The organism is Anaerolineales bacterium, from assembly GCA_030583885.1.
Lineage (GTDB): Bacteria > Chloroflexota > Anaerolineae > Anaerolineales > Villigracilaceae > Villigracilis.
Genome location: CP129480.1, coordinates 3,046,711 through 3,159,185, shown reverse-complemented (window position 1 = coordinate 3,159,185; position 112,475 = coordinate 3,046,711). Strand labels below are relative to the sequence as shown.

The window sequence follows — 112,475 nt, the reverse complement described above, 5'->3', positions numbered from 1 at the left end:
GCCAGGTCGGGCCATAAAACATTGTCACGGGCGTGTTCGGTGGCGGGTGTGTTGTATGAACCTGAAGCAACGCCCGTGATGAACACGCCCCAGTCCGTGGCAGCGGATCGGAAGGCATAGAACGCGGCGAAGGTCATGCCGAACATAAGCAGAATTAGAATCGGCATGACCAGGGCGAACTCTGCCATCGTCTGCCCCTTTTCCTTCCAGCGGAACATCTCTATCCGCCTCGCGCCATGCGCAGAGCTTCGATACCGGCTTCGAAGGCGGCGATCAGTTCATTGCGATAGCGGGCGATCACAGCGATGGCAACCACGCCGATGGCACCCAGAATCAGGGCGTATTCGGCAAAGTCCTGACCATCCTCTTCGCGGATGAAGCGTTTGTACAAATTGAACATGTGTATCTCCTTTTTGAAATGAAAATCGGCTGATAGTTCAACTATCAGCCGACATGATAAGGAGTCACGGGAAGGGGTATGGGAGCGGTGTCGTTTCATATCCCCAGGATCAACTATTCAACAACCTACATTCATGTTGGAAAGTGCATTAATTCAACGAATCGTATTCTGATATGTCTATTATGGGGATAGCAGACCTATAGACCTGCCTCTTTCACTGCAAAGACTCCATCAATAACCCCACTCCCATAAGCACAATGCCGAAGTTCTTGATGACCATGCTAATGATGAAGATGGTCAACACTGCGGAAGAAACATGATTCATGAAATATATTTTTGCAGGCATGCCGATCAACATCGCGGCAATAACGATCAATCCGCCTGCAATGCCATAAGGACTTCGGATGCTGACGAAAAGTATTGTCAGGGCGGTGGAGAATCCGAAGCCGCCGATCAGCCCGCCAAAGAGGGCGCCGAGTCCTTTCAAGAAACCCGCCTGCGTCAGCGCGGTGTAATCATGGATCGTCGGATGAATCTGGATGCTGTTGGCGAAATTGATGGTGACGTAACTCCAAAATACTCTTTCCAATATGTACAGGATGCCGATGAGCATGGCAATCAGCGCAATGGACTTGTGGTATTTCAGCCAGCTTCCATAGAGACCCACAGTAAGCATGGCGATGGAGAGGATCAAAAAAGGTTCGCCGAAATAACCCGCGATCGTGTACGGCGCAGCGTAGATGGGCGCCGGGTTCAAAGCGTACTTTCTGGACTGGAGGGAAGAGATGAACCAATCCCCAATCCCGTGCATGTCCGATACCAGGGTGGCGGCGGTCGCTAAAAAGAATGCTCCCAGCGCGCCTATGAACAACATTTTGTTTTCCATGTGAAATTCCTCTCGCGTTTCCTTGACCATGCCGTGGCTTATTCTGCCTGGGACAACAATGACTACACAGGGAATTTTTGGAACAAGACGCTCAGTAAAGAGATCAGGTAACACAGAGTAACGATCACAAAGGCTGACAACATCCCGTATTGGAGACCCGGGTACAGCGAACCTTGCGGGTAGATCACCTGGAATGCCACCCTGGTGATCCACAAAACACAGGTTGCGGCGAGCACCACGATGATCGAATACCTGTTTGACTTGTCTCCATAAACCAATAGGATGTTCACAACGCCAAACAATACCAGGGATAGGGAAAAGAATGCGTTGATCGCCCGGACAGCGGCTACCAATTCTGTCGCACCGCTGGCGATGTAGGAATACCACTTCCAGGCTTGGGGTACGAAAAAGTGCCATACCCCAAAGCCAATGGAAGCGCTGCTGCCAATCATTACCAAAATCTTAACGAGCGAATTTGTCATCGTATCCATTCCTGTTGGCAAACATCAAACGGTTCACGTTCGATAATCACTCTTCAACCTCGATGCGATCTACGAGAATCTGCGAGCTGTTGTAGTCAGGCACGTTGCTCACTAATGTTCCATAAATATGGACAACCTTGCCGCTGTCACGCAACGCCTCGATCTGGGACTTTACCGCCGGGTCCATTGAATCGATACCAAAGTAGATGATCTGTCCCAAGTCCTGCCGCTCGAAGTAATCATCATACTGCGCGCCGGGCTCTGTACTCTTGATGACGCCCCACCAGTCTACGATCTCTTCCGTTGCGCCGGGCGGCATGGAACTGCCCGGGTTGGTTCCTCCTGCATCGCCTCCACTGGCGTCTACGGTTGCCTCAGCGACAGCGGGACCACACTCTCCGCGGTAATAAGCCCACTCGTCACAGACGCTTCCATCGGGAAAGATGCATACTCCGCTTTGACTGCCATCGGGCGCGGTGCGAATTTCGAGTTTGTTCCCGTTCTGCTCACAATAGACCGAGGCGGGATTTGGCAACCCCGCCTGAGTCTGGGGCGACGCGCAGGCTGTCAGCGCCATCAAAATGATTGTGAATATAATGATCCTTTTCATTTTTTCCTTCTTTCTGTTGTCCTTGATTTTTGAAAACTCTATTTTTCTTTGGTCTCTCGCGACTTTACCTATGTCAGGATCACGCCGAAAATCGTCGCAAAACGGAAACTGATTTCCCAGTCCACGGCGCTTTCTCCATGCCCGATGAAGTTCCATAGAAACGTCACGAGCGCGACGGTGACGAGGGTCACTGCGAAGACGGTTCCAAATTCAACGACCAGTTTCTTGATGTTCATTTTTTTTCTCCTTGTCAACAGCGTACACTTGTCAGATTTTGGCATTATGTTCTACTGTAATGACGACGTTTCCCTTTTTGTGTCCCTGTTCCACATACCTGTGCGCCTCGGACATCTGTTCCAATGGGTAGCACCTATCGATGACCGGACTGACCTTCCCCGCCTCAATCAACTCGATGAGGAAGACAAGGTCTTTGATCTTTTCACTTGCGGACCTCAATCCTGCCGCCACAAATCCAACTTTTTTGCCTCTGCGTTTGGCAGGCAATATCGCGTTCAGTATCCCCATCGGCGTTGGGACTGTTGTCAGAAAAATGCCTTCATCCGTCAACGAGTCTTTGCACTTTGAAACCGAACATTTGCCTACCGTGTCAAAAATAATGTCATAGGTCTTGCCGTTTTCGGTAAAATCCTCCTGGGTGTAATCGATCACCTGATCGACTCCCAAAGATTTGACCCATTCCAAATTCGATGTACTGCATACCCCGGTCACCTTAGCCCCGTAATACTTGGCAAGCTGTATCGCCGCAGCGCCAACCGATCCGGAAGCGCCATAAATCAGCACGGTCTGCCCACTCTGGATCTTGCCTTTATCTCTCAGGAAAGGCAACGCGGTTAATGCCCCATTCGGGACGCTGGCGGCTTCTGCGTAGCTCAGATTGACCGGCTTGATGGCTAACGCCCCGCTCTCAGGCATACATTTGTATTCTGCATACGCGCCAAACATGTCGAAACCAAATACCTGGTCGCCGGGTTTGAAGCGGGTCACATCTCTGCCGATAGCTTCGATCTCCCCAGCCAATTCCTGCCCCAGGATCGGATTTCTGGGCTTCAGGAATCCATTAAATCCCGGGGAAGCCCGCATGTCTGGGTCTTCTTTTACGACGGTTGTCGCGAATATTTTTATCAGGACTTCATTCACTTTCGGAATGGGCTTTTCCATCTCCTGAAGTTGAAGAACCTCGGGCGGACCAAATTTTGTGTAAACAATTGCTTTCATGTCATGCTCCAGGATTACTTTTCAAGTTAGGTTATATTTTCAATGCATATATATTATGAAGATATATTTGACCTCGAAATTCAGTTTTCTCTTCACCCACTTTAATAAATCTTAGTTTTTCCAAGAGTTTTATGCAGTTTTTATTTTTAATGTATACAATCGCATTTATTCTTTCCACCTTCATCTTATGTCTTGCAAATTCAATGATCGCTTCTATAGCTTCCAGCATATAGCCCTTGCCATTGTATTGTTCCATTAACTCAAAACCAATTTCTACTTCTTTATTGTCAGGATTCCACAAATGATAACCACATGTTCCAAGTTTTGTATTTGTAGTTTTATCAATTAAGACCCATCTATTTTGCTTTCTTGGCTCAACCATAGTATAGAAATCAATTAATTCATCTGCTTGAGATATACTCGTCATAGGGTCTTCATCATATTGATACTTAGTAATAAAATCATTCTGATACTCTTCAAAAATGAAATCCCTATCACTTTGATCAATGCACTTTAATATCAATCGCTTTGTTTCAATATCTATAAACATTTTTTCTCCTGATAACTTTTGTATAAGAAAGCGGGCTAACAATATTTATATTGAAAAAAAAGATTTCACGATAGCCCACAAGTCAGTCGGTTTTGCGCTAAAACTATTGTTAAACAAGATCGCTGCTGCTATCACATAAGCGAAAGATCCAATCAAAACGCCTTTTTGCAGTAACGACGTTTTCTGAATCTCTTGTTTTGCCTTGACATCACAAATTTCACCCTGGCAGTATTGCGTTTTTTCTTTATGAAACATTGGATAAAATTTACATCCCAAACAAATGCCGAACACAGCTTCAAAGAATAAGAAAAACAGGCAGATTTGACAGATGATCCCGGTAATGAAGCTGGTTGAATTCATTACTACCAACAGCAGGAATATGATCGTGGCTAGCACCAGACCGATCTTCCAGGCAAATTTTTTTGGGGCCGCGCCGACATATTCGGGGGTTTGACCGCCAACGATCAACCTCCCGATTATTAATGAAGGAGAATACTTGGGACTGATCAATACCCGTATGATGAAATCTGTCAGGAAGATCGTGTTAACAAACTTGATCAGAAAATAATTCTCATTAAATATAACCAACATCCAGGCCAGGAACATAAAAAAATAGAGTATCCCTGCCGAAGCTCTTATTTCCCGCTCGTTTAAAACGGGGATGTTATAACCTTCCACAGTTTCCCCAAATTGTTTTGCTTTATTCATTTTTTCTCTCCTTTTCATGCCATTGTTCTTTTCTTTTCAAAATTAGAGAGGTTGAGAGTCAACCTCTCCAATACTCTTGTTTGCTGTTGAAACTTGAAGTCTAGATGTTTGTTGTGCTGTGGCGCGACATGAACGCATCTGTTTTTTGCGCCACCGTGCTTCGGTTGCTGCGCAGCATGGCGATCCCCAGCCAGACGAACCAGATGATCTGACCCAGGCCGAACACAGCGACTAAAGCGTTCAGCGCTGGGATGATCGTGATGATGCCCACCGCGCCGACCAACACGCCAAGGATGTTCAGCCCCTTGGGAAGCCCGCCTGTCCGCATCGCCGCCAGGCTGACCAACAGCGTCAAAGGTCCGCCGAGGATTTCGCCATTAGCGTTGCCCAGCCCGTTTGTGATGGACTCAATTGCCTGAAAGGTCAACGCGGCCTGGGTCGGGTCTTTGGCGTAGAGCGCGACGATAGTAGCGAGTCCCGCATTTGCAGCCATGCCGCTGGCAATGAGCGAGCCAGCCCAGATGATTCCGATCGCCGTAGCCACCTGCATGAGCACCGGTGCGCCGGACTTCAAGCGGTCATACAACGCCAGCGACAGGACGATCAGCGCAAAGCCAAAGAACACGTACATGAGCAGGTTGGTCGAGAAGATGACCGTCTGTTTTTCGATGTTCATGGCGAGCTTTTGAGCCGGGTCGCTGATACTGAGAACATCCAAGATGACGATAAAGATAACGATTCCGATCGAGTGGGCAGCTGCCATATAAAGGGCGGCGATACCGCCAGATTTCTGCAAGGTATTCATGTTTGCTCCTTTTATTAGCTTTCAAAACCACTGCCTATGGCAGTGGTGCCATGAAAAGGTTCTACCGTGGTAGTAATTCATGGAGAAATAATGGTGGCTTCATTATCAACACGAGTGATAGATAGGACTGGTTGCGACGGATTGAAGACTCTTTATCTTGAGTTCAACATGGCTAGAACGTTCGCCAAAAGCCACCGCCTATGGCGGTGGTAGTTTACTTTGAATAGGTTAGGCTTCGACGTTGCGCCAGGTCCATGCAAACCAGACAATCAGCAACAGACAGAGAGTCTCGACTGTGGCGATGAAAACGTAGTGGGGATACGACGCCATGCCGCCCCAGATATAAGCAATGGTGACGATGCCCACGACGATATTGACCCAGCGATTGAGACCATACTTCAACACGCGGGACAGGATGATCATGGCAATGGCGAGTTGTCCCAGGATCGCGCCGATCAACATCAGTTGGGGAATCGATGCGCCCGTGCTGGTGGAGGTTCTTGCCACTTCTTCCGCCGCGTCGGGGATGTTCAGTGACAGGATATCCGCTTTCAGCATGTTGAACATGACCACGATCCATAGGGTCGAGAGCAGGACTTTCATGTCTATCTTATTAATGGAATTCATTTTTGTTTCTCCTTGTTTTGAATGATATGGATGAGTTTCGTCGAATTGGACCTGATTGACCGAGATCAATGGCAAACCCAAATCGCGCACTTTTTTGAGCAAACCATGCAGGGCCGCTTGATCAGCTACAAGTCCAGAAAGAAGCGTGTCGCCAATGTCTTCCAGCGTGATGGTCAGGTTCTCAAACCGGTCAGCCCAATGGGCATCCAGGTGGCCCTTAAGGCGAATTTCGTATTGCTGAGCGGTCGAAGTCGGTTTGTCAATCATTTGTTGGCTCATGGTTGATCTGCCCATAAGATACCGTTTGAGGTGGTGAGACGTCATCACCACATGATGTGATTGAGGTGGTGATTGAGTGGAAAATAAAAACTCCAGCGGCGAGGCTGGAGTCGGGTTGGAGAAGTTTCAGGCAACTAGAACAGATCGAGTTCTTCGGCGCGGCGGACAGCCGCCCGACGGTTGTTGACCCCCAGCTTGTTGAAAATATTTTTGGTGTGTGTACGCAAGGTGTTGAGCGACACGATTAATACTTCGGCGATTTCGGGTCCGCTCAATTCGGTTCGGAGAAGTCGAAGCACTTCCACTTCACGCTCGCTCAAAGGTTCAACGATTTCAGATTTTTGATTTTTGATTTTCGATTTCGGGGCGGTTGCTGCCGGTTGTGTAAAGGCAGACAGAAGTTTGCCGGCATAACCGCTCATAGGATGATCTCGATTGCGCGATTGTATTTCGACCAACAACCGCATCGCTTCGCCTTTATCCACAAAGATGCGGACATAACCCTCTGGCTCAGCCAGAGACAAGGCACGTTCCAGCGAGGCGAGAGCGCACGGCTGGTCACCCTGCGCTTGATGAGCGAGCGATTGCAGTATCAGGATTTCAATCACGCTCCCATTCCGTTCGCCTGTTTCTGCGGCTTGCAAGAGGCGCGCCAGCAGGCTCAGTGCCGCCTGAAGATCGCCAGGTGCCCGATCAGTTTTGTATCGGGCAATGAGTGCCCGAACCAGTGTGAAATGGTCAAACTCGCGCATGAAGCTCAACTCATCATCTGGGGATAGGTCCTGTTCGCGCACCCACGCAAAGGCTTCGTTCAATCGCCCCTGCCTAACCCACATCCGCGCCTTCAACGCCGCGACAGAAGGATCGGGAAGCGGATTCCTGACATATTGACGCTCTGCCTCATCCAACAAGACGAGCGCCCCAGCCAGATCGCCATGCGATTCTTTCAAGCGCGCCTGAGCAACGCATAGACGCTGCGTCCAGCCGGTTGTCGCGCCTCGCTCGCCCATCTGCTGGGCTGTTAACAAGTGCTGTGCCGCGGCTTCCAGCTCGTTCTGCTCACAAAGCAGTTCGCCGAGACCTCGGTACAGATCAGATACGCCGATAAAGAATGGCGCACCACGATTCGCCGCAAGTTGCAGTGACTGCTGATAAGCACTGACAGCCTCACGCAGACGGCCCTGAACCAGCTTAATGTTTGCCAGGGCAAAAGTGATGCCAATAGCGCTGGCGAGGTCGTTGACCTGCCACATCAGCGCCTGAAACTTGAGGAGTTCCTGCTCCGCTGCCTGCAAGTCGCCGCTGGCATATTCGGCTATTCCCAGTAATGCCGTACCCTGAGTGTGATGGGGTGAAGTATCCTCAGTGACAAGCGCCAGTGTTTGACGGGCGTACATTTTTGTGCCGGGTATATCACCCAAAGCCAGGGCGCGATAGGCGCGGGCGGCAGCGATCGAGGCAGGCAATGACCGAAATTCCACTTCGTCCACAACGATCATTTTGCGGCGGAGTTTATCCTGAGGATAGTCGACACTTGCACCTGGCGCATGTGCAGGTGAGGACTCAAGACCAGTCTTGACTGACGAATCCTCTGCCTGCATACCTGCCGGTTCCAGCCAGCGCTCGGCATCCCGCAAGCGGGCTTCGCTCGCCTCCAACTCCCCGGAACCCAACAACGCCCAAGCATAGCCCACACTAATCACCGGATGGGCGTAAACAAGATCTTCGGGCAGTGCTTTCACCCAGCCTAGCCATGTAACATGTTGGTAATTGAGATCCATCGGCAGCCAGACCCGTTCGATCAAGTCTGCCGCTCGCTCGAAATCTTTAGATGCCAGCGCATGACGGATGGCATCAGCCGATAGATTATTCTGTTCAAACCAAATACTCGCCCGCCGATGAAGCTCAGATATCCGATCAGATTGCGCCTCTTGCAAGTACGCTTGCAGAACCTCGGCAAAAAGGTGGTGATAGCGATACCACTGGCGCTGGTCATCAAGCGGAATGACGAACAGGTTGTCTCGCTCCAGGGTTTCCAGCATCTCTTTGCTGTCTTCCCGATCAGTAACAGCATTGCATAGAGAGGCGCAAAGTCTGTCGAGAATCGTAGTTTGCATTAAGAAACTGCGGATCTGTTCCGGCTGACGATGAAGAACCTCTTCGACAAGATAGTCGAGTACGTACCGGTGGCTGCCGGTGAACGCCTGGATAAAACTGGCGGCGTCTGATCGCCCCTGCATGGAGAGCGCGGCCAATTGCAGTCCAGCGATCCAACCTTCGGTGCGGGACTCCAATGCGGCGACATCTTCATCAGAGAGATTGAGTCCCATCATACGGTTGAGGAACTCAGTCGCTTCTGAGGGGGTGAACTGCAAGTCTGCGGCGCGCAATTCTGTCAGTTGACCGCGAACGCGTAGACGAGCCAGCGGCAGGGCTGGGTCTTCGCGCGTGGCAATGACCAGGTGCATCTGCGGCGGCGGTTGCTCGACCAGAAAGGCGAGAGTGGCGTCCACAGGTTTGGAATCAATTACATGATAGTCGTCGAGGATGAGGAGAAAGGAATCGGGGATGGAAGAAATTTCGTTGAGCAGAGTCGTCAGAGCCATTTCGACTTGTGGCTGCTGGTGCGATTGAAGAGTTGATAAAACTCCCTCGCCAAGTCCCGCCTTAATGGTCTGCAATGCCGCGATCAGGTACGTGATGAAGCGGACAGGGTCGTTGTCCCCTTCGTCCAGTGATAACCAGGCGACTGGCCTGCCACAATCAGTAATCCAATCGCTGACCAATGTGGTCTTGCCGAAGCCGGCCGAAGCGGAGATGAGCGTCAGCCTGCAACCCATCGCCAACCCATCGTTCAGCCGCTCAATCAAGCGCGGACGTGGAACGATGTTGGGACGGGGCGGGGGAATGTACAGTTTGGTAGCCAAAACTGGCGCGGGCATATTGGTTATTATACAGCAAGGGAATTTCCCTGATTATTGATAATAGCATCTTATGTTTGTCGCTTGAATATAGAATAACCACACAAACCAATGCCCACAACGTAAAGCATGCTCTGAAGGACATTCACCTGCCAGCGTCCATGCCCAATGTATGAGGAAGCGAGAAATGCCATCACTTCGATGAATCCGATCACGAAGACCAGCGTCCAGAAAGCCGATTTTTCACCGGCGACCAGATTCTTACGAATAAGCGGCCACGTAAGCACCGAAACCATCAGTGAGCAGGAGTTGTACAGGATCGTAAAGCAATTGAGCGCGGCGATGGTTTTGGCGCCAAGCCCCGCAATTTCAGCCTCTGAAAAAGAAGCCACTTGCAGGATCGGGGAATTCTGTTTGAGGACGATGACATAGCACAATATGATAAAGGCGAGAATGAAGTTGATGCCGCACCATATTGAAAGGACTGTCGAACCTTTTTTCAACATTTTATTTTTTCCTTGTGATGGGTGGTCAACCTTAACTCAGGCAGATTTCTGCTCTTTTGCGCCCTTTATCAAAAGCCACAAAGTAAGCCCAAATTCCGCAATGAAGCCGAGTGGATAGCTTACATAGGTGATGGCTGTGAAGCCTGGGAAGAGGAAAGACTGAAAGAAAGTCGACATCCAGGTAAAACAATGAACCATCAGCACGATACCCAAAATTTTGGGAAGGAAGCCCGACTTGAAGACTAAATAGCCAAGCGGAAAGAGCCAGGCGCCATAGAATAGCTGGGCGACTGTAAACCCTTTTTCGCGTAAATCGAGAAAGAACATTGCCAGAGATTGCAATTGATCCGACTGGAAACCGTTCAAGGTATCGGGACCATTCATCAGCAACTGGCTGGCAAACAGAAAAAGATCGCTGGAACATTGAATGGCGACACCGCCCAGGTTTAATAATAAGAATAGGAGAGCAAGGTTCTTATTGACTGGTTTGAGTAAAACATAGAGAGCCCAGGCGGTCAAAAAGAAAAGCGCAGCAGCGAGTAGATCACCTACAACAGTGATAGTGAATAACCCTTCATGAGCTATGATATTACTGACTGTTGCGGCAGCATCCCCAGGCACAATAAAGCTGCCGCGCCACACGTCACTGATGATATGAGTTACCATGTAAATGAGATACAGGAACCCTGCCATTCTTGCGTTCTTATTGATTGAATTCATTTTTGTCTCCTTTTAGCAATACATGCAATGAGTCTTGATCGAGCGCCATGTTATTCAGGTTTCACTTCAGCGGTAGTCCACTTCCAGGAATACCAGATAATTAGCAATATGCATGCAACTTCCACTGTTGCAAATAACACATAATACAAACCGTGCCCGCCTATAACGATATGTACAATCATGTAGGCACCAATGATGATGGTTACCCAGCGATTTACTTTGTAGCTCAATACCCAGGACAGCATGACCGGGGAAATTGAAGTTATCATTAATATTGCACCCGCCAGCAAACCACCCGCAGGCAATGGAGCTCCCGCCATTACTTCGCGGATCGGAGACGTGGGATCCAGTAAAGAAACAATATCCGCGTAAACCATAAGCAATACTACAAATATCCATAGCAATGAAAGTTTTACCCTTGGATCTATTCCGATAGTCGATTTGTTTGTGTTCATTTTTTTCTCCTTATTTGAACGATATGGATGAGTTTCATCGAGTTGGACTTGAACGACCGAGATCAAGGGCATTCCCAGATCACGCACTTTTTTGAGCAACCCATGCAGCGCGGACTGGTCAACTATTGGACCGGTTAGAAGCGTATCGCCGTCCTTGTCCAGCGTGATGGTCAAGCCCTCAAACCAGTCTGTCCATTGACTACCCAAATGCCCCTTGATTCTGATCTGATAGACCACGGGTTGACCTGGAGTCGGTTTTGATTCGAGTTCGTTTGACATCACCTTGTACCTGTTGTGGCCGGTCATTACAGTCCGTGCCACTTGTTCAATGTACAAAGATAATATCCCCCACACAGTGTTAACGAACAGACACTTTAGTGTTGGTTACAGGTGTTGTTTTCAGTTATTGAGAAGAAATGTTGGGGAAAATAGATACTTACAGCAAACCCAGTTCGCGGGCGCGGGCGATGGCTTCGGTGCGGCTTTGAACTTGCAGTTTATCAAAAATTTTGCGGTTATGCCCTTTGATCGTGTCCAGGGCGAGGAAAAGCCTCTCGCCAATCTCACGATTCGATAGTCCCTGGGCGATGAGTTGTAGTATTTTTAACTCGCGTTGGCTCAATGGGTCAATAAGGAGATTGGCAGAGGGTAGAGCAGGTTTGTCTTCGCCTTTCCGCTTCTCAGCTTCAAATCCTGCCAGTAGCTTGTCTGTGTAGTCTGGCATGATTTCACGCGCGGAAACTTCGCGAAGCAGTTGTATCATGCTTGAGCCTTCGTCAAGGAACATGCGGACGTAGCCCTCCGGCTCGGCCAACGCAAGGGCATGTTGCAAAGGCAAGAGAGCAGCAGGCAGGTCACCTTGCGCGTGATAAGCAAACGCCTGCAATACCAAAATTTCAACCACACTACCCTTCCTCCCGCCTTCTTCCGCTGCTTTCAACAGACGCTCCAACAGCCCTACTACCCCGGAAATGGAGCCATCTGCACGGTCGCTCTGATAGCGAGCCAGGAGCACCCTGGCAAGGGTGATGTGATCGAACTCGTGCAGGTAGCTAAGATCGTTTTCAACGGACAGTCCCTGCTGGCGCGCCCACCCCAGGGCTTCACCCAACCGGCCTTGCGCCAGCCACACCCGCACCTTCCTCGTCGCGACCGGGCGCACATTCGGGGAGAAGTTGCCATCGTATACGCGCTCAGCCTCCTCGAGCAGTTGAATCGCGCCATCCAAATCCCCCTGCGCTTGTCGCATGCGTGCCATCGCTGCGCGCCAGCGATACGGGTTTTGCGGTAACCCGGCAAGATCACCCATAGACTGGCTTTTGAGCAGGCACTGCGTGGCGGCTTTCAGATCATTATGTTCATAGTGAAGGGTGCTCATGCCCACATACATATCTGCCGCTCCCCGCAGAACTGGCGCGCCCGGCTCCATCGCCCATTGCAATGCTCGCTCATAGGTTGTCATTGCCTCGTGGAGACAGCCTTGCGCGATCTGGACATCCGCCAGAACGATGGAGCAGCCAATGGCGGAAGAGATATACCCGGCCCGCCGCACATTCGCCATGCCATCGGCAGTCATCCGGAAGGCGGTGTCGAGATCCCCGCTCGCCCATGCGACGAGACCCAGCTGCGATGCGGCCCCACCAAGCATCAGATGGGCATCCTCAGGTGCGAGATTGAGCACCCGTCGAGCGTTTTTTGCGGTCTCAGGCATATCGCCCCGGGCCAGTGCGTGCGCGGCACGGAGAAGGGCGATCATACTCGGCAGACGGCGAAATTCCTCTTCATCCACGACAACCATCCCCACCGCCGGGGCTTCCGGTCGTTCGCGTGTGCCGCCCGTCGTATCCAGCCACCGTTCGGCGTCCCGCAGTCGGGCCTCAACAGCCCCTAGCTCGCCGCCAGCAAATAATGCGTAAGCATAGTCAACGCAGAGCACTGGCCTGAAGCGGATCAGCTCGTCGGGTAGCGCCTTTAACCAGCCAAGCTCCTTGACTGTGGCTCCCTGTCTATTCCTGCGCATTTCTGGGACTGCCAGTTCGACCAAGGTCGCCGCTCGCTCGAAATCCTCGGCAGCCAGCGCGTGGCGGATGGCATCGGATCGCAGGCCGTTCTGTTCATACCACTCACTCGCGCGCCGGTGCAGGGCAGATACCTGATCGGGCTGCTCCGCCATCAAGTGCATACGAAGGACATCGGCAAAAAGATGGTGATAGCGATACCAGTTGCGCTTGTCATCCAGCGGAATGACAAAGAAGTTGCCTCGCTGTAGGACTTCCAATTGCACGTTGCCATCCTCTTTACCAGTGACGGCATCACACAGCGAACCATTCAACTGGTTGAGAATAGCGGTTTGCAGTAAGAAGTTGCGCACATGTTTAGGCTGGCGTTGCAGAACCTCTTCGACCAGATAGTCCACGATGTAGCGGTGGTCTCCAGCGAATTCTTGAATGAACCCAGAAACGTCCTTGCTGCCTTGCATGGAAAGCGCAGCTAATTGAAGTCCAGCAATCCAACCTTCGGTGCGGGCTTCCAGCGCGGCGATGTTTTCCGTCGAGAGGTTCAGGCCCATCATCTGGTTGAGAAATTCGGCGGCTTCGGAGGGGGTAAAACGCAAATCAGTGGCGCGCAGTTCGGTCAATTGGCCCCGGGCGCGTAATCGGGATAGAGGTAGCTGTGGATCCTCACGGGTGGCGATGACCAAGTGCATCTGTGGTGGCAGATGCTCAAGCAGAAAGGTGAGTGCGTTGTCTACTGGTTTGGAATCAATAATGTGATAGTCATCAAGGACGAGGACGAAATTGTCCGGGATGGTGGTGATTTCATTTAGCAGGGTTGTCAGAATCGATTCAATTGGCGGTAGTTGAGGGGATTGAAGCGCGCCCAATACCCGTGCTCCAATATTTTCCGCAAGCGTCTGCAAAGCAGCGATGAGGTATGTTAGAAAGCGTGTGGAATCATTATCGCCTTCATCCAATGATAGCCACGCAACTGACCTCCCACAATGCGTAATCCATTCGCTGACCAGCGTGGTTTTCCCAAAGCCGGCAGATGCGGAGATGAGCGTTAATCTGCGCCCTTTTGCCAGGCCATTATCCAATCGCTCGATCAGACGCGGACGCAGGACAATGCCAGGTCGGGGCGGAGGAATATACAGTTTCGTCGCCAAAATCGGAGCGGACACAAATCAAGTATACAGCACATCCCCAAAACGTAGACACGGTTCAAGGTTTCTTTGTAAATGCCTCACCTTGAAAATAAGGCTGCCTGCTGCCAGGATTGGGAGGGCAGTCCGACCGTCCCGCGATCCAAATCGTTACCTGCAAAAGCGGGATAAAAATCTTTTTTGGTGGTTTTGCTAAAATCCTCCTGGCAGTTTATCCACCCAATCCTCCCCAATGCGAATCTCGATATCCACCGTGGAAGCCGGATCAGGCTGGATGATGATCTGTTGACTCCCCACCCCAAAGAGTTCCGTCAAATACCGCAGGGCATATAACTTTGAAGAGTAAAGAATTATTTTCGTGGTGTTGGATGCACCGGTCGGCGGACCATATTCCACTACCTGCATACCCTGCGCTGTCAGAAAAGACGCAGTGCGTTCCTCCAATCCGGCAGTATAGGTGTTATTGATAATCCTGACCTTCGCCTGATCAGATTGCATCAGTGTCACTGGATCACCTTGCGCCAATGGACTGAGCGGACCACCGGGGACAAAGATTTCATCCCTCAGGATGCGAATAAGATCCGGGACAGGACGCAAAACATTTGCCGGTATACCGTTGATGGTTGTATCGGCTGGGATCGCCATCGTGGTATCGATCACGCCTCTCTTGATGTCATCCACCCGAATGTCCTTTGCCAACACCGCCAGTTGGATCGCATTCTCCAACGACATGTTGGTGTGAATCCCAGAAGAAAATTCTGCATACAACTGTGGCGCCTGGGTAATCAATGTGGCAAAGGTTTCCGGTTCCAGCACCTTGTCGCGGATCGCGAGGATGACCTGTTGTTGGCGTTTGGCACGTCCCACATCCCCGCCTGAACAGCCTTGTGATTCATGCCGGCAGCGTGCATACGCCAGGGCGCGCGGTCCGGTCAGGTGGCGGTAATCTCCCGGCTTCAACACAAAATGATCTGGTCCCTCGCCGAGCGGATCAAGCACCATGCGTTCCTCGACATACACATCGATGCCGCCAATCAGATTGATGAACGAAACAAAGGTCCCAAAATCCACCTGCACATAATAATGAATCAGAACCCCGATGAACTGTGAAACGGTCTGCATTGCCAAGGCAGGTCCGCCGCCCGGCAATTTGGCATTCTCGCCAATTGCCCAGGCAGTGTTGATGCGACTGTATCCTGCGCTGGGAATGTTGACCCACATATCACGTGGGATGGACAACATGCCGGCAGTCTTTGTGACTGGATCCACGGTCAGAACCATGATCGTATCGGTGCAGGTCGGGCAACCTTCTCCTTGTCCATCGTCGCCGCGCAAGCCAAAGAAGGCGATGTTGATCCGACTGGCGCCGTCCCATTGAGGCAGCTCCATTTCCGGCGCGGATATTTCAATTGGAAGATCGTTTGCAGTTGCCGGATCGGGAGATGCCGGCAGATCGGAAGATGGTTGGTTTTGTAAAGCGCACTCTGCGGGTGGAACACCTGGTAGGGCAGTCAGGGTCCAGCAGAGGGTCAATTGGCGAACGCTGAAAAAAACAGTCAGCACTGCCAGTGTGACAAAGATCCAATAGGCAAGCGAACGCCAAAAGGGATGATAAATATTCGGAGTTCGTGAACCTGGCATTACATCAACCCCGACCCCATGAACGGCGCGATGATCGCCAGCACCAAACCCAACACCGCCATCACCCCAAACAAGCCGGCACGCTGGCGCACCAGAGCCGCGCGTTCTTCAGTTGATTCCACCACGGAACGGTGAACAGACCCTTGAAGTCCTTGCACACTGGACAAGACTGGACGGTTGTTGGCGAAGAAGTCATAGATGTCACGCAGGAATAGATTCGCTTCCACATCCTTCGGATCGGGCAGATGGGCGCGGGTGACATCAATGGCTTTGGTGAAGTCCTCCACCTCCATGCGCGCAACAAGCAATCCCAATAGATTACAGAACGGTCCACCCACGGTCGAAGCGCGGCGCAGGGCTTCCTGCACGCCCACGCCGGAAGAAAGTAATGAACTCAATACAGAGAGACCGATCAACATGTTATTGCGCAACGACTCGGCGCGTTTCTTTGCGAGTGTCTTCATCCGTACATACGGTCGCCGTAATCCAAGCAAGATGAAGATGCCAGCGATCACCGGCGCGGCAGCGATGATGTTCATGGCGGCTAAAGCGCCTGCCAGCATCCCGCCCACGAACAGGAAGGTCGAGAAGTCGCGGATCGCCACGGCAAAGAATTCACCGGGGGTGTCGTATGGATAGCCGGCACGTCTCAAGAGGCTGATCACATCCCCCATGTTCTTCGCCTGATCCGGATCGAAGCGTCCCGGCAGCACGGCCAGCAGCAATGCCTCCCAGGTTGAGCGTCTCTTGACTGGAGTCTGGGATTGAACGTTCATCAGGCGATTGCCGCCAAAGGTGCTGAAGGCGGATTGAAAGACGTTCAGCAGTTCAAATGCGAGCACGCTCAAACTAAGCGCGCCGAGAAAGGCAAAAAAAGTCATCGGGATTCTCCTTGTGGAATGTCGAGCCGGAAGTCTAATAATTTTTGCAAAGGGGTCTCGCCCGGCTGTCGCCCGCGAAACTTTTTGGTGTACAACCCACGGCGCAAGGCTTGCATATGCTGATCACTTCGCACGACCTGATGCGGGGGTCGCGGTTCGGCGGACGTCAAAGCGCCGCTACCGGTCTCCCACTGTTCTCCACCAAAGTCTGCCGGCCAGAGCGGATGGGCGTACATATCCCACCCCTTCGGCAAACGGTTGTTCTTCCTTGCGCGATGCCATCCCCAGAAGGCTTCGAAGCGTGGACCCCACAAGCCCCAAACCAGATCAAGTTGCAACGATGCATCCCGCAGAAGGTTTAAGGTTTCCGTGCAATGATGGCAAATCGGGATGGCGTTTTCGGGTCGTTGGTAGCGCCATAGAATTTCCACCGGTGCATTCGGAGCAGGGTTGAGGATCGGTCGCCACGAAGCGGGCTTGCCGCAGCGCATACAGGCTTTGGGAAACTCGTGCCGCCAGGGAATGCCGGCTACAGAGGCTGCCACGATCTCATCCAGATAAGGCTCCTCGGCTTTCAGGACGGAGTAGGATAACTTCACCGCGCCATCCGGCAGATTCCACGCCCGCGAAAAATCCAGGATGAACCCGGCCGAACTCACGATCTGCCCGCGTTCCCAGGCTTCGAACCGGCGCCGTTGGAGTTCGGGTTTGATCTGCCCGCGATGGGCTTCGCGAATGCGGCGGATGTCAGCGACAGCCTCCGCCAGCAATGCAAATAACAAACCGTCCATGCGCAGGCTGGGATCCATTGAGCCCAACTGAGGCAGGTCCGGCGCCACGGATAGCACCGTTTGGAGATATGGGCGATAGTCCACATTCGGACCGGTCTCGATCACGTACCGACAAACGGGCAATTTCACCCAGCGCCATTTGGTGATGACTTCATCGAAGACCACCTGTCCTTCCGCGCTGAGCGCAATGATCCGCATGGGCGGGCAGAAGAAGGTGTGGAAGGTCCGTCTCCCATCCGTGGGATAGATAAACGCCAGGACGGTATCGTTCAAAGACTCCATGAACATGGCGCCGGAGGCGCGTTGTTCGGAGGTGATCAGAAACTGTAATTGCATATTATTCACTGGCTCCTTCGCCAAAGAGGATTTCGCGCACAACGGGCAGCCTGGGGTTATTGGAACCCATTGCCTTCTTCCAGGCGTGCGCGAGTGGGTGTTCAATTTTCGTGGGCAGTTCATATGCCCGGGTGGGGGTGGAGTCGATCAAGGCCAGCAACTCTTCCGGTGGCAGGTCGGCAAATTGCCGGAAGACTCCGCGCGCTTCACGCAGAGGATGTTCGCGCAAGCGGCTGATGGCATAGCCCAAGGGATCGGAAAGATTCCCACTTTTCGGACTGGCGACATACAGCACCCACGAAACAAAGGCATGCACGGATGCCTGGACTTCGAGCAGCTCCTTCTGCACTTTGGGATGCACGTCATTTTGTGCAAGCAGGGTTTCGAGTTCCCAAAAATCAGGAGCGACCGCCTCCGCCGCATTTTCGCCGCAGGCGTGCTGGGTGGTGGAAGTGTTTTTCTTGTCAGTGTTTAAGGGGTGTTTAAAAGAGTTTAAATCACTCCCATTTGCGTCCACCATATGACTCCCATTTGCGTCTGCTAATGCTCCCATTTGCGTCCAGCTAATACTCCCATCTGCGTCTGCCATATGACTCCCATTTGCGTCCACCTTATTACTCCCATCTGCGTCCAGCGGTTCGTCCAGCAATACCCGAAAAGCACGTGGCATGGATTCCACGCGCAGGTCGGCGTAGGTCTTTGAATCCGGCAGATCGATTTCTTGCAGAAAGCGGGAAAGGTTACCTCCGCGTTGTTGCGAAGTCCAATGCAGATGGAGCCAGGCTTGTACGGTTTTGTAACGGTTGGAACCGATCAACTCCGCCATCTCCTGATATCCGCGCTTAAAGGTCACCACATCCCGCCGTTCGCCGGTACGCGCATTGATGAATGCCATATCGCGCGCGGCCGTGATCAACCAGGCTTGTGCGGGCGTCAGGTTGTACCGCTTGATGGTTTCTGTGATGAAGTAGTGGGGAATGTGAATGTCGCCCAGACAGTTGATGATCTTGCGATGCAGTTCCTGCGCCAGACGCTCGATTTCAGGTGAAAAGGTTTCACCTGTTTCCAGATGTACCATATCCATCACCGTGTTCATGGGCGCATGAGGCAGTTTCATATCCAGCGGAGTAAGCAGATCCATGACATCCTCCACGGCGAGCAGCTCCTGCAGAGCATTGGAGACTGAGTTATGTTTTTCGATCAATGCTTTCAACCGCAGATGAACCGCAATGGCGTCGGCGCGTGTCAGACGCGGAGTCATGAAGACCTGATAGCGGATCGGTGCGCGATGGGGACGTCCGTCGCGTCCACGCCGGAAACGGCGTGCATCCTGGGAATCGATACGCTGCACGAGTCCGGTCAGGTGTCCCTGAATGCCAGTGTGTTTCAATAGTCGCCAGAAGGCGCCGTTGCTCATTGTGCTGAAACGCTTCACCTCATGGCTGTGCAATGGTTTTCCGGATGGATGGTTTTGATCCTGCACCCGCCACGCCGCCTGATGAAATCCAACATACAACCAGACCGCCTTGGGTCCGATCTCCATTCCCAGTCGGCGCAGATAGCCCTTCACCACGACCTGCTTGTGCGGCTGGACGATGCGGTCGTAGTCCAGCCACTGCACAGGCTCGATGTTCAATTCCGGTTCGTCTGTTTCCTCCGCTTCGGTTTCCATCTCCGCCTCTGCCTGTGACTCATCGCCAACGACAAACTTCACAGAGACGGAACGATTCAGAATCCCAACCAGCAATCGCTGGACTGTGCTGGTCAGACGCGACTCCAGCCAGTCACGGGCATAGGCATTGCGCGTGGAAACAAGCAGTACATCGTTTTCCAATCCCAACGCAACCGTGCCCACCACCCAGGTTTCATACGAGGCGCGTGGCATGTCCAACTGCAATTGAGCCAGCACGGAACTCCAGCCTTGTTGAAGGTCTGTCATGCAACACCTCCTAGCAAAACAAGCCTGGGTCTCCCAGAACGTTCATGCAGGATTTCTTTCGCCTCAGCCCTTCCTGTGCGTTCGACGTAGGCGGCAGCGTAGGCGGATGTGTAGGCGGCGCGTGGACAGGGCGCAGGCGGCACGTTGTCCATGCCGCCTGCGTTTCTCATCCCATTCCATTGAAAAAGGTTTTTTTGATGGAACTTCATTATTTGCCTTTGTGCGCTAAAGTGAATGTGGTGGATTTCGGTTTGGGTTCAAGCACCAACAATCCGGTTTCATATGCTTTCAGACCAAAGCGCAGCAGGGCCGTGATCAATTCCCCGATGGGTACATGCAAGCCATCATCGGAGGCCAGCGCTGCCAGTTCCTGTTTGAGTTCAGGAGAGAAACCGCGCCAGGTGGTGATCACCCGCCACAGGGCTTCCGGTCGTTTATGTTTGGCAGTACGTTGAGGTCTGTTGATCGAATGTGCGGAGTCGCTTCGTGGGAAGAGGGTCATGCGCATGCGTTCCGGATTGGGACGTGGGTGGAGATCAAAATCACCGCGTTCATAGGAACGCAGTGCGTATTCGATCACCACACATGCGACCTCTCCTGCGGGGACTTGCAGATCATCGGCAATCGTCTTCACCTTCAACGCCAGCTTGGGATCGATGCCGCGATAGACCACCTTGCGGCTCTGTTGTTGTTTTTCCCATTGACGGTTGCGTTTGCGCGGTGCTGCCATGCGCAGGGAGTCGTAGAGACTGGGTGGTTGAGTTGGGGTCGGTGTATCAGTCTTTTCAAATGGGTCACGTCGTCCGGTCATATTCACCTCCTAAAATTTCAGCACGTGCTGGGTCAATGCTTGATATTCCTTGGTAGCCCGACACACAGGATCAAATTCCAAAATGGTTTTCCCCTCGGCGGCGCATTCCCGTAACAGCGTGGAGCGATGGATGGGCGGCAGAACGCTTGTATCAAACCGTTCCTTCAGGTTTTCCATCGTGGCTTTGCTCTCGCGGGTTTGTTCATCAAAGAAGGTCGGCAGGATGCCCAATAGATTTCCGCGCCAGTTTTTCTTTTCCTGAAGCACGCTCATCATGAGCAGCACCTTCGAGACGCCGTCGGCGGAAAGGAACTCGGTGGCAGTCGGCACGATCACGAGATCGGAGGCCCAGACCGCGCGTTCCTGGATGCCGCCGACACTGGGCGCGGTGTCAAAGAGGATGTAATGCAATCCATCTTTGAAAAAGCGTTGGATGGATTGGCGGATGGCAGAAATGGGTTTGTCCTGCGCGTTGAGCACGGTCTGGGCGGCCATCGTCTGCTGGTCGCCAGGCAACAGATACAAACCCTCCCTTCCAGAGAAGCGCACCCACGACTGCACAAAAGTGGTCTCCTGTGGTGTGCTTCCCATTGTGAGCAGGTAAAACGCGCCGGGTTCGGGGTTGCGTCCGAGGGCGGTGGCGGACTGCCCTTGTGGATCAAGGTCGATCAGCAGAACGCGCCTGCCTTTTTGGGTCAGGCCGTGAGCGAGGGATACGGCAGTCGTGGTCTTGCCGACCCCGCCTTTTTGATTGGCAATACAAATGACTTTGGTTGACATAAGATGGGTTTCCTTGAATGGAATATGGTTAGCGGAAAAATGCGACTACCAGCAGAAAAATGATCAGCCCCACTGCGATCGGGCCAAGGCAGGTGGCTACACCGGAAAGAATTCCTGCAAACATGATTTACCCTCCTTTCATTTCCGACTGAATTGTTTCATCCACAGGGTGGATGTCAGGTTGAGTTGGAATGAGTGTTTCGACCGGGATCATGCCCAGTTTTTGCAGTTCCCTGCGAATGATCAAGGCTGCCTGAGCCTTGGGAGCGCGGTATTCACGCTGCGCCAGATCGTTCAGCGCAGTCAGTTCGTAATCCCGCAGATGGATGATGACTTTCGCCATGTTCACCTCGTGTGAAAAAAATAAAGAGCCGTACAGTGACGGCTCTTTTATCAGGCGGGAGTCAAGGAATTACCCAGTTTGATTTATGGGAATTCTACGGAAATTCAAACGAGCAGATCATCAAGGATTGAATGGCGCGAATCGCCATAATGAAAAGTTGGAATGCTTCCTGAACATTGGAATCAAAAAAAGATCGGAAACGTACTTCCCCGTAATTTGTGCTGTTTCGGGTTGTGTTTTCCTTGCTGCTTCCTCCCTGGATTGTTCTTGCGATTACATGCCTTACGCGATTTCTTTTTCGTGCTCCTGTACACCGGTGGATCTTTTCGCCTTTGCCCGGCGGCGGATTTCATCCATCGCGCGTTGCCGCCAGACACTGTAGTAGGTTTGTTCGGAGACAATGGGGGAGCCGTCTGAATTCGTTCCCAGAAGCTCGGCGATCAATTCACCAAGGGTGAAGGCATCGCGGATCGGGTCGCGGTTTTCCCATTTCATGGCGATGGGGATCCAGCGCTCCAGGGGAAAGGTGGGTTTGCGACCGCGCCGGGCGGGCATGTTGAAGAGGTCGAAGGGTTCGATCATCTGTGGTTCAGGGGTGATGGTTTGGATTTGCACCACTTCCTTTTCCTTCAATTCATAGCCCCACAGATTCATGAACGCCTCGGTCCAGCTTCCTTTTTGCGGATGCTGGAAGATGGATTTCTTCAAACGGATCAACTGGTCGATCCAATGACCGAGACCAATTCCAGCCACGACCAATATCATCAACAGAACAACATGATACATGATGGCAACTTGTGCCACCGCTGCGCCCAATCCGCTTTCAAGACTGTGATAAGACCATGTGATTTGCAAAAACAATCCCACAAGGGCAATCTTAAGCAGGGCGAGCAAAATCATCTTTTTGGGTGAGCCATATTTTTTGGCTCTGATGAGAGACAAAAGTTTCATGGGGCGGAGATTTTACCTTAAGAAAATTCCACAAAGAAGGTAAAAATTAATTTCATTTTTGAAATTCGATAAATGGGACTTTATTTATATGAAATATGTGCTCCGATGGTTATTTCGCTTTTTGTTTTCAGACAGTGGATCTGAATTTTCATAATCAAATTATCAAACATACTGGACTCATACTTGACTCGCGCCATGTAAAAAGGGGCACATCATAAAAATGTCAAAAGAGAGTGACCACTGTGAGCATGGATTCAACAACTGATCAAATGGAAGCGAACCGCATCGCGTTGAGAAAGATGTTCAAGGCGATTGCCGAGTATGGCAGGGAAGTGCGATTACGCAGACAGGCAAATGGGGGAGCGTCCATCCAGGAACCACCGGACGGACAGGCAGCGGATCGTGAGAGCCGGCCGGCTCGGCGTAGGAAGCAACGCCGGAAGAAAGGTGTAGCTTGAAAAAATAATTCATAAATGGGCGTTTTCTGTATGGTTTGAAAGGTATAATCCCCGTTCGGAGCGCAAATATGACAGACGATGAATGGTTGACAATCGAGCAGGCATCCAAGCTAAGCGGTTATCATGCCGAATATTTGCGTATTATTGTCCGAGCGGGGAAGTTGACGGCTCACAAATTTGGTTCTGTGTGGGCGATCAGCAAAAAGTCATTGCTGTCTTATCTCAAGGCTGCCGAAAAGGCTGACGATAAGCGGCACGGTCCAAAAATAGTCAAAAAATAATCCCTCTTTGCCTGACCCGTTACTTGTCTTGCTTTAAATACATTTTACTAGTAAAATGTATTTTGCTCGAATAACGGGCGCGTAAAGTGCTGGAACACGATACACGCCCTGACCCAACCCACCGATATCAGCGGTAGGCGGGCTATTCGTATTATAGCCTCTGCATACGCCCTGGTGGGATTCCATCGGGGCGTTTTGCTTTCCGGCTGGGGGAGGTGGAACGCCCAAACAAGGAGACAACCTATGGATGTTCAATTTGCGGTTCGCGAGACCCCGACCCTTGCGCCTTTGGATCGGATCCTGGCATTGGAAAGCCTTTCTGCTTTTCGTCAGGAATGGGAGTCCGTGGCAGAGAATGGAAGCTTGATCGATGTCTCTGCCTCGGTTGGGCTGGTGCTTTTCGATTTCACCAGTCGGCTGGGTTTGACGCCGGAGGAGCAGGTGCAAGTCCTCGGCGATCAACTCTTCTTTGATGCGCTGCGGAAGGTGAACGGGAATTCCATCTGATGCAGACCTCTTTTGGGCTGAGCCAGCCCCGGCCCAAAAGAGGAAAACCTAATTTGATTTTGAGAAAAGGATTGAAACGATGGCAAAGAGAGCCGTGATCTACATTCGTACTTCATCTGAACAACAGGGTGAAAAGTGCAGTCCAAAAGAACAGGAAACGGATTGCCGCCTGTATGCAGAAAAACAGGGACTGATCGTTGTCAATGTGTATCGCGATATTGAGCGGTACCGAGTCAAGAAAAAGTGGGTGGAGCCTTCTGGTGTGCGCTATGACCGCCCCGGTTTGCTGGCAATGCTGCGGGATGCATCTGACGATCAGTTCGATGTCATCCTTGCCTGGCGGGAGGATCGTTTGTATCGGGGAATGCGTGCCATGCTTCTGGTGTTGGAGACGATCCAACAAAATAACCTCACCATCATGCTTGCCCAGGAGACCTTTGATCCTGCCACGGCTCCACTCAAAGCCTGGCTCGCACAGGTCGAACTTGAGAATATCAAGGAACGCATGACGATGGGGGTCAAGGCACGCCTCAAAGCCGGCAAAGCGAACTCCGGGCAGGATCGGTATGGCTATCGGCGGGTGGGGGCACGGATTGAAATTGTTCCCGAGGAAGCTGAATGGGTAAGGCAGATCTTTGCCTGGTATATCGAACGCGTTCCCTACAAGGTCATGCGCCAACGCTTGATCGCAGCAAATGCCCCACAGAAAGTCGCAACAAAACCGCGAAAGATTACCTGGGCTATCAGCAGTATTCTCGGCATCCTGCAAGGAGCGGAGGGATATGCAACCGGCAAAAAAGTCCAAACCCGTGAAGGGGACTCTTTTGAAATGGATGTCGAGCCGATACTCGATCCCCAAACATATCAAACATATTTGCAGTCCAAACCAAAGGCGCCGGTGCCGGCACCGAAAAGCATCAAGCAGTATGCCTTAATTCAAGGCTTGCTTTATTGCGCCTGTGAATATCGGTGGCAGCCTCGCAGTACCACCAGTCATTCACGAATGCAAAATGGAAATTGGCTGAAAAGGCGAACTGTCAATGGAGTCTATTATTGCCCATGCAATCATGAGGAAATCCGCTCCCCGGAATGTCCCCGTACCATCCCGCGCATCGATGCAGATCGCGAGGTTTGGAGGCAGGTTTGCAATGCCATAAACCACCCTGAAATTCTACTGGGTGGAGCCCGGGATTTGGTTGCTCAACTCATCAATGAAGCGGGTCACCAGGATGTAAATCGCGAGCGCATTCAAAAGGAATTGGAAAACCTCTTTTTGAATCGGCAATGGGTCATCACCCAGACTCGGATGGGCAATATTTCAGAGGCGGACATGGAACGTACGCTCAACGAATACTCCCAACAGGAGGTCGATCTTAAGAGCGAATTATCTGCGATGCAGAAAAGAATCGATGAACGGTTGTTGGTGGACTGGGAAGCCAAAGTGATGGGATTTCTTGCCGACTTGCAGGATGGCATCCAGGCATTGAGTGACCTGTCTGTGAGCGAAGAGGAATGGCTTAAATCGTTTGACCTGAAAAAACATATCGTTCAGTTGCTGGTGGAGAAGGTGACGATTGACATTAACCGACAGTTGACTGTGACCATCCATCTGGACCTGATGGAATTACTTGAAGAAAGTCAGAAGAATAGCGGTGATTCCGGTTCGTCCGGCTCATGGCCTGTCAGTGGTAGCCCTGGAAAATCGGATTCGCATCGCAAGCCGTCAATGTTTGCCGGTCGATCAAGATACATATCGATTAGCACGATTTGGAATAACCAATAAACTGAGGATAAAACAATGAATAACCGTGCGGTCATTTATGTTCGTACATCATCTGAGCATCAAGGAGAAAAATCAAGCCCGGCTGAGCAGGAAGCGGATTGCCGACAACTGGCGGCTGATAAGGGGCTGGTGATTGTCAATGTTTATCGTGATATTGAGAAGTATCGTGTTCGCACGAAATTAGTGGAACCCTCTGGTACACGATCTGATCGCCCTGGGCTGCTTGAAATGTTGAATGCAGCTGCCCGGGATGAGTTTGACATAATCCTCGCCTGGCGTGAAGATAGACTTTATCGAGGGATGCGTGCCATGCTACTTGTATTGGAAACGATTCAGGAACATAAGGTATCTGTCATGCTTGCGCGGGAAACGTTTGATCCCAAAATTGCTCCTTTGCGTGCTTGGGTGGCTCAAATGGAATTGGATGGCATGAAAGAGCGCATGACAATGGGCGTGAAAGCCCGCCTGAAATCGGGAAAGGCAAACACTGGACAGGATCGTTACGGTTATCAGCGTCATGACGGCCAAATTGTGCTGGTTGAAGAGGAGGCATATTGGGTTCGGAAGATTTTTGAATGGTATCTTGATGGCTGCCATCTCATGGAAATTCGAGACAGATTGATTGCTGGTGGCGCACCCCAAAAGGGGAGCAGTATTCCAAGAAGGATCCACTGGGCTCGATCCAGTATTCAGGCAATTCTTAAATCAGCCAAGGAATATGCTTATGGATTGAAAATTCAGTCCAGAAAAGGAGAGCTTTTTGAAATACCAGTCGATCCAATTATTGATATTGCAACTTATGATAGCTTTAGAGAAATGAGAGCAAGAAAAAAAACTTATCCTGCTCGTCGCGTACACCACGATTACCTGCTTGGAGGGGTTCTAAAATGTGAATGTGGCAATAAGTGGGGCGCGAGAACTCAAAAAACCAGAAAGAATCGAAAAGGTGTGCTGGTCGAGCGAAAAACATTCATGGGTATTTACTATTGTCGCCAGAATCACAAAGATCTTGTTTCACCCGATTGCCCAAGACATATTGGCGCTAAAAAGGCTGATGATGAAGCCTGGGAAAAGATTTGCCGCGCTCTCGACAAGCCTGAATACCTGCTTTCTCAAGCGATGGATTTGGTTGATCAACTTCGAGCCAATGCCTCAAATCTTCATGAAGAAAGGAACAGAATTGAAAAACAGCTTCAGAGGATCAATCATGACCGTCAATGGGTGATTACACAAGCAAGAGAAGGGAAATTTACAAATAATGACATGGAACAACAATTGGCAACTTTGACATTGCAGGAGATCAGTTACAAGCGCGACCTGGCTGCATTAGGTCAGACGATAAATATCAACGCGCTCAATAACTGGGAAGAAAAATTTGAGGAGTACTTGGCGGATTTACAGTCGGGCGTTGTGGAGTTAAAAGAAGCCGCTCCTCAACATGAAGAGGAGCGACATAGAGTGTTCTTGCTCAGAAAGAAGGTTATAGATACCTTGGTTGAGGAAGTAAAAATCAACAGAAACCGAGAACTAGATGTTGTAATTCGTTTAGATTTACTTAAGATCCTCGATCAAGATGCTGGTTTAGAGAACCTTAGCCCTGCGGCATATTCCAGGCGGGGCGAAACTTATACCCGTATACCAGATATGTACCCCGCCGGACTGATCCGATTGCGGTTGTGAGAGCATTTTGTCTTTCTGCAAGACATAATCTTAATGATAATGTTGCGCAGGTGTTCCTAAGATGTCGCTAAGTTGAAATTTAGAAATCCTGTTTTTCTACAATCACCCTCGTTCCTCCCGGCATTTCTACCGTTAAATCACCTGGGTCATACGGAATTACTGGCAGGCTCCAGCGAAAGATCCATTTTGCATCTTCCGGGCTGGCATTGACACATCCCCTTGAGGAAGGTTCGCCATAATTGTTATGCCAATAGGTGGAATGAATTGCCACACCGGAGCCGACAAACAAACTGACCCAACCAACAGCCGGCAGACTCCAGCCTGCTGATGCACTTCCTCCGCTCAATGGCAATGAGACCGCTTTGCGCCAGATTGGGAATTCACCCACCGGAGTCGCCCACGCATCCACGGGATTTCCCCAAGCGTCATACAATGCACCACTGGAAATACGCGCAAAATACACCTCATTCTTTCCTTCGAAGCACGATAAGGTTTGGTAATCAATGTTGACCACGATTCTTTTTTCTTCTGCTTCCGGGTTGATTGGAGCGATTTCCTCCATAGTCAGTGGACGAAACGCCTCTGCCGGACCCCAGAACAGGTCGCCCGACCCGAAGCGTTCATTTAACCGATACCAGACTCCACCATTTGCTTCAATACGGACCTGATCCACCCAGACCACCTGACTATAGATAAAGCGCGCCGGCAAACCGATAGATTCCCGATACTGGAGCCAGGGTGCTCGAGAAGGCGGGTTATCGAGAATCAAGTCCACATACGGGACTGTGACTTCAACCCACATACCGGAACCCAGACTTGTGTTTGGCAGGGTGGACACTGGCGAATTCGGCAGGTCGCGAACAGGTTGCAGGTTTCCTCCCCACATATAACCATACGGAGTCTCGACCCAGCGTTGATTGATCCTGCCGGGCATGGATCCAACCACCTCCCGAATCCAGGGGACGACCTGATCTTCATACAGAGCGCCAACGATCTGTTCGTTCCCATCAGGGCGTGCATGCACATCCACCTTGCCGACTGTAACACGCCCCAATAATTCCGACGGTTGCAATTCAGGGAATCCCTGCCAGACAAAAGGGCGAAAGGCAAGCGAGCCGATCCCCAAGGCGGTGATCTTTAGAAAATCACGGCGAGTGAGTGGTGGTCTTGTCTTGGATGGAATGGTCATGAGGCTGATCCAACTGGTTGTTGTGATTATGCATGTTGCCCATCATGAAGAAATGCGCCAGCGGGCAAAGCAATGCAAGACCCACATAGACGACTGTATTAACGGGGATTTTCAGGAGCAGGACGGCTGCCAAGCCCAAAATGGGAAGCAGGCAGCAAAGCAGCATAATCCAGATGTGACGTTTATTCATGTGAACCTTCCTTTATCCGTTCCGTTTTATAGGCGGAAGGGAAACCACGAGATTGCCGTTTTTTATTTCTGTAATAAATTCATCCAGCGGACGCGGCGGTGGACCGCTGACCACGTTACCGGTAATGTCAAAATGACCGTCATGGCAGGGACTGATGTAATGTCTTTCATCGGGATGCCAGGTAACACGGCAGCCAAGATGAGTACAAATGTCAGAGAATACCCTTACTTCACTTTCACTCTTACGCAGAACGAACAAGCCATAATTGGTCGCTGTCCGTTCCCATCCGTTGACCTTGGTGCGGGTAAATTCAAACCGGGTTGGAATGCCAATCGGATATTTTTCAGGCGAACCAAGATCGATGATGGAATCGTCTTCCGTTTTTTCAAGCGACGGCGAGAGAAGATAGAAAATGGAAGGAAGACCGATCCCGACGCCGATAAAGGTTCCGACGAACCCGGCAACCGATTTGATGAAGTCACGACGGCTGATATCTGTTTTGTGTCCCATTTTCTTCTCCTGCTATTTCAACTCCCAGTCAAATGTTCGGGTGGGTGCATCCACGTTGGTGATTGTGAGGGTGAGCTTTGTCGCTCCCTCCAGGATGGATTTGCCAGCCTGTGTCGCCGGGAAGATCAATTTCCCTTCCACATGATGCCCGCCACGTGGCGCGTCCCACAGGGTGGAGTTCACGCTTACACCCGTATCGGTCGTGAGCGTTGCGGTTGCGGCAAGATCCATGCTCAGGTCAATCGAATGGGTGGTTAAGACTATATTGAATTCAAGAGATTCACCAGTTTGGTCAAGGTTAAGAGGAGTGACTTCAAAGATGATCGCCCCTTGGTTATCCATGCGGGTGGCGGAAGCCAATTCAGGAGAGGTGGATTCGGTCGAAACAGTATCAACCTGCGGTTGGGAAGGAAGCGAGGGCAAAACTGCAGAGCAGGCTGTGATGGTAAGTATCAGAATCAGAAGAATGGGGATGATCAGTCGTTTCATTATGTCTCCAAAAGAACAGGTTGTAATTTTTGTCGTTCACGATAAAGTACGAAGAGCATGACGCCAATTCCGATCAGGTTCATAACGAGTCCGACCAGCATGAAGGGACGCTGATAGCGGGTCAGAAAACTTGCTGCCACACTCAACCCAAGGATGGGCAGGACATCAGTGACGTGATGGATGCAGCAAGCCACCATCGCGGTGGTAGATGTGCCTCCGCTCGCGCCGATCATCGAGCCGGCATGTGCTGTGGATGTAACCGGAATGAATAGGCGGAAGCGCAGGACGGAATAGAGCGCGGCTTGTACGCCGAAGCCGAGGATGATAGGGATGACATACCAGCGGTCACGGATGAATTGAGACGAGGCATACTCCCAACCCTGTGCCCACGTGAGGATGCCGATGTAGAAAGAAGCGATAAAGACGGAACCGAGTAAGAATGCCGCGAGGGGAATGAAAATTCGTTTCACCGTTAATTAATATCCTTTGGCATCATCATAGTCCCATCAGTGGCAGACGTCTTGCGCAATGTGGCTGAATCAGGCATAGGCACTATTGCCTATGCCTGATTCAATGAATCTTCATAACTTCTTTACATTTATCGGTTAGGATGTGCCGTCGAAAAGGAGTTCCTATGTGCGGCAGACAAATGCACAACGAAAAAACGATCATCATATTATGTCGGGAGAACACCTGAATGATATGAGGTGTCAACAATCAGCAAATGGAGACAAGAACCAATGAACAGTTTCAACATGCAACGATATTACCCAGCCGGGCAGGAATTTGAAATCGATCCTGTGTGTGAAATGAAAGTCGATCCAAAGAACCCACCCTTTCAGATCGTACACAAAGAGAGAACCTATTACTTTTGTTCCGAGGTCTGCAAGCATTTGTTTGAACGTATTCCCCATCAATATATTCGTATGGAAGAAGATAAGGAATGAAATCGAATCCGTGAGCAATTTGGACTAACAATGACGTATTAGGCAATAATGCGTATGTTCAATTTCCCGGTGGGTGCTGTATAAGTGCGGACTATATCCGAACCGACCAGAAGGAGTTGAACCCAATGAAAAAGTTTTCGATTTGGAAAATTGTGACCCTGCTAATGATCGCTGCTGTGATATTGAGCGCGTGTGGCACGCAGGCGGAACCAGAATTCACTGAACAACCTGACCAGACCCAATCGGATGTTGCAGGAATGGAGGGAACAGTATGGGTGGCAGATGAAGAAGGCAATAGTATTACCGTGATTGATGCGGCAACAAATCAAGTCCTGACCACGCTTACCGGCGTGGAAGGCGCTCACAACCTGCAGGTTTCGCCGGATGGTAAAACCGTCTGGGTTGTCAGTGGACATGACTCCCTGGCAATCATGATCGATGCTGCCACCTTTGAAGTTCATGGTGCCTTGCCGACCGGGATGATGCCCGCGCATATTGTGCTAACGCCCGATGGCAAAAAGGCTTATGCCACCAATGGCGGGGATAATACGGTCACCGTCATCGACACAAACACGTTGGGGGCGGTTGGCACGATCCCGGTCGGCGAGTATCCGCACGGTCTGCGCGTCAGCCCGGATGGGCGGTGGGTTTATGTCGCCAATGCCAAATCCACCACATTGAGTGTTATTGACGTCAAACAGGATGTAAAGGTGGCGGACATTGAAGTTGGAGAGCATCCGGTGCAGGTGGGTTTCTCGCCGGATGGGGCGCTGAATTATTTTTCCCTTAACAGTGAAAACGCACTTGGTAAGTTGGATGTTTCCACGCAGGAACTGCTTGGCAAAGTGGCGGTGGGAGTGGGACCTATTCAGGTTTTTGTTACCCCAGATAATCGATATGTCCTGGTCGCCAATCAGGGAACCGAGGAAAAACCCAGTACCACTGTTTCGATTGTCGATGTCGTCACCTTTCAAGTGGTCGCAACCGTTGAAACAGGTCAGGGAGCACACGGAGTCGTGATTGATCCCTCGAGTCGATATGCCTATGTATCGAACATTTATGAGGATACGGTGTCGGTGATCGATCTTGAGAGTCAACGTGTCATCGCCACCATTCCAACAGGTGATGCCCCCAATGGGATTAGCTTTTCGCCGCTCCCCGCACTAGCCAACGTCCCTTCGGAAATCCAACTTGAAATTCCGGAGGGTGGCACAATGAATATGCCCATGCCGTAAGGGTCTGAAGGTTGCAAACAGACAATTCCCCTGTCGATGCCAGTGACAGGGGAATTGTTATAGGCAATTTCGCCTACCAGGAAATACGCCACGCGGCTCTCCAATCCAAATGGGAACCTGCCTACAATGGAGAATATCCAATAATAGAGGCATCCATGACTACATTTTCCTTCTTAATCGTTGCTATGCCCTGCGATATGGCATTGCAGGCAGCAGAAAAAAAATTATCGCAAGCCGGTTTGCGTGCCATGCAAACCTTCGACCTGCATACTGTGCGCCATACCCAGCCGGATTGCCCCTGCCCAAATCATGGCACAGCAGATTGTGACTGCCAGATGGTTGTTCTGATGGTCTATGGGGAGACCGCTGAACCTGCCACCTTGATCCTGCATGGAAGTGACGGACAAACGCGCTTCTCCATTGCGGATGACCCCTCCCAACGGGCGGACAGAAAACTAGTCGCTTCCATTAAAGAGGTATTGGACATCAAGGCAATCGAATCTGTTTAACCCTTACATAGGCAATATTGCCTATACAGTCCCACGTCAAATTGCTCTGGATGGATCAAAGGGGAATCCATATATTTAAGTGCTATTCCAACTTTGCAGAGGAACCATAATGAAGAAGATTTTATTTTTTACAATCACGAGTCTGCTATTGATCTTATCCGCTTGCGCGCCCACCACAACATCCAGTGGAAATTCCGAGATGATGGATGTGACCGCCACACCGGGGAGCATGATGATGGACAACCCCGAAGCGGCTCATATGATGGAGCCAATCACCGCGCCAAACGTCCAGCCTGCCACCGAAGCTGAAGGCGGATTGCCCCTGGAATATCGCCTGGAAGATGGCGTCAAGGTCTTTGAACTAACAACCAAAGCTGTCCAATGGGAAATCCTGGATGGAGTGACCGTTACTGCCTTCACATACAACGGAACCGTACCCGGCCCCATGATCCGCGTGACCGAGGGCGATCAGGTCCGCATTATCGTCAAGAATGAATTACCCGATCCAACCACGATCCACTGGCATGGAGTCGAAGTCCCCAATGCAATGGACGGCGTACCGGGTGTCACCCAGGACCCGATCCAGCCGGGCGAGACGTTTACCTATGAATTCACTGCCAAGCCGGCAGGGACGTTTATGTATCACTCGCATTTTGAGGGCGATGTGCAGGTGGGCGCCGGGTTGTACGCTCCGTTCATCATCGATCCTAAAGAACCCGATGCCACCCCTCCTGATGTGGACGTAACTTTGATGATCTCGGAATGGCGCATGACGGATGGAACAACCTATGCCGCCATGCCCATGAGTGGGATGGAACCTAATTACTTCACAATTAATGGCAAATCCTTCCCTGCCACCGAAACCATCACTGTCAAGAAAGGGGATCTGGTCCGGCTGCGCTTCATTGCCATCGGTCAGTTCATACATCCCATGCATCTGCATGGCGTTCCCTTCAAGATCGTGGCGACAGATGGGCATCCTGTCCCCGAGGCGGCGCAGTTGACCAAGGACACGGTCAGTGTCGCTCCGGGAGAACGCTACGATATTGAGTTCGTCGCCACAGAGACCGGGCAATGGATGCTGCACTGTCACATCCTGCACCACACCACCAACGACAATGTCGAACCGGGTGGTTTGATGTTGATGATCAACGTCGTTGAATAGGTCTCGATACGGGCGTGCGGCGGTTGAGTAGCGCTCTTTGCATGTCGAAACTCCGCACGCCCTACTCGACCAACAAATACATTCAAAGGAGAGAGTGAAAAATGAGAAAGCTGTTCTTTATTAGTATGTTCGTTTTGGCGTCTGTTCTACTGTCAGCTTGTGGAGGCGGGGCTGCTCCCGCCGCAGACACAACAGAAGAGAAACCGGTGAATATCCAGGTGGAAACCAGTCCCAGCCCCGCAATGAAGGGCGATGTCGAACTGATTTTCACCCTCACCGATGCAAATGGCAGCCCCATCGAAGGCGCGACAGTGGATGTCTCCGTGGATCACACCGACATGACGGGCATGGGCATGAGCGGAGTTGCCACCGACCAGGGAGGCGGGAAATATTCCATAAAAGCAGGTTTCAGCATGAGCGGAAACTGGAAGCTAACGGTCTATGTCCGCAAGGATGGGCTTGACTTCCAGGAAGACATCGATATTAAGATCCAGTAACCAGCCTGAATGATATGGATGCCAGCTCTGGCATCCATATCATTCATTAGGGAAACCTTATGCCATCCAAAACACAGCGACAGATCCAACAAGAAAAGAATCGCAAGCAAAAACTGAAATCGAATTTGATCTGGATCGGGGTCGGGGCAATTGTCCTGGCGCTCATCGGATTCATTTTCTGGCAGGGCGTTCGCCCTCCAATGGGCGAGGCGATTCCCATTATGACCAGCGCGCCTCATCTTGCACCAGACACGAATCCCGGGGAGTACAACTCCGACCCGCCGACATCAGGTTTGCATTATGCAACCGAATTGGATGCAGGTTTTTATGACCAGAATATTTACACATTTCCCGCCGCTTATCTGGTTCACAATCTGGAACACGGCTATGTGATCGTTTGGTACAACTGCAACCTGCTCGATGAATCCGCCTGCACAGAGTTGAAATCACAGATCCGTTCAGTTATGGATGAATTCAACAGTATAAAGATGATCGCCTATCCGTGGGACTCGTTGGATGCGCCCGTGGTGATGACCTCCTGGGGACGTATGCTGCGATTCGAGTCCTTCGATGTGGAGCAAGCGCGAGCCTTCTATCGCGCCAACCTCAACCAGGCGCCTGAACCGGACGCTCCATAAAGGAAAAGACATGTCCACACTGGGAACGAACACCCGCTTACACCAAAGTCGATCCATCTTTCAACGGCTGGGAGATCACTGGTTTGGCACTTTTCTGGTCATCTATGGCTTGTGGGTGCTCGTTCCATTTCTTGCGCCGGTTTTCATGAATTTGGGATGGATAGGCGCGGGAAAAACGACCTATTTTTTCTATTCCTTCTTTTGTCATCAACTCCCCGAACGTTCCTTCTTTTTCTTCGGGGATAAGAGCATGTACTCCCTGGCGGAGATCCAAGCTGCCTGGCAGGATACAGCCAACCCCATGATCCTGCGTCAGTTCACTGGAAATGAAACAATGGGTTGGAAGGTAGCCTGGTCGGACCGCATGATCTCGTTCTATACCAGTGTCTGGTTTTTCGCAGCGCTCTGGTATCCATTCCGCCGCAGAGTAAAAACTTTAAGTTGGTGGGGGGTTGCCTTGTTCTTGTTGCCAATGGCCTTGGATGGTGGGACTCACATGGTCAGCGATTTTGCAGGAATTGGAAATGGATTTCGTGATACAAATGCATGGTTGGCTGTATTAACGGACAATTCTTTGCCCATGACCTTTTATGGGGGCGACGCGCTGGGATCGTTCAATTCCCTGATGCGCTTCATTTCGGGTGTGCTGGCTGGAATGGGTATCGTCTGGCTGGCGTTTCCATATATTCAACAAACGCAGACGTATAATCAGCAATTGGAAGAACTAAATTATGCCAAAATCATCGAGCAAATCAAAACCCAAAATACGCATTCTCCTGGCGGATGACCATCATATCGTCCGTGCAGGCGTGAGGCAGCTGCTGGAAAGTGCGACTGATCTCCAGGTCATTGCCGAGGCGGGGGATGGCGAGGAGGCGCAAACCCTTATCAGCAAACACAAACCCGATGTCGCCGTGTTGGATATCCAAATGCCCAAAGCCAGCGGCATTGAGGTGACACGCTGGGTACGGTCACAATTCCCTGAAGTGGGTGTGTTGATCCTGACCGCCTACGACGATGATCCATATGTGATGGCCGTCCTGCAGGCGGGTGCCAATGGTTATGTGCTCAAAACCGGGCAGGCGGATGAACTCATCCAGGCGGTGCGCGATGTCAATGAAGGCAAGTCGGCTCTCGACCCCGTGGTCGCGCGCAAATTGATGTCCACCATCTTCAAAGGACCCGATAAAAATGTCGTCGAACCATTGACCGACCGGGAACTGGATGTGCTGCGACTTGCCGCAAAAGGATTTACCAATAAAGCCATCGGTGTGCAACTGACCATTAGCGACCGCACGGTGCAGGGCCATCTTGCGCACATCTTCGCCAAACTGCAAGCCAACAGCCGCACCGAGGCGGTCATGCGCGGAGTGGCGCTGGGATTGATCTCACAAAGCTCAGGCAACATTACCGAAGAATGAAACGACTCCTGCCAGGCTGGCGCGGTCTGACACAACTCTTTGCAGTCACGGTTCTGCCGTTGACGCTATTGTTGCTATTCATTGCGTTCGGCGGGGTCAACATGCATCAGCAGGATATGCGTACCTTGGTTGGGGAACGCGACGAACGCGCCGTGCAGTCTGCCGCTGCCGCCCTGCAATCCGAACTTCATCACCGCATGGCGACTATCACGAGCATGGCGGTGCTGGCGTCTGAAGAGATTTCCTTCGAGAAAATATTTGCCACCACCAATGACCTTGCAAAGGATTTCAACGGGGAGGTTGCCTTTCTGAGCTCGAACGGACACTTGATCGAGAAAACGGGGAATGATAGATTTTGGGGATGGGTGTCGCAAAACCCCAACTTGATCAACCTCGCTTCCCCTTCGGACCCCGAACCTGTTTTCTCCGATCCGGTCATTGACCCAAATTCCAAGCAACTCTTTATTATCATCTCAGCCTATTCTGAAACTCGTGATGTGATCGTCGCCGGCGCATTTTCACCCGAGGCGCTGGCTTCCGAGACCCTGACACCCACCTATCCAGCAGGCAGTCATGTGACTATCTATTTGCTGGATGCCTCCCGCCGCTTGTTATTCGTCAGCGGCGCTCTTGAACAGGAACGCCTGGACGCTGAGCATCCAGGTGTGATGGAAGCCCTGAATGGGAAAAGCGGTGTTCTCTATGTGAAGAAGGATGCGACCGAACATGTGGTTGCCTACAGCCCGATTGAGGCGGCAGGCTGGGCGTTGATTACAGAAGAGGAATGGGAAATGGTGATCAGTCCCTCGCTGCAATTGACCCAGATGGCTCCGCTCGTGGTCGTGCCAGCCTTCATCCTGGCGCTGATCGCAATCTGGTTTGGCGCAAAACAGATCGTCCAGCCATTGCAAAAACTTGAGTCCAAGGCGGCTGCGCTGGCATGGGGGGATTTTGAAGCCATTCAGGAACCGGTCGGCGGTATTTCCGAAGTGCAACATCTTCAAATGGAATTGACCGAAATGTCGCGCAAGGTACAAGCCGCACAGGAGGGATTGCACGATTACATTGGGGCGATCACTTCGGCGCAAGAGGATGAACGCATGCGCCTGGCACGCGAGTTGCATGACGATACCATTCAGGCTGTGATCGCATTAAAACAACGTGTTCAACTTGCACAGAAATCCATCAAAGAACAGAATGGCAGACAATCCCTCAAGGAATTGGAGACACTCGCCGAACAGACGATAGAGAACCTTCGGCGTCTCACGCGTGCGCTAAGACCAATCTATCTCGAAGACCTGGGGTTGGTTACCGCGCTCGAAATGCTGACGCGTGAAATCAGCCAGAGCAATCCCTTGACCGTGGAATTTCAAAGGACAGGCAATGAACGCCGTCTCTCGCGCGACGTGGAATTGTCACTTTATCGCATTGCGCAGGAGGCGCTCAATAATGTGGTCAAACATTCCAGGGCGACCCACGCCGACTTGTCCATTCGTTATTCCGGCTCAGAAGTAACATTGGTAATTAAAGATAACGGCAACGGCTTTGTCGCTCCGGCAAGTCCGACCGAATTTGCTACCAACGGGCATTTTGGGCTGCTTGGTATTCATGAACGCGCTGACCTGATCGGGGCACGGTTGGGAATTGAATCTACCCAAGGACAGGGAACCAGGATTGAAATTCGCTTGTAAAGCGATAAAACTCATAAGCCATTTTGCCTGCTGATTTTCCCGCCATCCTGCGCTCATGCAGGGGCGGGGTTTTGCGTATCATGGTGTCATACCCTTATCGAATAGGAAGACTTATGACTACTGATACTGTCAGTCCCCGCTTTCCCTCCCAAACAGAACGATTGAAAATATTTTTACACGCACTGCTTTTCGTCCTCGGCTTCTCACTGGTGTTTGTGATCGGCTGGGGCGGCTCGGTGACGGCGCTGGGTCAATTATTTGGCGCATACAAACGGGTCATCGCGCAAATTGGAGGTGTGGTCGTGATCATGTTCGGGCTGGCGACTCTCGAAGTGATTCGTCTCCCCTGGTTTTATTATGATACCCGGGCACAATATACGGGTCAGCGCGGAACTTATGGCGGGTCTGCCCTTATGGGCATATTCTTTGCGGCGGGCTGGAGCCCGTGCATTGGCGCGACATTGGGCGCGATCCTGACAATGGGGCTTAGCCAGCAAACCGTGGGGCAGGCGATGTGGCTTTCTTCAGGGTATTCGCTTGGGTTGGGCATTCCATTCCTGGCGATGGCACTTGGGCTGGAACGAGTTTCCGGTTGGCTCAAACACATGCGGCCCTATCAAAAGTATTTCAAGATCGCCAGCGGCGTTTTCATCATAATCATTGGCGTTCTGCTTCTCACGAACACCATGAGTCTGATTGCAATCTGGGCATTCAAGAATGGGCTTTACATTGAAAAATTCACCCTGTTCTCCGCGGCGCCAACGTATTTCACCGCCATCATTGCTGGGTTGTTATCCTTCCTCTCGCCTTGTGTCCTGCCACTTGTACCCGCCTACCTCGGTTATCTGAGCGGGCATACCATCCAAAAATCATAAGCTGTTGGAGAATAGAACTTCATGGATTCCCCTCTGGATACGGAAGATACCATTACATTTAAGCGCACCCATTTTTATTCGGTCCTTGTGGTACTGGCTTTTGCCATCGGCATCCTGACCGGTTATGTTGTCTGGGAGCTGGCACCCCGCTCACAGCCGGTAATTACCAATAATCCACCCGCTGTCCTGGGACCCGTAGTTGAAGTACCAACAGCGACCCAGTCACCTCAATTCACTCGCTATGACATCCCATTCGAAGGCTTTCCCAGCCAGGGCCCAGTGGATGCGCCCATCGTGATCGTCGAGTTCAGCGATTTTCAATGCCCGTTCTGCAAACGCTTCCAGGATGAGACGGCTGCACAATTGCTGGCGGCGTATCCTGGTCAAATTCGTTTTGTCTATCGTCATCTTCCCCTGACCTCCATCCATCCCGAAGCCTTCCCATCAGCGGAAGCCTCAATGTGCGCCAATGAACAGGATGCGTTCTGGGAATACCATGACAAAATCTTCGAGAACCAGGACAAACTTGGGCGCGAACTTTACCTGAAGATCGCTACTGATCTCAATCTGGATAAAGGTTCTTTTGAAGAATGTTTAGAGGCGGGTACATATAAGGACTCGATCCAGCAGGATATGGATTTTGCGCTTAACCTTGGTGTTCAATCCACCCCGACGTTTTTCATCAACGGGCTGGCAATCGTTGGCGCGCAACCGCTTTCTGCTTTCACGCAGATAATTGATAAAGAACTGGCTGGAGAAATCCCCAAATAGTTTACGAAAAGGAGTTTTTAGTGAAGCAAATATTTTTGTTATCTATTCTTCTGGTTTTGCTCGGGGCTTGCCAGGGTAAGCCTGCCGAAATTGCAGGCAATAAAGTTCCCGTTGATGATGGCGCCTATACCAACGTGAATGCAGATGAATTGAACACGATGCTGAGGCACAAAGATTTCATGTTCATCAACGTTCACATTCCCCTTGAAGGAAAAATTACTGGAACAGATCTATCCATTGCTTACGACCAAATTACCGATCCCCTCAATCTTGCACTATTGCCTGTCGATAAAAACGCAAAGATTGTTCTGTACTGCCGCAGCGGACGTATGAGCGCCATTGCCGCGGAGGCATTGGTAAAGCAGGGGTATACGAACATTTGGAATCTGGCAGGTGGCATGGCAGATTGGGAATTAGCCGGATACGAATTGGAAAAATAATAAGAAGGATGAAAGACGATCAAAAACCCCGGTATTCGGCATGGCGGTCAATCCGCAACATATCCTAGCCAGTTTTCAGAACAAAGGGTGGATGTATTATTTCTGTTCCCAGACTTGCAAGCCAATGCTCGAGCGCGAGCCTGAGAAATATACGAAGAGCGAAGAAATAAAGCTCGAATAAATGCAAGGCAGAGGAAAAACATGACAAAACAAGACTTTGAAACAACCGGAAAATCCACCGAAGGATCATTTTCAACGAACTCACGCATCAAGCAAATTGCATGGCTCGTTATCGTCCTGATCATTACTTTCCTTCTCGGCTATGGGGGAGGTTACCTAAAATGGGGGCAGGATGAGAGGGCTGAGTTGAAACAGCAAAAATTAATGACCAAACTTTACGAGCAGGTTAATCCTGTGGATGGGTACACTCTTCCCATTTCCTACGAGCAGTTGGGTCCGCAATTGGTAGAGGCGGGGGTCATTGATACCGATGCTTTTGCACAGGTCATGGCCGCAAGCGGTGATACGCTCAGCGATAGCCAGATCGATATTCTAAAGAAGGGCAGTGATGAGCAAATTGTGATCACTGCTGAGAATGCCCATTTCCTGCTTAATTTCTTTTGGGCTGTCGGGTTGGCTAACGAGAATTCAATTCTCACTGATGGACCAATCGTCCAATACAGCGAAGGGCAGATAGAACGCTTCGCCTCCACTGGCGGCTGGACGCTGGCTACTCGACCCGTCACCGACGTTTATGCCAGCCTGGATATGATTCCACTTACGCCTGAACAACAAACGCGATTGGAGAAGGTGGCTGCAGCGATATATCGTCCATGCTGCAACAATCCCACGCTTTTTCCGGACTGTAATCATGGCATGGCCATGCTTGGCATGTTGGAGTTGATGGCTTCGCAGGGCGCCAGTGTGGATGAGATGTTCGAAGCTGCCAAATATGTCAACGCATACTGGTTTCCCCAGCAAAATCTCGAGATCGCCATGTATCTTCAATCAAATCAAAATCTGGATTTCAAAGACGCCGACGGGTGGCTGGTCACGGGTGCGCAATTCTCTTCGGGGTCGGGTTTCGCTGCCGTCCATCAAAACCTGCAAACGAGCGGACTCCTGCCGCAGGCGCCCAGCCAGGGCGGAAGTTGTGCAAATTAATTCCATAACGAACAGGCGATCATGAAAGTTCAAAAGTCCATCAAATCAAAAGGATGGGCTTTTGGGCAATAAGCAAAAATGCCTATGTAGCGAAAGGGGCTTTGGCTCTATACGTTCAGAAATTTATTATCTATACTGGCTGTCATAGCTTGCTTAATTCAATTCGATGTGTATAGATTTTGAGTGCAGTAGTATTTCGAGGATCGAATGGCAGAGATCAAATCAACTCCACGCCAGAGGGTGTCAATATGGACACAAATCCTTATTTGGGCACCACTATTTGGGTTGTTATTTCTAACAGGGTTTGGTTTGATGCGTGCGCGGCAGGGAACCATTCAACCCGGGGATAAAGTTCCTGATTTTAGCCTGACATTGTTTAGCGGTTATGAATACAATGGTCAATCCGAGATAGAAATTTCAGATTTTCGCGGCAAGGTGGTATTTATTAATTTTTGGGCTTCCTGGTGCAAGCCATGCGAGCAGGAAGCTCCTGCATTGGAGCAAGCTTGGGAATATTATCGATCCAGCGGCAAGGTGGTCTTCCTTGGAATAGATTATTTGGACACTGAACCCCCCGCCCGCGCCTTTCTAAAAAAATTCAACAATACCTACCCCAATGGGCCGGATGTGGGCACGGTTATCTCACAAATGTTCCGAATCAAGGGTGTGCCTGAGACTTACATCATTGATACCAACGGCATCCTTAATTATGTCAAAATTGGTCCATTCCTAAATGCGGATGAGATTATAGCCCTGATCGACCCTCTGCTCACCGAATAGAATGGATGGACACCAGCCGCTGAGTAATAAGCCAAATTGCCTATACCACAGCGGGTAATATAACTCTCAACAATGCAGTCCATTAAAGGGACAACTATAGTTACCAAAAGGAGACAAGTTATGACAACCACAGTACATGATCCAGTATGCCACATGGATATCGATCCCGCCACCGCCGCCGGCACGTCCGAATACAAAGGGCAGACATATTATTTCTGCTCGCTTGGTTGCAAGAAGGCGTTTGATGCCGATCCTGAGAAATATCTCGGCAAAACCGAGGAACACACGCATCATCATTAATTCCATCACCTCCTCCTCAGGTAACCTGCCCAACGGGCAGGTTATTTTTTTAGACATTTTTCCGAAACAAAATCTTCAATCACTCTTTGTCATGGCTTTATACATTCTTTACTCGCGCCTGATATTCTTAAATCCTCGAAAGGAGTACGTAATGTTTCTCATGTGGATCATTCCTCTATTATTGATAGGACTGGTGGTTTATAGTTTGTCGGGCAATAACCTCGCCTGGGCATTCCAACCTTCTTCAAATTACACCTGTCCACACTGCAATCAGGCAGTGCAAAACGATTGGAAAAACTGCCTGCACTGCGGACAGACCTTATGGAAGGGAAGTTGAAATGAAAAAAGTTGACTGGTGGATCGTTGGTATTGTGGCGGTTCTTGCCGTCCTGTTTTTCTTCGGAGGCGGGATGATGTTGGGCAACCGTGGCTACGGAATGATGGGTGGCTATGGCGGACATGGCATGATGGGGAACTGGGGCACTTCTCCCTTTGGTTGGTTTGGCATGGGTCTTCGTATGATTTTTATGTGGATCATCCCCATCGGCATCGTTGCGCTTATTGTGTTTGGCGTTGTCGCACTGGTTCAGCAGACTGGCAATCCACCCCAGCTCGCGACTCAGAATTCCTGCCCCAATTGTGGAAAGGGTGTTCAAAACGATTGGCAAAACTGTCCTTACTGTGGCAATGCCTTGAAATAAAGTCACCCTACGTTCCCAAATTAGCCTGTCAAAAGATAGGCTATTTTGCTTATATGGAACTAGGCTGAAAACCGCTACCTTCGGTCGCCCAATGGATATACACTATTAGCATCTTAAAAAAGGTAGGTAACCATGACTGTCCGTGACCCTGTATGTGGAATGGAAATCGAACCCCAAGATGCCTTCGCCAATCGCGAACACATGGGGCAAACGTTTTATTTTTGCTCACAATCCTGCGTAGATCAGTTTGACGCAGACCCACACCACTATGTGATGACTTCGGCAACAACGGGCTTCAATCCTGAGCAGACCCTCACCCGCGTCGAACTACCCGTTGCCGATCTGCCGTTTTATAAACCTGTCACCACCCTGGAATTTGGTTTGCGCGCCCTGGAAGGCGTACATCAAGTAACCACAAATGCAGGTGCGGGTGTCCTGCAAGTGGAATATGATTCCAAAAAGGTAAATATTCCGCAAATGGCGGCAGTGATCCGCTTGGCTGGATTTCAACCTGGCGGGTCGAATATCAGGATTGGAATCGAGAACCTGCGCTGCGGCTCGTGCGTGAAATTCATTGAAGACGAATTGAAATCCACCCAGGGCGTTTTGAATGCAACCGTCAATATCGCCACGCAGGAAGCGATGGTGGATTATCTGCCGCAAAATACAACACTCGCGCAATTGAATGCGGCGATTGAAAACTGGGGCTACAAGCCACGCGCCGCGTTGAGCGATGCGCCTGTGGATAAACAGGAAGAGGCTCATGCGCGCGAATACAGCCGCCTGATGAAAATGCTCTGGTTTGCAGCGGTTGTTTCAGTACCGGTATTGTTATTCGCATATCCGCAGTATGTTCCCGGCATCCGGGATCTGTCAATGGAAACCATCCGCTGGTCTTGGATTCTTTCCGCCATTGCCACTCTACCTGTATTGTTCTACTCAGGTTATGACTTTTTCACAGGTGCATGGGCAGCGTTCAAACATCGTTCTGCAAACATGAACACGCTGATTGCCTTAGGCACAGGCGCGGCATGGTTGTATTCAACGTTTGCAGTCGCATTTCCTTCCGTTTTCCCCGAAGGCACATCCGAACCATTTTATGATGTCGTTGCAGTTGTGATTGCATTGGTTGTGTTGGGGCAGGCACTTGAACTGCGCGCCAAGGGACAGTCCAGCTCGGCAATTAAAAAGTTGTTGGGTTTGCAAGCCAAGACCGCACGCGTGATTCGCGAGGGCAAAGAAATGGATCTGCCTGTTGAAGAAGTATTGGTCGGTGACGTGATTCAGGTGCGTCCTGGCGAGAAAGTGCCCGTGGATGGTGTTATTGTAGCGGGCAGTTCGGCGGTGGACGAGTCCATGCTAACTGGTGAGTCATTGCCTGTTTCAAAGAAACAGGGTGATGAGGTCATTGGCGCGACTTTGAACAAAACAGGCGCATTCCAGTTTCGCGCCACGAAAGTCGGCAAGGACACTGCGTTGGCACAAATTGTAAAAATGGTGCAAGATGCACAAAATTCGAAGGCGCCAATTGCCCGGCTCGCAGATACGGTTTCAGGATATTTTGTTCCCATTGTCATGATATTAGCCGTGTGGACTTTCGTTATCTGGTTCGTGATCGGACCACAGCCGCAATTGGTATACGCGCTGGTGACAAGTGTTACTGTGTTAATCATCGCCTGTCCCTGTGCATTGGGACTTGCCACGCCCATGAGTCTGATGGTCGGTATCGGCAAAGGCGCAGAGAATGGAATTCTCATTCGCTCGGGTGAAGCCCTGCAGACTGCCCGTGCCATTCAAACTGTGGTGCTGGATAAGACCGGTACCATTACGAAGGGCAAGCCAGAATTGACTGACGTTGTAATCAGTGACCCATTAATCGTAAATGATGATGAGTTGTTGAAATTATCCGCTTCTGTGGAAAAGGTCAGCGAACATCCGTTGGCGCAGGCGATTGTCGAAGGCGCACAGGCACGTATATTGGAATTGGTGGAAGTGAAGGATTTCGATGCCATTCCTGGTCATGGCGTTTCAGCGAAAGTCGCTGGGCGCAACATATTGATCGGCAATCTCAAACTGATGAACCGCGAGAAAATCGCGCTTGGTTCTTTGGAAGAAAAATCAAAATCAATAGCCGACGATGGCAAGACGCCAATGTTTATTGCGCTTGATGGCAAAGCGGCTGGCATCATTGCGGTGGCAGACACGGTCAAGGAAGATTCTGCCGAAGCCATCAAAGCCTTGCAAGGTATGGGTATCGAAGTGGTGATGATCACTGGCGACAACCGCCGCACCGCCGAAGCAATCGCCCGCAAGGTCGGCATCACACGCGTGCTGGCGGAAGTATTGCCCGAAGACAAAGCTAATAATGTCAATCTGTTGCAAGCCGAAAACAAGAAGGTTGCAATGGTCGGTGACGGCATCAACGACGCTCCCGCGCTCGCACAGGCGGATGTCGGTCTCGCCATCGGCACGGGTACGGATGTCGCCATTGAAGCGTCGGATATCACGCTCATCAAAGGCAGCCTCAAAGGAGTGGTCACAGCGATTGAAGTCAGCCGCGCCACGATGACCAATATTTACCAGAACCTGGTCGGTGCATTTTTCTATAATGTGCTGGGTGTACCTGTTGCAATGGGATTGCTCTTTCCCTTCTTTGGCTTGTTGCTTAGTCCATTGATCGCAGGCGCGGCAATGGCGTTCTCCTCTGTGACAGTCGTTGGCAATGCCAACCGCCTGCGCGGGTTCAAGCCGAAGTTCAGTGCAAAGTGAGATGATATGAAAATCCAACTTCTTTATTTCGACGGTTGTCCATCCTGGGAGACTGGTTTGAGAAATCTTCAAATCGTATTACAGGAGGAAAACCTTTCGGCTTCCATTGAAATTGTTAATGTGGTGGATGATGACAACGCGACCCGTTTGAAGTTTCTTGGTTCTCCACACTTCCGAGTAGACAGTGAAGACTTATGGCATGAAGAACGCGAAATATATTCATTAAGTTGCCGCGTCTTTCCAACGCCAGAGGGAATAAAAGGCTTTCCAACCGTATCCATGCTACGCGCGCAACTCAGAAATTTCGAGCAGGTGTGAAATGTCCCACTATATCCCCGCCCTCAGTTTTCGCTGGCTGACACCATTATATGATCCCCTGCTCAAATGGATGATGCGCGAAGAGACCTTCAAACAAAGATTGATTCGGCAGGCGGGCATTGCACCCGCCATGCAGGTGCTTGACCTTGGTTGCGGGACAGGCACGTTGACACTCATGCTCAAGCGCGCCCATCCAGATGCAGTCATCACAGGACTGGACGGCGACTCGCAAGTGCTGGATATTGCCCGCCAAAAATCGCGTGGCATGAATATCCAATGGGATGAAGGGTTCGCTTCCTCCCTCCCTTATCCTGATTCTACTTTTGACAGGGTGGTTACCAGCCTTGTCATTCATCACCTCTCCACCGCTGAGAAGCGCCGTGCGTTCAAAGAGATATACCGTATTCTCAAGCCGCAAGGTCAACTGCACGTCCTCGATTTTGGCGCACCGCATTCGGCGTTCACCCGCTTCATCGCGAAATATATGCGTCATCTTGAGGAGACCGCTGACAACTTCGACGGGTTGATCCCGCCCTTTATGCTGGAAGCAGGCTTCCGCGGAGTCAAAGAAGCGCAGCAGTTTGTCAACATATTCGGTCCGCTGTCTTCATGGCGGGCTGTCAAAGGAGTTTAATATGTCTGAGTTACAAATATTTGTGATCCTGATGGGGATCGTGTTTACCGTTTTGATCGCTTGGTATTTCTGGTTCGCACCCAAGGCGCAGACGCGCCTGGCGGTCAACGCGACTGGTATGCAAGAGGCTGCCATCCTTGTGAAAGGCGGCTATAGTCCTGATGTGATCGTTGTGCAGAAGGGGCGACCCGTGCGGCTGATATTCACACGGCAGGAGAGTTCTGCCTGCTCTGAACAAGTTCTGTTTCCCGATTTTAATAAGAACGCCTTGCTGCCCGAGGGCGAACCCGTGACATTGGAATTCACCCCCGAGAAGGCGGGCGAATATGGGTTTCAATGTCAGATGGGCATGCTGCGCGGCAAATTGATCGTGGAATAAAAGGAGCGATCAAATGAAAGCATCAAGGATCCATTTATCAAATATCTCCTATATCGCAGCCTTCGTGATCGGCGTGATATTATTCGCGGTGTTTATGAAAAGTCTCTTTGGTACTGCTTCCAGTGCAATGGTTCTGGCAGGGATGGCAGGCGTAGCGATTACTGTCACTGCATTCCGAATCAGGCAGGAATTGCATAGCCATAAGAAGGAAAAATGATCATGCAGCCTCAAGCCAATTCCTCATCCCAGCCGGAACTTAATACAGTGTGTGGAGGCGGGATCCAGGATGTTTCAAAATTCCCAGACGCTAAATACAAGGGTGAAAAAGTTTACTTTTGTACAATGGCGTGTCTGAAGGCGTTTTTATCCAGCCCGGATGCATTTATGGCTGGCGAAGTGGAACATCCGCTTGAAGAAGATGAATAAAAGAAATTAACTGACTAATAATCGAAAACCTCCCTAATCAGGAGGTTTTCGATTCTATCGTCCACTATCGATCAATAAAATGTCTGTCATAAAAGCGATGTGATGTTCTTCATAAGTCATTCAGCCTGTCATAAGTTGCGCCATTCCGCGCTCTTTTTATCCTGTTGAACACGATAAGATTTGGCAACTTTGTTTGCAACAGGAGGCAGGTTTCGTATGAAGAAAACATGGTTCCATTACACGGTGACGATACTCACCATTACCATATTGCTGGCAATCCCGCTTCAGCGCGCCCTGGCGGATGGTGCCGGGGAGGGGATCGAAAGAGAAGCCAACGGCTATCACATCCGGTTGATTTTTGTGGAGTCCCCCAGGTTGGGTGCGAACGAATTCCATGTTCAAATCACCGATGCGATGGGTATGCCGGTCGCGAACGCGGATGCGGGAGTGATCGCCATGCCGAACGAAATCATGTCGGAACATGAAGAAGACACCAGGGTTGATGCGCATGGTTCCGACAGCATGAGCGGAATGGACATGCCCACAGAAGAGGCTGCGCCCACCGATGATATGAATGGCATGTCTGGCATGGATATGGGGAATGAACCTGAAGCAAATGAACCTTCTACGCATGGTGAAGCGCAAGATTCTCATGGTGAGACCCAAGACTCACATACTGCTGAACCGACCCAGGTCGTCCTTGAGGCTGGGCACGAACCTGGTGAATATTCCGGGCATGTCTCGTTCAACCGAACCGGGGAATGGATCTTCAATATTCATTTCACTGTGGATGGGCAGTTGACGGAAGTCGAATTCCCCGTGATCGTTGCAGGCTTGGATGCCAAATACGGCATCCTGGCTGGTTTTGTCGGCATCAATGCCTCAGTAATGACCGCGGCCGCCATCATAAAGCGCAAGAAAAATTCAATACAGGCTTAAGAGGAATATTCCATGACGACTTCTCTTCCCAACCAAAACCCATCCCTGCTGAATGGCGGAAACCTGCTCAGCAACAAATGGATCGACCGTTTCCTGCGCAGCCGCTGGTATCCCGGCATCATCCAATGGCCCACCCTGATGATCTTCATGGTCATTATGTTCGAGTTGATCCTCGGACCCGAATCAGCGCATGATAACTTCGGCACCGCGCTGACCTGGGTGTTGTGGTGGCCGCTCATTCCGATCATCTTCCTGTTTCTCGGACGTTTCTGGTGCGCCATCTGCCCGTTCGCCAAGATCAATGATCTGGTACAAAATTTTGTCGGTAACAATCGTCCCGCTCCACGGTTCCTGAAAAAATACGGCATTTGGATCATCGATGCGCTCTTTATCTTCATCACCTGGAGTGATCACGTCTTTGGCGTGGTGGAAAACCCGCTTGGCTCCGGTGTACTGATGTTGACCCTTACCACGGGCGTGGTGGTCTCCGGCGCTTTTTACGAACGCCGCACCTTCTGCCGCTACGTCTGCTTTCTCGGCGGGTTATCTGGCAATTACGCCCGCAACGGCATGTTGAGCCTGCGCGGCACGCCGGAGATTTGCGCGACCTGCACAATTGCCGCCTGCTATAAAGGCACGGATCAGTCTGCTCCCTGCCCCTTGTTCGAATTCCCCAAAACGATGACCTCCAGCGCCAATTGTGTGCTATGCGCGGAATGTATCAAAGGCTGCCCCAATAACTCCATTCAATTGACTGTACGCCCGCCCACCAAGGAATTGTGGTTCATCCGCAAGCCGAAACTTGAAGAAGCCTTCCTTTCAGCAGTCATCATGGGCATCGTGTTCGTCCAGAATGTGACCATGCTCGAGATATGGGCATCCATGTTGAAATGGCTGGAGAATGTAACCGGCACGACCAACTATGCGGTCACCTTCAGTATCACTTTCGCAACCGCCATCATCATTCCGGTGGCTTTGCTCGGCCTGACCTCCTGGATCGCAAGCAAATTCAACAAAGCCACGCTCGTTGAAAACTTTGCCCGCTTCGGTTACGCCATCATCGCGCTGGATATGGCGGGACACATTGCCCACAACCTGTTCCACCTGCTGGCGGAAGGCAAGTCGATCTTCTACACAGCCCTTGGGCTCATTGGGAGAGAAGTCCACGGCGCATCTCCAGCAGTTCTCAGCATGGAAGCCATTCAATACCTGCAATTCGCATTGATTGCCCTTGGCTTCATTGGTTCCCTTTACACTGCCTATCGCATTGCCAAGTCCAACCATGCGGATGGGAAAGCCTGGGGAACCTTCGTGCCCTACGCCGCGTTGATGGTCTTGTTGACGATCATGAACGTCGTTCTCTTCACCCTGCCGATGGCAATGAGAATGTAAATATCTCGAAACAAATTACAGGAGCAAAGATCATGGAACAGAATTGTCATGTCGAACCGATCAGTAAAGCTGTTTTAGATGGCGTGCTCAGCACTGCCGACCGTATCCACCTTGCAGTAGCAGGGATGGGCTGCCAGAATTGCGCCATGCGCGTGCGAAATGCCTTGGTGTTAGTGGATGGAATTCATCACGTGGAAATGTACTTGCAGATGGGATTGGCAGAAGTCTATTACGACAGCGGGAAAGTCGCTCCGGAGGCAATGGTCAAGGCAGTCTTCGCCGCTGGAAATGATGGACGTCATCATTACGAAGCACAGGTGATATCAAACCTTCCCGTGTGACATTCCTCCAAAGTCACCGACACCGGCGATGGTACTCAAACCAGGTGAAAGCACAATCGTCAAGTCTAGAGTCTTTATGATGCATGAAGGCATGGACAGTCCGCAAAACTTTGCGGTTCACTTGAAAACAAATGGACTCAACAATCCAGATATGATCGTGGATTTGGTATCCTAAATAAGGTCCTCGCTATTTTCCAGTAGCCGCATAGATCATCAACGATTATCTGTGTGGCTTCCGGGATTATTGCATCATCAACTTTAGACGATATTGCGGCGCCTCTGCCAGCCAAATCTGCGATGGTGCGGGATAGCTTGAGGATGCGGGGATGATGAGGAATTGTAGGATCGAAGGTTGATGTGGTACAGGCACCGAGAACAACGGAGCCTGTTTTTTTTGTATAAGCAAAAAAGCCTACTCTAAAATGCGATAAACAGCGCTTTGGTATTCCCGATCAAAGCCATACAATGTGAGTTGGAACTTCCAGGTCAGATTAAGTTCAGAAGATTCGCAATTCACTTTGATGACATGGTACTTGTCAGCATCATTGGGATGTGTGATCTCCCGCTGGTGCGCTTGTTGATTGCTATTCTTGTGCTTTGCCGAAACGTTTGCTCCTGGGAAATATTTCACCCCTGAGGACTATATAAAATATGTTCACAATTTCAATTGACCCAATCATTTTCAGTATCGGGCACTTTGCGGTGCGCTGGTACGGCATCATTCTCATGATCGCGATAGGAATAGGTATTTGGCTGACGGCACGTGAGGCCGAACGCAAAGGTTTCAAAAATGAAGACATTTACGATGCCGCCATGTGGATCATTGTCGGCGGGTTGCTCGGGGCACGTTTATTTCACGTGCTCGATCATTGGCCAGATGAATACGCGGCAAACCCCATCCGTGCCCTGTATATCTGGGAAGGTGGGCTGGCGATCTGGGGCGCGCTCGTCGGCGGGCTTATCGCAGGTGCTTTAATTGCCCGGCGGCGCAGCTGGCACTTCCCCAAATTGCTGGATGCTGCTGCGCCAGGTTTGGTTCTGGCACAAGCCATAGGCCGCATTGCGTGTGTGATTACAGGTGATGCAATGGGAAAACCAACCAACGGCCCATTCGGATTTGCATACACCAATCCCAATGTGATGGTTCCGCAACTAGGGGTTTATTACACGCCGATGCCCGTTTATGAACTTGTGGTCAACCTGGGGATTTTCGCTGTGCTCTGGCAATTGCGAAAACGCAAATGGTCTGACGGGAAGCTGTTCCTGGTTTACCTGACTCTTTACAGCCTGGAGCGTTTTTTCCTGGCATTCACCAGTTCATACCGCATCATCGCTTTTGGATTGACGCAATCACAGATCATTGCCGTGATTGGATTTACCATCGGCATGGCTTTGCTCGCATGGACGCAGCGTGGGTTTCTAAATAAACAAACAATCTAAGGAGAATAACATGGACGAAAATTGTTATGTTGAACCCATCTATAAAACCGCTTCAAGGGATCAGATTCAAAAATCTGACGTTGCAACCCTGGCTGTAAGGGGTATGGGCTGTGAGAACTGTGTTACACGCGTCCGTAACAGCCTGCTCACGCTGGAAGGTGTATATGGCGTGGACGTGTATCTGAACATGGCGGTGGCTGAGGTCCGTTATGACAGCAGGAAGATTTCACCCGACAAACTTGTGATTGCAGTATCTGCCGCAGGGAACGATGGACGCCACAAATATCGCGCAGAGTTGATGGCAGCAGAGTAATTCAGCAAATTTGCGAAAGGACGAAAAATGAAAAAAATCTTCCCGCACAATTCGCAAAGAAGCTCGTACACGGCAAAAGCACGTCTACTCGATGCTGCTTGTCGTGATCGTCAACGGCGCAGTCTATTTAGGTGTACTTAGCTTGCTTGCACTCCAGCCCTCAGCATTGCTTGGATATAGCTATCTCGTTCTTTACAATCTAATCTTTGTGCTGCCGTTGGTTGTTGTCCTGATCGCCGCGTCCGCCCGCCCAACACTTAACCGTTTAGCCCATTGGAATCTACACCACAAGGAATGGGTACGGCTGGCATTGGGTGGTGGTGTGGTCGTGATGGGACTCCTGATTTTAGCGACAGTGTGAACTGCCAAGTCTTCAAGAGACTTTCCCCAATCTTCACTATCCCTCTACGCACGTTGCTTATACTGAAACCGTAATATATAAAAATGAACCTATATCGTGAGGGGACTTGGATTTCTCCATGCTTGCGCTGGTCGTTCTGACAGTTGTTCTCGTCGTAGTGCTGGTATGTAAATTCAGCACCAACAAGAACACAATTGCATAGTCTCCTCCCGCAGGGCTGCATTCAAGAAACTGCCCTGCGGGAGGGTTTGCCTGTCGTGCCATAAGCGAAAATGCCTATCACGAAACGGGGGATTTAGCGCTATGGCTTTAACATCCATTCATCTATACTGAAAAGTATAGGATGTGCAGTATGAGCGCTTTACTCCCATTTTTGGTTTTCGATCAGCCATGTGACCAGGTCTTGACATTGGTCAACGATCAGTTGAAGAGGGCTGGGTTCCGCGTCGTACAGACCTTCGATCTGCAGAATGCCCGGCTTGCTCACCCAGATTGTCCCTGCCCCCATCATGGAGCCGCGGATTGCAACTGTCAGATGATCGTCCTCCTTGTCTATCAAAAGAAGATCGGTCCTGTCACACTGGTTGTCCACGGGCAGGATGGCAAAACCTGGATCTCCCTGGCAATCCCGATCAATGGACACAGCAATCAGCGTCTGGAAACTGCCATCCGACGCGTGGTTGCGCCTCAGCGCACCAACATACCAGCATCCATTGAGTTGACTCATGAAACCCGATCAACAATCTGAAATCGTCCGTCGATTGCGCTGCGTGGCAGGACATTTGAACGCAGTCATCGAAATGGCAGAAGCGGGACAGCCTTGCGAGCAGGTGCTCCATCAGCTTGGGGCGGTGGATGCGGCCATCCGTGTGGCTGGGTCAAAGTTGATTATTTGTCAGGCTGAATCCATCCGATCTGTCATTCTGAACAGCGCCTCACCTAAAGAAAGGATTGCCGAATTACAACATCTTCAAGCCTTATATACGATTTTTCTCCACTATCCAAATCATAACATTGAGGTCTCTCATGACTAAAACAATATCTGAAATAACCTTGCCCATAAGCGGCATGACTTGTGCCTCCTGCGTTTCGCATGTGGAAGGCGCACTCAATGAATTGCCGGGCATATCGAATGTCCTCGTCAATTTGGCGACGAATAAGGCAAATGTCGCCTACGACCCTCAACGCATCAAGCTGAACGATATGCGGCGTGCCGTTGAAAATGTTGGCTATACCGTCCCAACCACCGAATTGACTTTGGATGTGCGCGGTATGACTTGCGCCTCGTGCGTGGATCATGTCGAAAGCGCATTGCGCGAACTTGATGGAGTCACCGCTTCTGTTGTGAACCTTGGGCTGGGCACTGCGAAAGTGACCTTTGTCCCCGGGTTGGTTTTTGCCAGTACGATGAAACGCGCCGTGCGCGAGGTGGGGTACGAGGCAGAGGAACGCAGTGAAGGCACAGACGCCCTCGACCGTGAACGACAAGCGCGCGAAGATGACATAAAAATTCAGGGCCGCAACCTGATTGTTGCTGGAATTATAGGGCTGGTCGTCATGATTGGCACGTTTTACGAAATGCTTGGTCCGCTTAAAGCCTTCGTGCCGGTTTGGCTTTCTTATAAATGGGTGATCGGTCTGTTGACCACGCCAGTTGTGTTTGGCCCCGGCCGGCAGTTCTTTACAAACTCCTGGCGCGGACTTAAGCACGGCGTCACCGATATGAACCTACTGTATGCTACCGGTATCGGCGCGGCGTATGGAATTGCTGTTATCAATACACTATTTCCAAAAGCGGGCTTTGGCGGCGAAGGTGCGACCTTTTTCGAGAGCGCTGCGCTGCTGACCGGTTTCATTATCCTTGGGCGCTGGCTTGAAGCGTTGACGCGCGGAAGAACGTCAGAGGCGATTCGCAAATTAATGAAGCTCCAGCCCAAAGTCGCGCGCGTGATGCGAAATGGTCGGGAGGAGGAAATTCCCGCAGACGAGGTCGAACTTGGGGAGGTGATCCTTGTCCGCCCTGGTGAATCCATCGCGGTCGATGGTCAGGTATTCGAAGGATATTCAGCCGTGGACGAGTCGATGCTGACCGGTGAAAGCCTACCTGTTGAAAAGAAAGCAGGTGACCTGGTGATTGGCGGTTCGCTCAACAAAACCGGTGCTTTCAAATTCAAGGCGACACGGATTGGCAAAGAGACCGCTCTCGCGCAGATCGTCAAATTGGTGGAAGATGCGCAAGCCAGCAAAGCACCGATCCAGAAACTGGCTGATTGGGTGGCGGGACATTTTATTTTGGGTGTGCATCTGTTGGCGGTGGTTGTGTTCCTGTTCTGGTTCTTCTTTGGCTATCAGGCGTTCTTCGATCCAAATTCAAGCTTTATCCTGTCTCCCTATAAGTTGGGTGAGATCGGCGTGTTTGGGTTCTCGTTGCTTCTGAGTGTTACGGTGCTGGTCATCTCCTGCCCGTGTGCTGTAGGATTGGCAACACCCTCTGCCATGATGGCTGGGACCGGCAAAGGCGCGGAATTTGGTGTGCTCTTCAAAGGCGCAGAAGCTATCGAAAACACCAGTAAATTACAAACCATTGTGTTCGATAAAACCGGAACGTTGACGAAAGGCGAACCTTCGGTAACAGATGTAATCGCTGACTACGAATGGAATCTGGAAGGGTCACGTCTTTCAAGTTCGGAAGTAAAAGCAGAGACAGTTCTCCGCCTGGCTGCCATCGCCGAAAAGAATTCTGAACACCCCTTGGGCGAGGCGATTGTGCGCGGCGCGGTGGATCGGGGCTTGAAACTGGTAGAAGCTGAAACATTCAATTCGATCCCGGGTCACGGTGTGGAAGCAAAAGCCGTAGGTTCTGAAATCCTGCTCGGCAACCGCAAATTGATGCACGACCGTAGTATTGACTTTGATCATTTGATGACACAAGCCGAAGTTTTGGAGGCGGATGGCAAGACTGTCATGTTTGTCGCGTTGAATGGGCGGGCGGCTGGCCTGATCGCCGTCGCTGACACGCTCAAGGAGTATTCGGTTGAAGCGATCGAGCACCTGCACAAGTTGGGACTCGAAGTAGCCATGATTACTGGCGATAACCGCCGTACGGCTGAGGCGATTGCCCGCAAAGTTGGCATTGACCGGGTGTTGGCTGAGGTCCTGCCGCAGGACAAGGCGGAGGAAGTCAGAAAGCTTCAGGCGCAGGGAAAAAAGGTTGCGATGGTTGGCGATGGCGTGAACGATGCTCCCGCTTTGGCGCAAGCTGAAGTAGGCATGGCAATTGGTTCCGGCACAGATGTAGCAAAAGAGACCGGCGACATCATCCTAATTAAGGACGATATCCGCGATGTGGTGACAGCCTTGGAAGTTGCCAAGGTTACCATGCGTAAGGTGAAACAGAACTTGTTCTGGGCGTTCTTTTATAACACATTGGGAATACCGCTGGGCGCTGGTCTGTTTTACACATTCGCCTCGGTCATTATCAGTCCCGAACTAGCCGGCTTGATGATGGCTGTCAGTTCTATCTCTGTAACTCTAAACACGCTGCTGTTGAAGGGTTTCAAGCCATCGGTCGGACGCGAACATAAGCCCAGGCAGGGAAGTGGTAATACGCAATTACAACCGTCAACGGTTGCTGCCGGAAATGATTGATTTTTAGGAGGTTCCTATGGAACATGAAATGATCGAAAAAGAAGTCGCACGGAAGAGTGTCTTGATCTACCTGCCGATTTCGATTGGCGTGTCACTGCTCTTTTTACTGGCTGCCACACTGACCGGAGACTACTCTCTGGTGGCCCGCGTCGGCGGCTCGGCATGGGTCGGGTTGCTTAGCTTGATCGTCGCGATGCCGATTGTCATCTCGCGCGTCAAGAAACAGATCCATGTAAGGTCACAATGATCGCTGGCGCACTCATCACAATTCGCGAAGGCTTGGAAGCCTTCCTGATTGTTGGCATCCTAATAGGATACCTGACCAAGATCAAGCAGACGCAGTTCAAGGTACATATTTGGACCGGCATGGCTGCGGCACTAGTGGTTAGTGTTATGCTGGCATTTCTTTTTCAGTATATGGCGTTTCAGTTCGAGGGGACTTCTGCGGAAATCTTCGAGGCAGTTGTGGCTTTGATGGCAGTCGGCGTATTGACATGGATGGTTCTCTGGATGCAGCGTCAGAGTTGCGGCATCCAGGGTGAGCTTGAACAAAAAGCCAATGAAGCAATCTCAGGCGGACAGGCATTTGCACTGGGAAGCCTGGCTTTTATCTCTGTTCTGCGCGAGGGAGTGGAAACAGCTTTATTCCTAAGTGCTTTACTAGTCACCTCACGGGATATGCGATTGTTTCCAGGTGCCATCCTCGGGCTAGTGATAGCTGCCGTTATCACCTATTTGCTTTTCCGTTCCTCCATCCGCCTGAACCTGCGAAAATTTTTTGTCGTCACCGGGATTTTCCTTATCCTGATCGCGGCGGGTCTCGTTGGACATAGCGTGATGGCACTTCAAGATATTGGGTGGCTTCCGATGGGTACAACCATTATCTGGAACTTGCAAGGATTCATTTCAAATGAGAGTCTGGCTGGAAGATTGCTGCATGCCTTTTTGGGATACGAAGCTGCGCCAACTTTTCTGATGGTCTTTGCTTATACCCTTTATGTGGTTCTATTTGGCGGGCAATTTTATAACGCCATACGTCAAGGTATCTCGCAGCCTGTGATGCGATATGTAAAGCAGGGACCTTGAGTTTTTCCCGCCGCGACTTTCTGAAAGCATCTGGCGCAGGTCTGCTGGGGTTGTTTCTGGCAGACCTGCGCCTTGAACGTGCATTTGCTGCGATTACTCCGAAACAGGGCCGCATTACGTTGAGCGGCGTAGAACTCCATAGTGAGCCATTTTATAACGCAAAGAAGCTGGATACTTTGGGGCGCGATGCAATCGTGAATATCAGCGATGAAACGGATGGCGACACGGGTTATGGCAATCCATTCAATTCAAAATGGTTCTTCATCGAAAATCTGGGCTATGCCTACTCTGGACTGATTCAGCCAGTTGAGACGCTTTATCAACGACCTGTGACTGAACTACCGGCGACTACTGTGCTTGGCGAGATTACGGTACCGTTTTGTGATACGCGGCGTGACATGAGTCTTGTGGCGAAGCGGGGTTACCGTATTTACTATTCATCCACGCATTGGATTACCGATGTTGTTGTTAATCAGAATGAAAAAAGCATCTGGTACAGGATTTTTGATCGCCAAATACAAGAGTCTCTTTATGTGCCGGCGTACGAGATGCGTGTGATTCCGTCCGGTGAACTGGGGGCACTTTCGCACAAAGTAGCGGAAGAAAATAAATATATTTATGTTGACCTGGCAAACCAGTTCGTGACCGCCTTTGAAGGTGAAAAACCTGTGCTGGCAGCGCGTTGTTCCACGGGCGGTAAAGGGACGGAAACCCCTGCGGGCAAATTTCGCACCTTCCATAAGGGACCGAGCATCCACATGACGAATCAAGGTGATGGGACGGAGAATACCTATCATCTGCCTGGTGTTCCGTGGGTATCCTTCTTCACCGGGACCGGGATCGCTTTCCACGGCACCTACTGGCACAATAATTATGGGCGGCCCAGCAGCCGTGGCTGTGTGAACTTAACCCCGAGCGACGCAAAATTCATTTATCGCTGGACCCGCCCCGAAGTCCCACTTGAAACTCCATATTTATATCAGCCAGGTGGGGGCACTTTAGTCAAGGTTGTCTAAATACTTATTCGATCTTCTTTGAGAGAGTGATTTCAAATTAAGTAACATGGTGGCATCAAGGCGCTTTTTTCTGAAGTTGAGCCAGCGCTGGCTCGAACCCTGGATGAAACTTGAGCGCAGAACGAAGGTCTTTTATGGCATTATCTGGGTCACCTAGCGCTTCGTATGCCAGCGCGCGCCAATAATAACTTTCTTCGAGAACCGGCTCGCTCATTGCAGACAAGGTTGAGCTTGCTAATCCGATTACGTCTTGATATCGTCCACTATAGTAATAAGCCCAATACGGACCGGTCTGATACCACATCATACGCCAGGGTCTTTCCTTTTCAGGGATGGCGGGGTAGATCGCAAATGCTTCGTCATAAGCTAATGCAGCGCCTGCAAAGTCTTGCAGACTTACCAGGCTGGTACCACGATTGAACCACGCAAAGAATTGATCCTGGCCATTCAGTGTGTAAATTTCATCAAATGCTTTTTGTGCGGCATAGCGGTAGTTGAACTCTTCATCCGCTTGTGTGCCTAAAATTCCCACGATCTCATCTTTACTTTCAGCCGGGTACACTACGAGATAGGTGAAATTAAATGCCCGCCAGTATGACTCAAAATCTTTGTACCCCATAACCTGATCGGGCCCGTAGTAGGAATCCTGGAATTTGAATTTCTGGTCGGAATCACTGTAACCCGTTACCAATACATAGTGACCCATCCAGCCGTCGAAATCACGTCCTTCAAAACCTTTTTCGATGATGACTGGGAAGCCTGCTGCCAGGAAACGCTTGAGGAGTGGGATTTCCCCACCAACTCTGAGTGAAACTTGTAATTGGGTTTTCTCTTCAACATAATTTGCCAGTTCATTTGGCATCACATTTTTGTCGCGTGGGTTCGGCTTGGTAAAGTCTGCGATGATGCGCTGGTTGCCATCCCACTTCCAATATGAAAGCGCCATTGCCAACGTGGCGGGACCACAGTTGTTCCAGGTCTGGTATTCATGCTGAACACCTGTGAGCGAAATGTTTTTTGGTATCGGCGTTAATGTTTGGGTTGAAGTGGGCTGTGGAAGATTTGATGGGGCGTCTGGTGTTGAATTGGTGGGAATAGGAGTTGGCGGAATGACAGCCCCGGTTGGTGAAATTGCATTTTCCTCAGGGACAAAGATCACCTCTTCTGGAGGCGAAAAGGCGTACTTGATACGCGCTGCCAACTCAGCCACCCGCCATCCGACTCGTTCCCGAACTGCGGGCAGGTTGTAAATCGCGGGGATTCCCAGGATAGACACGACAAGGATGATCAGAATGGGTTTGGAATATTTTGGGTTTTTCATTTCAATTCATTATGAAATTTTGCATATCCTAGGACAAGCGCCAAATGGCATCCGGTTCGATAGGCAATTTTGCGTATTCATAAAATTGAGAGATCTTCTATACATTCGTATGGGCATAAACGCTATCCGCAAAACAGCGTATGTCCGCAATAGGCTAAACGCCTCTCACTCCCAATCCACAAGTCATGTAGACTCACTTTTGAAAGAAGATTGCTTTCAAAGGAGTAATAAATGGAATCCCATCCCTCAGTAACAGATCGTCCCGTACGCATTCCTCTCATCGCCTGGTTTCTAGGCATTGGCTTGATTGGTGCGCTTGTGGCAATTTTCGTTTTCAATGTGGCGATCAATACCGTTGCATATTATGGCTTCATCGCGTTGATGGTCGGCAGCCATCTCTTTATGCACGGTGGACATGGTGGTCACGCCGGACACCAGCCCGGCGCGGAATCGAATCCTGCCGAGGCAAAGAAGAACGAACATGCCGGGCATTCCGGTGGCTGCCACTAGGGACAGTGTTCACGTGTTCTCATAAGTAAATTTTCACAAGGAGGACCCATGTTATTCAAAGATCCTGTTTGCGGCAAGCGGCTTCAACGCGGTAAGGCTCATATCATCATCGAGGTCGAGGGCGTGAATTACTTTCTATGCTGCCCGCGATGTCAGACGGAATTCGAACACAATCTGAAGTTATACGCCAGACCGGAATTAGGTGAGAAGGCAAAAAAATCACTGCAGGTGCCTCATCGCCCTCACATTCAATAGAGTCAATGTCTGTAAGGAAATCTCTGGTGAATTCAGGTCCACGGGTGCTTGACACAATTAGTTTGTAGTACATCGAAGACGATAAATCATAAATACCTTAATAAGGAACGACATGCAACACGAAACAGTACAGATACATACCTTCTGGAGAAACGGAGCCAAGGCGACCCATAAGCACAGGTCTCAGGTCCCGGAGGTTACAGTTTGCCTTCCCAGGAATGCAGATGAGTTTAGGCAGATAGCAGATGAATTATGCGACCGCGCACAAAGGGTTGCTACGGACCAATTACATCCCCTGCTTGAACGAGTTGACCTAGTGAAGCTGAGTCAACGTCATGAATTTCTAGAGGCTTTTAGGTTTTCATTGGAACGAGAGATCGCTCAAAAAATCGTTTTATGGCTGCCCTGTGTTAAAGTAGTTTATAGGTTTGATGCTTCACGAAAAAACAGATTGGAAGAGTGGGATAACACGATCCATCTTCTGGTATTGGTACCCCAACTCATGCCTTCAATAAAGGAGCTTGGGACAATACTTGATAGCGCATTTCTGACAACCGTTAAGCACCTGCCCTGGTCGCGTTTTCAGGAATCCAAATCGGTAATCGAAATTCAGCAAGTCACTCCAGAGGAGATACGTCATGGCGTATGCTATGGCGCAATGTTCTTCTCGTATTATGCGGCACCTTCACAGATCTGGCCGGAAGGTTAATCAGCCATACACTGACAGGTGATTCACCTCGCATTGAAAAGGGACACGATGCCAAGCCTACTAACCAAAATCCTGAAATTAATCACCGTTATGCTTGTCACGATTTTTATTGTCGGTGGCGCGTTACAGTTACTGGCTACTGACTCGTATCTGGCTTTCGAATACGGCAAGGCAAATTTTCCGACTGACTCATTTGGTTACACCCAACAACAGCGTTTTATCCTTGCTTCAACGAACATTCATTATGTGCGTGCGCATCTTCCCAATGGCGAACTCTTAAAACAATTCCTGAATGGTTTGCCGGTTTACAATTCACGTGAAGTCTTGCACATGGCTGACGTGCAAGCGGTCTTTCAATCTATCTTGCGCGTCTGGCAGTTGGCATTCATTCTGCTTATATTGCTGAGCTTCTTCCTTTGGAAAAAAGGAGAGCGGAAGGCGCTCGCCTCAGCACTTCAATCGGGTGGACTGTTGACTTCCGGGATCATTCTCTCAATTGCCTTACTGGCAATCTTCGGCTGGCAATTTTGGTTCAACACCTTCCACCTGGTTTTCTTCAAGCCGGGTTCATGGCTGTTTTCCTACTCGGATACGCTCATTCGCCTCTTTCCGGTAGAGTTTTGGTTCGATGGGACATTAGCGATTTCTATTCTCAGCCTAGCCGGAGGATTATTGCTTGCATTTGTCGGTTGGCGTGGAAAGCACCTGCTGATTGACAGACATACCTAAGGATGCAACCATCTGTGATTAGATTAAACCCTGAAAATATTTGTAAATACAAGTCCAACGAGAGATCGCCAGGCTTTTTTGAATAAGTATTTTTGCCTATTTATGTTGCGCTGATTTGCGCTTATGCCCTGGCAGGCATGGTGCTATATTTGAAACATGGATAACCCCGGTTCTCTTAAAGGAAATTGATCGTGTCACTTGCGCGCCGTAACCTCTTTCAAGATAAAACTCGTCTGACGTTGAGCATTGTTGGAGTGGCGCTGGCGGTAATGTTGATTCTGATCCTGAAAGGATTTCTGGCTGGAATGAACAGCCAGATCACGGGATACCTCGACCATTCTCCCGGTTTAATTGTTGTAGCGGAGGAAGATGTGGTCAACCTGCTTGGAGCCACCTCGCTGCTTCCGGCGGGGATGGAACAAAAAGCGGAAACCGTACGAGGCGTGGAAGATGTCGCCCCGATCCTCTCACAGTTCGTCATTCTTGACTTGCATGGCAAGAAACAACCCACCTACATGATCGGATATGAACCACGCAAGGGTGGTGGACCGTGGAAGCTGATTGCCGGGCACGAACCAGCTTCAAAATGGGAAATGGTCTTCGACCGCGTATTGGCAGACCGTCACGGGCTGAAGATTGGCGATGAAGTGGAAGTCATGGGAAAGGACTTTACCATCGTTGGCTTGTCGAGCGGCACGACATCCTGGATGACCAGCTTTTTCTTCATCCGCAAACAAGATGCAGAGAGGTTATTGCTTGCCCCCGAAGCGACCAGTTTCCTCTTGCTCACCACGAAGGATGGCGCCGACACAGATCGCATCCTCGAGCGGTTGAATGATTATTCCGGGGTCAACGCCCTCACCAAAAAAGAAATGTCTGCCAACGACATCAAGTTGTTTGCGAAAGTATTTTCTGCGCCGCTCAGACTGATGGTCGGGATATCTTTTCTCGTTGGCTCCATGATCGTGGGCTTGATTATCTACACTGCCACAATCGAGCGTCAACGCGAGTATGGCGTGATCAAAGCCATTGGTGGGAAGAATCGTTTTCTTTATCAAGTTGTGCTGACGCAAGCCTTGTTTGCCTCGGTTGCCGGGTCTTTGCTCGGAATCTTGCTGGCAAACGCTACCGCTCAATGGATCATGTCTGCCAGGCCTCAATTCCTGATTGTCTTTGATCTTGTGGATGGAGGGCAGGCGCTTCTTGCCGGAGTTGGCATGGCACTGCTTGCTGCGATCTTCCCCACACGTGTGGTTGCCAATCTTGCGCCAGCGGAGGTCTTTCGGAAATGATTCGACTCGCCTTTCGTAACCTCTTTCAGAACAAGATCCGCCTCGTTATTTCATCTGGCGGAGTGGCGCTTGCCTTGCTCCTCATCCTTTCATTGGATGCCATCTTTACCGGCGTTGAAAAACGAATTACGGCTTATATCGAAAATAGTGGCGCAGATATTTGGGTCTCGCAAGAGGATGTGTTCAATATGCACATGGCATCCTCTTCACTACCAGATAGTGTTGCCAGAAAAGTAAAAGCTGTGCCGGGCGTTGACTCTGTTTCACCCATCCACTATCTGGCAAATAATATCATTGCAGGCGATGAGCGCAACCTGGCTTATGTCATCGGCTTGACAGAGGACGCCGAACTTGGCGGTCCGTGGAGCGTTTCAGCCGGGCGTAGTTTACCGGACGAAGATGAAGTTATCATGGATCGGGGCGTAGCAGAAAAATCCGGGATTGGATTGGGTGACGAAGTTGAAATCCTCGGTAAAGATTTTACGGTGGTCGGTTTTACAGAGGGCACATCCAGTCTGGTCAACTCGATTGCCTTTATTTCCATGAAAGACTTCGAGGATTTACGCAAGAACTACGATACCTTCAGCTTTCTGCTGGTCAAGGTCAATGATGGACAATCACCGGAAGTGGTGGCGGATCGAATCAGAGCGCAGGTTAGAGATGTCACGGTTCAAACCCGCGACCAATTTGCCGGGCAGGAGCGCAAAGTTGTGAAAGATATGAGCACCGATCTGGTCACCATCATGAATCTGATCGGCTTTTTGATCGGCTTGGCAGTATTGTCATTGACCGTATACACCTCCACTCTTTCTCGCCGTCGGGAATATGGCATGTTGAAAGCGCTTGGCGCGCGCAATCGCGATCTTTATCTAACGGTTCTGGCTCAGGCGATGTTGTCTGTCGTGCTGGGATTTCTTTTTGGGCTGACGATCACCGTGTTATTATCACTGATCATTCCCGTGCTTGGTGTCAATCTGACAATGGTAGTCAGTCGCGTTTCATTACTTAAGGTTGCCAGCGCGTCCCTTATCCTTGCGGGAATTTCCGGCATGATTCCCATTCGTCAAATTGCGGGCTTGGACCCGGTGATGGTATTTCGAGGCAGGTGAGCATGTTTACTTCTTCCAACAATAAATCGTTGCAAATCAATCATGTGAGCAAACGCTACGGCTCTGGTTCCACCGAAGTCACCGCAGTGCATGATGTGTCGTTGTCCGTAAACCCGGGCGAGATCGTGTTAATCATGGGTCCCTCCGGTTCAGGCAAGACCACCCTCTTATCCATGCTGGGCGCGTTGCTCAAACCCACTGAAGGCGAGATTCATTTGAACGGAACGATCCTCAGCGCGCTGGCAGAAAACCGCCTGCCTGAGATTCGCCTCAAACAATTTGGTTTTATCTTTCAGGATTTCAACCTGCTCTCCGCGCTGACTGCATTGGAAAACGTTGCCATCGTGGCAGAACTTGCAGGGTCGAAATCTGGCGAAGCGAGACGAAAAGCCGCTTCGCTCTTAACCGAACTTGGGCTCGGCGAACGATTGCATTTTCTCCCCGAGAAATTATCCGGTGGAGAAAAACAACGCGTCGCCATTGCCCGCGCCCTGGTCAACGACCCAAGCCTGATTCTCGCTGACGAACCGACAGCAAATCTCGATTCAAAGATTGGTCATGAAATCATGCGCCTGCTTCGTCACATCGCCAAAGAGCAAGGGCGCAGTGTCGTCATCGTCTCTCATGACCAGCGTATTAAAGACATCGCCGACCGCGTATTATGGCTCGAAGATGGTGAGTTTAAAGAAACAGTCACGATGGCGATTGACCCGGTTTGCGGCATGTCAGTCGAGCGCGAGAAAATGTTCCGTGCAGAATGGAAAGGGCAGACATATTATTTTTGTGCGCGCGGCTGTCGGGATGAATTTGTGAATGATCCCAAAAAATTTATTTCTGCGGTTTGACGGCATTCTCAAAAGAAGCGCAGGTATTCCGTCCGGATTGAAACCTAACTCCATGCGCCATTTTGCGTATTTATCAGACCGGCAAGATGGCGCTGGTCTTTTGCATCCCAAGGCAATATTATCAAGTGAAAGCACGATCGATTTTTTCCACGGTCGCTATCGAAACCATGCAAAGACCAAGATGAAACAAATATTCAACCTCCTATTGGTGGCGGGCTGTGTTGCATCCATTGTTGCAGCCTATGTATTTTCAGCAAACCCTGTAAAGACAGTCGCCGCATCGACTTCCCAAATTGAGACTAGCAACAACACACCAACTCTGCCGCCCTTGGATGCAAATTTAAAGATTCAGTCAATGGAAGCTGGCATTCTACGACGCTTACAGCTAAAAACCAACATCCCAGAGCGTTCGACTAGCAAGGTGTTCCAGTACAGAATACAGCCGGGTGATTCGCCCTGGTCCATAGCGCAGAAGTTTGGCATCCAACCGGAAACCGTCTTATGGGCTAACGAGAATCTAAATGCGATGGCAGGTAGCCTACGAATTGGTGATACTGTGAATATCCTGCCGGTGGATGGTGTATTGCATACTGTTCAAGAAGGCGATACGCTCGAAACGCTTGTAGGTCTTCACGAGACACCCCCACAGGAAATCCTTGAGTATTTCGGTAATAATTTTGATTTGACGAAGCCGCCTCAATTAACCGTGGGACAGCAGATCATCGTTCCCAATGGCGTCGCCCCCATCTCATGGTCAGAAGCACAGGCGCCAGCCGCATCTCAAGCAGGGTCAAATGGCCGGGGTTATTCCAGCGATGTTCCAAACCTTGGAACAGGCACCTTTATTTGGCCCGTCTACGCCTACTCTCTTTCCCAAGAATACTGGAGCGGTCATCCTGCTCTTGATCTAGCCACAGACTTCCGTCAACCAGTTTTTGCATCCGATAGCGGCACGGTGGTCTTCTCAGGCTGGGATGATACCGGGTATGGCAATATGGTAATCATCGATCACGGTAATGGCTATCAGACCTATTATTCACATAACGAAGCTAACCTGGTCAGCACAGGGCAGACTGTTGGCAAGGGACAACAGATTGCCGAATCTGGCAGCACAGGTAATTCGACCGGCAACCACGTCGACTTCCGGATTCTTCTAAATGGCGTCTTTCTGAATCCAATATCCTATTTGCCGTAAGTTGATTTGAGAAAGCGAACATGGCACTTATCTCCCGCCGCGATTTTCTTAAACTGAGTTCCCTGTCTCTGACAGGACTTGTATTTTCTCCATTCCTGCCCAACTTGGGAAGATTCGATGATATAGAACAGGCGCGTGTGACAACCAATTCTGTCAGTGTATTTCAAGCTCCCAACGATCAAAGTTTGATCGTTGGACAGTGGTTCAGGGACGAATTGGTTAATATTTATGAAGAGGTTAATTCTGGTATGCCGGCTTACAATCCCATCTGGTATCGCGTGTGGGGTGGGTACATGCACCGTGCGCGTTTGCAAAAGATCAAGATGCTTTTTAATGAACCACTGACAACCATCCCGGAAGGGACGCGGCAATTATCCGAATTGACAGTGCCCTATACCCAAGCAATGCGTTACACGAAGACCTATGGTTGGCAGCCCAACTTGCGGCTTTATTATGGATCCGTGCATTGGATAGATGGGATTGACGAAGGTCCGGATGGTCAGCCCTGGTATCGGATATTCGATGAACTGGTTGGCTTCTCATATCATGTGTTGGCGATTCACCTGCGCCCGATCCCATTGGAAGAATGGACGCCCATTTCCCCTAATGTGCCTCTTGAGGACAAACGTATAGAAGTCAACCTGTCCACCCAAATATTGACAGCTTATGAATATGACCAAGTCTCGTTTCAGACGAATATTTCCTCAGGCATCCCGGCTGGGCGCCCAAGCCCCAAGGTGATTTCAACGAAAACACCAGGCGGCGAATTTCGCATCATGTCAAAATATCCCTCCAAACATATGGGGAATGGAAATCTATTTGCCAGTCTGGATGATTATGAATTACCTGGCGTGCCTTGGACAAGCTTCTTTACCGAATCGGGCGTGGCAATTCATGGCACATACTGGCATGATAATTTTGGCACCCCCATGAGTCGTGGATGCATAAACATGCGCATTAGCGAAGCCAAATGGATATTCCGCTGGCTTCTGCCTTTGCACAAGCCCGACCGTATCTTTACCCCAGGGTATGGAACGCGGATTTTTATTGTCCCATGATTCAAAAATCCATATTATCTTCAAGTTAGAAGCCGAAATCACAGCTATGACATTTATCATAAGCCATTTGGCGCATATTCCCACCCGCCGTACTGCGCTGGAGATAACTCAATTGTCAGATTACTATTGAGCCATCCGAACACGGAGGCTCAATATGTTTTCCAAACTAAACAAATTCTTTTTCCTCTTGATTGTCCTTGCGCTGGTTGGTGTAGCAGTATCAGCCTGTTCCACATCAAGTTCAAGTGAAGTCCATCTTGTTATGGCGCCTATGGATCAAATGCCGATGGACGTTCAGTCTGCGCCTGTGGCGGTGCAGGAAGCCTATCAATTCAACGTCGCCAACCCCGACATCATGCAGGACATTCCTTGCTATTGCGGATGCGGCGACATCGGTCACACCTCCAATTACGATTGCTACGTTTCGAACGTGGACGCCGGTGGGAAGATCACCTTCGACAATCACGCCCTCGGCTGCTCCATCTGCGTGGATATCACACAGGATGTGATGCGCATGTTGAATGACGGCAAAAGTCCGCAGGATGCCAGGGCATATGTAGATGCGACCTACTCCAAATACGGACCGACCAACATCCCATAACCTCATGCGCTTTCATTTCTCTCTTCTCCTCCTTGTAACGGCTGGACTGGTGGTGGCGTTCGCGCCGCTGCCAGCCCAGCCCATCACGCCTCAAGAACGGACCTTTGAGATTGATGCGCACCAATTTGCCTATTCTCCCTCTGAGATTAAAGTCAACCCCGGCGACACTGTAACCATCCAACTGGTGAGTACCGATGTAGTACATGGCATTTATGTGGATGACTACGATATTTCCGTCGAAGCGGATCCAGGTCAATCTGCGACTTTGACTTTCGTTGCTGATAAACCCGGCTCCTTCCGCTTTCGATGCAACATCACCTGTGGAGCCATGCATCCGTTCATGATCGGCAAGTTGACGGTCGGTTCAAACAACTGGCTCTATCGTTCCATCGGTTTGGCAGCGTTGGCTGTGCTTGGTATGACGGTATCCAGAAAACAAAAAGCGTAGTCCTATTATGGCGAAGATCGAACTTACCCGTATCCCTTTTATAAAGAACATTCTCAAAAGCCGTTACCCGCAATTGGCAGTCTTCATCGTGATGTTGATCGGATATATCTTTGCCATCCTTGCGGGACTCATCGGAACCCCAGTTGGGAGTCATAACTTTAGCATTGTCTTTGTATGGATCGCATGGTGGGCGCTCCTGATCCTGGTCGCGGTTCCCTTCTTCGGGCGGGGATGGTGCGCAGTTTGCCCGATCCCGCTGCCAGGGGAATGGTTACAGCGCGGCGCAGTGTTGAGTCCCCCCGACAAAAGACCGAAGTGGCTCAATCTCCGTGTACCGAAGATGTTCCGCAATATCTGGTTGCAGAATATTTCATTCCTGCTTCTGGCTCTCTTCAGCAGTGTTCTGCTCACCACCCCGAACATCACCGGCATTGTGCTTGCCGCCATGCTCTTTGCTGCGATTGGATTGAGCACAGTCTTCGAACGCCGCGCCTTTTGCCGCTATCTCTGCCCCGTTGGCGGATTTATCGGTTTGTATTCACAAACCGCCCCCGTCGAATTGCGCATCAAGGATAAGCAGGTCTGTGTCACTTGTGAAGGCAAGCCCTGCTACAACGGCTCATCCACAGGCTATGGCTGTCCGTGGGATATTTTCCCTGGCGGCTTGACAAAGAACACCTATTGCGGCTTGTGCATGGAATGTATCCGCACCTGCCCGCACGATAATATCGCCGTCAACCTGCGTCCTTTCTCTGCTGATCTCGCTAAACCATCGACTCGCATGGACGAAGCCTTCAAGGCGTTCATTATGCTTGGCTCGGCAATCATCTATGCAGGCGTTCTGCTTGGTCCGTGGGGTGCGTTCAAAGATGCAGCCTACAACGTTGGTTCTGGAGCATGGTTCATTTATGCTGTTGTTTTTCTTGCTATCATCTTCGTTGTTCTGCCTGGTTTGTTCACGCTTGGTATTCTAAATACGAAGAACGCCTTGCCGCTCAAACAACGTTTTGCGTCACTCTCAACCGCCCTCATTCCATTGGGGTTGATGTTCTGGGTGGCATTCAGCCTGTCCTTCGTTCTCACCAACGCATCCTACATCATAGCCGCTCTATCCGATCCGCTGGGTCTTGGTTGGAATCTTTTTGGTACAGCGAATATGGCATGGCAGCCGATGCTCACCTCTATTCTCGCACCCGCACAAACATTGGTGCTGGTCGGCGGCTTGATCTGGTCGGCTCGCACCGCGCAAAAAGCCGCCGGGGAAGTGAAAGTTTCACCCATCCCGGTGATCGTATATTGTTTACTTGCCACGTGTCTCATGCTCTGGTTATTACTATGAAACGACCTGAACTCATCGCCCGTTTTCTGATCGTCACAGGAATTCTCCTCGCGGTTGGCGCGCCATTATTCCTTTGGGCACGCACACCCTTGATCCATGCACGCATGGCGGAGGATGGCGGCTGGAATCCCGATATCATTCAAGCACAAGTTGGCAAGCCCCTTCATCTAAAGATCACTTCCGATGACGTTGTACATGGCTTTGCAGTCGGTCAGATGGACATGCAAAGCGTGGACATCCTCCCAGGCAAAGTCACGGATATTACATTGAACTTCGACAAGCCTGGGATATACACCTTCTACTGCACGCGCTGGTGTGGACTTAACCACTGGCGTATGCGCGGCACGATAGAAGTCAGCGGTTCACCCTTGGACCCTGAGCCTGTTTCGCCGCCTCTTTACGTTTCCCTCGACCTTGACCTTGACGCTCCACATGAAGCGCCATTGATACCTGCTGATCAACCTTCTGCGATTAACGGTCAGCCGTTGACAGCGACCAACTCGATTACTTTATCTCGTGAAGATTATCTGACACATTCACCCTATGATGTGTTTACCGAACTGAAAAATACTTCCCTCACAGAAGAACAACGTTGGGATGTGGTCGCCTATATTTGGCAGTCCAATACGACATCTGTGTCCTTTGCCAATGGGAAAGAACTTTATGCCCAGAATTGCGCCGCCTGTCACGGGGAAAACGGCGCAGGGGATGGGGTCTTTGCCGACGACCTGGCAATAGCAGGCGAGTCCTCCATGCAATCGATGGAGGGCGCAATGGACATGGTGATGCAGAGTCCCGTAGATTTCACTGATCCACACCGCATGCTTGGTGCAAGCCCCGCTTTGTTACAAGGGAAAATCCTGCGCGGCGGCATGGGCACAGGCATGCCCATGTGGGGTTCGATCTTCACCGAAGAACAAATCTGGGACCTGATCGCATACATCTATTCTTTCCAGTTTGAATATCAAAATTAAGGAGGCTCTATGAGTAAAAAACATAAGAGACAGAAACAAAAGCAGAAATTTCCTTGGTTGTTTCTGGCGCTGGGCGGGGTATTTGTTGCTCTTGCCGTATTTCTGTTCGCACGTCAAGGGGGTGATGGAGGCGGCACGCCATCCATCGCAGTGGATCAACGGTTGATTGATTATGGCGATGTGAAGTTCAGCGTGGAAAAGACCTTTGCTATCAAGGTCACCAACACCGGTGATGGCACACTGCGTTTCAAGGAAGAACCATATGTCGAAGTTGTGGAGGGATGCTGACCCCCCGAATTGACCATCGGTTCGATGGTACTCAAACCCGGTGAAAGCACGATCGTTCAATCCACTGCCTTCATGATGCACGAGGGTATGGACGGTCCACACAATTTTGCGGTTCATCTTAAAACGAACGACCCAAACAATTCTGATTTGGTTGTGAACGTATTGTCCAATTGGATACCGTAAGATCACAAGGATCAAAACGGCGGCGAGACTGTACAAACCTCGCCGCCGTTTTGGTTATGCTATTCATAAAGTTTCATCGTTGCAATAAGTTGCAATTTCTTAACGACACTTCGGCATCACCTATTCAGTAGCTCATGTATCGTTGAACTGGCAGGTTTTATGTTCTTATGAAGGGTTTTCAAATGTCTGGCAGAGCAGTGATCTACATCCGTACTTCTTCTGAAACCCAGGGAGGAAAATCCAGTCCCAGCGAGCAAGAGAGTGACTGCCAAACTATGGCAAAAGAAAAAGGATTGCAAGTGGTTCGTGTTTATCGCGATGTGGAAAAGTATAGGATAGGCAACAAACTGGTCGAACCTTCAGGCAGTCGTTCAGATCGTCCCGGTCTATTGGCAATGCTCAAGGATGCTTTCCGGACTGAATTCGATGTCATCCTTGCCTGGCGAGAGGACAGGTTGTATCGCGGAATACGAGCGATGTTGACAGTCTTGGAAACTGTCCAGGAATATAAGATCGAAATCCTATTGGCAAAAGAAAATTTCGATCCCCAGATCGCCCCTATCCGCGCCTGGGTAGCCCAAATGGAATTAGACGGAATGAAAGAACGGATGGAGATGGGAGTCAAAGCGCGGCTTAAGGCGGGTAAAGCAAACACGGGACAAGACCGTTACGGTTATATTCGCATAGGTGAAAATATCCACATTGTCGAAGAAGAAGCGAAATGGGTACATCAAATCTTTGCATGGTACGTTCAAAAAACTCCCCTCAATCAAATTCGAAAACACTTGATCGCTGCGGCTGCTCCACAAAAGGGGAGCAGCATTCCCCGACACATCCAATGGTCCCGGTCCAGTATTCAGGCTATACTCAAATCTGCCAGAGAGTATGCTTATGGATTCAAAACATATTCCCGTGCAGGGCAGACTTTCCAAATCCCTGTTGCACCCATCATCGATATACCTACCTATGAATTGTTTGTGAAGATGCGAGAAGAAAACAAGACCCACCCCAAACACCGCAAGCAAAATGACTACCTGCTATCCGGGCATCTGAAATGTGCCTGCAACCTGACCTGGCGGGCACGCACAGCCACCCACCGCAACAGCCGCAAGGGGGAGTGGGTGGAGCGCAAGACCCCGATCAGTACCTATTTCTGCCCACAACCCCATAAGGAACTCAGGCCGCCAAAATGTCCGAAATCCGTGAGCGCCAAACGAGCGGAAACACAGGTCTGGGAAAAATTGTATGAATTCGTCATGAACCCGGAATTCCTGAATGCGCAAGCCAGAGACCTGGTCAAGCAACTCAAGCAAAGGTATGAACACCTACAAAAAGATCGGGGACAGATTCTTGAAGAACTGGAAAAAGAGTCCACCAAGCGCCAGCAGGTGATCACGGAAGCCCGTAAAAAAATGAGGGCGGATGCCGAATTTGATGCGCGGATGCGTGAACTGTATACAGTAGAAGAACGATTGAAGCGCAGGCTGACAGCCTTGGAACAAAAGATAGACACCTATGCCAGGTTGGATTGGGAAGAAAAGGTCAAGGAGTATGTGTCGAATCTTCAAGTTGGGATGGCAGAATTGAACAACGCTATGCCCAAGACTCCCGAAGAGCAGCATCATGTCTTTTTGTTGAAAAAACAATTGGTGGATGAACTGGTAGCCGAAGCGAGGATCAATGGCAAGCGAGACATTCAGGTGGAGTTTCGAGCCAAAATCATGGATCAGGAAGTGAGAAAACAACTACTGGATTTTCCAAATGGTGGTGATATTGTAGTTCGGTTGTAGCGAGCAGCTTCTAATTAAAAGAATAGCGCCTTGGCAATCCTGAGAAAAGGAAAGGATTATCAAGGCGTTTTTCCATTAAATTTGCAATCTTCAATGGAAAGTGCGGCATGATCGTTTATGAGAGAAATTCCATTCCCGTACACGATCATTCAGCTATATGGAGAGTTTTCTTCTATTCTTGGCACCCTATCTCCATATATGGGGACAGGGTGTGGTATGTATTAAATGTGGTTCAATGTGGGTCTAAACTTATACCCGTATACGATCAGCCCGCGCTCGTCGCCGTCGTTTCTCATCTTGCGGGTGACCATTTCCACGGGCATGCCGATCTGGACTTCTGAGTTGTCCACGTCGGTCAGCTGCGCGGTGAGCATGGGACCCTCGTCCAGTTTGATCAGTGCCACGGTGTAGGGAGCGTTGGCTTCATAACCAGCGGGGGCTTCGTAGATGGTGGTATAGGAATACACTTCACCCTTGCCGTTGAATGTAAATAAGTCCCTGGCTTCGTCGCCGCAGTTTGGGCAGACGTCGCGCGGGGGAAAGATTTTATGGTCGCAGTGCGGGCAGACCTCGCCTACGAGACCGTATCGTTGTTTTTTGAGTCGCCAATGTCTTGGAATTTCCATTCTAGATGTTCCTTTCTTCAAGGCTAATTCTATGCAGTGGGACTCTCAAAGACTATCAGGATTAAGTGCTGCGTGTAGCCAGAATAGTGGTAACGATGCCTGCATAAATACCTGGCGAGGGTAACAAGGCAAATGCAAGACCGCTAATAACTATTCTTCATTCATTCCTTTTCGCGACCCGCTCCCAGCCACCTGCCAACTGACTCGAAGTGTATCAACTATCCCGTAAAATGAAGCGGGTTTATATAATACCCACGGTCATATCATGCCCGTGGGTACAGATTGCGCTTTCCCCCTTCTTAATAAGTGCAATTTGTGACCGCGCTGGGTATAATCGCACCTGCGCATGAAAATCCTGCTTATCAATCAAGTCTTCGTTTCACCTGAAGAACCAGGGCACACCCGTCATTTCGAAATGGCGCAATTTTTGCAAACCCGCGGACATGAACTCGTCATCGTCGCCAGTGACCTGAATTATCAGACGGGCAAGCGCATCGTGGATCGGCGCGGACTGTATGCCGAACAGAATTTTGATGGCATTCGTGTTTTGCGTTCATACATGTATCCCGCCATTCATCGTAATTACGTGTGGCGCGTGATTGCCTTCTTTAGTTTTATGTTCTCTTCGATCTGGACGGCGCTGCGCGTCAGGGATGTGGATCTGGTGATGGGCACCACACCGCCCATCTTTCAGGCGGTTTCGGCGTGGGTGGTGGCGGCTCTGCGCGGCACGCCCTTCCTGCTCGAAGTCCGTGACCTGTGGCCCGAGTTCGGCATCAGCATGGGCGTGTTGAAGAATCCACTCATCATTGCGCTCTCGCGCTGGCTGGAAAAATTTTTGTATGCGCGCGCCACTCATATTTTGGTGAACTCGCCCGCCTATCGCGATTACATGCTTGCCAAAGGTGTGCCCGAAAACAAAGTGACCTACATCCCCTACGGCACGGACGTGGGCATGTTCAACCCGTCCATCGACGGTGTATCCATTCGCAGGGAACTGGGCGTCGAAGATAAATTCGTGGTCTTGTATGCGGGCGCGCTTGGTCAAGCCAACGACATTGACACGCTCTTGCGCGCTGCTGGACGATTGAAACCGTACGACAAAATTCATTTTGTCCTCTTCGGCGATGGTAAGGAACGCGCACGGCTTGAGTCCGAATCGCATCGCCTAAACCTCACCAACATCCTCTTCGCAGGCACGCGCCCCAAAAAGGACATGCCCCGCATCGTTGCCTCAGCGGATGCCTGTCTCGCCATCCTGCAGGACATTCCCGCCTTTCGCACCACCTACCCCAACAAGGTCTTCGATTATATGGCGGCGGGACGCGCCAGCATCATCGTCATTGACGGCATCACCCGTGAGTTGATCGAGTCTTCGCAGGGCGGCGTATATGTCCATCCGGCAGATGATGCCATGCTCGCGCAGAAGATTCTCGAACTGTCGCAGAATCCCGCAAAGGTCAAAGAGATGGGCGCAAATGCGCGCGAGTATTTAGTTAAGAATTTAGATCGACGTGATAAATTGAATGAAACGCTCAACTTGCTAAAATCATTAACCACAAAGGAGCACTAAGGATCACAAAGGGTTTCCTTCGTGACCCTTTGTGGTTGAATCTTTTATGAAAGTACTCGTCACAGGTGCGACAGGATTTACCGGCTCACGTGTCGTCCCTCTTCTTTTACAAAGCGGATACCAAGTCCGCTGTTTGACTCGTGCCACCAGCGACCGCGCGCCTCTTTCCGCGCTGACAGTTGAGTGGGTGACTGGAGATTTATCCAACCCCGAAGCGTTGACCGCCGCCCTGCGCGGCGTGGATGCACTCGTCAACATCGCATCGCTCGGCTTCGGGCACGCGGAGGATATCATTGCATCCGCAAAAGCGGCGGGCGTGAAGCGCGGAATCTTCATCAGCACCACCGCCATTTTCACCCAGTTGAACGCGGGCAGCAAATCCGTGCGTCTCGCCGCCGAAGAAGCCATCCAAGCCAGCGGACTGGACTACACGATCCTGCGCCCGACCATGATCTACGGGGGACCGCGTGACCGCAACATGTGGCGGTTGATTAGATTGCTGCGCCTGACACCAGTCATGCCCATCTTCGGGGACGGTGAGTCTTTGCAACAGCCCATTTTCGTGGACGATGTCGCTCAAGTCGTGCTCCGCGCTTTGCAAACAGACGCGACCATTGGCAGGAGTTACAACATCGCAGGCAAAGACCCGTTGACCTATAACCAGGTCATCGACACGGTGGCATCTGCGCTTGGCAAACGCGTCTGGAAACTTCATCTGCCTTACATGCCCATCGTCCGCGCCTTGCAATTCACCGAGCGGATACGACTGCGCCTGCCCATCAAAGCCGAACAGGTGCTGAGATTAAATGAAAACAAGGCATTTTCCAATGAAGAAGCCCAAAGGGATTTTGGTTTCAGTCCGCGCAGTTTTGAAGAGGGGATTGGGTTGGAGATAAAATCAACGGTGTATAATTGACCTGTGAGGTGATTTATGGTTACACCGACAACATCCGATGTCTTAAAAATGCTTCGTCAACTCCCGCCAAATGAGCAGTTGAGGATTATTTCACTTGCCTTGCCTGAAATTGAGAAAAGCCTTGGTAAAGCCCGCCCACGTAAATCTCTGCGTGGATTGTGGGTTGGCGCTGGTGTTAATTCAAAGGATATTTCCGAGGTGCGCAAGGGGATGATGAATAATTTCCCTCGGAGTGATATTTAATGACAGATTACGTTGCCGACACTCATGCTCTGATCTGGTATCTGGAAAATAGTCCTCGCCTTGGTTCGCAAGCCCGCGCCGCATTTGACGCGTGCGACCAGGGCGATATTCGTATTTATGTTCCGACGATTTGTCTGGTTGAAATCGTCTATCTGATGGAGAAGAGACGAATTTCACCCGAAATGAAGTCCATGTTGGAGGAGGAATTGAAATCAGGCGAAAGCGGACTGGTATTGGCTGACCTGAACATGGACGTTGTAGAGCAGATCGCGAATGTTTTGCGTGATGACATTCCCGACCTGCCAGACCGCGTGATTGCGGCTACTGCACTGGCTCTGAATCTGCCCTTAATTAGCCGAGATCGAAAAATTGTATTGAGTGGGTTGGAAACGATTTGGTAATATAAAACGAAGAAACCTGGGGGACTTCGGTTTCAGTCCTCGTGGGTTTGATGTGGGGATAAGAACCGAGATATCCAATATCCAATGAACCGGTAAATTCAAACCTTCCCAGTGGGTGTATGATGAAAGAGTGGAGGCACTCATGGACGATTATCAGATCAAGCAAGTGGAAAAGATCGAAGACCCCATCTGGGAAGCCATCGGCGGCGGGATCAATTCGTTCAACGAAGAGCAGGCAGGCAAAGAAAACGCCAAGCGGATTTGCTTCGTCGTCTACGATGCGGAGGAAAAGATCGTGGGTGGGGTGATTGCCCTCACCTATTGGAACTGGCTCTACATCGACTTGATGTGGCTGCGGGCGGACCTGCGCCGTCACGGCTATGGCAGCCGTCTGCTGGCACTCGCCGAGGAGGAAGCCCGCATCCGCGGCGCGAAACACGCCTATTTGGACACGTTCAGTTTTCAGGCTCCCGAGTTTTACAAGAAGCAGGCGTATCAAATGTTCGGGGAATTGAAGGATTTCCCGAAAGGGCATCAAAGGTATTTTTTAACGAAGGAGTTGGGATAGTACGCACAGCTTTGGGATGAGATAAAATTAGGAATAAATCATTCTTGGAACATAGAAATAAGGTGTCGGATATGAAAAAATCCCCTGTTTGTTTTATCGCAATGGCTTTTGGATGGGAGGATACAGATGCATTTTACGAAAAGCAAATACTTCCCACCTTGAAACGTAATGGCATTAAGCCAGTAATTATTAATCGTCATCAAAGCAATGATGACTTGAATTTCCAAATCTTTGAACAACTTGATGGGGCTGATTTTTGCATTGCCGACCTAACTTACACAAGACCTTCAGTCTATTTTGAAGCAGGATATGCTCAACGATTTGTCCCAGTGATTTATACTGTGAGAAAAGATCATCTTGGAAAAGGACAACCTGACGACTTAAGGGTTCATTTCGATTTGCAGATGAAACCTATTGTAGTGTGGTCAACTCCTACCGATTCAACTTTTTCAAGCCGCCTTGAGAAAAGAATCCAAGGAACTGTCTTAAGAGAATGGAATAGAAAACAAGAAAAAAACGAAAAGGAAGAAGTTTCCAAAAAGCAATTTCAGCAGTTTAATCAATATGAAAAATTGTATCGTGTCAGACGGTTGGCTTTACATGAAATTAAGAAAGCAGGAATTAAATTGCCTCAATGGGAGAAATCCAGCTTTTCATTCTTAAGTGACACAAGCCATCACAGAGGGGAAATAAATAAGAAGTCTATAACCGACGGTTACGTAGACCATATTTTTACTTTTTACAAAAGTAAAAATAGGATTATTGAAATATCTCTGCAAACATATAGCACGGTAAGTAAAAGAGATCTTTGGGATTTACAAGGTGCGTATTACAAAGGTGATATTAACAAAGAACTGTCAAAGGAAGACAAAAAACTTCCGCTTGAATTGCATAATATCGTTCTAAGTTTACGTCCACTTACTGCTCACCAAATCGAGTTGGTGTTTTCAAGCTTTTCACCATTGATTAAATCAAAACATTATAAGAAAGAATTTAGGGAAAATAATTATAGTGAAAGAACACTTGATAGATTGATTTCAAACAATTATCATTTTTTGTCTGGAATTGAGTCTGAATATCAATTAAGAGAGTTGCTGAAGAATATAATTGAAAACAATATTTCTAAACCATCAGAGAAGAAGTTGTAAAATCATTTCTCGTTTAGAATCATCCCGTGACCTCCATCCTCATCTTCGCACTCCTCACCATCCTCTCCGCCCTCGGCGTGTGGATCATCCGTCAATACGCCGAACGTCGCCGCATCATCGACCATCCTAGCGAACGCAGTTCCCATTCCGCGCCCACTCCAAGAGGTGGGGGCTTGTCCATCGTCATCGTCGTCCTCGTGGCAGGGATTTTCGCAGCATTCAATTCAAACTTAATTCATAGCCTCATCTACCTCGTCTGCGGCGCAGTCATCGCCTACCTCGGCTGGCGTGACGACCTGCATTCGCTCAGTCCGCGGGTACGCTTTGCCGTGCAGGGATTGGTCGCCCTCGCCTCCGTGCTGGGTATGGGCTATTTCAAATCCGTCACCATTCCGCTCTTCGGTCAACTGCAGCTCGGCGCGGTCGGCTTTATCATCACCCTCCTGTGGATCGTCGGTCTCACCAACGCCTACAACTTCATGGACGGCATCGACGGCATTGCGGGCGGTGTCGCGCTCTCTGCCGCCTTCGGTTGGATGTTCCTCGCCTCGCGCACGAACAACGACTTCGTCTATTGGGTCGCGCTCGCCGTCGCCGCGGGGGGAATGGGCTTTCTCTTTCACAACTGGTCACCCGCCAAAATTTTCATGGGCGACGCAGGCAGCACCTTCCTCGGCTACACCTTTGCCGTCCTGCCGCTGCTCTCCGCCGATGAAGGCGGCGACGCCCTCATGCTCGGCACCCTCCTGATGTGGACCTTCATCATGGACGCAGGCGTCACCTTCATCCGCCGCGCCTTCAAACGCGAGAACGTCTTTGCCCCGCACCGCGATCACCTTTATCAACGTCTCGTCATCGGCGGCTACAAACACGCCCAAGTCAGCGCGCTCTACATTCTGCTCACCCTCCTCGCCGCCGCCCTCGCCTACGCCTGGTCTTGGGGGCAACCCTACGCCCCGCCATTAATCATTATCGGACTTCCCCTTCTCTGGCTGATCCTGTCTCGATACGTTTCCCGGCTAAAGAATGTTGACTAAACTCCGAACCCTCGCCTCGCTCTACCTCGAACTTGGTCCGCGCTGGTCAGCCTTTCGCCTCGCCTACGCCTTCCGCCTCCGCAGCGGACTCATCCGCTTGCAGACCCCGCAATACAAATGGAGCGACCGTCCGCTCAAGCATTGGCCCAAACCGAACATCCCCTCTGATTCTGATTCCTATACCGCATGGCGTAAAACACATGCACCAAAATTCTTTGCATCCGTAGGGGCGAGGGGACCTCGCCCAGATTACGGCAACACCGCCATCGAAGAAGCGAACAAACTTCTCAATGGCGAACTCAAATACTTCTCGCACACCTACCATCAAGTAGGCTTTCCACCGAATTGGTCTACGCTCCCGACGCCGCCCTTAGCGAAGCATCCCCGTGGGACGGCGGCGGACGATTACACCAAACGCGCCGCCGAGGACGGCGGCTTGAGCAATACCCCTCACTGGTCACAAATCTCCGACGACTCCCCAACCGACATCAAATTCATCTGGGAACCGAACCGCTTCGCCTTCGTCTACACCCTCGTCCGCGCCTACGCCGCCACCGCAGATGAAAAATATCCCCAAGCCTTCTGGAGACTGATTCAAGACTGGGCGGAACACAATCCCCCCAACAGCGGCGCCAACTGGAAAGACGGACAAGAGATCGTCCTGCGTCTCATGGCATGGACATTCGGCTTCTACGCCTTCATCCATTCCCCATCCACCACGCCTGAACACATCACCCAATTTACCCAACTCGTCGCCGCCCAAGCCGAACGGATTCACGCCAACATCGGCTACGCCATCTCCACCCGCAGCAATCACACCATCAGCGAAGCCTTCGGTCTATGGATGGTCGGCTTGCTCTTCCCCGAACTCAAACATGCTGAAAAATACCTCGCCATCGGTAAAAAACTCCTCGAATCCGAAGCCGCCATACAGATCTTTCCCGATGGCAGTTACGCCATGTACTCCCTCAACTACCATCGCTTTATCCTGCACCTCTACCTCTACGCAATTCGTTTGGCAGATATTAACCATTCTCCATTTTCCAAAGCACTTCAACAATCCATCTCCAACTCCATCACCTGCCTCTCCCGCCTCATCGACCCTGCCACTGGACAAATGCCCGTTTACGGCTCCAACGACGGCGCCCTCGTCCTCCCGCTCAACAACTGCGACTTCACCGACTACCGCCCATTGTTGCAACTCGGCGCTGTCATCACCACCGGCGAGCCAATGTTCGAACCCGGCGCTTGGGATGAAGATGTCTATTGGTTGTGTGGAGTGGAGATAGAAAAGAAAGAGGAAAGAAGAAAGAAGTCATTTGGCGATGCCTTTCCCGATGGAGGAGTTTATATCCTTCATGGAGAAAATAGCAAAGCGGTGATTCGCTGCACCGACTTCACCTCCCGCCCCTCGCACGCCGACCAACTCCACATGGATTTATGGATGGGGGGGCACAACATCGCCATCGACGCTGGAACCTACCTGTACTCTGGCGAAGGCATCTGGCGCAACGGGCTGGCTCGCACGTCCGCGCATAACACGGTGACAGTGGATGATAAAGACCAAATGACCATGGTCAGCCGCTTCACATGGACGAACTGGGCGAAGGGACGCGTCCTCAAGCAAACGGATAATTTATGGCAAGGCGAACATGACGGCTATAAACCTGTCCGCCACAAACGGACGGTCATGGCATTGGAAGGGGACAGGTGGCTGGTCATCGATGATCTTGCAGCAAATGAGCCGCATCACTATATCCTGCACTGGTTGTTGAATGATGGTAAATATGGAATCGAGAAGCTCGCTTCTCAGTATGGGATATTACTTGCTCCAGTGACCAGCAAGCTGGTCGACTCCAAAATTAAAATCCAAATGGGGTTGATGGAAGGGGAAGGCAAATTCTCAATCGTCCGCGCCGACCTCAATTCCACCTATGGCTGGCGCTCGCGCTATTACGCCCATAAAGAGCCAGCGATTTCCCTGCTGCTCGAAGCCGATCAACCCACCACTCAATTCTATACCTTCTTCGGCTTTGAAAACGACCCTGTCGACTCATACCTGACGCAAATAAAAAGACCGTGAACGAATTCCATCGTCCACGGTCCATCGTCTAATCAAGTCTTTGCAGGATGTGACTCACCGCCGTGGACGCCGGTCCGCCCAGCGACTGGATCAATCCGAACCGCGCCCCCTCGACCTGATTCGCCTCCGCCTGACCCCGTAACTGGATCGCCGCTTCGACGGCTTGATACACGCCCGCAGCCCCTCCGGGGAATCCGCGCGCCTTCATGCCGCCCATCGTCGCACAGGGGATTTTGCCCTTCAACCCAATCGAACCATCCGCGGCGAGTTTCCATCCGCTGCCCTTGATCGCAAACCCTACCGCTTCCAATTGCAACGCCGCATAGATACTGAACGCGTCGTGATATTCGAAGAAGTCAATCCCATCCAACGTCAAGCCGACCTGCTTCATGGCCCTGTCCGCGGAGAGTTGCGCCGTGTCGAAGTACAGCATGTCCTTGCGGTCGTGCAGCGCCAATGTGTCGGACGAAGCCCCCGAGCCGGCGATCTTCACAAGCGGATTCCCCCAACTGGACGGAATCAGCTCGCGGCGCGTTAAAAGCAGCGCGGCAGCGCCATCCGCATTGGGAGCCATGTCGAACATGTTGAGCGGGTCGCTGACCATTTCGGTTTTGGCGTACGTCTCCGCTTTGATGGCTTTGCGGAACATGGCGTTCTTGTTCGCCACGCCGTTGGCATGCGCGGTGAGCGCGAAACCAGCAAATCCATCTTTGGGGATTTCGTACTCGTGCATGGAACGTTTCATCAAGAGCGCAGCTTGCGCGGCGGGAGTCATGCCCTGCACCGCTTCAAAATCCGAGTCGGATGTGGTGGCGAGGGCTTCGTCCACCTCCGAGCCGACCTTGTCGGTGAATTTCTCCACGCCGACGACGAGCGCCACATCCACCATGCCGCTGGCGACGGCGAGATAGCCCTGACGGAGCGCTGCCCCGCCTGATGCGCCCGCTGCTTCGATGGTCACGGCTTCGATGCCCGTCAGCCCCGCATAATCTGCGAGCAATACGCCGACGTGCGCCTGCCGCGAGAGATTCGGCGCGAGCATGTTGCCCACAAAAAGCGACTGCGGCTTGAGACCGCCCGCATCTTGGATCGCGTCATGGATGGCGGCATAAGCAAGGTCACGCAGACCAATATCCCAATGCTCGCCGACTTCGGTTTGTCCTATTCCTGCAATAACGACGTCTGTCATGAATGTCTCACTTTGATGAAAAAAGAAATTTTATAGTTTCGCCTGTCGTTTCCGACAAGGTAATTGTGGGAGGTTCAATTACTGTTAGCAGGCTGCCCTTGGGCGTTTCCATGCGAACAGTGACAGGATACTCCACAGTTGATGGAATCGTGACGAATGCATTGCCTGTGTCGCTTGTTTGGCTCCCGAACTCTGTGCCGTCTTGAAGTTCAACAATAAATGTAGCGTCTCTTACGGGCGTATCTTCGGCGTCAATTTCTCCATTGCCGTTTGCATCGAATAGTGCCTGTCCTGAAAAAAATGAATCGGTGTGGATAGGTTCTGTAGGCTTTGGCGTACAACCCGCCAGCGCTGTCATTAATAAAATAATTGCAGCAGCATAGGCTAGGTCACGCAGACCAATATCCCAATGCTCGCCGACCTCGGTTTGTCTAATTCCTGCAATAACGACGTCTGTCATGAATATCCTCAGTTACTAATGGTGGTAGAGTAGGGCGAGTGTTCTTCTCGCCCGTATCGAGACCGCATCATGAAATTTTATATTTCCATTTAATTACTGGTTTCGACACCATACTTGCATTCGGTGCAAGTGTACGCCCCTCAAAGAGCATTCGGGGCTACTCAACCAGCGAGGTCTTTACTTCATCGCCAACTTGCCGCGGAAGCGGACGTACGTTGCGTAGTCAATTTCAGTTCTTCGCGCGATGTATGCCTGCGTCTTCGTGGCGAGACCCTGCCGGGCGGTTACTTTGTCAGTGACGGTGATGTCGAAGGCGTCGGAACCAGCTCCACTTCCGAAAGAGACGACGAGGATCCGGTCACCGGGCTGGGCGATGTCGAGAGTCGCCGTGAGTCCGATCATCGCCGCGCCCGCATAGGTATTTCCGATCGTGCCGACGAGCAAGCCGGGCTCGATCTGTTCGGCAGAGAAACCAAGCTGTCCCGCCACGCGCTGCGGAAACTTGACGTTCGGCTGGTGGAAGATCGCCCACTTGTAATCCTTGGCGGTGGAACCCATCGCTTCCATGAGGCGCGTGGCGGCTTCGGTGATGTGCTTGAAGTAGGCGGGTTCGCCCGTGAAGCGCATGCCGTGTTCGGGGTACTTCTGATATTCGCGCCGCCAGAAATCGGGCGTGTCGGTGACGTAGGAATACGAGGCGTTGATGACCGCCAGCGACTCTTCCGCGGGACCGACGATGTACGCGCCGCCGCCCGCGCCAGCCGTGTATTCGAGCGCGTCGCCGGGCTTGCCTTGCGCGGTGTCCATGCCGATTGCCATGGCGTAATGTCCCATGCCCGAGCCGACCAATCCCATTGCAGCGACGAGCGCTTCGGTGCCCGCCTTGCAGGCGAACTCCCAATCCGCGGCTTGCGTGTTGGGGACGGCTCCAATCGCCTCGGCGACCAAGGTGGAAGTTGGTTTGACCGCATACGGATGCGACTCAGACCCGACCCAGACGGCGCGCAGTTCGGCCGGGTCGATCTGGGCGCGCATCATCGCATTCCGCGCCGCTTCAATGGACATGGTGATCACATCTTCATCGAGCCCGGGCACGGCTTTCTCTTTGATCGGCATACCGCCCGTCTTACCCGTCCATACGCGGGCGACCTCCTTGGCGGGCAGGCGATAGCGCGGCACATACGCGCCGTAGCCCACAATGCCGACAGGTTTGACGGGTTTGAGCAGGGTGGGGGAGGGTATATGATTGTGGGGGGTTGTCATTATGTTTTCCTGAATTCGTAGGAGGATTTTAGCGGGAGCGGGCTTTCAAAAGCTATCTTGTTCGTTATACACTCTTTAACGGATGCAGTCTCAGCTCGAGATCAGCCTTCCGTATATTTTATTGCTCAATGACCTCAATAAGATTATTTGGAGAACTAACCACATGATACGGCTCTCCGCGTTGCAGCGTCTCCAAACTTTGATGTCCCCATGTGGCGGCAATACTGGTCACGCCTGCCTCCTTTGCAGCGCGGACATCGCTCAACGAGTCTCCGATCATGAACACTGCCTCTCCGTTTTCTACAAAACGCTCTCGCGCCATGGATATTTTCTGCGCCTTCGAGCCGGGCGTGTCGACACCATATACTGCATGAATGAAACTGTCTAGTCTGTGTTTGACGAGAAAGGCATGGACGTTTTGGGATGAATTTGTCGTCACGACTGCGATCTTGTGATTGGCAGAAAAGTGCCTGATAACCTGATCCAAACCCGCGAAGATGGCGGGCGGGGTTTCTTTTTCTGCAAACAGATTTAAACTGATTTTGACGAAATCATCTATGAGATGCTCAGGGACTTCACACGCCCGCCCGAAGGTTGCAAAGGACATCACCTCGAGATTGCTTAGGTCATCTTTGGTCACCACATGGTTGACGCCCAGTTGATTGCAGGCTTCCTGCCCAAACTGAATCAGGTCATCGAGTGTGTCTGCGAGCACGCCGTCATAATCAAAGATGATCAAAGCCATGAAGGTAATGTCAACTAACTTTCGAAGGATGTTCCGGTGACACCGGTGTGTGTCTACCACTTGCGCGGTGTATCGCCTTTTTCGATTTCTTCCCTTGCCCTTGCAAGAGTTTTATTCCACATGTCGAGGGTTTCTGCCCCAATATGGGCTGCTTGTTTGCTAACATCTTTAATATCAACCTGGTGATTACTGAAACCGCGCAGGCAGAAATATAAGATGGCGAAAATATCATCAGGATGCTTGTTTGACCTGCCTTCGTTCCATGCCTGCAATTTTCCGATGATGATGTCTGTTGGTTGTGCGACCCACGCTTCAAATGGCTCATCGTTTTCGTCGGTGAACGTCTCGCGAACGCGGCGGTCAAATGCGAGTTGATAATCGGGTTCGCGTTTCAGGGGAACGAGGTCTGCTTTTATCCCTTCGCTCGAATCGATGATGTTGAACATGATCCCCATTTCGATGGAATTTTTTATCATCTCCGGGTCGGCGTAATAACGCGGGAGGGGAAACTTCTGGGATAACGCTTCGCAATCCTGCCTTTGTAAATCTACGATGATATCAATGTCATGGGTGGCGCGGGTGATTCCATAGATCGTGCCTCCAAATGCGCCAACAATCATGTATGGCGCGCCGATTTCATTCAATGCCTTTACGACACGGATGTAAAAATCAAGCATGTCCATATTTGCCATCCATGAAAGTCAGATAGTCCAGGATTTTCATGTTGATTTCCGACAGGGAAAGGTTTGGAAATTTCCTTTTGAATGCAGTCCGCAAACCAGCGCGTATCATGGCACTTGCGCGGAGGCTGGGGTAAATCCTTTTTCCGGGCGGCATTTTTGCAAGCAAGTCCATTTGTGCGTGGTCAATGGAATTACATCCGTCCACAATGGCGGAGATTTCTTCGGAGGTGAGAACGCGTTTTGAATCCACGAACCTATTATAGCCCTTTCAAAATCTCTTCTGCCCGGTCAATCCGCACCACCTTCTCCGTCACCATCTGGCTGGCGACCTTCTCCACCAGATCACCTGTCGCGCCTGCGGCGATGGCGACCTGCCTTGCATGTAGTGACATGTGTCCGCGTTGGATGCTTTCGGTGACGAGAGCGCGTTTTTTTCATTAAATCCAATCTTCCACTTCGAGGTTGGGAATTCGGCTGAATTCGCTGGTATTGTTTGTCACCAAAATGACGCCCAAACTCAATGCGTGAGCGCCGATTAACATGTCCATTGCGCCGATGATGCTCCCATTTTTTTCCAATAAAGCGCGTAAAGAGCCGTACACAATGGATGCATGTTGGTCAAAATCTGCAATTTCAATGGGAAGCAAAAATTGTTCAAGCGCGGATTGGTTCTGTTCCGGGCGGTTGCTTTTTTGTGTTCCATACATTAATTCAGCCATCGTAATGCTTGAAACCCCAATTTCGCCAGGAGCACAATTGGTTAATCGCGTGATCAATGTTTGAGGCTTCTGGCGGATTAAGCCGATGCAGATATTGGTATCCAGCATGTATTTCATGCAAACGCATCCTCACGATTCTGAAGAGGTGGTTGATTGCGCTCATCCATGAAATCGGCTGAGAATAGGGAAAGGCTCTCAATAAGTGTGCTCCACGGTGTTTGGTAAGGGAGCAACACTACTGCCTCCCCGATGCGTTTAATGTACACACGGTCACTTCCAAAGCGAAATTCTTTTGGAAGGCGGACGGCTTGACTTTTACCGTTTTGGAAAAGTTTTGCTGTTTCCATTTGATCTCCTTTAGTATATATTTATAATATATACCTTATGCGTATTTGTCAAGCCTTGAGTTCCTTCAAAATCTCTTCCGCTCGGTCAATCCGCACCACTTTCTCCGCCACCATTTGCGCGGCAACCTTCTCGACTAAATCACCTGTCGCACCTGCCGCAATGGCGACCTGCCTTGCGTGTAGTGACATGTGTCCGCGCTGGATGCCTTCGGTGGCGAGGGCGCGTAATGCAGCCATGTTTTGCGCGAGACCAACAGAAACAATAATTTCAGCCAATTCAGATGCGGTTTTCACGCCCATCAATTTGACGGCGGCTTGCGCGGCGGGGTGGACCTTGGTCGCGCCGCCGACGATGCCCACCGCCATCGGCATTTCAAGCGTGCCGACGAGGTTTCCGTCCGCGTCCTTGCCCCAGGTGGAGAGCGAGGTGTACCCTCCGTTTTTGACGGCGTAGGCGTGCGCGCCTGCTTCGATGGCGCGCCAGTCGTTGCCCGTGGCGATGACCACCGAGTCCACGCCGTTCATGATGCCCTTGTTGTGGGTGGCGGCACGGTACGGGTCCACGGCGGCGAAGGCGTAGGCGGCGATGATGCCGTCGCGCACAGATTCGCCCGAGAAGTTGTCGAATGCCAGCGATTTCACAGGGATGGTGCAGCGTGCGCGGGCGATTCTTCGGTCTGCGAGGTTGGACAAAATCCGCAAGTGGACTTTGCCGCCCGTGATCGCCTCGATTCTTGGGGCGAGTCGTTCGCATGCGGTGTTGACGGCGTTTGCGCCCATCGCGTCGCGCACATCATAAATGAGATGGACGACCAAAAAACCGCCAATTGGCGAATTATCGAATACTCGAACCTCAAGGTCGCGCGCGCCGCCGCCGAATTTCTTGAGGATCGGGTCGATGGAATCGGCCTCTTCGAGCAAGGCCGCTTTGTGTTCGTAGATCTTCAATTTGGCTTCGTGCAGGTTGACCAGGTGGATGACCTGCATCTGCCCGATCATGAGCGGCTCGCTGGTCGTGGCGGTGAATCCGCCGCCGCCACGCGCGAGTTTGGCCATGAACGAGGCGCCCGCTACAACGGACGGCTCTTCGAGCGTCATCGGAACGAGTACGTCGCGTCCATTGACCATGAAGTTGAGCGCGATGCCGAGCGGCAGGCTGTACAAGCCGATCACGTTCTCGATCATGTGGTCGGCGGCTTCGGGGGAGAGTCCGCCTGAGGTCCACGGGGCAAGCTCGGGCGGGGTCAGCGGCGCAGCCTCCGCGATTTTTGCGCGGCGCTCTTCGAGGGTCATCTTGTAGAAGGCGGAGATGCGGGAAGTTGTCATGTTGGTTGTGCCAAGTATAGTTTGGCTTCCTTTCAAATTCTATCAAAACGCGCTGAATTGATTATAATGTCTGCAAGGTGTCTTTTTCATGCTGTTAACCCGTGAGCAATTACAGGAGCGGCTTTTTGCGCTCCACCGCGCCAGCCTGGAACTGGTGCAGGATGTTTCGCTGGAGACCCTGCTCGAACGGATCGCATCCACTGCTTGTGAACAGGCGGATGCACGCTATGCCGCGCTGGGGGTGTTGGATGAGGACGGCAGGCTCAAGCAGTTCATTACCGTTGGGATGACCGACCAGCAGATCAAAAGGATCGTACATCCGCCGAGGGGACATGGTTTGATCGGCGAATTGATGGATGCGGAAATGCCCATGCGCCTGCCGTCCATTCAGGCTCATCCCCGCTCGGTCGGTTTTCCCGCTCATCACCCGGCAATGACGTCGTTTCTGGGTGTGCCGATCCGCGCAGGCAATAAACAGCTGGGGCAGATCTACCTGACCGAAAAGATCGATGCGTCTGAATTTACAGCGGATGATGAAATCATCATCCAGATGCTGGCCGGATACGCCGCCACCGCCATCGCGAATGCCCTGTTATATGAAGAGATGCGCGAACGCGACCTGGCGCTGACCCGCCGCAACGTGGACATGTCCCTGCTGAACGACATCGCCTCGACCCTGACTTCCAGCCTGGAACTCGACGAGATCCTTAACAAAACTCTCGGGCTGGTGATGAACTACATGAAGGTGGAGGCGGGCGAGATCTTCCTTTTGGAGGAGGATAAGACCACCCTGCGCATGGTCCTGCATCGCGGGCAGGCCGCGGAAGCCTTCTGGCGGCGGAATATATTCAATGTCGGCGACGGCTATCCGGGCATGGTCGCCAAGACCCGCCAGCCGATGATCGGCAGTCACCTGGCTGAGGACGCCAATTTCCTGCGCGATGCGGTGGTGGAGGCGGGCTTTCAGCAAATCGCCTGCATTCCCCTGCTTTCCGGTGAAAATTTAATGGGCGTGTTGAGTGTGGCCACACGCGGGACCGACCCATTTGACGAGCGCAGCATCGAAATGCTCAGCGCGGTGGGCACCTGGGCGGGCCTTTCCATCGAAAATGCCCGCCTGCATGCCAATGCCCGCCGTCTGGCTGTGCTGGAGGAGCGCGACCGCATCGGCATGGACCTGCACGACGGCATCATCCAGTCCATTTACGGGGTGGGACTGTCGCTCGAAGGCGCGCAGCATACATTAATCGAGGATCCGGGCGCCGCAAAAGAACGCATTAACTATGCCATCAACGGGTTAAACCAGGCGATTCGCGATATCCGCTCCTATATCCTCGACCTGAGACCGCGCCAGCTCGGTGCGGACGGCCTGTTGAACGGCATAAAACGGTTGATTTCCGAGTATCGCGCCAATACCTTCTCCGATATCCACTTGACCGGGTCCGATTCCGACCTGAAGGACCTCCCGCAAACGCAGGCATTGGTCCTGTTTCACATCTGCCAGGAGGCCCTGGCCAATGCCGCCAAGCATGCCGGGGCAAGGAATGTGCAGGTTGCCGTGTGGACCACGGAGGAGCGCGCCTTGATGGAGGTCCATGACGACGGCAAAGGCTTTGATATGGATAAAATGCAGACCTCCATCGGTCATGGACTCGCCAACATGCGGACGCGCGCACATGCAGTCGGCGGTGATATCGATATTTCATCATCCAATGGCGATGGAACGACCATACTTGTATGGGTTCCACGCGCCATAAAAAGTTAAAGCATGCGAATCGACGGGTTAATGCAAAATGAGTCACCGGAATGAGAGTCTCATTGCATGGGAATAAAAAATGTTTTACAGTACGGTTTGTTAAGATGGTTATGCCAAGGATAGTGAATAAACGCCGCGCATGCCCATATATGGGGGGTCGTCACAGGGCTGCAGGTGTTTGTGCCTGAAACATACGTTCTATATCAGAGTGGGATACTCCATGAATGCGTGATGTTTCTTTAACATATAGCAACCTTAAAAAAACAAATCTTTTTAGCTTAACGTAGGTTGAACGCCTGTTATCATTTGCAATCATCTGCTAGAATACAAGCACGCTGATATAAAGGATGTCGATCCCAAACATCCAAACCCCGCAATACCCCGCAATGGTTATTGGAAACAACTGGTTGGCCCACATACATAAGCCGCGTATACAGGCGGGCTGTTCGATAGACCCTATTTTTTGCTTGAGATCTTACATTGAGGAATGCTTATGAATGCAGAGCAGGCTTGGCAATCGGTACTCGCACAACTTCAAATGGACATGCCGCGCGCATCCTTCGACACATGGGTGCGCGATACGCGTCCCCTGGCCTACGAGAACGGGATGATCACCGTCGGCGTGCGCAACGCCTATGCGCGTGACTGGCTCGAGAACCGCCTTGCGGCCAATGTCAGCCGCATGTTGATCGAAATCCTCAATTCCAACGTCTCTGTCAACTTTGTTGTCACGCAATCCGACGAAAACGCCTCCTCCACCGACCCGGAACCTGCCGCCGCCTCCATGGAAGTGACGCCGCCGGAGCCAAAAGCGCGCCATGTGAGCCTCAATCCGCGCTATACCTTCGATACCTACGTGGTCGGTTCCGGCAACCGCCTCGCCCATGCGGCCTGTCAGGCGGTGGCGGAGAAGCCCGCCCGCGCCTACAACCCGCTTTTCCTGTACGGGGGCGTGGGACTCGGTAAAACGCACTTATTGCACGCCATCGGCAATGCCTGTCATATCCGCGGGTTGAACGTCCTGTACGTCTCCTCCGAGGAATTCACGAACGACATGATCAATGCCATCCGCACGCACACCACGCAGGCCTTCCGCGAGAAATACCGCTCGGCGGACGTGCTGCTGGTGGACGACATCCAGTTCATCGCGGGCAAGGAATCGACCCAGGAGGAGTTCTTCCACACCTTCAACACCCTGCACGGACAGGACAAGCAGATCATCGTCTCGTCCGACCGGCCGCCCAAGTCGCTCATCACGCTCGAGGAACGCCTGCGCTCCCGCTTCGAGTGGGGCCTGACCGCCGATATCCAGGCGCCGGATTTCGAGACCCGCCTCGCCATCCTGCGCTCCAAAGCCGAGCGGACCGGACGGCACATCTCGGATGAGATCCTCGAAAGCGTGGCCAAGCAGGTGCAATCCAACATCCGCGAACTCGAAGGCGCCTTGAACCGCATCATTGCCTTTGCGGACCTGAGCGGCTCGGCGCTCACGCCCAGTCTGGTGGAAGTGGCGCTCGCCGACCTGATCCCCTCGCGCGGCGACATCGTCCCCGCCCACGTGCTGGACCTGGTGGCCCGCAAGTTCAACCTGACCTCCGAGAAATTACTCGGGCGCGACCGCACCCGCGAAGTGGCCCTGCCGCGCCAGATCGCCATGTACCTGCTGCGCGAGGAGGCCAAGATCTCCTTCCCGCAGATCGGTGAAGTGCTCGGTGGACGCGACCATTCCACGGTCATGTCGGCTTACGACAAGATCAAGGAACAATTGCACTCGGACCGCCGCCTCGAACAGGACATCATCTCGCTTAAACAGCAGTTGTACGACCAGACCGTGGCGGCCATGTAAGCAAAGTGGTTGAATATGAAACAGGCGCATCAAAGGATGCGCCTGTTTTTTTATCGAAGGGCCGCCGCCAGCCGTTCCTTCCATTATAGAAGACCTCGACCAGCGGGTTTCGACGGGGCTCAACCCAAGGGTTTCGACAGTGTCCGGGTGGTGAGGGGATTGCTTCGTCGCTGCGCTGCTCGCAACGACATGATGGGTGTATACTGTGGAAAATGGCACGATCATCGGCGGCGGAGTATAAGGAAAGGAAGGGACCATGGATACCTCGGCGATCAAGAAACCGAAGGAATTCGTCAGGGAGTTTTTGGATGAATATCTGGGGGACGGCCTGGGCGCGAAGTCGAAGCGCGAGATCGACATCCTGGTGATGGACCTGCTCATGCGCTACGGCGGGCTGGGCGCCAGGAGCAACCAGGAGTTGAGCATCCTGCTGCAGGCGCCGGTCTCGCGCATCAAAAGCCTGCGCTACGAGGCGCGCCTGAAATATCCGCCGGATGAGGACTACGTGCGGCGCGAGTTCCTGTACATCCTCTCGCGCTCGAAGTACGCCATCGAGACGGGCAGGATCGTCTTTGCCATCGAGGACAATTACATCCGCCACGCCATTCAGGGACAGTTGAAAGCCAGAGGCATGTTCGCGGATACCTCCTTCAACTCGGAGCTGATCAAGATAGACAGGCGCTCGCTGGCGGCGGTGATCGGTGAGTTGTACGATGCCGAGACCGCGCAGGCCTTTCAGGACGGTTTCGACGAGATGGAAAGCCAGGGCGGGGAGGATGCCGACTTTGCGGGCGAGTTCTCCACTTTCATGTTCGACCTTGTGAAAGCCGCCGCGCAAAAATTCGCGCTGGACCTGGCGCTGGGCCGCCTCGGTTTTCAATAGGGCGGATTTGAAGCATTAACCACGCAGGCTCGAAGACTCAAATTTTCCCGTTCGAGTCTTCGAGCAGAAGAGCCTGCAGGCGCAGGGCAACATGGTGCACCAGGAGTTCGTCATCCTCGGCACGCACAGCGGACCGCTGCTGCTGCCGAACGGGGTGCGACTGCCGCCCACGGGGATGAAGATCCAGCTGCCGGTCGAGGTCTTTCATACCTTCAACAACGAGGGCGGCTTCGTCAGCAGCACCGGTTATGCCAACCTGATCGATATTATGAAACAGTTCAAGAACATCTGAACGGCCTGCGCGCCGAATGGGAAAGCGCCCGCGTATCGCGGGCGCTCTTGATTCTTGCAGGCAGGCGGCGGGGGATTACAGGGCTTTGCCGGTGTTCATCACGGCGGCTCCGCCGGGCCGGTCGGTGGCAGTGACCGTGATGCGCACGTTCGTGCCGGCTGGGATGTTTTGCGCGGCGCGATAGACCCAGCGCCCGCTGTCCGCCTCGAGCGCGGCCGGACCGGCCTCCAGTTCGGCGCCGTCCGTGTCGGCGATGCCGACGTCCACCCGTTCGATCTGGAAGTCGTCCTCGGTGCGGATGTAGATGGGACTGCCCTGCGCACCGCTGTATTCCGAGACGTCGATCTCTTCGATGGAGGGCGCGTTGAGAAAATCGGCCATGACCATCGAGAAGACCGGCTTGCCCTTTTTGCCGGCCGCGTCTTCATAGAGCTGGCGCGCGGCGGGGTCTGCCAGCGCCATGCGGCCGTAGAGCGCGGCGGCGCGGAAGCGCTCGCGCACTTCCAGCTGGGCGGGGGAAGGGTCGCGCTCGTCGGGCGCGGCTTTGCGGCCGACGACGACCTTTCCGAAGGCGCGGCGGAAGACGAGGTCGCCGATCTGCCCGCGCAACTGCTCGACGATGGGGTTGAGTTTTACTTTGGCCATGGGTTCCTCCTTTGGATATGGCTGTTAAAAAGGGACGGCGGGGCGGCCGGCATGGACAGGGAGCGAAGCGGGGAAGCGGGACGGCTGCCGGTGGGGGGTGCCTGCCTGGGCACGCGAAGAATTGCCTTCGTACATCCTTTGCACATCCTTCGTACTTCCTTCGTACACGCTTCGCAGGGGGGGCATGCCACCTATGGGGGACTGGGCGGCCGCGCCGTTGACGTGCGGCACAGTATAATAGAACATTTGTTCTAAAGTCAAGGGGGGAATTTTAGCTTTTAGCGATTAGCCCGCAGGCGGCGCGGTATACTTGGGGGAAATATCAAGGGAGTATCTAATGTCCTTCAATGCAAAACTTATAGAACTTCTCAAGACCAACAAAGCCTTTGTGGATGACGACGGCGAACTTCTGCTTGCCGCCGTGCAAGACCGCGCCTGGAAGATGGACCGCGACCTTGTAAAGTTACTGCTTTCGGAGGAAGATATCAAAGCCAAGTTCTTCGACGAGATAGAAAACCACTGGATTTTCAACGTCAACACCTTCCTTGATTACATCTCCCAAAAGAACTTTCTGGATAATTCCTACACACGCTTCAAAAACCGCATCGGACTGACCATAGACGGCAAATATTTGCGCGAGCGCGGCGAGGTGGCGCTGGTATGGCCCTACAAGGACACGATACTCGAAGGCGGGCAAACGAAGGAAGAAGAAAAACGCAAAGAAATCTTCTTCAACGAAGTGCTGGCGCAGGATGAGATCAACCGCCTGCTCGACCCCAAGGTATTGACGAACTTCACACGCTACACCACCAAAGGCAAAGAGAAGGTCAAGGACTTCAAGCGTGATGAAAATGGTGTCATCCGTGAAAACCTGATCCTCAAAGGCAACAACCTGCTTGCCCTGCACACGCTCAAAACCCAGTTTCGCGGACAGGTGAAGCTGATCTATATTGACCCGCCGTATAATCCTGACAGCAAATCAAACACCTTTGCCTACAATAATAATTTCAATCACTCTACTTGGCTTACGTTCATGAAGAACAGATTGGAAGTAGCGAAAGAGTTATTAACAAAAGACGGTGCGCTTATTGTAGCGATTGACGACAACGAAATATTTTACCTAGGCGTTATGCTCAATGAGATATTCAGTGAATATGAAATTCATTGCATAACAATCGTTCACAATCCACGCGGTGTTCAAGGAACGAATTTTTCGTACACACATGAGTATGCTTTTTTTGTAATTCCGCAAGGCAAGAAAATCATCGGCAACAGAAAAATCAATCTAGAAGATATTGACTGGTCTCCGCTGAGAAATTGGGGAGGCGAGTCACTACGCACTGATGCTAAAAACTGCTTTTATCCCGTAATTGTTGAAAACGATGAAATAGTTGGGTTTGGCGAAGTAACCGAAGACACAGAGCATCCACCCACCCAAACAGTTCCCCATGGAAAGAAGTATTATGCTTACCCAATTGACAAAGATGGAGTAGAAAGAAAATGGAGATATGCTCGCCAGAGTGTTGAAGAAATCAAACACCTATTGAGAGCAAAGAAGACCAAGACAGGCTATGAAATTGAATTAGGAAAAGACTTTGGGGTTTATCGTACCGTATGGGAAGACAGCAGATATGATGCAAATGTATACGGCACTCAAATCGTGAAGTCGCTTGTTCCCAATTCGCCGTTTGATTTTCCAAAATCACTATGGAATGTTTATGACTGTTTGTATGCAGTTACGGCAAGCGACAAAAACGCAATAATTTTGGACTTCTTCGGTGGTAGCGGAACAACTGCTCATGCCGTTTTGGAATTAAATAAAGACGGCGGTAGTAGAAACTTCATAATTTGCGAACAAATGCAGTATGTTGAAACAGTTACACGAGAAAGAATCAAAAAGGTTGTAGAACAAAACAAAACTGGCGAATTCATATATTGCGAGTTGATGAAATACAACGAAGCCTTCATGGAGCACATTCAGGCAGCTAAAAACAGCAAGGAACTGCTGAAAATCTGGAATGAAATGGCAGAAGGTTCGTTCCTGAATTGGTACGTCAACCCTGAAATGCCCGAAGAAGCGGCGAAAGATTTTGAAGCCTTAGGCAAAGAAGAAAAAGGATTCGAAAAACAAAAACACCTGCTGGCAGCCCTGCTCGACAAGAACCAGTTGTACGTCAATTATTCCGAGATTGACGATGCGCTGTTCAAGGTCAGCAAGGAAGACAAGGAATTGAACAGGAAGTTTTATGGCTAAGAACGCGCGCTCCCAAAATAAAAGCGCAGCCACCACCCGTCACTATTTTGTTGATGAAGGCGGCGACAGCACGCTTTTTGCCAGCAGAGGCAAAGTCATCATCGATACAGAGGGTTGTTCCCGTTTCTTCATGCTCGGCTTGTTGGACATTGCCGACCCTGTGAGCCTGAAACAGCGTCTCGACGACCTGCGGGCGCGATTGATGAGTGATCCATATTTCAATAACGTGCCTTCCATGCAGCCACAGGCTGGAAAGACCGCCCTGGCTTTCCACGCTAAAGACGACCTGCCGGAAATACGGCGCGAAGTGCTTGCGCTTCTGCGCGAAATCGAAGGATTGCGTTACTTTGCGGTTGTGACGGATAAGTGGAGCGTATTGGATTATGTCCGCCAGCAGAATGTGCGCAACCCCGGTTATCGTTACCACCCCAACGAATTGTATGACTATTTGACTCGGCGTTTGTTCAAGAATCTGCTGCACAAGGACGGCGGGTACGAGATCGTGTTTGCCACCAGGGGCGCGTCCGACCGCACGTCCGCCCTGCAAGCGGCAATCGAAACGGCGCGCGAACGTTTTGCCCAACAATGGGGCATATTCGCCAATGCGCCGACTCATATACTTTCATCCACTCCCGTTGTCCATGCTGGTTTGCAGGCGGCGGATTACTTCACATGGGCGTTACAGCGTATGTACGAAAAAGGGGAAGACCGCTATTTGAATTACCTCTGGAAATCAGTCCATCTTGTACAGGACATTGACGATAAACGCGAGGCCGGCTACGGCGTGTATTACACACAAAAAAAGCCGCTCACCACGGCGGCTTTGGAATGGCGCAAACAAAATAAAATGCCAGGGATATAGGGTTGCAGTGACCGTAGTCCTGTAACCACACGGCATGGAGCCGAATTTTGTCCGCTGGCAACTATATTATAACCCAACGATAGGAATTTTCAAGATGGATTCTGGTGCGAAATTTCTCTACGAAGACCTGAATACGCTCTCAAACTGGGGTAATTTGCCCAAAACCATGCCCGATTCAGTTGCCAGAAACCTGAATCCGCGCTACGAACTACGCCCGTATCAGGTCGAAGCCTTTGCGCGTTTCTTCCATTGCCACAAAAACGACTTCCCCAACAAAACTTATCCCCTGCATTTCCTGTTCAACATGGCAACGGGCAGCGGCAAGACGCTCATCATGGCGGGCGCGATCCTATATCTCTACGAGCAGGGCTATCGAAATTTCCTGTTCTTCGTCAACTCGACCAACATTATCGAAAAGACGAAGGACAACTTCCTCAACCCCGCCTCCATCAAATTTCTCTTCAATCCAGACATCAATATCGGAAACCGCCGCGTGCGTGTGTCTGCGGTGGAGAACTTCGAAGCGGTCAACGCAAATGACATCAACATTTGCTTCACGACGATTCAAAAACTCCATTCCGACCTGACCAACGAAAAAGAAAATTCGCTTACCTTCGAAGATTTCCGCAAGCACAGAATCGTGCTGATCGCCGATGAAGCCCATCACATGAACGTGCAAACCAAGGCAAAGAACAACGGCGGGGATATTCAAGCCATCGATGTTGCCAACTGGGAAAACACAGTGGAGGGCATCTTCCAACAAAATCCCGAAAACCTCCTGCTGGAGTTTACCGCCACGCACGATTATCAGACCCCCGCGATGGTGGAGAAGTACCGGAACATGGTCATCTTCCGTTACGACCTGCCCGAATTCCGAAACGACAAATTCTCGAAGGATGTCACACTGGTCTATTCGGACTTCGACCTGAACGAGCGCATCTTGCAAGCCCTTATCCTGAGTCAATACAAACAGGAAGTGGCGGCAAAGCACCGCGTCAACCTGAAACCCGTCATTTTGCTGAAAGCGCAGAAAACAATTGCGCAATCGCAGGAAAACAAAGCCAACTTCCACAAACTGATCGAAGGTCTGACTGCAAAGCAAATCACCAAAATCCGAATGTCGGACGTGGAGATCGTCCAGCGCGCCTTTCACTTCTTCGATGGTAGCAAGATCAGCGATCAGCAATTGGCAGAACGCTTGAAACGCGAGTTCCATGAAGATTTCTGTCTCTCGGTCAACGACGAGAAGGAAAAAGAGAATTATCAAATCCTTGTCAACACACTGGAAGACAGGAACAACCATATCCGCGCCATCTTTGCCGTGCAAAAACTCAATGAAGGCTGGGATGTGCTGAACCTGTTCGACATTGTCCGCTGTTACGAAACAAGAGACTCAAGAAGCGGCTTTGTCGGGAATACAACCGTTTCCGAAGCGCAACTGATCGGGCGCGGGGCAAGATATTTCCCGTTCGTATTGCCCGAAAACAATGACCGCTTTCGCCGTAAATTCGACGGCGACATTGAACACGAATTGCGGGTTATCGAGGAATTGCATTATCACAGCATCAACAACCCGAAATATATCTACGAAATCCGCAAGGCTCTGGTCGAGCAAGGCATGATGGATGAACACACCGTCGAGCGAAAACTCACATTGAAGGATAAATTCAAGAAAACCGATTTCTACAAATACGGGCTGGTCTACGTCAACGGCAAACTGGAAAACGATTACCAATATGTCAAATCGTTTGCAGATCTGGGCGTGAAAAGGAGAAATTACGTCCACGCCATTGCCACAGGTCATGGCGGTTCGAGCGCGCTCCTGGTGGAAGGGAAACAAAAAGTTGTTGTATCCGATGAAACGCGGCGTGACGTAAAACTGTCAGAGATCGAAAAGAACGTTATTCAGTCCGCGCTTGCCAGAAATCCATTTTTCACGTTCGAAAACGTCAATCATTATTTTCCGCATGTCAAAACCATGAATCAGTTCATACAATCGGAGCAATATCTCGGCGGGTTGGAAATCACCTTTGAAGGCAACTTGTATCAATTTGAAGAAAACAGGGCTGAAAAACTCTACGCGGTCATGGGCTTGCTTGGCGAAGTGGAAGCCGAAGTCCGCCAGCAAATCACCGATTTTCGCGGCTCCAAGGAATTTACAAAGGAATGGGTGCGCGATATCTTCAAGGATAAAGTCCTGAAATTCGACAAGAATAATGATCGCATCAAAGACGAAGACCAGTTCGAGCATTTCGTATCCTCAAGAGATTGGTTCGCCTTCAACACGGTCTACGGCACCAGCGAAGAAAAAGACTTTGTCCGCATGCTGGACAGGTTCATGGATACATTGCAAAAAAAATACGAAGAGATGTACCTTGTCCGCAACGAGGGACATTTCGCCATCTACGACTTTGCAAAAGGGCGACCCTTCCAGCCCGATTTTGTCCTGTTTCTAAAGGAAAAAAGCGGCAACATGCTCACCTATCAATTATTTATCGAGCCAAAGGGTAAATTCCTAAAGGAACATGATAAATGGAAGGAAACATTCTTGAAGGAAATTACAGAAGAGTTCGGAAACAAGGTGTTGACATTGGCTGGTAAATCGAAATACCGTCTCATTGGCGTACCTTTTTACGACAACGAGAATGAGAATTTGTTCAAGGAAAGTCTGGATTTGGTTTTGTAAGAAGCAAAACAATATTCCGTGTTTCATGCCGTCATATTGCCGAGGATGAAGTTTGAGTAGAGAAGGAGAAAGTATGGCAAAAAAAGAGCCAGCAGCTGTTACATCTGCAAAAATTGCTAGGGTAGGCATAATCATTGCCGCCACCCTCGGACTATTCGGGGTGATATTTACAAACTACTGGCAAAGTATTCGAAATCCGACTGATCAGATCACCGAGTATTTTGGTCGTGTCATTGATATAAATACACTGCAACCTGTTTCAAACGCAAAAATAACTTTGAACTTCAAAGATGTCCCGCCTGTTGTTTACACCGACTCGGAGGGAATTTATCGATTCGAGGTTGAAATCGAATCGAAAATAAGCGGTCAAATTTGGGTTGATGCTGAAAATTATCAGCCATATACAAGGCATATAACGATCTCGGCAGAAAGCACCAATTTGGAAGATATTAGATTAACCCCTTCGGACGCCCAGACAATCACAACACCCCCGACGGAGAACACTTTGTCGCCTGCAATTCAAGTCATGGATCAATACTATCAATACATAAATAACGCGGCAATTGACAACGATCTTTCAAGAGCATGGGGTCTTATGACAAGAAAGTTGCAGTGCAATCCCAGTGATCAGTGTAATTTCGAAACTTATAAAAATTATTGGTGGGATTTGCAAGTTCACTATAAATTGTACGATTGTGGTTCAAATATTATTGATGCAGAACTAAATTATTTCTTAAGAGGACTTCAACCCTTAGAAGATATTACGCCCGTTTATTTCCAATATACCCTGACTGAGGAAGTTGGACAATTAAAGCTATACAGCGCAGAAAATATCGATGGTATCAGCGCCTATTGTCCACTGGCGGTTACTTATCCGTGAACAGATGGTGGAGTTGGTCGGTCAACTGCCGAAGGTGAAGATTGAGAGAAAGGGGGACCTCACCCCCAACCCCTCTCCTAAAGGAGAGGGGAGTCTGATCTTGTCCTAAAAAAGTGGACACAAAAAATGTCTGGATCCAGTAGACTTGGAAAACAGGAGCAGGATCATGGACGAAAAGAAAACAAGGTATCGGAAGTACACCGAAGAGTTCAAATTAGAGGCTCTGGAACTTTTGAAGAGCAGCGGAAAGAGTGCCGGGCAAATTGAACGCGATTTGGGGATCACGCCCGGACTGCTGGTGAAATGGCGCGATCGATACCAAGTGATATCCCAAGGGACAAACCCAATGCACTTGGAAGTTAGTGACTTTGAAGCTGCCAAGCGTGAGATCAAACGCTTGCAACGACGGTTGGCAGAAGTGGAAGAAGAGCGCGAGATCCTAAAAAAAACAATCAACATTTTCTCCCGGGAAAACCAATGAGATACAAATTCATTCGGGAGCATTGCCAGGAGTATAGCGTCAAGCGGATGTGCCAGGTATTGGGTGTGACGCGAAGTGGGTACTATGCCTGGCAGCCAGAAGCAGTCGGTCCGCGAGAGGTGGAGAATCGGATTCTGGTGGAGCAGATCCGGGCAGAATACAAACTGAGTCGCGAGACCTATGGCAGTCCGCGCATCCAGGCGGGTCTACAACGCAGAGGGTTCGCCTGTGGACGACATCGAGTCGCACGTTTGATGCGGAGAGAAGGAATTCGCCCTCAAAAACGAAGGCGCTGGCGTCCCATAACTACGCAGCGCCAGCCAGGTGTGATCCCAGCACCGAATTATCTGAACCAGGATTTTTCTGCCAGCGCGGCAAACCAGAAATGGGTGAGCGATTTCACCTACATTGATACCGCGGAAGGTTGGTTATATTTAGCAGTGGTTCTGGATTTGTTTTCACGAAAAGTAGTAGGCTGGGCGATGGCTGCACAAATGGATGCAACCCTTGTCGAGGCAGCCCTGGACATGGCTTTACAAGGACGACAACCGCAGGCAAGCCTGTTACATCATTCCGATCAAGGCAGTCAATATACCAGTGCCGCTTATCAAAGCAGTTTAGCAGATGCACATATTCAGGCGAGTATGAGCCGAGTTGGAAATTGTTATGACAATGCGGTGGCAGAAAGTTTCTTTGCTACCCTCAAGGTGGAGTGTGTGACCTCTCAATTTGCAACGCAAGCAGTAGCTCGAACAACGATTTTTGAATACATTGAGGTTTGGTACAATCGCCAACGCTTGCACTCTTCACTTGGCTACCTCAGCCCGGTTGAGTTTGAGCAACAATCTGGACTTTAATTGTGTCTATTAAACCGGGGCAAGATCAGTCTGCTCCCTCCCCGTTCGGGGAGGGCTGGGGAGGGGTTTGAAGTGGCCCCCCATCCGTCCCGCTGTGCGGGACACCTTCCCCCAAATGGGGGAAGGCAGTGCCTGCTGGCGAGGAAGCGCTCCCTCCCCGTCGCGAAGCACCCTTTAGGGTTAGGGGATCGCGAAGCACATCGTGCCCGCAGGGTATACCCGCAGCGGAGCGGTAGGGTTGGGGAGGGGTCGATTTACAATCAGCTTCCCAAAGCAAGTCCACTACGCGAGAAACGCGTGGATGCGTTGCAGAAGTTTTGTAAAATAATTCAGGCTCAAGTTTGCTATAATTAGACCATGAAGAAACTGAAGATCAAGATACCCAAGACAAAGTTGGCCGAGTTTTGCAAACGCTGGAATGTTTCAGAATTTGCCATTTTCGGTTCAGCCTTAAGCGCTGATTTCCGTCCCGACAGCGATGTGGATGTTTTGGTAACGTTTGTGCCACAGGCGCATGTGACCTTGTTCGATATGGTTCACATGCAGGAAGAGTTGAAAGCCATTTTCGGGCGCGAAGTGGATCTGGTCAGCAAGCGCGGTGTGGAAAACAGCCGCAACTATATTAGACGAAAGAACATACTCGACTCGGCGCAGGTGATCCATGTCGCGGGATGACACGTATTTGGTTGATATTCTCGAATCTGCCAAAATTGCATTGGATTATGTTTTCGGCAAAACCTGGGATCAGTTTTATGAAGATATCCAATGTCAGGATGCGGTGGTGCGGCGCATTGAAATAATCGGTGAAGCCGCGCGGCGGGTTTCAGAAGGAACACGGAATCAGCACCCGCAAATTCCGTGGCGTGAAATGACCAGCATGAGAAATCTGGTTGTTCACGAATATGATGTAGTGGACATTAATCAGGTTTGGGATACGGTTCAAAATAAACTTCCGCCTTTGATCAAAGAGTTAGCCAAAATCGTTCCTCCTGAATAATGTACTTGTTCAGGAGGATATTTTATAAAAGAGGAAAGAACTGCAAATAAGCCTCAGGCTGGGAAAAAGAGAGTCGTTGAAAAAGGAAAACATAATGCCCGGCAAATACACTCCGCTCGAAAACTTTTTACGAGCTCTCCCGCCCGCCGAGCGTGAAGTCACTTTGAGTTTTGAACGCATCGAAGCCATCATCAACAGCAAATTACCTGCTTCTGCGAATGAAATGTCGGGGTGGGAACACGAGACGGAGGGCAACCATGTCAACGCGCGCGCATGGGCGAATGCAGGCTGGCACGTAGGCGCGGTCAACTTGCAGGCGAAATGGGTGCGGTTTGTGCGGAGGTGAAGGTTTGGGTAGTTTGGAATCGGTGCGGGATAAATCCCTGCCTCAGTTCGTGGAAGTCCACTGGCGTGGACTGGCGCAATTAGCCCGAAGGGCTTGCATGTACTGAGCAGGCGGCTTGAGCCCCGCGAAGAATGTCAGCGTGCGGTGGAGTTGGTGAGTCGAGCGGCCTATCCCCCGTCCCACCTGCCCCGGCATGTGGGTTTGGGGACATCGTACCCGAAGCGCAGCGAGTGGCAGGGCTGAGGAGGGGTTTGAAGTGGCCTCCCATCCGTCCCGCTGTGCGGGACACCTTCCCCCAAATGGGGGAAGGCAGTGCCTGCCGGCGAGGAAGCGCTCCCTCCCCGTCGCGAAGCACCCTTTAGGGTTCGGGGATCGACTCCCTCCCCATCGCGAAGCACCCTTTAGGGTTAGGGCAGGGCTGGGGAGGGGTTTGGTCTGGGGAGGGTTTTGAAGAGGACCCCCATCCGTCCCGCTGTGCGGGACACCGTACCCCCAAGGGGGATTGAGGGGGGCGGCTCACGAATTCAAAACGACGGCAAGTCAACCACGCGAGGAGAACCAACATGTCCGAGATCAAATACGAAATACTCAAAACCATCGGCATCCTGCACACCTCCGCCTCCGGCTGGAGCAAGGAACTCAACCTCATCTCATGGAACGACCGCGAACCCAAATACGACCTGCGCGATTGGTCTGCAGATCACACCAAAATGGGCAAGGGGGTGACGTTGTCAAAAGAGGAGTTGTCCGCGCTGAAAGAGTTGTTGAACAAAATCGAGCCATGATGCCCCATGTCTCGTGTATTTCCATTTTTTTTCATTGTTATAATTCCACATCATGAAACCCGCCCCCTTTGCCCTGCTCGTATGGATCCTTGGCGCCGCCCTCGCCGCCTGTAACCTCACTGCGCCTTCCCCGTCCGATCCCGGCGCCCTCTCCACCTCGGCCGCCAAAACCGTCGAAGCCGTGCTTTCTCCCGCGGCTTCACCCGCCGCATCACAGCCTGCTGTCCCGAACACCTCCGCGCCCCCATCGCCGGCTGCCTCCCCGTCCGCCGCGCAGGACTGCGCCGAGAACACCTCCATCACCTCTTGGACGCGCGACGGCATCGCCTATGAGCATCAGGAAGTGGATCGTCCCCTCGCTGCGGGGACCGCCTTCATCATGTCCTGGGTCGTTCAGAACAGCGGCACCTGCGTTTGGAACGACGGCTACCGCATGGTCTTCCGCTCCGGCGAACGGCTCACGCAAGCAGACTCCCTGCCCGTCATGCCGGTGGGATACGAAGTCCGCCCCGGGGAATCCCTCACCATCACAGTCCAAATGACGGCTCCTTCCGCGCCCGGAGAGTACGAGTCCTCTTTCAGCCTGGCTGACGCTGCAGGGGAAAACGCCCTCAACGTCGGCGTATTGACCACCGTCGGCACCCCGTCCTCCGGGAAATTATCCGCCCCCGGGGACCTGCGCTACACCTACGATTGCACCACGGGCGTTGTGGACATCACCCTCATCTGGCTGGATAAAGCCGCTAACGAAGATGGCTACCGCGTCTATCGTGACGGGGTAAAACTGGCTGACCTCCCGGCCGCTTCCACCACCTATGACGACATCGTCCCCGCTTCCGGCACCTACCTATATACCGTGGCCTCCTTCAACCTTGGCGGCGAATCCCCCGCGAACGTCCAGGTACAGACCTCCAATTGCAAGTGATTCAAACGTCCACGCTCCCCTAAATGGGGGAAGGTGTACACTGCGGAAGTTTTCTGCTTCGATGGGATTTATTCAACTTGCTGAACTCTGCGAGTGAAGACTGATTTTTTGCCTGCCAAATCATGCGTTACTCTGCGGGATAAAATGAAGGGTATAATTTAAAAAGCAGAAGGAGAAAAATCATGACCAGAACCTTGACCGCCGTCATTCACAAGGAAGATCACTGGTACGTGGCGGACTGCCCCGAAGTGGGCACGGTCAGCCAGGGGCAAACTGTTGAAGAAGCCATTGCCAACTTAAAAGAAGCCACCGAATTGTATCTGGAAGAATTTCCCATGCCGGAGATCAACCGTCCCTTACTGACGACGTTCGACGTGGCAACCTATGCCTGACCTGCCGCGTCTTTCGGGGAAAGAAATTGTCCGCGCGCTGGAGAAATTGGGCTTCGCTCAAGCCCGTCAGCGCGGAAGCCACGTTATGATGAAAAAATCCACGCCGGAAGGGAGTATCGGCTGTGTCGTCCCCATGCACAATGAAGTGGCAATCGGCACATTGAGCAGTATTCTCAAACAGGCAAAAATTTCAGCCGAAGAATTTATCAAAGCTGCCAAATAGCGGGGGCACGCCGGGTCAATTTCAACGAAGAAGCACTTGAAAACACCGTCATCTAATTATTCGCCGCCGAAAGGTATCCGCGCGTCATGGGCGGCGGTGTGAAGATTGAGTGAAAGCGGGACCTATCACCCGTCCCACCTGCCCCCTGTCGGGGATCTTCGACTGGCGGGAATTGACTCCCTCGCGGGAATGCGGTTTGTGACGCCGGGGAAATAAGATAAAATGAAAACATGCATCATTCCATTCCAGGATCGCTGGCCCCTTTTTTTCAGGAATATGATCTTGAAGATCTTGAGGTCCGAACTGCGGCGCCGCTGATCATCGAACGCAACCTGCAATTCGGCGACCGCAGCGAAATCCACTGGCTCTTCCAGCAATACCCGCGCACGCAGATCACGGACTGGCTGATTCGGTTTGCAAACGAACGGCTGCCCGATCCGCACCGCACCTTTTGGAAGATGATCCTGGAAATCAAGGAATGACGGCATTATTTTGGGAAACCATCAGCGGGGATATGCGGGTCGTTCTGGACGGTTTCTTCCGGACTGCGATCGGCTCCCGGTTTTACCTGGCAGGCTGGACGGCACTCGCCCTGCAGCTTGGGCATCGCCGCTCCGTCGACCTTGATTTTTTCTCCCCAACCGAGGATATTCCAGCCATCCGCGCCGCTCTCGAAGAATCATTATCCGCTTATCGTCCCGTATTGGCGGATTCGGCCTGGGGCAATCTGGTCTATCTGGCGGGGGATGTGCGTATGGGTTTTTATGGATACGGTTTGCCGCTTGTCCGGCCTCCTGCAGAAATGGAAAACCTGCGCCTTGCCTCCATGGAAGACATTGCGTTGATGAAGCTGGATGCCCTGCTTTCGCGGGCGGCGCGCAAGGACTTTTACGATCTATATTTCATCTGCCAAAAGATCCCGCTGCGCAACGTATTGGCATTGGCCCCCCAAAAATATGAAAACGTCCGCGACTTTGAAGTGCAAACGGTAAAGCGGCTGATCTATTTTGAGCATGCAGAAGCGGATATCGATCCTGTACTACTGCAACCCGTTTCCTGGCGGGCGGTAAAGGAATATTTTATGGAACAGGCGCAGGAAATCGGCACGGGCTGGCTGCAAGGTTGAAGCGGGAGGGCGATTATTTCTGCAACACGTGTGGGAAGTTCTTCGACGTGAAGGCGTCCCGCGCAGCCCGGAAGGGGAAGTGACCGCAGCGCGCACACTGCTGCTCCCTGTCTTGCGGGCATTAAGGGATGTGCCGCCCGCCAGCCACCAATCAAAAGGAACCCATGGATTCAAAAATCACCGCCCGCTACAACGACAAAATATTGCAGGAAGCCATGCTTCGGTATGGCATCACGGCAGGTCAAATCCAGGCCATTGACACATTCGAGAGCTTTATCTACAAATTCGAGCGCAATGGGGCAGGCTATATCCTGCGCATTGGTCACAGCATTCGCAAAAGCGAGGCTCAAATTCAAGGCGAGGTGAATTGGATCAACCATCTGGCGCGCGGCGGCGTGTCCGTTGCGCAGGCGATCCCCTCGCTGCGTGGAAAACTGGTCGAGGTCATGGACGATGACCTCGGCGGGCAATTTTTAGCGACGGCATTTGTACATGCCAAAGGTCAACGCCCATGGGACGCCGGCTGGACCCCTGCGCGCTTCGAGAACTACGGTCACCTGCTTGGGCGGATGCATGCCCTGGCAGTGGAGTACCAACCTGCACCCGGGACGCGGCGGCCGGAATGGGGGATGCCGCCGGTTTCGATTTCATCGAGCAGTACCTGCCTGCGTCCGAGTCCATCGCGCATCGGGAATACAAATCCCTGCTGGGGCATATCCGCAGCCTGCCAAAGGATAAAACCTCGTACGGACTCATTCATCAGGACGCCCACCAAAACAACTTCTTCATGGATGCCGATGGCAGGCTGACCCTCTTCGACTTCGACGACTGCGCCTACAGCTGGCTGATCAGCGATATTGCGATCGTGCTGTTTTATATCTCGATGGATGCCGAAGAGCTGGGCTACCGCTCCGTCCCTGACTTTACCCGTGAGTTCATGACCCATTTCCTGCGCGGGTATCGCCGCGCGTATACGCTGGATCCACGCTGGTTGAAGGAAATTCCCGCGTTCCTGAAACTGCGCGAACTCGAACTCTACGCCGTCGTCTTTCGGGATTTTGACATCCAGGAGGCGGAGCACTGGTCATTGGAAGGTTTCCTGCGCAGTCCCGGCTTCGACGTCCATAACAATGGCCACATGTGGATCGCCAACTTCATGCGCGGGCGCAAATTCCGCATCGAGCAGGGCCTGCCCTTCATTGACTTTGATTTTGAGTCTTTGGCCGCCTGCCTCGCTACGTGACCCCTTCGGGGAACGGCATAAAATGTGCCGGACTTTAATTCAAATGGTATAATCGCGCCCATGCAAACCACTCTCAAGACCACCGCATCCGCCCAAGCCGCCGCCGCTGCGCGCGCGACCTGCGAACCTGTCACGGCTTGAGACGGAACGAACGAGGAATCCAGTCCCGACACCGGCAGGTTCGGGACTTTTTCTTTCCCGTGACCTGCCAACCTTCCAACCTTCCAACCCATTGGTATAATTCGCCCGTCATTTTCAACTTTTTTTCGGAGATACGCTTCGCATGACCAAAACACCCACCGGCAACCAGATCCGCCAGGACTTCATAGACTTCTTCGTCGAGCACGGTCACACCGTCGTGCCGTCCATGTCGCTTGTGCCCGGCGGCGACGCCACACTGCTCTTCACCAACTCCGGTATGGTGCAGTTCAAGGATGTCTTCCTCGGCACCGACAAAAAGCCCTACACCCGCGCCGTGGATTCGCAGAAGTGCATGCGCGTGGCGGGCAAGCACAACGACCTCGACGACGTCGGGCGTGACGACACGCATCACACCTTTTTTGAAATGCTCGGTAACTGGTCGTTCGGCGATTACTACAAGAAGGACGCCATCGCCTGGTCGTGGCAGCTGCTCACCGACGTGTGGGGCCTGCCCAAGGATAAACTCTACGCCACCTGTTTCGAAGATGACATGGGCGACATTCCGCGCGACGACGAAGCCGCCGAACTCTGGAAGGCGCAGCCCGGCTTCAATCCCGACCATGTGTTGTTCTTCGGGCGCAAGGAAAACTTCTGGCAGATGGCGGAGTTCGGTCCCTGCGGCCCGTGCTCCGAGATCCACATCGACCTCGGCGAGGAGCGCGACAACCTGCGCGGCACCGACCACCTGTGCGGCGTGAACGGCGAATGCACGCGCTTCCTCGAACTGTGGAACAACGTCTTCATCCAATACAACCTCTTCGACGACGGTCGCCTCGAGCCGCTGCCCGCCAAACATGTGGACACCGGCATGGGCTTCGAGCGCATCGTCTCCGTGCTGCAGGGCGTCGACTCCAATTACAAGACCGACCTATTCACGGGTTCGCTCGATGTCCTGCGCAGCCTGACCGGCCATTCGGAAAAGGAAATGCTGGCCGACTTCACGCCCTACCGCGTCATCGCCGACCATGTCCGCTCGGCGGCCTTCCTGATCGCCGACGGCGTGGTGCCCGGCAACGCGGGCCGCAATTACATCACCCGCATGATCATCCGTCGCGCCGCGCGCTTCGGCACCAAGATCGGCTTGAACGAACCCTTCCTTGCCAAGGCGGCGCAGGCGGTGGTGGACTACTACGGCGATTTTTATCCCGAACTGGAAAAAAGCAAAACCGCCATTTTCGACAACCTGACCCGCGAGGAAGTCCGCTTCGCGCGCACGGTGGAGGCTGGTACAGCCCACCTGGAGAACCTGCTCTCTGAGATCCGCTCTGCCAATAAAACCAGCCTGGACGGGCGCAAAGCCTTCGACCTGTACGCCACCTACGGCCTGCCCTTCGAGATCAGCCGCGACATCGCCCGCGAGCAGGGCCTCGACGTGGACGAAGCCGGTTTCAACGAAGCCCGCGAAACTCACGCCAAAGCCTCGGGCGGCGGCAAAGCCATGGGGGCGCTCGGCGGCGAGGATGCGGAATTCTTTGCAGGAATTCTCAAAGACCTGCAATCCAATAAGAAACTCGGCCCGAACGGCGTGGAGTACGATCCCTACGATCATATGCGCGTGGAAGGCGAGGTCCTCGCGTTGATCGTGGACGGCAAATCCGTTGCCTCCGCCTCGCTCGACGACCAGGTGGAAGTCATCCTGCCGAAGACCGGTTTCTATATTGAAGCCGGCGGCCAGGTGGATGACACGGGATACATTAGATCACTCCCCCTGCATTCGCAGAATTTGGGGGCAGACGGAGGGGGGCAGGGTTGGGAGATCGAAGTGACCGGCATGCGCCGCGCCTCCGCGGGCGTGCTCGTTCACATTGGCGAGGTCATTTCAGGCCAGCCCAAAGTGGGTGACAAATGCGTCGCCGAGGTGGATATGTCCCGCCGTCACGACATCATGCGCAATCACACCGCCACACACCTGCTGCACAAGGCGCTGCACGAGGTGCTCAGCGACCAGGCCCGGCAGGCGGGTTCGCTGGTCGCCCCCACGCACCTGCGCTTCGACTTCAACCATCCCGAAGCCATGAGCGCCGAGCAGATCGAGCGCGTCGAGCGCATGGTCAACGAAGCCATTGCCGCCGACATGCCCGTGGCCAAGGAGACCCGGTCGCTGGAGGAAGCCAAAAAGGAGGGCGCGATGGCGCTCTTCGGCGAGAAGTACGGCGAGACCGTGCGCACGATCTCCATTATGGCGGATAACGGGAGCAAGCTCCCTGACTCCAAAAAATATTCCTACGAACTGTGCGGCGGCACGCACCTCGAACGCACCTCCGATATCGGCGCATTTCTCATCCTAAGTGAAGGCTCCGCAGCGGCGGGTATCCGCCGCATCGAAGCTGTCACCGGGCGCGGCGCCTATGACCTCGTCCACAGGCGCTTCAAGGCCTTGAAGCGGGCCGCGGGAACGTTGAAATCCGCCGTGGATGAAGTCCCCATCAAGGTGGAAGCCCTGCAGGAGGAGGTCTCTGAATTAAAGAGGGAACTCGCCGGCCTGCGCGCCCAGTCCGCGCTTGCGGCCTTCCAGTCCCTGCTCTCGGCCGTGCAGACCGTAAAGGATGTCAACGTGCTGGGTGTGGAGATTCCCAATGTGGACCTGGACACCCTGCGCATGCTGGCCGATAAGTTCCGTGAGAAACATCCGAAGAACGGGGCGGCGGTGCTGGTCACCGGCGCAGCCGTCATCGCCACCGTGACCGAGGACGTGGTCAAGCGCGGGGTCAAGGCCGGGGACCTGATCACAGGCATCGGCGGCAAGGGAGGCGGGCGTCCCAACCTTGCACAGGGCAGTCTCGCTGGAGATGTCAAGGAGGCGCTCGCAAAACTGCCAAAGGTCGTCGAAGGGAAATTGAAATAACCCCCCATGGGGGCGGAGCGACGCTCCGCCCCTTTTGCATACACTCAGCGCAACGGAACCCGCGACTCAAATCCGCCGCACAGATTCGAATATCATACCGCCGAACCCGCCGAGATGAATGCTCTCATCTCCGACCTGATCGTTTTCCGTCAGGGACATCAGTCGCTTTGCGGCTTTAAGGGGAATTTGTTTCCCGTCTTCATCGAAATTCATCACCACGACGATTTTTTCGCCGTCTACTATTCGCCGGTATCCCAGCACGCCCCTCGGCAGGCCGTCCAGCAGTTCGAGCGAGCCTTCCCGTAAAGGGAAGTGTTCACCGCGGAGTTTCACCAGCCCGCGGATGGTATTCATCAATGAGCGTTCATCCCCGCTTTGCATTTCCACATTGATTTCCTTGTAATTTTCATGGATGGGCAGCCATGTCCCTGTGGCGGACGAAAATCCCGCGTTCTTCTTCCCGTCCCATTGCATCGGTGTGCGGACTTCATCGCGGTTGATCAGCAGGCCGAGCCTGTCGAACACGAAACGCGGGATGGATTTGAATTTATGGGGTATGGGGTCGTGCGCGGAAGCAAAGGGCATGGGCAGGTCGGTCAGGCCGAGCTCTTCGCCGTAGTACAGGCATGGCACGCCGCGCACCGTGAGCTGGAACATGGCGAGCAATTTCGCTTTTCGTATGTCATTCCCCAGACGAAGGATGCTCCTGTGCCGGTCGTGATTGCTGAACACATACACCGGCATGTACGGGTCGGGGTAATGAGTTTCCATTTCCTGAAGGAGGTTGCGGAAATACCCTGCGCTGAACTTGAAGTTCAGCATTCCGAAATCGAAGACCAGCCCCAGGCCGTTGTTGCTTTCATCCCCTAAAAACCTGCGGATGATGTTCCTGTCCCCGCTGACCTCGCCCAACAGCATCCTGTCGCCGAATTCATCGCAGACACTGCGCAGTTCCCGCGCGAACTCAAAACTTTCAGGCTGGTTCAGGTTGTATTTTGCCTCCTGAAAAAAACCGGACGGGTCATCCTCGGTTGGGACCAGTTTGAATGAAAACGGGTTTTTCCGAAACCCTGCATCCTTGTAGATGACGTTGAAGATGTCCAGCCGAAAGCCGTCCACGCCTTTGCCCAGCCAGAAGCGGACGATGTCGAGCATTGTCTTTTTTACTTCGGGGTTGCGGTAGTTCAGGTCGGGTTGGAAGGGCAGAAAACTTGCCCAATAATATTGCCCGCGTTCGGCGGCGTAGTGCCAGCCGTTTCCGCCGGTCATGCTCTGCCAGTTGTTCGGCTTGCCCTCCCCCCATCCCGCCCGGGCTGGATGGGGGGAGTTGGAGGGGGGCTGCCAGATGTACCAATCCGCTTTGGGGTTGTCGCGTGAGGAACGCGATTCCCTGAACCACGGATGTTGGTCTGATGTGTGGTTCAGCACCATGTCGAAGACGATCCTCATCCCGCGCTTGTGGACCTGTTCGATCAATTGCAGGGCATCCTCCATGGTCCCGTATTCTGGGGCGATGTCGGTGTAGTCCGAGATGTCGTAACCGGTATCCGCCTGCGGCGAGGCAAAGAACGGCGAGATCCAGAGGGTTTCGAAGCCCAGTTCCTGGACGTACTCCAGTTTTTGGAGGATGCCCTGCAGGTCGCCGATGCCATCGCCGTTGCTGTCGTAAAACGAGCGCGGATAGATCTGGTAAATGGTTGTGTTGTGATACCAGGGTGTTTTCATGGCTATGCTTCAAAAACGATTTTGCCGTCCACCATTGTCATCGTGACTTTTGCGGTTGAGATCTCTTCAGGCTTCAGCGCAAACAGGTCATTCGAAAACAGAACAAGGTCGGCGAGATACCCTTCCCGCACTTGTCCCTTTTCATTTT

130 protein-coding genes and 2 pseudogenes (2 of these 132 only partly in view) are annotated in these 112,475 nt (G+C 51.6%); 85 read left to right on the top strand and 47 right to left on the bottom strand.

What is annotated here, in order from left to right; all coding sequences use genetic code 11:
* The 11 genes from QY332_15760 to QY332_15710 all read right to left on the bottom strand — a co-directional run.
* A protein-coding gene (locus QY332_15760) for a pilus assembly protein (GenBank protein ID WKZ35070.1) crosses the window boundary here: on the bottom strand, positions 1–218 show its 5' portion. 175 nt of this gene lie to the left of the window's left edge; only the first 218 of its 393 coding nucleotides appear in the window; it begins with the start codon at positions 216–218; its stop codon lies off the left edge, out of view.
* 2 nt (positions 219–220) lie between these two features.
* Positions 221–400, bottom strand: coding sequence for a hypothetical protein (locus QY332_15755; GenBank protein WKZ35069.1), 180 nt, complete (start codon positions 398–400; stop codon positions 221–223).
* A 214-nt stretch (positions 401–614) separates the two neighbouring features.
* Positions 615–1,286 carry a hypothetical protein gene (locus QY332_15750; GenBank protein WKZ35068.1) on the bottom strand — a complete coding sequence of 224 codons (672 nt, stop codon included), beginning with the start codon at positions 1,284–1,286 and terminating at the stop codon, positions 615–617.
* A 62-nt stretch (positions 1,287–1,348) separates the two neighbouring features.
* On the bottom strand, positions 1,349–1,768 hold the full coding sequence (locus QY332_15745) for a hypothetical protein (protein ID WKZ35067.1): 420 nt from the start codon (positions 1,766–1,768) through the stop codon (positions 1,349–1,351).
* A gap of 46 nt (positions 1,769–1,814) precedes the next feature.
* Positions 1,815–2,378, bottom strand: coding sequence for a DUF333 domain-containing protein (locus QY332_15740; protein WKZ35066.1), 564 nt, complete (start codon positions 2,376–2,378; stop codon positions 1,815–1,817).
* 68 nt (positions 2,379–2,446) lie between these two features.
* Entirely contained in the window at positions 2,447–2,614 is a 168-nt protein-coding gene (locus QY332_15735; protein WKZ35065.1) for a hypothetical protein, read from the bottom strand.
* A gap of 31 nt (positions 2,615–2,645) precedes the next feature.
* Positions 2,646–3,614 (bottom strand): NAD(P)-dependent alcohol dehydrogenase, encoded by a 969-nt coding sequence (locus QY332_15730; GenBank protein ID WKZ35064.1) that lies wholly within the window; start codon positions 3,612–3,614, stop codon positions 2,646–2,648.
* A gap of 31 nt (positions 3,615–3,645) precedes the next feature.
* Positions 3,646–4,164: a GNAT family N-acetyltransferase gene (locus tag QY332_15725; protein WKZ35063.1), complete on the bottom strand. Its 519-nt coding sequence runs from the start codon at positions 4,162–4,164 to the stop codon at positions 3,646–3,648.
* 45 nt (positions 4,165–4,209) lie between these two features.
* Positions 4,210–4,872 carry a DUF4395 domain-containing protein gene (locus QY332_15720; protein ID WKZ35062.1) on the bottom strand — a complete coding sequence of 221 codons (663 nt, stop codon included), beginning with the start codon at positions 4,870–4,872 and terminating at the stop codon, positions 4,210–4,212.
* A 100-nt stretch (positions 4,873–4,972) separates the two neighbouring features.
* Positions 4,973–5,677, bottom strand: a complete 705-nt coding sequence (locus QY332_15715) for a DUF4386 family protein (GenBank protein ID WKZ35061.1) — start codon at positions 5,675–5,677, stop codon at positions 4,973–4,975.
* A 228-nt stretch (positions 5,678–5,905) separates the two neighbouring features.
* Positions 5,906–6,304, bottom strand: a complete 399-nt coding sequence (locus QY332_15710) for a DUF6326 family protein (GenBank protein WKZ35060.1) — start codon at positions 6,302–6,304, stop codon at positions 5,906–5,908.
* 30 nt (positions 6,305–6,334) lie between these two features.
* Here QY332_15710 and QY332_15705 point away from each other — a divergent pair, with 30 nt between their 5' ends.
* Positions 6,335–6,589, top strand: coding sequence for a hypothetical protein (locus tag QY332_15705; protein ID WKZ35059.1), 255 nt, complete (start codon positions 6,335–6,337; stop codon positions 6,587–6,589).
* 128 nt (positions 6,590–6,717) lie between these two features.
* Here QY332_15705 and QY332_15700 read toward each other — a convergent pair whose 3' ends face one another.
* The 14 genes from QY332_15700 to QY332_15635 all read right to left on the bottom strand — a co-directional run bounded on the left by QY332_15700 (position 6,718) and on the right by QY332_15635 (position 22,821).
* Positions 6,718–9,525, bottom strand: coding sequence for a LuxR C-terminal-related transcriptional regulator (locus tag QY332_15700; protein WKZ35058.1), 2,808 nt, complete (start codon positions 9,523–9,525; stop codon positions 6,718–6,720).
* Positions 9,526–9,575: 50 nt separating this feature from the next.
* Positions 9,576–10,010, bottom strand: coding sequence for a hypothetical protein (locus tag QY332_15695; protein ID WKZ35057.1), 435 nt, complete (start codon positions 10,008–10,010; stop codon positions 9,576–9,578).
* A gap of 36 nt (positions 10,011–10,046) precedes the next feature.
* Positions 10,047–10,730, bottom strand: coding sequence for a DUF4386 domain-containing protein (locus tag QY332_15690; GenBank protein ID WKZ35056.1), 684 nt, complete (start codon positions 10,728–10,730; stop codon positions 10,047–10,049).
* Positions 10,731–10,780: 50 nt separating this feature from the next.
* On the bottom strand, positions 10,781–11,464 hold the full coding sequence (locus QY332_15685) for a DUF6326 family protein (protein WKZ35055.1): 684 nt from the start codon (positions 11,462–11,464) through the stop codon (positions 10,781–10,783).
* A 157-nt stretch (positions 11,465–11,621) separates the two neighbouring features.
* Positions 11,622–14,351: a LuxR C-terminal-related transcriptional regulator gene (locus QY332_15680; GenBank protein ID WKZ35054.1), complete on the bottom strand. Its 2,730-nt coding sequence runs from the start codon at positions 14,349–14,351 to the stop codon at positions 11,622–11,624.
* Positions 14,352–14,540: 189 nt separating this feature from the next.
* Positions 14,541–15,989: an LCP family protein gene (locus QY332_15675; GenBank protein ID WKZ35053.1), complete on the bottom strand. Its 1,449-nt coding sequence runs from the start codon at positions 15,987–15,989 to the stop codon at positions 14,541–14,543.
* Positions 15,989–16,870 (bottom strand): hypothetical protein, encoded by an 882-nt coding sequence (locus QY332_15670; GenBank protein WKZ35052.1) that lies wholly within the window; start codon positions 16,868–16,870, stop codon positions 15,989–15,991. Before QY332_15670 ends, QY332_15675 begins: the two co-directional genes overlap by 1 nt.
* Positions 16,867–17,997, bottom strand: a complete 1,131-nt coding sequence (locus tag QY332_15665; protein WKZ35051.1) for a hypothetical protein — start codon at positions 17,995–17,997, stop codon at positions 16,867–16,869. The genes QY332_15670 and QY332_15665 overlap by 4 nt, the downstream gene beginning before the upstream one ends.
* A gap of 1 nt (position 17,998) precedes the next feature.
* Entirely contained in the window at positions 17,999–19,936 is a 1,938-nt protein-coding gene (locus QY332_15660) for a DnaA N-terminal domain-containing protein (GenBank protein WKZ35050.1), read from the bottom strand.
* Entirely contained in the window at positions 19,933–20,106 is a 174-nt protein-coding gene (locus QY332_15655; GenBank protein WKZ35049.1) for a hypothetical protein, read from the bottom strand. The genes QY332_15660 and QY332_15655 overlap by 4 nt, the downstream gene beginning before the upstream one ends.
* A gap of 38 nt (positions 20,107–20,144) precedes the next feature.
* Positions 20,145–20,747, bottom strand: coding sequence for a hypothetical protein (locus tag QY332_15650; protein WKZ35048.1), 603 nt, complete (start codon positions 20,745–20,747; stop codon positions 20,145–20,147).
* 9 nt (positions 20,748–20,756) lie between these two features.
* A complete protein-coding gene (locus QY332_15645) occupies positions 20,757–21,527 on the bottom strand; it encodes a ParA family protein (protein ID WKZ35047.1) in 771 nt (256 codons plus the stop codon).
* A gap of 127 nt (positions 21,528–21,654) precedes the next feature.
* Entirely contained in the window at positions 21,655–21,870 is a 216-nt protein-coding gene (locus tag QY332_15640; protein ID WKZ35046.1) for a hypothetical protein, read from the bottom strand.
* A 282-nt stretch (positions 21,871–22,152) separates the two neighbouring features.
* Positions 22,153–22,821: a hypothetical protein gene (locus QY332_15635; GenBank protein WKZ35045.1), complete on the bottom strand. Its 669-nt coding sequence runs from the start codon at positions 22,819–22,821 to the stop codon at positions 22,153–22,155.
* A 248-nt stretch (positions 22,822–23,069) separates the two neighbouring features.
* Here QY332_15635 and QY332_15630 point away from each other — a divergent pair, with 248 nt between their 5' ends.
* The 5 genes from QY332_15630 (at position 23,070) to QY332_15610 (ending at position 27,530) form a co-directional block, all read left to right on the top strand.
* A complete protein-coding gene (locus QY332_15630; protein ID WKZ35044.1) occupies positions 23,070–23,279 on the top strand; it encodes a hypothetical protein in 210 nt (69 codons plus the stop codon).
* A gap of 68 nt (positions 23,280–23,347) precedes the next feature.
* A complete protein-coding gene (locus QY332_15625; GenBank protein WKZ35043.1) occupies positions 23,348–23,560 on the top strand; it encodes a helix-turn-helix domain-containing protein in 213 nt (70 codons plus the stop codon).
* Between the two features lie 243 nt (positions 23,561–23,803).
* Positions 23,804–24,067, top strand: a complete 264-nt coding sequence (locus QY332_15620; GenBank protein WKZ35042.1) for a hypothetical protein — start codon at positions 23,804–23,806, stop codon at positions 24,065–24,067.
* A 79-nt stretch (positions 24,068–24,146) separates the two neighbouring features.
* Positions 24,147–25,850: a recombinase family protein gene (locus QY332_15615; GenBank protein WKZ35041.1), complete on the top strand. Its 1,704-nt coding sequence runs from the start codon at positions 24,147–24,149 to the stop codon at positions 25,848–25,850.
* Positions 25,851–25,865: 15 nt separating this feature from the next.
* On the top strand, positions 25,866–27,530 hold the full coding sequence (locus tag QY332_15610) for a recombinase family protein (GenBank protein WKZ35040.1): 1,665 nt from the start codon (positions 25,866–25,868) through the stop codon (positions 27,528–27,530).
* A gap of 79 nt (positions 27,531–27,609) precedes the next feature.
* Here QY332_15610 and QY332_15605 read toward each other — a convergent pair whose 3' ends face one another.
* From QY332_15605 to QY332_15585, 5 genes are read right to left on the bottom strand one after another with little or no spacing between them, the layout of a single operon-like run.
* A complete protein-coding gene (locus QY332_15605; GenBank protein WKZ35039.1) occupies positions 27,610–28,719 on the bottom strand; it encodes a L,D-transpeptidase in 1,110 nt (369 codons plus the stop codon).
* Positions 28,676–28,909: a DUF2933 domain-containing protein gene (locus tag QY332_15600; protein WKZ35038.1), complete on the bottom strand. Its 234-nt coding sequence runs from the start codon at positions 28,907–28,909 to the stop codon at positions 28,676–28,678. Before QY332_15600 ends, QY332_15605 begins: the two co-directional genes overlap by 44 nt.
* 12 nt (positions 28,910–28,921) lie before the next feature.
* Entirely contained in the window at positions 28,922–29,419 is a 498-nt protein-coding gene (locus tag QY332_15595; GenBank protein WKZ35037.1) for a ubiquinol-cytochrome c reductase iron-sulfur subunit, read from the bottom strand.
* A 12-nt stretch (positions 29,420–29,431) separates the two neighbouring features.
* Entirely contained in the window at positions 29,432–29,908 is a 477-nt protein-coding gene (locus QY332_15590) for a hypothetical protein (protein ID WKZ35036.1), read from the bottom strand.
* Positions 29,908–30,378, bottom strand: coding sequence for a hypothetical protein (locus tag QY332_15585; GenBank protein WKZ35035.1), 471 nt, complete (start codon positions 30,376–30,378; stop codon positions 29,908–29,910). Before QY332_15585 ends, QY332_15590 begins: the two co-directional genes overlap by 1 nt.
* Positions 30,379–30,648: 270 nt before the next feature.
* Here QY332_15585 and QY332_15580 point away from each other — a divergent pair, with 270 nt between their 5' ends.
* From QY332_15580 to QY332_15440, 29 genes and pseudogenes are all read left to right on the top strand, one after another.
* Positions 30,649–30,855 (top strand): YHS domain-containing protein, encoded by a 207-nt coding sequence (locus QY332_15580; protein WKZ35034.1) that lies wholly within the window; start codon positions 30,649–30,651, stop codon positions 30,853–30,855.
* Positions 30,856–30,980: 125 nt separating this feature from the next.
* Positions 30,981–32,090, top strand: coding sequence for a beta-propeller fold lactonase family protein (locus tag QY332_15575; protein ID WKZ35033.1), 1,110 nt, complete (start codon positions 30,981–30,983; stop codon positions 32,088–32,090).
* A gap of 155 nt (positions 32,091–32,245) precedes the next feature.
* Entirely contained in the window at positions 32,246–32,599 is a 354-nt protein-coding gene (locus QY332_15570; protein WKZ35032.1) for a hypothetical protein, read from the top strand.
* Positions 32,600–32,708: 109 nt separating this feature from the next.
* Positions 32,709–33,764, top strand: a complete 1,056-nt coding sequence (locus QY332_15565) for a copper oxidase (protein WKZ35031.1) — start codon at positions 32,709–32,711, stop codon at positions 33,762–33,764.
* A gap of 101 nt (positions 33,765–33,865) precedes the next feature.
* On the top strand, positions 33,866–34,261 hold the full coding sequence (locus QY332_15560) for a FixH family protein (protein ID WKZ35030.1): 396 nt from the start codon (positions 33,866–33,868) through the stop codon (positions 34,259–34,261).
* Between the two features lie 59 nt (positions 34,262–34,320).
* Positions 34,321–34,899 carry a DUF3105 domain-containing protein gene (locus tag QY332_15555; protein WKZ35029.1) on the top strand — a complete coding sequence of 193 codons (579 nt, stop codon included), beginning with the start codon at positions 34,321–34,323 and terminating at the stop codon, positions 34,897–34,899.
* Between the two features lie 10 nt (positions 34,900–34,909).
* A complete protein-coding gene (locus tag QY332_15550) occupies positions 34,910–35,686 on the top strand; it encodes a DUF2085 domain-containing protein (protein ID WKZ35028.1) in 777 nt (258 codons plus the stop codon).
* Positions 35,631–36,320 (top strand): response regulator transcription factor, encoded by a 690-nt coding sequence (locus tag QY332_15545; protein ID WKZ35027.1) that lies wholly within the window; start codon positions 35,631–35,633, stop codon positions 36,318–36,320. Before QY332_15550 ends, QY332_15545 begins: the two co-directional genes overlap by 56 nt.
* Positions 36,317–38,011: a histidine kinase gene (locus tag QY332_15540; protein ID WKZ35026.1), complete on the top strand. Its 1,695-nt coding sequence runs from the start codon at positions 36,317–36,319 to the stop codon at positions 38,009–38,011. The genes QY332_15545 and QY332_15540 overlap by 4 nt, the downstream gene beginning before the upstream one ends.
* Positions 38,012–38,124: 113 nt before the next feature.
* Positions 38,125–38,679, top strand: a pseudogene (locus tag QY332_15535) (cytochrome c biogenesis protein CcdA).
* Between the two features lie 75 nt (positions 38,680–38,754).
* Positions 38,755–38,865 (top strand): annotated as a pseudogene (locus QY332_15530) (cytochrome c biogenesis protein CcdA).
* A 42-nt stretch (positions 38,866–38,907) separates the two neighbouring features.
* Positions 38,908–39,657: a thioredoxin domain-containing protein gene (locus tag QY332_15525; GenBank protein ID WKZ35025.1), complete on the top strand. Its 750-nt coding sequence runs from the start codon at positions 38,908–38,910 to the stop codon at positions 39,655–39,657.
* Between the two features lie 20 nt (positions 39,658–39,677).
* Complete coding sequence (locus QY332_15520; GenBank protein WKZ35024.1) at positions 39,678–40,097, top strand: rhodanese-like domain-containing protein; 420 nt, start codon at positions 39,678–39,680, stop codon at positions 40,095–40,097.
* A 201-nt stretch (positions 40,098–40,298) separates the two neighbouring features.
* Complete coding sequence (locus tag QY332_15515; protein ID WKZ35023.1) at positions 40,299–41,261, top strand: hypothetical protein; 963 nt, start codon at positions 40,299–40,301, stop codon at positions 41,259–41,261.
* A gap of 207 nt (positions 41,262–41,468) precedes the next feature.
* Entirely contained in the window at positions 41,469–42,041 is a 573-nt protein-coding gene (locus QY332_15510) for a TlpA disulfide reductase family protein (GenBank protein ID WKZ35022.1), read from the top strand.
* A gap of 120 nt (positions 42,042–42,161) precedes the next feature.
* The gene (locus QY332_15505) at positions 42,162–42,341 is read left to right on the top strand and encodes a YHS domain-containing protein (protein WKZ35021.1); all 180 of its coding nucleotides are present in this window, start codon (positions 42,162–42,164) and stop codon (positions 42,339–42,341) included.
* A gap of 338 nt (positions 42,342–42,679) precedes the next feature.
* Complete coding sequence (locus QY332_15500; GenBank protein WKZ35020.1) at positions 42,680–43,042, top strand: zinc ribbon domain-containing protein; 363 nt, start codon at positions 42,680–42,682, stop codon at positions 43,040–43,042.
* A 132-nt stretch (positions 43,043–43,174) separates the two neighbouring features.
* A complete protein-coding gene (locus QY332_15495; GenBank protein ID WKZ35019.1) occupies positions 43,175–45,811 on the top strand; it encodes a heavy metal translocating P-type ATPase in 2,637 nt (878 codons plus the stop codon).
* A 6-nt stretch (positions 45,812–45,817) separates the two neighbouring features.
* On the top strand, positions 45,818–46,129 hold the full coding sequence (locus tag QY332_15490) for a hypothetical protein (protein ID WKZ35018.1): 312 nt from the start codon (positions 45,818–45,820) through the stop codon (positions 46,127–46,129).
* 1 nt (position 46,130) lies between these two features.
* The gene (locus QY332_15485) at positions 46,131–46,763 is read left to right on the top strand and encodes a class I SAM-dependent methyltransferase (GenBank protein ID WKZ35017.1); all 633 of its coding nucleotides are present in this window, start codon (positions 46,131–46,133) and stop codon (positions 46,761–46,763) included.
* A gap of 1 nt (position 46,764) precedes the next feature.
* A complete protein-coding gene (locus tag QY332_15480; protein ID WKZ35016.1) occupies positions 46,765–47,142 on the top strand; it encodes a cupredoxin domain-containing protein in 378 nt (125 codons plus the stop codon).
* A gap of 13 nt (positions 47,143–47,155) precedes the next feature.
* Entirely contained in the window at positions 47,156–47,359 is a 204-nt protein-coding gene (locus QY332_15475; GenBank protein ID WKZ35015.1) for a hypothetical protein, read from the top strand.
* A 2-nt stretch (positions 47,360–47,361) separates the two neighbouring features.
* Entirely contained in the window at positions 47,362–47,568 is a 207-nt protein-coding gene (locus QY332_15470) for a hypothetical protein (GenBank protein WKZ35014.1), read from the top strand.
* A gap of 216 nt (positions 47,569–47,784) precedes the next feature.
* Positions 47,785–48,507, top strand: coding sequence for a hypothetical protein (locus tag QY332_15465; protein WKZ35013.1), 723 nt, complete (start codon positions 47,785–47,787; stop codon positions 48,505–48,507).
* A gap of 12 nt (positions 48,508–48,519) precedes the next feature.
* On the top strand, positions 48,520–49,899 hold the full coding sequence (locus QY332_15460) for a 4Fe-4S binding protein (protein WKZ35012.1): 1,380 nt from the start codon (positions 48,520–48,522) through the stop codon (positions 49,897–49,899).
* Positions 49,900–49,931: 32 nt separating this feature from the next.
* Positions 49,932–50,240, top strand: coding sequence for a heavy-metal-associated domain-containing protein (locus QY332_15455; GenBank protein ID WKZ35011.1), 309 nt, complete (start codon positions 49,932–49,934; stop codon positions 50,238–50,240).
* 651 nt (positions 50,241–50,891) lie between these two features.
* Entirely contained in the window at positions 50,892–51,680 is a 789-nt protein-coding gene (gene lgt, locus QY332_15450) for a prolipoprotein diacylglyceryl transferase (GenBank protein WKZ35010.1), read from the top strand.
* A 10-nt stretch (positions 51,681–51,690) separates the two neighbouring features.
* Positions 51,691–51,993: a heavy metal-associated domain-containing protein gene (locus tag QY332_15445; GenBank protein ID WKZ35009.1), complete on the top strand. Its 303-nt coding sequence runs from the start codon at positions 51,691–51,693 to the stop codon at positions 51,991–51,993.
* A 142-nt stretch (positions 51,994–52,135) separates the two neighbouring features.
* A complete protein-coding gene (locus QY332_15440; GenBank protein ID WKZ35008.1) occupies positions 52,136–52,354 on the top strand; it encodes a hypothetical protein in 219 nt (72 codons plus the stop codon).
* Between the two features lie 361 nt (positions 52,355–52,715).
* On the opposite strand, the gene QY332_15435 is transcribed toward QY332_15440, so the two are convergent.
* Positions 52,716–53,081 carry a hypothetical protein gene (locus tag QY332_15435; GenBank protein WKZ35007.1) on the bottom strand — a complete coding sequence of 122 codons (366 nt, stop codon included), beginning with the start codon at positions 53,079–53,081 and terminating at the stop codon, positions 52,716–52,718.
* Between QY332_15435 and QY332_15430 the strand changes: the two genes are divergently transcribed.
* From QY332_15430 to QY332_15410, 5 genes are read left to right on the top strand one after another with little or no spacing between them, the layout of a single operon-like run.
* Positions 53,080–53,388, top strand: coding sequence for a metal-sensing transcriptional repressor (locus QY332_15430; protein ID WKZ35006.1), 309 nt, complete (start codon positions 53,080–53,082; stop codon positions 53,386–53,388). The two genes, QY332_15435 and QY332_15430, sit on opposite strands and share 2 nt — an antisense overlap.
* Positions 53,381–56,002 carry a heavy metal translocating P-type ATPase gene (locus QY332_15425; protein WKZ35005.1) on the top strand — a complete coding sequence of 874 codons (2,622 nt, stop codon included), beginning with the start codon at positions 53,381–53,383 and terminating at the stop codon, positions 56,000–56,002. The genes QY332_15430 and QY332_15425 overlap by 8 nt, the downstream gene beginning before the upstream one ends.
* A gap of 16 nt (positions 56,003–56,018) precedes the next feature.
* Positions 56,019–56,249: a hypothetical protein gene (locus QY332_15420; protein ID WKZ35004.1), complete on the top strand. Its 231-nt coding sequence runs from the start codon at positions 56,019–56,021 to the stop codon at positions 56,247–56,249.
* Positions 56,246–57,088, top strand: coding sequence for an FTR1 family protein (locus QY332_15415; GenBank protein WKZ35003.1), 843 nt, complete (start codon positions 56,246–56,248; stop codon positions 57,086–57,088). The genes QY332_15420 and QY332_15415 overlap by 4 nt, the downstream gene beginning before the upstream one ends.
* On the top strand, positions 57,085–58,104 hold the full coding sequence (locus tag QY332_15410) for a L,D-transpeptidase family protein (GenBank protein ID WKZ35002.1): 1,020 nt from the start codon (positions 57,085–57,087) through the stop codon (positions 58,102–58,104). The genes QY332_15415 and QY332_15410 overlap by 4 nt, the downstream gene beginning before the upstream one ends.
* A gap of 55 nt (positions 58,105–58,159) precedes the next feature.
* Here the strand turns inward: QY332_15410 and QY332_15405 are convergent, their stop codons facing one another.
* Positions 58,160–59,425 carry a C39 family peptidase gene (locus tag QY332_15405; GenBank protein WKZ35001.1) on the bottom strand — a complete coding sequence of 422 codons (1,266 nt, stop codon included), beginning with the start codon at positions 59,423–59,425 and terminating at the stop codon, positions 58,160–58,162.
* 231 nt (positions 59,426–59,656) lie between these two features.
* On the opposite strand from QY332_15405, the gene QY332_15400 reads away from it, so the two are divergent.
* The 15 genes from QY332_15400 to QY332_15330 all read left to right on the top strand — a co-directional run bounded on the left by QY332_15400 (position 59,657) and on the right by QY332_15330 (position 72,750).
* Entirely contained in the window at positions 59,657–59,935 is a 279-nt protein-coding gene (locus QY332_15400) for a hypothetical protein (GenBank protein ID WKZ35000.1), read from the top strand.
* Between the two features lie 48 nt (positions 59,936–59,983).
* Entirely contained in the window at positions 59,984–60,190 is a 207-nt protein-coding gene (locus tag QY332_15395; protein ID WKZ34999.1) for a YHS domain-containing protein, read from the top strand.
* Positions 60,191–60,302: 112 nt separating this feature from the next.
* A complete protein-coding gene (locus QY332_15390) occupies positions 60,303–60,899 on the top strand; it encodes a hypothetical protein (protein ID WKZ34998.1) in 597 nt (198 codons plus the stop codon).
* A gap of 48 nt (positions 60,900–60,947) precedes the next feature.
* Positions 60,948–61,628 (top strand): TIGR01906 family membrane protein, encoded by a 681-nt coding sequence (locus QY332_15385; GenBank protein WKZ38474.1) that lies wholly within the window; start codon positions 60,948–60,950, stop codon positions 61,626–61,628.
* Between the two features lie 191 nt (positions 61,629–61,819).
* Entirely contained in the window at positions 61,820–62,920 is a 1,101-nt protein-coding gene (locus QY332_15380; protein WKZ34997.1) for an ABC transporter permease, read from the top strand.
* Complete coding sequence (locus QY332_15375; GenBank protein WKZ34996.1) at positions 62,917–64,029, top strand: ABC transporter permease; 1,113 nt, start codon at positions 62,917–62,919, stop codon at positions 64,027–64,029. Before QY332_15380 ends, QY332_15375 begins: the two co-directional genes overlap by 4 nt.
* A gap of 2 nt (positions 64,030–64,031) precedes the next feature.
* Positions 64,032–64,874 carry an ATP-binding cassette domain-containing protein gene (locus QY332_15370; protein ID WKZ34995.1) on the top strand — a complete coding sequence of 281 codons (843 nt, stop codon included), beginning with the start codon at positions 64,032–64,034 and terminating at the stop codon, positions 64,872–64,874.
* Positions 64,843–66,069, top strand: a complete 1,227-nt coding sequence (locus QY332_15365) for a LysM peptidoglycan-binding domain-containing M23 family metallopeptidase (GenBank protein WKZ34994.1) — start codon at positions 64,843–64,845, stop codon at positions 66,067–66,069. Before QY332_15370 ends, QY332_15365 begins: the two co-directional genes overlap by 32 nt.
* A 20-nt stretch (positions 66,070–66,089) precedes the next feature.
* Entirely contained in the window at positions 66,090–67,127 is a 1,038-nt protein-coding gene (locus QY332_15360) for a L,D-transpeptidase (protein ID WKZ34993.1), read from the top strand.
* Between the two features lie 154 nt (positions 67,128–67,281).
* Complete coding sequence (locus QY332_15355; protein WKZ34992.1) at positions 67,282–67,728, top strand: PCYCGC motif-containing (lipo)protein; 447 nt, start codon at positions 67,282–67,284, stop codon at positions 67,726–67,728.
* On the top strand, positions 67,688–68,176 hold the full coding sequence (locus tag QY332_15350; protein WKZ34991.1) for a cupredoxin domain-containing protein: 489 nt from the start codon (positions 67,688–67,690) through the stop codon (positions 68,174–68,176). The genes QY332_15355 and QY332_15350 overlap by 41 nt, the downstream gene beginning before the upstream one ends.
* Positions 68,177–68,183: 7 nt before the next feature.
* Positions 68,184–69,515: a 4Fe-4S binding protein gene (locus QY332_15345; protein ID WKZ34990.1), complete on the top strand. Its 1,332-nt coding sequence runs from the start codon at positions 68,184–68,186 to the stop codon at positions 69,513–69,515.
* Positions 69,512–70,489, top strand: a complete 978-nt coding sequence (locus QY332_15340) for a c-type cytochrome (GenBank protein WKZ34989.1) — start codon at positions 69,512–69,514, stop codon at positions 70,487–70,489. Before QY332_15345 ends, QY332_15340 begins: the two co-directional genes overlap by 4 nt.
* 9 nt (positions 70,490–70,498) lie before the next feature.
* Positions 70,499–70,777 carry a hypothetical protein gene (locus QY332_15335; protein WKZ34988.1) on the top strand — a complete coding sequence of 93 codons (279 nt, stop codon included), beginning with the start codon at positions 70,499–70,501 and terminating at the stop codon, positions 70,775–70,777.
* A 350-nt stretch (positions 70,778–71,127) separates the two neighbouring features.
* The gene (locus tag QY332_15330; protein WKZ34987.1) at positions 71,128–72,750 is read left to right on the top strand and encodes a recombinase family protein; all 1,623 of its coding nucleotides are present in this window, start codon (positions 71,128–71,130) and stop codon (positions 72,748–72,750) included.
* Positions 72,751–72,971: 221 nt separating this feature from the next.
* On the opposite strand, the gene QY332_15325 is transcribed toward QY332_15330, so the two are convergent.
* Positions 72,972–73,376 carry a Zn-ribbon domain-containing OB-fold protein gene (locus QY332_15325; GenBank protein WKZ34986.1) on the bottom strand — a complete coding sequence of 135 codons (405 nt, stop codon included), beginning with the start codon at positions 73,374–73,376 and terminating at the stop codon, positions 72,972–72,974.
* A gap of 346 nt (positions 73,377–73,722) precedes the next feature.
* Between QY332_15325 and QY332_15320 the strand changes: the two genes are divergently transcribed.
* The 8 genes from QY332_15320 (at position 73,723) to QY332_15285 (ending at position 81,345) form a co-directional block, all read left to right on the top strand.
* A complete protein-coding gene (locus QY332_15320; protein ID WKZ34985.1) occupies positions 73,723–74,949 on the top strand; it encodes a glycosyltransferase family 4 protein in 1,227 nt (408 codons plus the stop codon).
* A gap of 46 nt (positions 74,950–74,995) precedes the next feature.
* A complete protein-coding gene (locus QY332_15315; GenBank protein WKZ34984.1) occupies positions 74,996–75,865 on the top strand; it encodes an NAD(P)H-binding protein in 870 nt (289 codons plus the stop codon).
* 15 nt (positions 75,866–75,880) lie between these two features.
* The gene (locus QY332_15310) at positions 75,881–76,108 is read left to right on the top strand and encodes a hypothetical protein (protein WKZ34983.1); all 228 of its coding nucleotides are present in this window, start codon (positions 75,881–75,883) and stop codon (positions 76,106–76,108) included.
* On the top strand, positions 76,108–76,509 hold the full coding sequence (locus tag QY332_15305; GenBank protein ID WKZ34982.1) for a type II toxin-antitoxin system VapC family toxin: 402 nt from the start codon (positions 76,108–76,110) through the stop codon (positions 76,507–76,509). The genes QY332_15310 and QY332_15305 overlap by 1 nt, the downstream gene beginning before the upstream one ends.
* 142 nt (positions 76,510–76,651) lie before the next feature.
* Positions 76,652–77,077 (top strand): GNAT family N-acetyltransferase, encoded by a 426-nt coding sequence (locus tag QY332_15300; protein ID WKZ34981.1) that lies wholly within the window; start codon positions 76,652–76,654, stop codon positions 77,075–77,077.
* A 71-nt stretch (positions 77,078–77,148) separates the two neighbouring features.
* Positions 77,149–78,225, top strand: a complete 1,077-nt coding sequence (locus QY332_15295; GenBank protein WKZ34980.1) for a hypothetical protein — start codon at positions 77,149–77,151, stop codon at positions 78,223–78,225.
* 26 nt (positions 78,226–78,251) lie between these two features.
* A complete protein-coding gene (locus tag QY332_15290) occupies positions 78,252–79,262 on the top strand; it encodes a glycosyltransferase family 4 protein (GenBank protein WKZ34979.1) in 1,011 nt (336 codons plus the stop codon).
* Complete coding sequence (locus tag QY332_15285; protein ID WKZ34978.1) at positions 79,252–81,345, top strand: alginate lyase family protein; 2,094 nt, start codon at positions 79,252–79,254, stop codon at positions 81,343–81,345. The genes QY332_15290 and QY332_15285 overlap by 11 nt, the downstream gene beginning before the upstream one ends.
* A 28-nt stretch (positions 81,346–81,373) precedes the next feature.
* On the opposite strand, the gene QY332_15280 is transcribed toward QY332_15285, so the two are convergent.
* The 10 genes from QY332_15280 to QY332_15235 form a co-directional block, all read right to left on the bottom strand.
* A complete protein-coding gene (locus tag QY332_15280) occupies positions 81,374–82,534 on the bottom strand; it encodes a thiolase domain-containing protein (GenBank protein ID WKZ34977.1) in 1,161 nt (386 codons plus the stop codon).
* Between the two features lie 7 nt (positions 82,535–82,541).
* Entirely contained in the window at positions 82,542–82,994 is a 453-nt protein-coding gene (locus QY332_15275; GenBank protein WKZ34976.1) for a hypothetical protein, read from the bottom strand.
* A 177-nt stretch (positions 82,995–83,171) separates the two neighbouring features.
* On the bottom strand, positions 83,172–84,257 hold the full coding sequence (locus tag QY332_15270; protein ID WKZ34975.1) for a hydroxymethylglutaryl-CoA synthase: 1,086 nt from the start codon (positions 84,255–84,257) through the stop codon (positions 83,172–83,174).
* Positions 84,258–84,375: 118 nt separating this feature from the next.
* Positions 84,376–85,002 (bottom strand): HAD family hydrolase, encoded by a 627-nt coding sequence (locus tag QY332_15265; GenBank protein WKZ34974.1) that lies wholly within the window; start codon positions 85,000–85,002, stop codon positions 84,376–84,378.
* Positions 85,003–85,055: 53 nt separating this feature from the next.
* A complete protein-coding gene (locus QY332_15260; protein ID WKZ34973.1) occupies positions 85,056–85,685 on the bottom strand; it encodes a hypothetical protein in 630 nt (209 codons plus the stop codon).
* Positions 85,672–85,935 carry a hypothetical protein gene (locus QY332_15255; GenBank protein ID WKZ34972.1) on the bottom strand — a complete coding sequence of 88 codons (264 nt, stop codon included), beginning with the start codon at positions 85,933–85,935 and terminating at the stop codon, positions 85,672–85,674. Before QY332_15255 ends, QY332_15260 begins: the two co-directional genes overlap by 14 nt.
* 7 nt (positions 85,936–85,942) lie before the next feature.
* On the bottom strand, positions 85,943–86,077 hold the full coding sequence (locus QY332_15250) for a hypothetical protein (protein ID WKZ34971.1): 135 nt from the start codon (positions 86,075–86,077) through the stop codon (positions 85,943–85,945).
* 45 nt (positions 86,078–86,122) lie between these two features.
* The gene (locus QY332_15245) at positions 86,123–86,521 is read right to left on the bottom strand and encodes a type II toxin-antitoxin system VapC family toxin (GenBank protein ID WKZ34970.1); all 399 of its coding nucleotides are present in this window, start codon (positions 86,519–86,521) and stop codon (positions 86,123–86,125) included.
* Positions 86,518–86,751 carry a type II toxin-antitoxin system VapB family antitoxin gene (gene vapB, locus QY332_15240; GenBank protein ID WKZ34969.1) on the bottom strand — a complete coding sequence of 78 codons (234 nt, stop codon included), beginning with the start codon at positions 86,749–86,751 and terminating at the stop codon, positions 86,518–86,520. The genes QY332_15245 and vapB overlap by 4 nt, the downstream gene beginning before the upstream one ends.
* A gap of 48 nt (positions 86,752–86,799) precedes the next feature.
* Positions 86,800–88,077, bottom strand: coding sequence for a hydroxymethylglutaryl-CoA reductase, degradative (locus QY332_15235; GenBank protein WKZ34968.1), 1,278 nt, complete (start codon positions 88,075–88,077; stop codon positions 86,800–86,802).
* Positions 88,078–88,165: 88 nt separating this feature from the next.
* On the opposite strand from QY332_15235, the gene QY332_15230 reads away from it, so the two are divergent.
* From QY332_15230 to QY332_15215, 4 genes are all read left to right on the top strand, one after another.
* Positions 88,166–89,842 (top strand): GAF domain-containing sensor histidine kinase, encoded by a 1,677-nt coding sequence (locus QY332_15230; GenBank protein WKZ34967.1) that lies wholly within the window; start codon positions 88,166–88,168, stop codon positions 89,840–89,842.
* A gap of 484 nt (positions 89,843–90,326) precedes the next feature.
* A complete protein-coding gene (dnaA, locus tag QY332_15225; GenBank protein WKZ34966.1) occupies positions 90,327–91,679 on the top strand; it encodes a chromosomal replication initiator protein DnaA in 1,353 nt (450 codons plus the stop codon).
* A gap of 256 nt (positions 91,680–91,935) precedes the next feature.
* The gene (locus tag QY332_15220) at positions 91,936–92,562 is read left to right on the top strand and encodes a hypothetical protein (protein WKZ34965.1); all 627 of its coding nucleotides are present in this window, start codon (positions 91,936–91,938) and stop codon (positions 92,560–92,562) included.
* A 91-nt stretch (positions 92,563–92,653) separates the two neighbouring features.
* Entirely contained in the window at positions 92,654–92,854 is a 201-nt protein-coding gene (locus QY332_15215) for a hypothetical protein (GenBank protein WKZ34964.1), read from the top strand.
* Between the two features lie 75 nt (positions 92,855–92,929).
* Here the strand turns inward: QY332_15215 and QY332_15210 are convergent, their stop codons facing one another.
* Both QY332_15210 and QY332_15205 read right to left on the bottom strand, forming a co-directional pair.
* The gene (locus QY332_15210; protein WKZ34963.1) at positions 92,930–93,499 is read right to left on the bottom strand and encodes a hypothetical protein; all 570 of its coding nucleotides are present in this window, start codon (positions 93,497–93,499) and stop codon (positions 92,930–92,932) included.
* A gap of 24 nt (positions 93,500–93,523) precedes the next feature.
* Positions 93,524–93,745: a hypothetical protein gene (locus tag QY332_15205; protein ID WKZ34962.1), complete on the bottom strand. Its 222-nt coding sequence runs from the start codon at positions 93,743–93,745 to the stop codon at positions 93,524–93,526.
* Between the two features lie 91 nt (positions 93,746–93,836).
* Between QY332_15205 and QY332_15200 the strand changes: the two genes are divergently transcribed.
* From QY332_15200 to alaS, 18 genes are all read left to right on the top strand, one after another.
* A complete protein-coding gene (locus QY332_15200) occupies positions 93,837–95,753 on the top strand; it encodes a site-specific DNA-methyltransferase (protein ID WKZ34961.1) in 1,917 nt (638 codons plus the stop codon).
* Entirely contained in the window at positions 95,746–96,615 is an 870-nt protein-coding gene (locus QY332_15195; GenBank protein ID WKZ34960.1) for a DUF3800 domain-containing protein, read from the top strand. Before QY332_15200 ends, QY332_15195 begins: the two co-directional genes overlap by 8 nt.
* Before the next feature lie 94 nt (positions 96,616–96,709).
* Complete coding sequence (locus tag QY332_15190; GenBank protein ID WKZ34959.1) at positions 96,710–99,301, top strand: DEAD/DEAH box helicase family protein; 2,592 nt, start codon at positions 96,710–96,712, stop codon at positions 99,299–99,301.
* Positions 99,302–99,374: 73 nt separating this feature from the next.
* Positions 99,375–100,181: a carboxypeptidase-like regulatory domain-containing protein gene (locus tag QY332_15185; protein WKZ34958.1), complete on the top strand. Its 807-nt coding sequence runs from the start codon at positions 99,375–99,377 to the stop codon at positions 100,179–100,181.
* A 166-nt stretch (positions 100,182–100,347) separates the two neighbouring features.
* Positions 100,348–100,662 carry a transposase gene (locus tag QY332_15180; GenBank protein WKZ34957.1) on the top strand — a complete coding sequence of 105 codons (315 nt, stop codon included), beginning with the start codon at positions 100,348–100,350 and terminating at the stop codon, positions 100,660–100,662.
* Complete coding sequence (locus QY332_15175) at positions 100,659–101,519, top strand: IS3 family transposase (GenBank protein WKZ34956.1); 861 nt, start codon at positions 100,659–100,661, stop codon at positions 101,517–101,519. The genes QY332_15180 and QY332_15175 overlap by 4 nt, the downstream gene beginning before the upstream one ends.
* Before the next feature lie 357 nt (positions 101,520–101,876).
* Positions 101,877–102,194 carry a nucleotidyltransferase domain-containing protein gene (locus QY332_15170; GenBank protein ID WKZ34955.1) on the top strand — a complete coding sequence of 106 codons (318 nt, stop codon included), beginning with the start codon at positions 101,877–101,879 and terminating at the stop codon, positions 102,192–102,194.
* The gene (locus QY332_15165) at positions 102,181–102,516 is read left to right on the top strand and encodes a DUF86 domain-containing protein (protein WKZ34954.1); all 336 of its coding nucleotides are present in this window, start codon (positions 102,181–102,183) and stop codon (positions 102,514–102,516) included. Before QY332_15170 ends, QY332_15165 begins: the two co-directional genes overlap by 14 nt.
* A gap of 94 nt (positions 102,517–102,610) precedes the next feature.
* Entirely contained in the window at positions 102,611–102,862 is a 252-nt protein-coding gene (locus QY332_15160) for a hypothetical protein (protein ID WKZ34953.1), read from the top strand.
* 563 nt (positions 102,863–103,425) lie between these two features.
* Entirely contained in the window at positions 103,426–103,647 is a 222-nt protein-coding gene (locus QY332_15155; GenBank protein WKZ34952.1) for a PC4/YdbC family ssDNA-binding protein, read from the top strand.
* A gap of 52 nt (positions 103,648–103,699) precedes the next feature.
* Positions 103,700–104,572: an NBR1-Ig-like domain-containing protein gene (locus QY332_15150; GenBank protein WKZ34951.1), complete on the top strand. Its 873-nt coding sequence runs from the start codon at positions 103,700–103,702 to the stop codon at positions 104,570–104,572.
* Positions 104,573–104,754: 182 nt separating this feature from the next.
* Positions 104,755–104,964: a type II toxin-antitoxin system HicB family antitoxin gene (locus QY332_15145; protein ID WKZ34950.1), complete on the top strand. Its 210-nt coding sequence runs from the start codon at positions 104,755–104,757 to the stop codon at positions 104,962–104,964.
* Positions 104,957–105,187: a type II toxin-antitoxin system HicA family toxin gene (locus QY332_15140; GenBank protein ID WKZ34949.1), complete on the top strand. Its 231-nt coding sequence runs from the start codon at positions 104,957–104,959 to the stop codon at positions 105,185–105,187. Before QY332_15145 ends, QY332_15140 begins: the two co-directional genes overlap by 8 nt.
* 230 nt (positions 105,188–105,417) lie before the next feature.
* A complete protein-coding gene (locus QY332_15135) occupies positions 105,418–105,669 on the top strand; it encodes a hypothetical protein (protein WKZ34948.1) in 252 nt (83 codons plus the stop codon).
* Complete coding sequence (locus QY332_15130) at positions 105,666–106,313, top strand: nucleotidyl transferase AbiEii/AbiGii toxin family protein (protein ID WKZ34947.1); 648 nt, start codon at positions 105,666–105,668, stop codon at positions 106,311–106,313. The genes QY332_15135 and QY332_15130 overlap by 4 nt, the downstream gene beginning before the upstream one ends.
* Positions 106,314–106,477: 164 nt before the next feature.
* On the top strand, positions 106,478–107,122 hold the full coding sequence (locus tag QY332_15125; protein WKZ38483.1) for a phosphotransferase: 645 nt from the start codon (positions 106,478–106,480) through the stop codon (positions 107,120–107,122).
* On the top strand, positions 107,017–107,556 hold the full coding sequence (locus QY332_15120) for a phosphotransferase (protein ID WKZ38473.1): 540 nt from the start codon (positions 107,017–107,019) through the stop codon (positions 107,554–107,556). Before QY332_15125 ends, QY332_15120 begins: the two co-directional genes overlap by 106 nt.
* Positions 107,557–107,839: 283 nt before the next feature.
* Positions 107,840–110,602 carry an alanine--tRNA ligase gene (gene alaS, locus QY332_15115; protein WKZ34946.1) on the top strand — a complete coding sequence of 921 codons (2,763 nt, stop codon included), beginning with the start codon at positions 107,840–107,842 and terminating at the stop codon, positions 110,600–110,602.
* 66 nt (positions 110,603–110,668) lie between these two features.
* Here the strand turns inward: alaS and QY332_15110 are convergent, their stop codons facing one another.
* Positions 110,669–112,327, bottom strand: coding sequence for an alpha-glucosidase (locus QY332_15110; GenBank protein WKZ34945.1), 1,659 nt, complete (start codon positions 112,325–112,327; stop codon positions 110,669–110,671).
* 2 nt (positions 112,328–112,329) lie between these two features.
* A protein-coding gene (locus tag QY332_15105; GenBank protein WKZ34944.1) for an amidohydrolase crosses the window boundary here: on the bottom strand, positions 112,330–112,475 show its final stretch. It continues 1,444 nt past the right edge of the window; 146 of the gene's 1,590 nt are visible here — the last part of the coding sequence; its start codon lies off the right edge, out of view; it ends in the stop codon at positions 112,330–112,332.

Bases quoted from the DNA above. Each gene is read 5' to 3' on its own strand.
- QY332_15745 (WKZ35067.1), bottom strand. From the start codon at position 1,768: ATGACAAATTCGCTCGTTAAGATTTTGGTAATGATTGGCAGCAGCGCT.
- QY332_15645 (WKZ35047.1), bottom strand. From the start codon at position 21,527: ATGTCAACCAAAGTCATTTGTATTGCCAATCAAAAAGGCGGGGTCGGC.
- QY332_15160 (WKZ34953.1), top strand. From the start codon at position 102,611: ATGCCCGGCAAATACACTCCGCTCGAAAACTTTTTACGAGCTCTCCCG.
- QY332_15695 (WKZ35057.1), bottom strand. From the start codon at position 10,010: ATGTTGAAAAAAGGTTCGACAGTCCTTTCAATATGGTGCGGCATCAAC.
- dnaA (WKZ34966.1), top strand. From the start codon at position 90,327: ATGAATGCAGAGCAGGCTTGGCAATCGGTACTCGCACAACTTCAAATG.
- QY332_15730 (WKZ35064.1), bottom strand. From the start codon at position 3,614: ATGAAAGCAATTGTTTACACAAAATTTGGTCCGCCCGAGGTTCTTCAA.
- QY332_15425 (WKZ35005.1), top strand. From the start codon at position 53,381: ATGACTAAAACAATATCTGAAATAACCTTGCCCATAAGCGGCATGACT.
- QY332_15370 (WKZ34995.1), top strand. From the start codon at position 64,032: ATGTTTACTTCTTCCAACAATAAATCGTTGCAAATCAATCATGTGAGC.
- QY332_15620 (WKZ35042.1), top strand. From the start codon at position 23,804: ATGGATGTTCAATTTGCGGTTCGCGAGACCCCGACCCTTGCGCCTTTG.
- QY332_15280 (WKZ34977.1), bottom strand. From the start codon at position 82,534: ATGACAGACGTCGTTATTGCAGGAATAGGACAAACCGAAGTCGGCGAG.
- QY332_15355 (WKZ34992.1), top strand. From the start codon at position 67,282: ATGTTTTCCAAACTAAACAAATTCTTTTTCCTCTTGATTGTCCTTGCG.
- QY332_15430 (WKZ35006.1), top strand. From the start codon at position 53,080: ATGAAACCCGATCAACAATCTGAAATCGTCCGTCGATTGCGCTGCGTG.
- QY332_15690 (WKZ35056.1), bottom strand. From the start codon at position 10,730: ATGAATTCAATCAATAAGAACGCAAGAATGGCAGGGTTCCTGTATCTC.
- QY332_15215 (WKZ34964.1), top strand. From the start codon at position 92,654: ATGGTGCACCAGGAGTTCGTCATCCTCGGCACGCACAGCGGACCGCTG.
- QY332_15405 (WKZ35001.1), bottom strand. From the start codon at position 59,425: ATGAAAAACCCAAAATATTCCAAACCCATTCTGATCATCCTTGTCGTG.
- QY332_15505 (WKZ35021.1), top strand. From the start codon at position 42,162: ATGACAACCACAGTACATGATCCAGTATGCCACATGGATATCGATCCC.
- QY332_15555 (WKZ35029.1), top strand. From the start codon at position 34,321: ATGCCATCCAAAACACAGCGACAGATCCAACAAGAAAAGAATCGCAAG.
- QY332_15660 (WKZ35050.1), bottom strand. From the start codon at position 19,936: ATGACAGACCTTCAACAAGGCTGGAGTTCCGTGCTGGCTCAATTGCAG.
- QY332_15365 (WKZ34994.1), top strand. From the start codon at position 64,843: ATGATCCCAAAAAATTTATTTCTGCGGTTTGACGGCATTCTCAAAAGA.
- alaS (WKZ34946.1), top strand. From the start codon at position 107,840: ATGACCAAAACACCCACCGGCAACCAGATCCGCCAGGACTTCATAGAC.
- QY332_15385 (WKZ38474.1), top strand. From the start codon at position 60,948: ATGCCAAGCCTACTAACCAAAATCCTGAAATTAATCACCGTTATGCTT.
- QY332_15630 (WKZ35044.1), top strand. From the start codon at position 23,070: ATGGATTCAACAACTGATCAAATGGAAGCGAACCGCATCGCGTTGAGA.
- QY332_15145 (WKZ34950.1), top strand. From the start codon at position 104,755: ATGACCAGAACCTTGACCGCCGTCATTCACAAGGAAGATCACTGGTAC.
- QY332_15665 (WKZ35051.1), bottom strand. From the start codon at position 17,997: ATGCAATTACAGTTTCTGATCACCTCCGAACAACGCGCCTCCGGCGCC.
- QY332_15710 (WKZ35060.1), bottom strand. From the start codon at position 6,304: ATGAATTCCATTAATAAGATAGACATGAAAGTCCTGCTCTCGACCCTA.
- QY332_15700 (WKZ35058.1), bottom strand. From the start codon at position 9,525: ATGCCCGCGCCAGTTTTGGCTACCAAACTGTACATTCCCCCGCCCCGT.
- QY332_15315 (WKZ34984.1), top strand. From the start codon at position 74,996: ATGAAAGTACTCGTCACAGGTGCGACAGGATTTACCGGCTCACGTGTC.
- QY332_15560 (WKZ35030.1), top strand. From the start codon at position 33,866: ATGAGAAAGCTGTTCTTTATTAGTATGTTCGTTTTGGCGTCTGTTCTA.
- QY332_15415 (WKZ35003.1), top strand. From the start codon at position 56,246: ATGATCGCTGGCGCACTCATCACAATTCGCGAAGGCTTGGAAGCCTTC.
- QY332_15245 (WKZ34970.1), bottom strand. From the start codon at position 86,521: ATGAAATACATGCTGGATACCAATATCTGCATCGGCTTAATCCGCCAG.
- QY332_15545 (WKZ35027.1), top strand. From the start codon at position 35,631: ATGCCAAAATCATCGAGCAAATCAAAACCCAAAATACGCATTCTCCTG.
- QY332_15570 (WKZ35032.1), top strand. From the start codon at position 32,246: ATGACTACATTTTCCTTCTTAATCGTTGCTATGCCCTGCGATATGGCA.
- QY332_15250 (WKZ34971.1), bottom strand. From the start codon at position 86,077: ATGTCACTACATGCAAGGCAGGTCGCCATCGCCGCAGGCGCGACAGGT.
- QY332_15715 (WKZ35061.1), bottom strand. From the start codon at position 5,677: ATGAATACCTTGCAGAAATCTGGCGGTATCGCCGCCCTTTATATGGCA.
- QY332_15390 (WKZ34998.1), top strand. From the start codon at position 60,303: ATGCAACACGAAACAGTACAGATACATACCTTCTGGAGAAACGGAGCC.
- lgt (WKZ35010.1), top strand. From the start codon at position 50,892: ATGTTCACAATTTCAATTGACCCAATCATTTTCAGTATCGGGCACTTT.
- QY332_15580 (WKZ35034.1), top strand. From the start codon at position 30,649: ATGAACAGTTTCAACATGCAACGATATTACCCAGCCGGGCAGGAATTT.
- QY332_15725 (WKZ35063.1), bottom strand. From the start codon at position 4,164: ATGTTTATAGATATTGAAACAAAGCGATTGATATTAAAGTGCATTGAT.
- QY332_15305 (WKZ34982.1), top strand. From the start codon at position 76,108: ATGACAGATTACGTTGCCGACACTCATGCTCTGATCTGGTATCTGGAA.
- QY332_15455 (WKZ35011.1), top strand. From the start codon at position 49,932: ATGGAACAGAATTGTCATGTCGAACCGATCAGTAAAGCTGTTTTAGAT.
- QY332_15270 (WKZ34975.1), bottom strand. From the start codon at position 84,257: ATGACAACCCCCCACAATCATATACCCTCCCCCACCCTGCTCAAACCC.
- QY332_15295 (WKZ34980.1), top strand. From the start codon at position 77,149: ATGAAAAAATCCCCTGTTTGTTTTATCGCAATGGCTTTTGGATGGGAG.
- QY332_15310 (WKZ34983.1), top strand. From the start codon at position 75,881: ATGGTTACACCGACAACATCCGATGTCTTAAAAATGCTTCGTCAACTC.
- QY332_15475 (WKZ35015.1), top strand. From the start codon at position 47,156: ATGAAAGCATCAAGGATCCATTTATCAAATATCTCCTATATCGCAGCC.
- QY332_15125 (WKZ38483.1), top strand. From the start codon at position 106,478: ATGGATTCAAAAATCACCGCCCGCTACAACGACAAAATATTGCAGGAA.
- QY332_15445 (WKZ35009.1), top strand. From the start codon at position 51,691: ATGGACGAAAATTGTTATGTTGAACCCATCTATAAAACCGCTTCAAGG.
- QY332_15525 (WKZ35025.1), top strand. From the start codon at position 38,908: ATGGATTCCCCTCTGGATACGGAAGATACCATTACATTTAAGCGCACC.
- QY332_15590 (WKZ35036.1), bottom strand. From the start codon at position 29,908: ATGAAACGACTGATCATCCCCATTCTTCTGATTCTGATACTTACCATC.
- QY332_15210 (WKZ34963.1), bottom strand. From the start codon at position 93,499: ATGGCCAAAGTAAAACTCAACCCCATCGTCGAGCAGTTGCGCGGGCAG.
- QY332_15670 (WKZ35052.1), bottom strand. From the start codon at position 16,870: ATGACTTTTTTTGCCTTTCTCGGCGCGCTTAGTTTGAGCGTGCTCGCA.
- QY332_15460 (WKZ35012.1), top strand. From the start codon at position 48,520: ATGACGACTTCTCTTCCCAACCAAAACCCATCCCTGCTGAATGGCGGA.
- QY332_15230 (WKZ34967.1), top strand. From the start codon at position 88,166: ATGCTGTTAACCCGTGAGCAATTACAGGAGCGGCTTTTTGCGCTCCAC.
- QY332_15640 (WKZ35046.1), bottom strand. From the start codon at position 21,870: ATGGCGAAAGTCATCATCCATCTGCGGGATTACGAACTGACTGCGCTG.
- QY332_15605 (WKZ35039.1), bottom strand. From the start codon at position 28,719: ATGACCATTCCATCCAAGACAAGACCACCACTCACTCGCCGTGATTTT.
- QY332_15375 (WKZ34996.1), top strand. From the start codon at position 62,917: ATGATTCGACTCGCCTTTCGTAACCTCTTTCAGAACAAGATCCGCCTC.
- QY332_15400 (WKZ35000.1), top strand. From the start codon at position 59,657: ATGGAATCCCATCCCTCAGTAACAGATCGTCCCGTACGCATTCCTCTC.
- QY332_15130 (WKZ34947.1), top strand. From the start codon at position 105,666: ATGACGGCATTATTTTGGGAAACCATCAGCGGGGATATGCGGGTCGTT.
- QY332_15360 (WKZ34993.1), top strand. From the start codon at position 66,090: ATGGCACTTATCTCCCGCCGCGATTTTCTTAAACTGAGTTCCCTGTCT.
- QY332_15565 (WKZ35031.1), top strand. From the start codon at position 32,709: ATGAAGAAGATTTTATTTTTTACAATCACGAGTCTGCTATTGATCTTA.
- QY332_15685 (WKZ35055.1), bottom strand. From the start codon at position 11,464: ATGTCAAACGAACTCGAATCAAAACCGACTCCAGGTCAACCCGTGGTC.
- QY332_15595 (WKZ35037.1), bottom strand. From the start codon at position 29,419: ATGGGACACAAAACAGATATCAGCCGTCGTGACTTCATCAAATCGGTT.
- QY332_15615 (WKZ35041.1), top strand. From the start codon at position 24,147: ATGGCAAAGAGAGCCGTGATCTACATTCGTACTTCATCTGAACAACAG.
- QY332_15180 (WKZ34957.1), top strand. From the start codon at position 100,348: ATGGACGAAAAGAAAACAAGGTATCGGAAGTACACCGAAGAGTTCAAA.
- QY332_15200 (WKZ34961.1), top strand. From the start codon at position 93,837: ATGTCCTTCAATGCAAAACTTATAGAACTTCTCAAGACCAACAAAGCC.
- QY332_15235 (WKZ34968.1), bottom strand. From the start codon at position 88,077: ATGACAACTTCCCGCATCTCCGCCTTCTACAAGATGACCCTCGAAGAG.
- QY332_15170 (WKZ34955.1), top strand. From the start codon at position 101,877: ATGAAGAAACTGAAGATCAAGATACCCAAGACAAAGTTGGCCGAGTTT.
- QY332_15140 (WKZ34949.1), top strand. From the start codon at position 104,957: ATGCCTGACCTGCCGCGTCTTTCGGGGAAAGAAATTGTCCGCGCGCTG.
- QY332_15485 (WKZ35017.1), top strand. From the start codon at position 46,131: ATGTCCCACTATATCCCCGCCCTCAGTTTTCGCTGGCTGACACCATTA.
- QY332_15740 (WKZ35066.1), bottom strand. From the start codon at position 2,378: ATGAAAAGGATCATTATATTCACAATCATTTTGATGGCGCTGACAGCC.
- QY332_15650 (WKZ35048.1), bottom strand. From the start codon at position 20,747: ATGACCGGACGACGTGACCCATTTGAAAAGACTGATACACCGACCCCA.
- QY332_15325 (WKZ34986.1), bottom strand. From the start codon at position 73,376: ATGGAAATTCCAAGACATTGGCGACTCAAAAAACAACGATACGGTCTC.
- QY332_15320 (WKZ34985.1), top strand. From the start codon at position 73,723: ATGAAAATCCTGCTTATCAATCAAGTCTTCGTTTCACCTGAAGAACCA.
- QY332_15135 (WKZ34948.1), top strand. From the start codon at position 105,418: ATGCATCATTCCATTCCAGGATCGCTGGCCCCTTTTTTTCAGGAATAT.
- QY332_15750 (WKZ35068.1), bottom strand. From the start codon at position 1,286: ATGGAAAACAAAATGTTGTTCATAGGCGCGCTGGGAGCATTCTTTTTA.
- QY332_15470 (WKZ35014.1), top strand. From the start codon at position 47,362: ATGCAGCCTCAAGCCAATTCCTCATCCCAGCCGGAACTTAATACAGTG.
- QY332_15285 (WKZ34978.1), top strand. From the start codon at position 79,252: ATGTTGACTAAACTCCGAACCCTCGCCTCGCTCTACCTCGAACTTGGT.
- QY332_15510 (WKZ35022.1), top strand. From the start codon at position 41,469: ATGGCAGAGATCAAATCAACTCCACGCCAGAGGGTGTCAATATGGACA.
- QY332_15185 (WKZ34958.1), top strand. From the start codon at position 99,375: ATGGCAAAAAAAGAGCCAGCAGCTGTTACATCTGCAAAAATTGCTAGG.
- QY332_15435 (WKZ35007.1), bottom strand. From the start codon at position 53,081: ATGAGTCAACTCAATGGATGCTGGTATGTTGGTGCGCTGAGGCGCAAC.
- QY332_15155 (WKZ34952.1), top strand. From the start codon at position 103,426: ATGTCCGAGATCAAATACGAAATACTCAAAACCATCGGCATCCTGCAC.
- QY332_15265 (WKZ34974.1), bottom strand. From the start codon at position 85,002: ATGGCTTTGATCATCTTTGATTATGACGGCGTGCTCGCAGACACACTC.
- QY332_15195 (WKZ34960.1), top strand. From the start codon at position 95,746: ATGGCTAAGAACGCGCGCTCCCAAAATAAAAGCGCAGCCACCACCCGT.
- QY332_15635 (WKZ35045.1), bottom strand. From the start codon at position 22,821: ATGAAACTTTTGTCTCTCATCAGAGCCAAAAAATATGGCTCACCCAAA.
- QY332_15150 (WKZ34951.1), top strand. From the start codon at position 103,700: ATGAAACCCGCCCCCTTTGCCCTGCTCGTATGGATCCTTGGCGCCGCC.
- QY332_15330 (WKZ34987.1), top strand. From the start codon at position 71,128: ATGAAGGGTTTTCAAATGTCTGGCAGAGCAGTGATCTACATCCGTACT.
- QY332_15420 (WKZ35004.1), top strand. From the start codon at position 56,019: ATGGAACATGAAATGATCGAAAAAGAAGTCGCACGGAAGAGTGTCTTG.
- QY332_15755 (WKZ35069.1), bottom strand. From the start codon at position 400: ATGTTCAATTTGTACAAACGCTTCATCCGCGAAGAGGATGGTCAGGAC.
- QY332_15275 (WKZ34976.1), bottom strand. From the start codon at position 82,994: ATGACAGACGTCGTTATTGCAGGAATTAGACAAACCGAGGTCGGCGAG.
- QY332_15395 (WKZ34999.1), top strand. From the start codon at position 59,984: ATGTTATTCAAAGATCCTGTTTGCGGCAAGCGGCTTCAACGCGGTAAG.
- QY332_15490 (WKZ35018.1), top strand. From the start codon at position 45,818: ATGAAAATCCAACTTCTTTATTTCGACGGTTGTCCATCCTGGGAGACT.
- QY332_15190 (WKZ34959.1), top strand. From the start codon at position 96,710: ATGGATTCTGGTGCGAAATTTCTCTACGAAGACCTGAATACGCTCTCA.
- QY332_15705 (WKZ35059.1), top strand. From the start codon at position 6,335: ATGAGTTTCGTCGAATTGGACCTGATTGACCGAGATCAATGGCAAACC.
- QY332_15515 (WKZ35023.1), top strand. From the start codon at position 40,299: ATGACAAAACAAGACTTTGAAACAACCGGAAAATCCACCGAAGGATCA.
- QY332_15220 (WKZ34965.1), top strand. From the start codon at position 91,936: ATGGATACCTCGGCGATCAAGAAACCGAAGGAATTCGTCAGGGAGTTT.
- QY332_15735 (WKZ35065.1), bottom strand. From the start codon at position 2,614: ATGAACATCAAGAAACTGGTCGTTGAATTTGGAACCGTCTTCGCAGTG.
- QY332_15720 (WKZ35062.1), bottom strand. From the start codon at position 4,872: ATGAATAAAGCAAAACAATTTGGGGAAACTGTGGAAGGTTATAACATC.
- QY332_15175 (WKZ34956.1), top strand. From the start codon at position 100,659: ATGAGATACAAATTCATTCGGGAGCATTGCCAGGAGTATAGCGTCAAG.
- vapB (WKZ34969.1), bottom strand. From the start codon at position 86,751: ATGGAAACAGCAAAACTTTTCCAAAACGGTAAAAGTCAAGCCGTCCGC.
- QY332_15260 (WKZ34973.1), bottom strand. From the start codon at position 85,685: ATGGACATGCTTGATTTTTACATCCGTGTCGTAAAGGCATTGAATGAA.
- QY332_15345 (WKZ34990.1), top strand. From the start codon at position 68,184: ATGGCGAAGATCGAACTTACCCGTATCCCTTTTATAAAGAACATTCTC.
- QY332_15205 (WKZ34962.1), bottom strand. From the start codon at position 93,745: ATGTTCTATTATACTGTGCCGCACGTCAACGGCGCGGCCGCCCAGTCC.
- QY332_15495 (WKZ35019.1), top strand. From the start codon at position 43,175: ATGACTGTCCGTGACCCTGTATGTGGAATGGAAATCGAACCCCAAGAT.
- QY332_15540 (WKZ35026.1), top strand. From the start codon at position 36,317: ATGAAACGACTCCTGCCAGGCTGGCGCGGTCTGACACAACTCTTTGCA.
- QY332_15165 (WKZ34954.1), top strand. From the start codon at position 102,181: ATGTCGCGGGATGACACGTATTTGGTTGATATTCTCGAATCTGCCAAA.
- QY332_15350 (WKZ34991.1), top strand. From the start codon at position 67,688: ATGCGACCTACTCCAAATACGGACCGACCAACATCCCATAACCTCATG.
- QY332_15300 (WKZ34981.1), top strand. From the start codon at position 76,652: ATGGACGATTATCAGATCAAGCAAGTGGAAAAGATCGAAGACCCCATC.
- QY332_15110 (WKZ34945.1), bottom strand. From the start codon at position 112,327: ATGAAAACACCCTGGTATCACAACACAACCATTTACCAGATCTATCCG.
- QY332_15610 (WKZ35040.1), top strand. From the start codon at position 25,866: ATGAATAACCGTGCGGTCATTTATGTTCGTACATCATCTGAGCATCAA.
- QY332_15600 (WKZ35038.1), bottom strand. From the start codon at position 28,909: ATGAATAAACGTCACATCTGGATTATGCTGCTTTGCTGCCTGCTTCCC.
- QY332_15625 (WKZ35043.1), top strand. From the start codon at position 23,348: ATGACAGACGATGAATGGTTGACAATCGAGCAGGCATCCAAGCTAAGC.
- QY332_15675 (WKZ35053.1), bottom strand. From the start codon at position 15,989: ATGCCAGGTTCACGAACTCCGAATATTTATCATCCCTTTTGGCGTTCG.
- QY332_15655 (WKZ35049.1), bottom strand. From the start codon at position 20,106: ATGAGAAACGCAGGCGGCATGGACAACGTGCCGCCTGCGCCCTGTCCA.
- QY332_15500 (WKZ35020.1), top strand. From the start codon at position 42,680: ATGAAAAAAGTTGACTGGTGGATCGTTGGTATTGTGGCGGTTCTTGCC.
- QY332_15335 (WKZ34988.1), top strand. From the start codon at position 70,499: ATGAGTAAAAAACATAAGAGACAGAAACAAAAGCAGAAATTTCCTTGG.
- QY332_15550 (WKZ35028.1), top strand. From the start codon at position 34,910: ATGTCCACACTGGGAACGAACACCCGCTTACACCAAAGTCGATCCATC.
- QY332_15465 (WKZ35013.1), top strand. From the start codon at position 47,785: ATGAAGAAAACATGGTTCCATTACACGGTGACGATACTCACCATTACC.
- QY332_15340 (WKZ34989.1), top strand. From the start codon at position 69,512: ATGAAACGACCTGAACTCATCGCCCGTTTTCTGATCGTCACAGGAATT.
- QY332_15575 (WKZ35033.1), top strand. From the start codon at position 30,981: ATGAAAAAGTTTTCGATTTGGAAAATTGTGACCCTGCTAATGATCGCT.
- QY332_15480 (WKZ35016.1), top strand. From the start codon at position 46,765: ATGTCTGAGTTACAAATATTTGTGATCCTGATGGGGATCGTGTTTACC.